This is a genomic window from Paenibacillus sp. 481 (genome assembly GCF_021223605.1).
Taxonomy (GTDB): domain Bacteria; phylum Bacillota; class Bacilli; order Paenibacillales; family Paenibacillaceae; genus Paenibacillus_B.
The window spans coordinates 1072672-1186848 of record NZ_CP075175.1 but is presented as its reverse complement, the minus strand read 5'-3'; the positions used below and the strand labels follow the sequence as shown (position 1 = coordinate 1186848).

The window sequence follows — 114177 nt, the reverse complement described above, 5'->3', positions numbered from 1 at the left end:
TCTACCCTATGGTATGTCCTACTGCCACGCTGCATGCTGACTTGGAATATTTCAGGTCCCATTCCGAGTGGGAGCAAATCTTGCAGTTGTTGCAGCTCGTTCGTCCAGACGTCGTGTTTACGAATACTAGCGTGCATGCTCTGCCAGCTGTTGCTGCGAAATCAATGGGCATTCCAACGTTGTGGCAAATTACGGAGACGATTGAAAATAATGAATTTGGAGCATGTGCGGCCTCACTTATTCGTCTATTTAGTGACGCGATTATTGGCATATCCGAAACGACGCTGCAATTGTTTATCAGGCATAGTGGTGGAGGGGGGGCTCAACCTCCGCTCTACATTTTACCGCCGTCATGGCTTGAAGAGGATCTGGAACCACACACGTGGCCAGAACAGCGACATATCCGTCGTGCGCAGTTGGGCTTGCTTCCCGAGCATCGTCTAGTTGGTTTTGTTTCTTCGTCTTTATATGCCAAAAAAGGGTTTGATCACTTTGTGCCGATGGCTTTACAGCTATGTGAAAAGGACCCCAATGCTCGCTTTCTCATCGTGGGTGACCCCTCGGACACTGGTTATGTTGAACCTCTCAAATCACAGATTACGACCTCTGCTTTTGCTGACCGCTTTCACTTCATCTATTTTGAACCTCATATTCAAGCGATTTACCCAGCAATGGATGTTGTTGTTGTACCTAGTTTAGTGCCTGAAGGTTTTGGATTAACAGCAATGGAAGGACTTATATTCGGAAAAGCGGCTGTTGCTTACGCTTCGGGTGGCTTATTTGAAATTTTCAGCGCGACAGGCAACGAAGCTTACTGCGTCGAGACAGGTAACGTTGCTCGGTTAACATCCGTTGTCCATCAATTGCTGCAACAACCTAATCGCATTGAAATGGTAGGCGCTAGAAATGCGGAGGTGGTACGACAGACGTTCGGTATCGATATGTTCCGCCACCGTTTATTAACGGTGCTTACGAGCTTCGTTAACGCGAATCGCGCATTATATCGTGCGATTCAAAATTCGCAATCTGTCATCTACGTTGAAGATAACGGACGATATCATCCTCTGCAGCACGAAGGACAACTACGAGAGCGCGGTATTAGCACCGTGTGGCGAATACCTGACGTTGTATTTCACACATTGCTTATCGGTGAACCGCTTGGTCATGTCAGCACGCTCCCGCTACTTCCTATAGCACGTGCAATTCGGACTTCACGCGTGGCCCGCCGTTTAAAGAAGAGCCAAGCTAGGCGTCGCGGTACTCTGTTACGTCGAAGCTCGCTGCGCCGAGGCAAACTACGTCGGGGCAAGCGATTGAACAAGTCGAAGCGGAAGCGCGTCCTGCGCAATCGTGCAGGCCGCTTGCGATTACGTGCAGGCTCACGTACACGCAAATTTCCAACACCATTAGCTGCCCGTAAACAGGCAGGTGCAACATCACGAGTACAAAGGCGGATAAAGCCTAGCAAGCGGAACATTCGCGTACGTCGCGCGAGTACTGGACGACCTAGGCGCTAATTGCGCTAAATAAACCATGCAATCTTACTAAAATAAGGAGTAAAGCGAGGTGAACTCCTCCCATGCGCATCATGACGATTCTCGGCACACGTCCTGAAATCATACGACTAAGCCTCATCATCAAAAAGTTGGACCAGTATGCAGATCGACACATCTTGGTACACACCGGACAAAATTTTACCCCGACGCTCAGTGATATTTTTTTTACAGAACTCGAATTGCGGTCTCCTGATTATTTGCTGCAAGATAAGCAGCAATCATTAGGTACTCAAATGGCGTCCATGTTCGGTGAAATTGAGCGACTGTGCCTCCAAGAGCGGCCAGATAAAGTGCTGCTGTTAGGTGATACGAACAGTGCCCTTAGCGCCATCGTCGTCGAGCGACTTGGCATACCTGTCATTCATATGGAAGCCGGCAACCGCTGTTTCGATTTAACCGTGCCCGAAGAAAAAAATCGTCGTGTTATTGATACGGTTTCTACGATTAATATGCCGTACACGGAGCAGAGCAAAAAAAATCTAGTTCGAGAAGGGATGCCCAGCAATCGCATCGTGCTGACAGGCAATCCAATACGCGAAGTGCTCTTGCATTACAAACCCCAGATTGATGCCAGTTCCATTCTTGAACGACTGCAATTAGAGACAGGGCAATATTTTTTAGTGACTGCACATCGCGCCGAAAACGTCGACAATCCGCAGCATTTGACCTCGATTATGCACAGCTTGAACGATATTGCAAAGACGTATGGCGAACGTGTGATTTGCAGTCTTCATCCTCGAACGAAATCCCGCATGAGTGAGCAGTTAAGGCGCTCCATGCATCCACGCGTCGAATTTTATGAGCCGTTCGGTTTTTTTGATTTTGTGCGGCTGGAACAGCACGCACGCTGCGCGATTACAGACAGTGGCACCGTGCAGGAGGAATGCTGTATTTTTCACATCCCGACGGTCACGATTCGAAATACGACTGAACGACCGGAAACGGTCGACTGTGGCAGCAATGTCGTGTCAGGCTTGAAGCCTGAACATATTAGGGATGCTGTAAAAGTAATGACAAGTTTGCCTGCAACATGGGAATGCCCCGACGGTTACTTAGATGTTAACGTATCGGATATTGTGGTGAAATATTTGCTTGGAGGGAAGCCAAATGTTTAAAAATTCACGCATTCTCGTGACGGGCGGCACTGGTTCATGGGGGTATGAGTTAATCAGACAATTGCTGCCGCAACACCCGAAAGAAATTATAGTCTACTCGCGCAATGAATCCAGCCAAGTAGAGATGAATCGGGCTTTCGAGGATAAGCGGCTTAGCTTCGTCATTGGCGATATTCGAGACAAAGAGGCTTTGACGACAGCTTGCCAAGACGTGGATTATGTGTTCCATTTGGCTGCCTTGAAGCACGTACCTGTCTGTGAGGATCAGCCATATGAAGCGTTAAAAACGAATGTAATCGGCACCCAAAACGTGATCGAGGCTTCCATTGAGAACAAAGTGAACAAGGTCATTTACATTTCAACGGATAAGGCAGCAAACCCATCGAATTTTTATGGCATGACGAAAGCGATTGGGGAAAAATTAATCGTGTATGCGAACTTGCTCCGTACGACAACGAAGTTTGTGTGTGTACGTGGTGGAAATGTGCTTGGTACGAACGGTAGCGTCGTTCATTTGTTCAAAAATCAAATTCAATCGAAGCAACAAATTGGCATTACGGACAAAAAGATGACGCGCTTCTTCTTAACGCTGGAAGATGCGATTAGCCTGTTGTTCAAAGCTTCCACAGAGAGTTTTGGCGGCGAAATTTTCGTGCTGACGATGCCAACGTGCCGGATTATCGATCTGGCTGAAGTACTGATTGAGGCGTCAGGCAAAAGCGACGTGCAAATTATCGAAAGTGGAATTCGCCCTGGGGAAAAAATTCACGAAATACTGATGAGTGATTATGAAAGCTTATCGACAGTTGTGTATGATGAGCAGTATTTGGTCATTTTACCGACGATTGATGTGCCAGGGCTAAAAGAGAAGTACAGTCAGTATCCGGCCGTTAAATTTTCAAGCTTTAGCTCGGAGTATCAAATTATGAACAAACATGAGATTAAAGAGATGTTGGAGCAGGGAGGCTTCCTGTAATGAAATTGCTTGTCATCGGTGGAAACGGGATGGCAGGTCATATGCTTGTTCAGTACTTTAAGGAGCAGCCAGAATTTAGTTTGTTCTATACGAGTCGTGATGCGGAGGACGAATATGGCTTGCTGCTTGACGTAACAGACATCGAGCAAGTAGATCGGCTCGTAATGGCAGTTCGACCGCATGTCATTATTAATGCGGTCGGCATTTTGAATCAAGCGGCAGAGAGTAAGCCGATTGAAGCTTATCAAGTCAACGGGCTATTGCCGCATCGTTTGCGGCAAATCGCCGATCGAATAGGTGCGCGTGTCATTCATATTAGCACCGATTGTGTGTTTTCCGGCAGCCATGGTAGCTATATCGAAGCCGATGAAGTGGATGGAACGTCCATGTATGCTGTTACCAAAGCATTAGGTGAACTTCGTGACGGAACGGCACACGTTACGATTCGAACGTCTATTATTGGTCCGGAAATTCGCAAGCAAGGAATCGGGTTGCTTAACTGGTTTTTGCAACAACAAGGTGTCGTTCAAGGCTATCGACACGTATGGTGGAATGGCGTTACCACTTTGGAGTTAGCTAAAGCGATTCACTATTATGTGAATCGGCCAGTAGGTGGGTTACTGCATCTGGCCCACCCTAAGCCGATCAATAAGCATGACCTGCTTATGCTCATGCAACAAGCTTTTCGTAAAGAAGATGTTACGATTGAGCCATCGAATGAACCTGTGCTGGATCGTACACTCGTGAATACACGGAGTGACGCTGATTACCCGGTTCCTCCTTACCGAACGATGCTGGCTGAGCTGGCGGAGAGGATGCGCCAGCGATGAAAGGGGGCACGCTGCTCATTACTGGGGCAACCGGATTCACGGGGCGGCACGCTGCCCGTCATTTTGTGGAAGCCGGATTACAAGTCGTAGCGCTCACGCGGCGTGAAGACGAGGCGCTATCCCAACTCGGTGTGCAAGTCGTCGTGTGCGACTTGTTGAGCGCAACTGATGTGGAACGGGTCATCAACCATATTCAGCCTCACTACGCCCTACACCTCGCCGGAATGAATGCCGTACCCGATTCTTGGTCTGATCCCGTACTTGCGTTTCAAATCAACGTCGTAGCTACGCTTCATTTGCTGAATGCGTTGCGAGTCGTTCCCCAATGTCGAATCTTGATTGCGACATCGAAGCTAAAAGCGCCAGTACATCCCTCTTTTATACCACCGCACCCTTATGCGTTCAGTAAATCCCTTCAAGAAGTAGTTGCACTTGGCTGGTCGAATTTATTTCAGCAGGACATTTGCCTCGTTGAACCTTCCAATCTTGTCGGACCCGGTGCTTCGAACGGGTTGTGTGGATTGTTGGGGCGATATACGGTGCAATGTGAACGAAGAGCGTCGGGAGCAGACATAGCAGACGCAACAGGCTCAAGGGGTGCGATAAAACCATTTTACTTGTCATCCCGCTCAGCGTTGCGAGATTTTTTGGATGTACGTGATGCGGTTGCTGCGTATGAAATGGTGTTTGAACATGGCATCAGGGGGAATACGTACGTAGTAGAAAGTAGAGTGAAGCGATCACTGGGTAGTGTCGCGGAACTATTTATACGGAGTGCATTAGTGTCGATACAGGTGGAAATAGGGAACGAACAAGAACAAATCGTTATTACTCCCCCTATGGAAGAGGAAGATCGGGCAACACCTCATGCGTGGGGGTGGAAGCCGCTCCGGTCCTTTGAGCACTCCGTTTCTGATATTTTGAACTACTATCGTCATGAATGGAGGTGATTCCATGTTCCCCCTTGTTTCGATAATCATTCCCTTTTATAACGACCCCTTTATTGAACAGGCGCTGTCCAGCGCTGTCCAGCAAAATTACCCCAACATTGAAATCGTCGTCGTGGACGACGGATCAACGATGCATGTCGACAAAATGGCTCCCTATCGCGACCGCATTCATTATTTAGGAAAAGCAAATGGCGGTACAGCCAGCGCACTCAATCACGGTATCAAGCACTCTGCGGGGCAATATGTGGTATGGCTTAGCTCCGATGATCTGTTCTACCCACACAAAATTACGAATCAACTCCATCATATGCTGGAGCGGAATGCTTTAATTAGTCATACGAATTTCGATTACATTAATGCCTTCGGACAAGTAACGCAGCAGCGTGCTGCACTGCTGTTCAATTCGGCAGTTGATTTTTATCAAGGCTTCTTTAAATACAACCCGATCAACGGCTGTACCGTCATGATGAGACGCGATTTGTTCTATCATGTAGGTTATTTTAATGAAGCACTGCCTTATACCCATGATCTTGATTTTTGGTATCGAATTATGTTGGCGGGCTTTGAAGTCCATTTTGTCAACGAGCCGTTGACTGCCTACCGTTGGCATAGCGCTATGGGGACGATGAGGTATCGTCCGGCGATCAATGAAGAATTGAAGGAGACGAACAGGCATTATCATCCGTTAATGCGCGATTTTATTGCAAGATTAGGCCGCTAGTAATGGTTGGAATGACAACATTCTCAATAGGCAAACATGAACGAGCGCTTCGTAAACCCTTAGCAATCAAAAAGGGAGGACGAATGTGCTCGTTTTACGTTGATAGGCAAGTAACGATTTGCGTACCAATCTACTATTTGTATCAAAAAATATAAAATGATTCTTTTCGAAGTGTGAGATTTAATGTTTCATAACGAAACGATATACTTAGGATGAGGTGGTCTCATGCTAAATATTCGCATGGAACAAGAGCGATTGAAGCGAGGTTGGAAACAAGATCAAGTTGCCAGCCGCATCGGCGTATCTCGTTCTGCTTATTCCAATTATGAGAATGGAAATCGTAAGCCTGATATTGAAATGGTTAAGGAAATTGCTCAATTGTACGAAGTGACGGTCGATTATTTAGTAGGCAACGATCAGGCGGTAGCTCCTGAAAAAACGATAATCGTACACGACCCGAAACTGCGAGCGTTTTTTGAACAAGTCATGCTGTCACCAATAAGGCAGCGCGAGGAGCTTATGCGATTTTGGCGCTTTATGCGTGAGGATAGTCAAGACAGTGAGAAGTAATAAGAACGTGCGGTAAGCATAAGAATGCCCTTAGCCGTCTGCGAAGCACGGTATCCCGTGTATCCTGTTCAGCTAAGGGTCATGTTTGGCTTTATTATTGTTTAATTTTAATAGCTACAGCTTCAACCTGCGGAATCGTAATGGTACCGCCAAGCGTACTCTCATAAGATACTAATCCCTTCGAGTAGCCCCAAAAGGTAACGATATCCCCTTCTAATATGCGGGACTCATTTTCACCCCTTGCGTAGAACACGTAAATCGTATCATCATAAATGTTGTAACTATCTTTCGTTACATTGATGCGATACTCCGTAACTTGTTCCGTTTCCATCACTTGGATAACTTCACCCGTGTATCTGACCTGCGCTCCGTCATGTTCGTCAGGATTACGAGCTAATTCCTTATACGGAATAGTAACGGAGGAAGCATTAAATTGACTCAAATTAATGGGTTGCTGCTGTGGCGCGGGCTGGGAGTGTGTTTGTGTCTGAGCTAGAGCAGGAACGAGACTGCTACTTTCTTGAGACACCACTGTACTATCTTCATAAGCAACGATTACGATAGTTAACACTACTCCTACTACACCTGTAATAAGTAAGGTCACCGCTGTGATAAGCATGACGAGTGCCTTATTTGAGAACAGCCTGCTTGGTCTGTCGGGTAATGGAGACGGGGGGACGTTCATATGCTGCATCGAAGCGCCACACTCGTTGCAAAATCTTGCGGTTTCCATATTCATGAAGTGACAGCTCTGACAAATCACGATGATGCTCCTTCCGCTGCTAGGTTTAAATGAAAATTTTCCCACAAGTTTGAGTATATAAACAACGTCTCCCTAGTGTCAATGTTAATTACACATTCCGGCACGTAGAATGTTCTGATTCATCTTGAAACTGTAGAACTGTATCGCTGTAGTACATGTAGTACACCTTTCTCTTATTTTCTCATCAACACTCCGCGCCTTATAAATGCCCCATGGTTATTATTCGTAACCCGATTACAATTCATATTGGAAAATAATATATTTGTTATTGACAAATTTCGGATTGATAGGCTAATATCAAAGCGTAGTCTATTGAGAATGATAATCATTATCTCGTTATTATATAAGAATCAGCGCAGCAACCATAACCTCATGACTCCAGAATTCGATATCGTAGCGGGATTTTTAAAGAAAAAAGGAGGGAGACATTGAACATGAGAAAGACGTTGGCCATCCCAGTGTCTATGCTGACGGTAGTGTGTATGTTGGTGTCGCTATTTATCACACCTAACGTACAAGCTGCTAAATCTGCTAAGCTTGCTGACGGCATTTATAGTATTGACTACACGATTAAAAAAGCAGAAAATGACTCGGTTTCGATGGCCAACGATTATTTTGAGAAACCAGCAAAAGTAATTGTCAAAAATGGCAGTATCGTTGCTCAAATTCAGCTAAATCACAGCAAATGGATTACTGAATTTAAAGTGCCAGTTAGCAAAGACAAGTACGTGGATACGAAAGTAGTTAGCAGTGACAGTAAAGCCGACACGAGGCTTGCGCAGCTCAATGTGAAGGATTTGTCTACACCGTTAATTTCTAAGATTCATGTTACGGTCGAATCTATTAATTACGATCACGATTATACGATTCGTTTCGTCTTTGATACGAAGAGCATGAAACCTTACAAGGCGGGCAGCTCAAAGAGTAAGGGCAAATCCGGTAAATCCTCTAGCAAGTCCGCTAAAAAGAAACCCGATGCAAAATCAGGAGTGAAGGCAACTGCACAGCCTAATGTGAAATCGGGTACGAAGTCGGAGAAGAAGTCGAGTTCGGAAGTATCAAGCAGCAAAGGAAACGGTAAATAAAATTCGAATTCAAAGGAGCGATATCCAATGAGATTTCAATTGAAAAATGTACTTGCGATGTTTGCTGTGATGTTCATGTTGTTTGCGGTTGTACAAGTATCCCCAGCAAGTGCAGCTATAGCTGACGGTCAGTACACCATTAACTATAAAGTGCTGAAAGACCAAACGAATCAGCCTTCACGTTTGGGAGACTACACAGAGTATCCTGCTAAGCTGGTCGTGCAGAACGGTAAACAGTTCGTGCATCTGAAAATTTTGAGCAGCAGCTTGATTACCGCGTTTAAAACAAACCAAAATGGCGTGCTTACGAACGCTGAAGTTGTAAGCAGCGACGCGGCTGCAAATACACGCGTTGTGAAGTTCGAAGTGCCGAACTTGTCTGCAAAATTGAATGCCTACTCCGAAATTTACATTCCGTTTATTGGCTACACAGGTAAGTATAATGTACAGCTTCAATTTGAACCGAACACCATTACCCCAGCTATCTAAGTCGTACAAACTCTAAATCGATAAGGAGATGGATTTCAGATGAATAATACGTTAAGCAATCCGATGTCAAAAGTAGTGGCTTTGTTTGTTGCGGTTGTAATGTTAATGGCTACCCTGCTTATTTCTCCGGATAAAGCAGCTGCCGCTTTGCCAGACGGTCAATATCCGATCGGGGTTACGATTCTTAAAGATGTGAATGGTCAGCCTTCTACGGAGCCGTCTATGACAAATAGTTATATTGTGGGCCCTAAATTTTTAAATGTACGAAATGGAAAGAACTATGTTTCCTTTACGTTTACACAGAGCAAACAAATTACACATTTTAAAGTTAACGGTGTAGACTCCACAGTTGTGAGTCAAGATTTAGCCGCGAATACGAGAGTGATTGAATTTGAAGTTCCAAATTTGACGCAAACTTCCTCTGCTTGGATAAGCATTAATTGGCCAGAAATCAACTATGTAAATAGCTACAATGTGTGGGTTAAGTATGACAACCTCCCAGTCGGTCTGAACTAAAGGCAGAAGAGAAATCCCACCCCCATTGCCTGAATTCAGAACGTAGGCCGATCTGTGCTCCTATTTCCGCTGTAGGAGCACAGATCGAAATTCGATCCTTTTTAACCGCTATGCAACTAGACTATTAAACGATAATAGGTAAGGAGAAGTGTTAAAGTTGAATATATTAAGTAAGCCCGTCACAAGAGTGATGTCATTGTTAATAGCTGCTGTTATGTTAGTGGCTACCTTGCAAATATCCCCTGCCCAAGCAGCGGCTCGGATACCCGATGGTCAGTATTCTTTGAAAATAACTGCACTGAAATTCAACACAGATCAAGCATCGATGGCAGATGGGTATTTTCATGGGCCGGAACGATTAAATGTAAGGCAGGGAGAATACTTTGTATCTTTTAAAGTGACGCAAAGTAAAGAAATTCATACATTAAAAGTGAATAAGGTTGATGTAAGAGTTGTTTCAGAGGATAAGCAATTCAACACAAGAATTATTGAGTTTAAAGTTGATGATTTAACTAAAGTAGTTCCTGGTTGGGTCAGAATTGACTGGCCAGCAGTAAATTACCATAACCATTACGATATTCATTTTAAGTTCGAAGATATTCAACCGATTATTCCTCCAAAGCCGGATCCAACGCCAGATCCGACACCAGAACCTAAACCGAACCCAAACCCGAACCCGGGTACGAGTCCTGGAGGTGGTTCAGGTGGAAACCCTGGTGGAGGCTCCCCTAGTCCGGGACCTGGTCCGGTAACTCCAACACCGGGAGCTGGATTGCCAGATAAAGACGGCCCTAAAACGGGTGGGGCAGCTGGAACGAAAGAAGCTGCTAAGGGACAAGCCGTAGCTAAAGAAACGGCTGTTCAACAAAAGCCGGCTGCAAAAGAAGTTGTTATGCCGACAGACATTAATTCTCATTGGGCGAAAGCAGCCATTGAGGAAGCAATCACACTGGGCTTTGTCAGCGCAGATGCGAACGGGAACTTCGTTCCGAATAAGAAAGTAAATCGTGGCGAAGTTTCGTCCATGTTTGCTCAAGCGCTTAACTTGAGCGATGCAGACGCGGAGCTTTCTTTTGCGGACAGTGACAATATTTCGTCCAAGGCGAAAGATCATGTCGCGCAAGTCGTGAAAGCGGGTATTATGAACGGCTACGACGACAATACATTCCGCGCAAGCAAGCTTGTTACACGACTTGAACTGACGGTGATGATTGTGCGGGCGCTTGGCATCGAAGTGGATGAGAAAGCGACGCTAAAATTCAAAGACGCTGATCAAATTCCGGATTGGGCGAAGCCTTACGTAGCTGCTGCACTCAAACGCGAGCTCGTAAGCGGCAAAGGCAAAAATACGTTCAAGCCCGATGACAATGTGACCAAGGCGGAAGCAGTCAAAATGATTTTGGGCATGGTTAATAGCAAATAATGATTTCACGAGGATGCCGGGCAACTGGCGTCCTCCGTGATTTTACAGCACAGAATCGGAAATCGTGTACATAAAGGAGAACGTCCTCGGATGAAAAATGTGAAACGCGCAGCAGCTATCATCTTTATGATCGTCGCTGTTTTATTTGTTTTTTCAGGCTGCTCGGCAGAAACGAGCAAGCCAACTGCGACGTCATCTGCTGAAAGTACAGCGGGACAAGCTTCACCAACAACAGCCGGAACAGCAGCAACAGCAACAGGAACAGCAGCAGTTGAGCCGGCAGCAACGGCCGACCCAGCCAAAAAAGAAGCCCCACAAGTCAAGCATCGAGTCGTATCGACTACGGTAGCCGTTACACAAATGATGGATGCATTGGAGATCGATCTAGTAGGCATTCCGACAAGCGTCAAAGTGCTACCTGAACGATACAAAGGCATTACCAAAGTGGGCAACCCCATGAGCCCAGATATGGAGCTTGTGAAGTCGTTGCAACCGACTGAAGTGCTATCTGTAACCACGCTTCAATATGATTTGGCGCCTGTATTTGAAAGTGCAGGGATTAAAGCGAACTTCATCGATTTAACAAGTCTAGCTAAAATGAATGAGGCCATTCTGTCACTAGGCAAAACATATGATCGTGAGCAAAAAGCAGCAGCCATCGTGGAACAATTTAATACGAAGTTGGCGGCGATCAAGCAGAAAACAGCCGGCAAAAAACAGCCGTCCGTGCTTATTTTGCTTGGTGTTCCGGGCAGTTACTTAGTCGCAACGGAGCATTCCTTTATTGGTGACCTCGTCAAGCTTGCAGGCGGCAAAAATATTGTGCAAGGCGAAAAGGTAGAGTATCTCGCCTCCAATACCGAATATTTGCAGCAGGCGAATCCAGATATTATTTTGCGAGCGGCGCATGGACTGCCTGATGAAGTCGTCAAAATGTTTGATCAAGAATTTCAGGAAAATGATATCTGGCAACATTTTAACGCGGTGAAAAATGATCGGGTATACGATCTGGAGGAAGCGTTATTTGGCACGACAGCTAATTTAGATGCCCTGAAAGCGCTAGATGTCATGATGGGCTACCTCTATCAGGAATAGGACATAGGTACACACAGATGAACAAGAAAATCGTTAGCTTCATAGCTGTTAGCTGCTTGCTTATAATAGTATGCGTATTCTCGATGACAGTCGGGAGCATACAAATAAGCTTTTTAGAGTTGATACAAGGTCTTTTTTCAGGAACGAATGCGCAGGTTGAGGTTATTAAAGATTTACGCTTTCCAAGGATGATTGTGTCTTTGTTTACAGGTGCAGCGTTGGCGGTATCCGGTGTGTTGCTGCAAGCCGTTATGAAAAATCCGTTGGCAGACGCGGGTGTAATCGGCATTTCTTCTGGAGCGGGTGTGATCTCTTTATTAGTCGTCTCGATTTTCCCGACGTTATTTTTTTGGCTGCCGTTGTTTGCCTTTTTAGGCGGCGCCTTTGCTTGTTTCTTAGTATATTTATTTTCATGGAAATCAGGTCTAAATCCTACTCGTCTTATATTGGTCGGGATTGCGATCAACGCGACGTTTACGGGGCTCGGCCAATCGTTCAACTATAGGGGGAGCTACGCGGTCACCAGTCTCAATCAAGCGACAACGTCCATTTTAAATTTAAAGACGTGGAAAGATGTCGAGGTGATGGTAACATACGGATCGATTGGGCTCGTGTTAGCGCTGCTGTTATTTGCGTGGTGCAATCTCTTAACGCTACAGGACAAGACAGCTAGAAGCTTAGGTGTTCATGTGACCCGTGTTCGCTTGCTTATATCAGCAGTAGCCGTGCTGTTAGCGGCTGTCGCGACTGCCATTGGCGGACTTATCGCTTTCGTTGGACTGCTTATTCCGCATATTGCCCGCTTGCTAGTCGGTACGGATCATAAAGTGCTGATTCCCTTTTCGGCCTTATCAGGGGCGTTGCTGTTATTGCTGGCAGATACGTTAGGAAGAACGATACTTGCGCCTAATGAAATTCCCGCGTCCATTATTATGACCGTGATTGGCGGGCCGTTTTTAATTTTTATGCTTAGAAAGAGTGAGCGAATTTATGAAAATTGAACAGATCACGTTTGGCTACACACCCAAACAACCTTTGCTGCACGATATTAGCTGTGAGCTAGACATCGGAAAAGTGACGACCATTATTGGCCCAAATGGTTGTGGGAAATCAACGTTGCTAGGTGTGATGTGTAGACATCATACCCCACAGAGTGGACAAGTGATCGTGGATGGCAAGGCGATTAGTAGCTACAAACCAAAGCAATTGGCACGGAAGCTGGCGGTTGTTCACCAGCATGACGATGCTCCGGCGGACATTACCGTCGAGAAACTAGCAGGGTTTGGCCGCCTGCCTCACAAAAGCTTATTTGCTCAAGATCACGAGCAAGATGACAAAGCGATTGAGTGGGCGTTAAGCTGCACGAATCTGCAACATAAGCGCAACATGAAGCTGGATGAGCTGTCTGGCGGCGAGCGGCAAAGAGCATGGATTGCGCTGGCGTTGGCGCAAAGCACGCCGATTTTATTTTTAGATGAGCCGACTACTTATTTAGATATTTATTATCAGATTGAAATACTAGAGTTAATTAAATCATTAAATACGGCACATCAATTAACGATTGTGATGGTGCTGCACGATATTAATCAGGCCATTCGCTATAGTGACAACATTATGGTCATGAAAGATGGGCAAGTCGTCATGCAAGGCGCACCCCAGCATGTCATTACGCAAGAGACGATTAAATCGATTTATGGAGTTGATGTGCTCGTTAAACATGATCAAGATACAGGTATGTATATCGTTCCAACAGGAATATAAGTGTTGGGTGCGTGTGATAGCAGTCGCCTGCTCTGATGGGTTAGCACGAAAGCTCCTACTTGCCCTTGCAAGGCAGTGTGCTCGTGCTAGCATATACAGGGCAGGCGATTTGAGTTATGAGAAATGTTTCAGCTCTAGCATTTCCAACAGCGGGCCCGCTATTTCCAAGTCGGGTATCGCATAATGATTAGGTACGGATTCAAAGACGGAATTCCAAACCGATGATTCCACCCATAATTCCTGGGCGCTATGAACGAGAAATAAGCTGTTATATAAGTTTCCAGGTACTTGCATCGCAACGAACACCTCCCTATTATCGAATGCGCTTGCCGCATACTTTTTCGTATAAACTCCACATTTCTTCGTTATAGCGCTCAATCGACCAATAATGAAGGGCGAACTGCTGCGCTTGAGCTCCGAGTTGTTGCCTCCATTCCTCGTGCGCAAGCAAGTGATTCAAACTGCCGCACAACGATTCCGGATCAGCAGGAGGAACGATAAGGCCTGTTGTGCCGTGCTGAACCATTTCCGGCAAACCGCATGCCGAGGAGACAATAACAGGTTTGCCTGCGATTTGGGCTTCAATGACAGATAACGGCTGGTTGTCCTGCAAACTTGGTTGGACATAAATGTCCGTTAGTGCCATGAATTGCGGAATATCGGCCCGCCCACCCCAAAAGACGACATCTTCCCCGATACCTAGCTGTACAGCCAACTGTTCATACTCTTGGCGCTTTGCCCCTTCTCCAACAATCCAGCACACCCAATCGTTCCGGAATCGCTTTAATTGAGCTAAGGCGAACAGCAAGGTTTCGATACCTTTTAAATAAACGATACGGCCTGTAAACGTTATGACTTTTTTATTGGCAGGGCGAGTTAAGGTAGTAGGCAACTGCATATTTTGTATAAATTGACCGATGTCAATTCCATATGGAAACACGGAGACGTGACTGCTAGGAATGAGGTAATCTTTTTCGAAAATATGCTTGAGCCACTGTGAAGAAGTTAAGGCATGATTGGACGACATGACGCCCTTCATTTCTAAGGAATAGTAGTAGTTGTACAACATGTACAGATCATTGTCAGACAAGGCATGAGACTCGATAAGTAGCTTGATTTCACCGAGCAGCGAACCGTGAGGATTAACGAGAAGTGGGATGTGCCGTGGCTTCACTCTCGAAATGGCACGAGCGGAAATAACATCGTGGGTATGAATAAGATCGTACTGGTGCAGTCCGATCGAAGCCGCAATGACTTCCATACAATAGCGGTCTACTTCCGTGTGGTAAATAATCGAAGAGTAGGTTAAGGCCGAGGCTGATAACCTCGTTTCAATCAAGGGGCTGTAATCCGATTTCATAAACTTTCGGTCCTGATTGATGAGATGGAAATATTCAACCCCGTTACCGAAAATATCAACGCGGTGCCCTAGTGCCTCCAAGTCCGTTTTCAGCCGTGACATAAGCGGCCATACTCCTCCGAGATGAGGGATTTCCCAGTAGGTCGCCAATAGGATATTCATAGTTCCCCCCCTGACTCCAGTTTAATGTAGTATATTTTCGTTGTTCATTGTCGGTATGTGTGATATGCCTTTTCCTTATAAAAATAGACGCTAGGGACGGCGTATGCTGCATCGTTTTGCGTTTGTGTTGGGCGAACACCCTTGCCTACCTCATCGTTGCCGCATATGTTGTAGCGACAATTGCGGCTCAACCGCATAAGGAGGAACCGAAGTGGGTGTTTACTATTCGGCGTTGTTTTCAAATCCGGTTATAAATGGGGATTCAGAAATCAAATTTGCTGATTTGCATGTGGAGAACTTGCATCATCAATCCGCTAATGTACTCGTGCGACTCATTTGTGATGGGGGAGTCGTTGCTGAGCATTTAAACCGCGTAAAGCCTTCAGGAGATTCAAAAGCGTATTTCCGCATTCCCGATATGCGGTTGATGAGTGGGCCGTATGGGTTTCAAGTGTTTACGACGATTACAGGCCATCATCCGTTGAAAATTACGGTACACCTCAAGGATCGGGATAGTTCCGTTACGAAGACCATTGGCATGGATTCATTCACTGAGGTGGATGTGGTGCAGGCTTAGTGAGGAGGGGTTGCCTTGCGGATCATAGTTACAGGTGGAGCGGGGTTTATCGGCTCTCATCTCGTAGAAGCTCTCCTTGAACGTGGGGATGACGTTCATGTGATTGATGATGGCACAACCGGATATTTTGGTTGGCTACCTTCGCAAGCGGTGCTTCATCCATTGAGTGTGACGGATGAAGCGGCTTGTTTGTTGGTGGAGCGTTTGAAACCGGACAGCGTTATTCATTTGGCAGCTCAAGCTGATGTGAAGCGATCATTGGATAATCCGATCGCGGATATGCAAGCGAATGTGCTTGGTACATTGATGATGCTAGAAGCGTGCCATCGTGCTAAGGTCGGACAGTTTGTATTGGCATCCACGTCTGCTGTATACGGACAGTTGGAGCCAGACATGCTCCAAGAAGATATGCCGACGGAGCCTATTTCTTGCTATGGGCTGTCCAAGCTGACAGCCGAGCGTTATGTCGAACAGTATATTCGGCATAAAGGTGTGAAGGGGGCGGTACTTCGTTTCGCCAATGTGTATGGTCCGCGGCAGACCCCGAAGGGGGAAGGCGGGGTCGTTGCTGTCTATTTGAAGCTGATTCAAGCAGGGCAACCTTTGCGCATAGATGGGGATGGCGAGCAAACACGTGACTTTATATATGTCGCAGACGTTGCAGACGCCTGTATGCGTGTGGTTGATGCTGGATTGAGTGGACTGTGGCAGGTAGGTACAGGCAAGTCTACATCGATCAACGAGCTGATTAGCATGTTGGAGCATGTACATGGAAGGGGGCTGCACACGGTACATGCACCAGCACGACAAGGAGATATTCGTCATAGTTGTCTAGCGTTTGAACGTGTGGCGAGAGATGTGGGTTGGGCGCCCCGCACCTCGCTGCTCGATGGGCTACGGCAAACTTATCACGATATGAATATGTAAAGTTCACCATATAGACAATCAATTTTAAGTTTGCTTTCAGTTTCCTTTAAGGTGCTTTTACACTTTGTTCCGTAATATAGCTCTTTGTAACGACAGGCTCAGGGGAGCGCTAAGACAGGGAGGGCACCCTCCTGAGCTAAGGATGAGCAAGGAGGGTCTAGATGTTAGAAGTGAACGATGTAAGTAAAAGGTTTGGCAATCGATATGGTGTGCAGTCTATCGACTTTACGATGGAGCGGGGGGAAATTGTCGGCTTTCTCGGCCCGAACGGAGCGGGCAAGACGACAACGATGCGCATGATTACAGGGTATTTGAATCCGACGAGCGGCTCGATTCGTCTTGATGGATTAGCCATGTCTGATGCAGCGGCTGTCGTGCGGCGCAAAATTGGATATTTACCAGAAACGCCGCCGCTATATCCAGATATGTCGGTTAATTCCTATTTAAAATTTGTCGCCGATTTACGAGATGTACCTGCCCGTGAGCAAAAGGTACGGATCGCAGAAATGATAGACAAGCTTGATCTGCATGGTAGAGAGAGACAGCTGATACGCAACTTGTCTAAAGGGTACAAGCAGCGCCTCGGACTAGCGCAGGCGATTATTCATAAGCCAGAGTTGCTCGTGTTGGACGAGCCCACTTCAGGCTTAGATCCGAATCAAATTGTGGAGATTCGCCAATTGATTCGTGAATTGGGTGAGCAGCATACTGTGCTGCTAAGTACGCATATTTTGCCGGAAGTGAATGCGCTCTGCAATCGGGTCTTAATTATTCATCAGGGTAGACTCGTGTTGGATGAACGACCGGATCGGCTGGGAGCAGCGCTAGGACAGGAAACGGCGTTAATGATGGAAGTGAAGGGGCCTGAACGCGAAGTTATTGAGCTTATTCGTGGATTAGGTGAGGATATTGTAATTGAGCAGTTAGCGCCGATTGTTCCGACTCTGCATGAACGTCATGATCTGGAGGTTATAAATCCAGAGGTGAGGGAGCGAGTGGTTATTGATGTAGAGCTTGGTGATGGGCTGAAAAAGGTTGGCCATGACGAGCTGGAAACTATCGAGGAAATCGAAGTCGAACGAAAAGCGGGAGTCGCAGCGTCGACGGCGCACACGGACGCGAACACGGGAGTCGCAGCATCGACAGCGCACACGGACGCGAACACGCTCACGGACACCGTTAAGTTGAAGGTCATCTCGCGTAACGATCAGGACGTCCGTGAACCATTATTTTTTGCTTTAGCACAAGCAGGCTACCCTATTCTCGAACTAAAGCGTCAATCGACTAGCTTAGAAGAAGTGTTTACGCGCTTAACGACAGAGGAGGCGTCCCGCGATGCGCAGATTTAATGCGATATTTCGTAAAGAGTTGCACGCTTATTTTACATCGCCGACCTCGTATGCGGCTTTTGCGGTGTACATGCTTATATCAAGCTTGATGTTTTACTTGAACTTTGTCATGTTTCAGCCAAGCATTATCGATTTCCGACTCGTGTCAGGCAACGCGACATTTATGTTCATCTTTATTATTCCGCTCTTAACGATGCGCCTGTTGGCCGATGAATTTCGGCAAGGAACGGATGAATTGCTATTAACTTCACCAGCACGATTAAGTGAGATCGTACTAGGAAAATACGCGGCCGCGTTACTACTCATGGTACTGCTCGTGGGCTTGAATTTTATTTATCCGATCGTGATGTCCTTTTTTGGGCCGATCGATATGACCGTCGTATTGACTTCTCTCCTCGGCATGTTGCTGCTTACAGCCGCGATGGCGGCCATCGGCTTGTTCGCCTCTGCGTTGTCGCAGCATCAAATGATTGCAGCAATGACAGGAGTTGTGCTGCTGCTCATTTTTTGGTTGCTGGACTGGGCGGCGCAAGCAGCGGAAAGCTTAGGGACATGGCTCATGCCGTTGGCGATGAGCGCCCGCTTGGACTCGTTCTCAAAAGGTATATTGAGCGGCGCGGATATCGTCTTTTTTATCACATTGACAGTCGTATTTATTGTACTTAGCATTCAGGTGCTTGAAAGAAAACGGTGGAGGTAATTCAATGATGAACAAATGGCTGCGCGGCACGAATGCGGCTTTACTATCAGTTGCCGTAGTCGGCATCTTTGTATTGCTTACGTACTTTTTGCAATCGTTAACCGGGTTTCAATGGGATTTAACTAAAAATCAATCGTTCACTCTGTCAGACCAGACGACGACTACGTTGTCACAATTGAACGGGAAGGTGGACATGAAGTTGTTTGTGACGCCGCAAGACGATCCGATCCTAACACGTCAAGTGGCCGATATGGCGCAGCAGTATGCCAAGCACAACAAGAATATTACGTTTTCACAATATGATTTGTTAAAAGAACCTTCGTTGGCGCAGCAATACGAGCTGTCAGGCAGCTCACTCGTGTTGGAGCAAGGGGAGAAGCGTAATACAGTTGGCTTATATGAGATGTTCAGCGCGGGCGAAGGGTATGGAGCGTATGCGTTTAGCGGCGAACAAAAAATGACGCAAGCGTTACGCAGTCTGACATCGGACAAAAAGACAAAGGTGTATGCGCTGAATGGGCATCAAGAGTTTCCACTCGCCCAGATGTCCGCGCTGCAATCTAGCTTTTTGCAAGAAAATATCGAGCTTCAACCGTTGAATATCTATCAAGCAGGCTCGATTCCGGCGGATGCGGATATGATTATGATCGCGGGCGCGCAGCAAGATATTAGTGAGCAGGAATACCAGTTGTTGAAAAAATACGTCGAGGGCAACGGTAAGCTGTACATCGCGCTCGGTTACAACCCTGACATGAAGCAGCAATGGAAACAGATGGACAAGTTGTTGCAGGTAGTCGGGGTCAACAATCGCCATGCGATTGCCGTTGAGCCGAAAAAAAGTTTGCTTAATGATCCGTATACGATCGTGACGAACTACAGTTCACACGAACTGACTTCAAAGTTAGCACAGTACAACTTGGTCACGATGCTTAGTCTAGGTGTGCCGCTTGAAGCGAAGCAGCAGGAAGGTTTCGTGGTGGAGCCTATTTTAACGACGAGTGAGCAAGCGTATGGCGAGACTGATCTCAAAAAAATGAGTGAGCAAGGTAGCGAGCAGGATGCTAAGGATTTAACGGGCCCCTTGAATCTCGGATACGCGGTTCAAACAGCTGATGGCAAGCCAAAAGCAGTCGTCGTTGGTGGTGCATCGTATTTGCATAATAGCATGATTATGACGCAGGGCAATCGAGATTTTGCGTTGAATAGCGTCAACTGGCTGCAAGGGGACAAGGATCAATTAACGATCCGACCGCGTGAGCATGAAGCGTATCAAGTTGCTTATTTGACACCTGCACAAGGTCAAGCGATTTTGTGGACGACGGTCATCGGTGCACCATTGTTCCTGCTTGCAGTAGGTGGCGGAATATGGTGGAGAAGGAGAAGGGCGCAATGAAAAAATCATGGCTGACTGTGCTGCTACTTCTGTTGTTTGGTGCAGGGTTATGGTATGCGTCGACACAGCAATTTTTTCAAACAGGCACTAGTGAGCCGCAGCAGAAGTTACTTCAATTGGACGCTGAACAGGTACAATCTATTGTTGTGCAAGGCGCAGACGCCGCAACAAAGACGGAATCGATTAAACTTGAACGACAAAATAAGGACTGGGTGATGATTCAACCTGCAACGTATCCGATTAATGTTTATCCGGTTCAAGATTGGCTCTCTTCCTTGGCAGCCGTTGAGATAGCTGCTATGGTAGAGGAGCAGGCAATGGACTTGGGCAAATACGGGCTGGAACAACCAACAGCGCAATATAGAATCACGCTGAAGGATGGCACAAGCCAGACGATTAAAGAAGGAAATCCATCGCCGCTAGCTGACTATGTCTATGTAGCCATTAATGAGGAGACGACTGTATATCAAGTGGCTGCTTCGCAATTAGTATCACTTAATCGCTCAGCTGTTGACTTTGCTATTAAGGAACCGATTCAGCTGAATACGGATCAAGTACAAGCGGTCACGCTAACGAGCGCGGGCACTACTTATAAGCTCAAGCGTGAACGTGCGTCCTCTACGGATAAGCCGACTAACAACGCGGCTGAACCTAATCATGAGCAAGGGGCTTCTGCTATGGAGTCGGAGCCGAAGTGGACATTGAATGGTAAACCATTGCAGGAGGAGCAAATCATAACTTTGCTCAATCATATTAGCAGTTGGAGCACGAGTGAAGCGCCTAAACCGGCTAAACAGTGGACAAAGCCAACTTCCACCTTAGCTGAACCTTTATTAACGTTGCAAGTCACATCAGCTAAAGAAGATGGTGTTCATAAAACTGTTCATCAACCTGTTCAAAAACCGTCAGAACAAACGACGTTATACCATGGGTATGTAGACGCGGAAAAAGACACGGTATGGCTAGTCTCCTCCCAAAGCGAATGGGCTTACGGGATAGAGCGCCACAAGATCGATCAATCCCTACAAATGTGGGAAGAACAACACAGAACAGCAGCGGTCAAATGACCGCTGCTGTCAGGCTGTCAAGAATACAAAGCTAGTTCTTGACTCCCGATCCGCTGCCGCTGTACGACTTGCTGTGAACGACTGTCAAGAAAACAAAGCTTGTTCTTAACGGTTGCTATAGTGGCTATATCGCCAGATTTACCTCGTTTTGATTTCTAACGGTTATAGGTGAGCTTATTTCTCCAATTTCATTCAACATTCAGCTGTTTTCATCGTAATAAGAGCCCTCATAACCGTTACATGTTGAACGGGTTCATTTTCGCTGAAATAACAACTGTGGCAACCGTTAGGAGAGGAGGCGCAGTGAAACATCTGACCACCATCAGCTGACCACCAACGGTTAGGGCACAAGAGATCAGCTGACTCCCGACCGATAAGTGCGAAGCTGCTTGTTGTTATCTCAATGAAGAGAAACCCTCGTCTTAACAAACAGAAGTTTCTCGACAAGCTGGCAGCAGCGGTCAAATGACCGCTGCTGTTTTTTAGGCTGATAGCTAGATCGGTGTTTGCGCGATTACGTGACCACGGAATAATGCCTACTAATATGCAGGAATAGGATTATAGAATTATAGGATTGCATGCTGCCTAGAGATGACCTATTCCTAGCACAGAGCGAAGCATATTTTTGAAGTTGTACACATATTCGCTTTCCCCGAAATGGGCTTTAATATAACTAGCAGAAGTTTCACGAATCTGATTACGCAATGGCTTGTTCCTCATTAAATCTAGCGCTTGCTCGACCGCTTGCGAGATTTGATGGTGACCATAAAATTTGCCGGTTACATCATGCCGGACAAATAGCTTAACACCGTCTGAATCCGTACATAATACGGGACAGCGGCAAGTCATCGCTTCTGCAACAGCATAACCAAAGCCCTCGGTGCCAGAGGTAGATAGTAGGATTCCTCCTGAATCACCTATTTGAGAGAAATAATGCGCCATTTCGGCATGTGGAACATTGTTGAATATCGTCAGCTTATCTTGCAAATTTAAAGCTTTAATCATAGGTTCGAACAGCTGTTTATCTGCTTCTACATAGATGTTTGCATCTTGAAACATCCACAGTCGAACCCGTTTATCATAACGATTGAGCCAATACCCAATTTCCAAAAAGTCTTTCCAGTTTTTATTTTCTTCCAATCGTCCAACCCAAGCCACGATCGGGTGAACAGGCGGTATATTAGGCTTATAGTTAAATCGAGCGGTATCAATGACATTTGAAAATACATATTGTGGCAGCCACGGGCAGTGCCGTCCGAACAAGCTGATTAAGTGTCTAGTTGGGGGAAGGTGAACGGCTTGTGCGTATTGCTTTAGCACAGGAGCGGCTTCAATGATCGTATTTTCAGCTACATGAAGTGGGCCTAATCCTTGCGCTTCATAGACGATTGGCCCATTATAACCGAGCCGGCGCAGCCGTTCAATCATCGTATAGTCAGACGAAACGAAGATGAGTGCATATTGATGATGCTCTAAAATTTGCTTAATATCTTCATCGTAATTAGTCGTAAACATAGGGATGTTGGATACGTTTTGGATGCCCGCTCCAGAACGTAAATAGAGCAGATGCCCGTTAATTCCGTTGCGATTCAGCGTTTGGCAGCGCAGACGATTTAACGTCTCCACACCGCCGCTCGGCACGTAATACGTAAACAAGATGTTCACCCATTCCACCGCCTTATAGGATGTCCGTACACATTGTTTGGTTGCAATTAATATATGAGTACGAACTACAAGTGGTGTGGGTTATTGCGATGGAAGTGGCCAATGCAGTAACAAGCCGGATTGGGATAGACCACCGCCAAATCCGTACAATAGGACAAGGCTATTTTGCTGCAATCTTCCGTCTTTTATTCCTTCAGCTAATGCTAATGGGATGCTGGCGGCGGATGTATTTCCAAAGTATTGGACACTCGTTAAGGTGTTGTCTATGGAAATACCGCTGCGTTCACATAATGATTCAATCATGCGCAGATTCGCGCTATGAGGTACAAAGCAATCGACTTGTTCAAGTGAGTAGCCGGATACTTTCATCAGTTCATGCATGCCTTTAGGAATTTGGGAAAGGGCCCATTTGTACACTTCACGGCCGTTCTGAACCATCGTGCCATCTGCTTTGAGCGGGATACCATTAATCTGGTTGGCAATGGCGCTACGATATAGTGTACCTTGAAGATCGCCCATCGTATGTGAGCTAGAGGCAATAAAGCAAGGGGCGTATGTATGTGGGTGTGGATCAGCTTCAAGCAACATGGCCCCAGCGCCATCACCGAACAAAATACACGTGCTGCGATCCGTATAATCAACGGTTCGCGTCAACACTTCTGCACCAACGACAATCACTTTACGGTGCATGCCTGAATCAATAAGTCCGATCGCAACTTGCAGCGCGGTAACAAATCCAGCACACGCATTGGATACGTCGAAGGACGAACAATTAGGAATGCCGAGCTTAGCTTGTGTAATGGCAGCTGTGCTAGGGAAAAAGGCGTCGGGCGTCGTCGTTGCTACAATTAGCGCATCCACATCATTAAGATCCACATGCTGAGTCTTGCTCATATGTTCTATCGCTCGTTGCGCGATATCACTTGCGTATACATGTTCATCTACCATTCTGCGCTCAATCATACCTGTACGCTGTACGATCCAATCGTGATTCGTATCTACTAATTTTGCTAAATCATCGTTAGTAATCACTTTCTCAGGAACGTATACCCCGAAGGCTGTGATTCGTGCTTTCGTGTGCAATGTTGCTGTACGCATGTCATGTCTCCTCCTTAAATGCTTCGATTACTGCATCGAAAATGGCTTCTTCAAGAAATGAAATTGACCATTGACCTAGATTATTACTTGATCGTAGTACCTGATGCTAATTTTATCGATCTATTTTTTATCCGTCAATGAATTTTAGATTTGAGCCTGATGTTAGGGATGTTGTGGAAGAGGCGGAAAAAGGTTGGCATCATAACTCCGCTAAGGCAGTGCAATATAAGAGTGGCGGCAAAAATGTAAATGCACAAGGAGGAACATGCATGCGAATCAAAGCGACTTTACTGGCACTGACAGCTGCGTTAGTAATGACAACGGGGTTAACGGCTTGTACAACCCCCAGCAATAATAATGTGACCCCGAATAGCTTGAATAACCCGACCGGCATGCGCTATAACTCAACTACAAATGGTCTTAATCCGATGACCAACCACGATGGAAACCGGACGTATAACAATTACGGTTATGACGGTTATCGGAATCATAATGGCGCTGGCAACTATAGTGGTTACGGCACGGGCCGCTATAATAACGGTGCGCACAGTGGACGTTATGGCGCACACAGCGTTGGCAATTTGCAAATGCATCAGGACATTGCTAATAAAATCGCAGGCATTAAAGGGGTCAAATCGGCTAACGTTATCATCACGAACAATAACGCCTATGTCGCTGTGACGACAGACCATTCAACAGCGAAATCGTACGGAACTAATCGAAATGGCGTCACGAACAACAGCCTGACGCACAATAACGGCGTGCGTAATAACAATGTGATGCATAACAACAATGTGATGCATAACAACAATGTGATGCATAACAACAATATGACGCACAATAATGGTACGATGCGTAACCACAATACGACGTACAACAACACGGCGAATTACGACACTCTTGATCCGCAACTGAAGCATCATATTGCGAATATCGTGAAAAAAGAGGCGCCAAACTGTCGCAACGTATATGTGTCCGAGAACCCTGACTTTGTAGGACGTTTAAATGACTACAAGCGTCATACGGCTAACGGAAAGCCGTTGTCTGGGTTTGCTACCGAATTCGAGGAAATGCTCTACCGTGTGTTCCCGACTAATGCAAGTGGATACAATGGCACTGGCTATCCAGGTGGCAACAACTATCCACCGAACTATCCAACGATGCCTAACCGAACGAATTACACCGCGCCAGGAGTTCGATAGTACAAGCTGTATGTTTGTTAAAAATGGGCTTCGCATCTTACGCATTTATAATGGCGTAAGAAAGCGAAGCCCATTTTTTCGATGTGGCGCACCAAGTGTTATGGCCCTTCATAGTATAAATTTGACTGTATCCCTTAACCTTGTTAAATTACAAAAATTCGGGCAAGGAGGGGTGACACTTGAAGGGTAGCGATCACAAAAGTAAATTTTTGTTGACTAATCGTGAACGTGAAGTCTTTGAATTGCTCGTTCAGGACAAAACGACCCGAGATATCGCGCAGCAGCTGTTTATTAGTGAAAAAACAGTACGTAACCATATCTCAAAGCTGATGTATAATAAAGACTAACTAAAACAGTGCATGTTTTTTGCGCGAATATTATGTGATTTTTGTCTATAATGTGTGTGTTGCTTTGATTTCCCTGTGTTATATTTGTAACATGATAATTTCATAAGACGGGCAGTCGGGCGACTAATCAGGTCGCCTTTTTTGTTGTCTCGAATGAAGATTGCACGCGTAGGGAAAGCTATTTATGAAGGCTCTTTTGATGCGGTATTTGTTCGATGATCAAGTTCGAATTATTTCCCAAGCTAATTTGAGCCCATGTAAGGTTTTTCGGACCCCTGATGAACAACGTTTTGAGCAACCTTGAGGCCATACGGGGTAAGGGATTTCACCACTCTGCTGAACAGCGATTTGAACAGCAAGTGAACAACGATTTGAACAACGATTTGAGCAGGTATTTCCCTTAGAGCCACAAGGGTTTGCGCCATGTGCGTGAACAACGTTTTGAACAGCAATTTGAACACAAACAAGAATAACTATATATAGTTACTTATATTTAGATCTTCTACTGTTTACGTACTTAGTAAATATATATACGTCGCAAATGTCACTCTTCCGAGTGACGTTTTTTTGTTTTTATAAAAAATGAATGGAGATGAAGATCATGGACAAGTTTAGAGGAGTCAAAAGTTTCCGAGTCTTCTATGAAAACCCGACGCCAGAACAGCAGCTTAAATTAGCGGATTACGGGTTAGTCATCATGGAGGCAAATTTTCTCACAAAAGAAATGGTGAAGACAATCAAGTCTAAGGGAGCGTTAGTGGTCGGTTATCTGTCCACAATGCAAGCAAACGAAGCTGTTCCCTACTTAAACCAACTACGTACAAGTGACTACTTCCACGTGAAAGGTGTGCCGTACCGTTTCCCACAATGGAAGTCCTATCAAATGGACATTAGTCAAGCGCATTACCGCAGCATCTTACTAAGCGAGTACAAAAGGCTTATCATGGGGCTTGGCCTTGACGGTGTGTTCTTCGACACTGTTGCGGACATCGCAGAGAAAGATCACTTTACGGCGAATGATAAAGCTAAGCAACACGCAGGATTGCTGCAGCTGATTGCAGATATTCGAGCAACGAACACAGAAGGGCTGATCATCCAGAACAGAGGCTTTCACACGCTTCGTTATCATTCATGCCTGCACGTGGACGGTATTATGTGGGAAGACTTCCACGACGCAGCAGGGCAATGGACACTAGATAGAATGCAGGAAATAAAGAATATACAAGCATTAAAGGGCCTCACAGTGCTAAGCGATGTCAAAACGCAGTCCGATTTCGATTTCAGTAAGAACGCCAGTTATGTTCCTTGGCTCAATCCGCTCGGTGAAGCAGGCTACAAAATATGTTGAATGAAGTTATGCGGTGTATCTTAATGCTATTTGTCTCATTATTATCATGCGTGTTAATATTCACCATTTGTTTCGGGCCAAAAGAGAAATAACGATTGATTAGGTAAAACATGGAATGTTATACTGCGCTTAAACCTTGCGAAAGTGAGTGATCATGGTATGTATTTACTCGCCATTCTTTTGCCGCCTGTTGCAGTATTATTTTGCGGCAAACCTATTCAAGCGCTGCTTAATTTTCTTTTGACTCTGTGTTTTATTATTCCAGGGATGATTCACGCGTTTCTGGTAGTAAGCGAGCATAAGGCAAATAAGCGTATGATAAAGCAAGCCGAACTAATTCGATCATCACGACATTAATAATTAGAGCCAGCACCCGCCGAGGGTGCTTTTTTTGTGGGGTGATATACATGAAGCGTTGGTTCTTGATAAACCAATGGAAGATATCCAAGGCAGTTCATTATGGATGTATAGCAGTCTGCACATTATTAGGCAACATTGATGCAGCAATATTAATTGCATTGTTACTCATATACACCCATATGGCAGAAAGAGATTCAACGTATAGAGGTGACACGCAGCGATGATTCAAACCTTTATTAATGACATGATCCATATGACGGAAGGCGAGAAGTTCGTAAACTATTGGTGGCTTTGGTTGTTCATGAGCGTGGTTGCCTTTGGGACATTGACTATATCTATTTTGAGGGAGGCTCATCATGCTCGGAAAAGAAGAGGCCGAAAAAATACGAGAAGCAGTTGAATCATTAACAAACGAACTAATAGAGTTACATCGTCTATTCAGTGAGTTTGTTCCACTATGTTCACTGTGGCTCGCAACTGACAAGCGACCACAATATGAAACAGTACGGCAACTCAACCGCATGCGGCATCAAGTCATGAGCAGGCGGCCGCGATTGACAGTGGCACGGAGTAGGTGCTGAGGATGCGCTGTAGTGGTACACAGTAGGTGTTAGAGCTGCAGCGTAGGTACTTTGGGAGTTTTATTTTTAATGCGGGTGCGCGCAGCCCCGAAAACCGAGTAGACTTTAATTTTTAAATTCACTTTCGTTTTTACACTAAGTCGCATGAACAGGAGTTTTTTTGTAAATTTTTTCTTCATCTGATGCGCCAAAAATCAATGTGTATTTGAGTGAGTGAAAAGCGAAAGTACATTTCATTACAAATCGAAAGCGGGTGAGCTTATGGCGAAAGGGGAGAAAATCGATGAATTAGAGGTTTCAGCGAGTCAATTAGCTTCTTTGGTTGGCAAATCCGATGTGTGGATCAGGAAACTGAATCGTGATGGAATCATCAAGAAGTCAGGGAAGAAATATAAGCTTGGCGATGCTATAAAGGCATACCTGAATCACATTGAAGGGGAGTCTACAGATGGCAAGCTAAGTTATCGGGACATAAAAGCAGAACATGAACAAGTTAAAAAAGAGATTGCGCAGCTTGAGCTAGAGGAAAAACGGGGTAATTTGCACACTACAGCAGATGTGCAGGACGCGTGGGGGGGGCTAATAGTCGTTTTTAGGTCAAATTTGACCAGTTTACCGCCAAAATTGGCGAATGAACTGTCTTATATGACTGATCCTAAAGAAATTCGAGTCATGCTTGAAAAACGTGTGAATTTAGCGCTTTTTGAGCTTTCTAAATACGATCCGTTGAAACGTGATGACTCATGAACCGACAAAAGCGCCAAACTCTTGAATTACTCCGCAGCATCGTAAAGCTTGTCGCTCCTCCGCCTCTGATCGGTATAGATGAATGGGCAGACGAACATCGAGTGCTATCGCCAGAAGCATCTGCGGAACCTGGTCCGTGGAATACTGACCGCGCTCCTTATCAACGGGAGCCAATGAGGGCTATATCTGATCCATTAATCGAAATGGTAGTGTGTATGTGGGCTGCTCAGTTAGGTAAAACGGACATTCAGCTTAATACGATCGGGTATTTCACAGGCCACGATCCAGCGCCAATAATGGTAATACAACCAGATTTGACGGTTGCAAGAGACTTTTCAAATGACCGTCTAACGCCCATGTACCGCGATTCGCCGCAGCTATCAAAGCTTATTGTGAAAGATAAAAGCCGAGACAGCAGAAATACTATTCTCTATAAGTCATTTCCAGGCGGCAGGATCAACATCGCTGGAGCAAATTCACCTGCATCATTGGCTTCTAAGCCGATTCGAGTGGTTATTGCCGATGAAGTTGATCGTTTTCCATTGTCGGCAGGTAAAGAGGGCGATCCGGTTTCGTTGGTAACAGCGCGTACTAAGACATTTTATAATAAAAAGCTTGTCTTGGTTTCGACGCCGACTGTAAAAGGGATTTCGAAAATTGAATCGCTCTATAATGACAGCACGATGGAACAGTTCCAATTGCCATGTCCGTCTTGTGATGAACTGCAAGTATTGGAGTGGAAGCGGCTTAAATTTGAATATGACAAAGAAACAAGTCAATGTACCAAAGTTGATCATGCTTGTGAACACTGTGGAACTCTTCATGCAGAGTTTGAGTGGAAGAAGGATATGGGCTCACGCGGTACCTGGGTAGCTCGAAAAAAGCATGCTACAGTTCGCGGTTTCCAGCTTAGTAGTTTGTACGCAACTATCAATGTAACTTGGAAGAGCATCGTCAACGATTGGTATAAGGCTAATCAAGGCGGTTCGGAATTGCTAAAAACTTTTTTTAACACGGTTTTGGCAGAATCGTGGGAAGAAAAAGTCGAGGTCATGGACCATGAAATATTATACAATCGCCGCGAAATGTATCACGCTGATGTTCCTAGCGGTGTCAAAGTTTTAACTGCAGCCGTGGATACTCAAGACAACCGTTTTGAGATTGAAGTGCAGGGCTGGGGCGCTGGCCATGAAAATTGGCGCATTGAGTATCACGTGATTTATGGTGATTTGAATCAATCTCAAGTATGGACAGACTTGGACGAATATCTAAAGCGGATATGGAAAGATGCGGAGGGACGGAAGTTTTCTATTGCAATTACATGTATGGACTCAGGTGGTCACTTCACGAATGAGGTTTATAGATTTTGCAAACCTCGTGAAGTCCGTAGGGTATTTGCTATTAAGGGTGAGGATTCAGGTGATGGAACCTATCTGCCGTTGATAATAGGCACTTCTCAGAATAACCGTTACAGAGCGATGGTTATTCGCTTAGGCGTAAATGAAGGTAAATCGAAGGTCATGAGCGCTGTTGCTTTGCCACCGACGGATAAGGAAGGTAATAAAACACAAGGATATTGCCATTTTCCGCTTACCACCCCCGAGCGAAATCGGGGATATGAGATGCAATATTTCGAGGGACTAACTGCGGAGGTAATGCAAAAACGTTACAAGATGGGAGCCCCTTACCACGTTTGGGTCCGAGTGAGAGCTCGAAACGAACCGCTCGACTTAGCGGTGTACAATCGAGCAGCAATTGAAATATTAAATCCTAAACTTGATGAACCGCTCAAACCGAGCGGTTTTTTTGATGCTCCAAAACAGCCGCAGCGCAGAAAGGTAATCAGCCGAGGCGTTACGTAAACCCCACGAAAGGAGGTGAAAAGGGAGATGAGTTGGACATTAACGGAAGCAAAAGCGAGATTGCAGATGTGGATGGACGCTGAGGCAAAAGTGAGTACGGGACAATCGTATCGTATTGGTACACGGCAGCTGCAGCGTGTAGATTTGCAGGACATAATGTCTCAGATTCGATTTTGGAGCAATGAGGTTGCACGTTTGGAGCGTGGGCGGCACTCTGGCGTGCGTGTCATGCGAGCTATCCCACGTGACTTATGATGCCCAATATTATCGACCGCATGATTGTGTCTGTTGCTCCTAGCTGGGCTTTAAAAAGGGAAGCAGCTCGTCAAAAACTGAACGTGCTGAACAGCGGTTATTCCCATCATGGGGCTAGCAGAAGAAAAAAATCTCTGCTAGGTTGGCAGTTTGGCGGAGGTAGCCCCGACGAGGACATCATTGACAATCTGGACGTGTTGAGACAGCGTTCCCGTGATTTATACATGGGTGGAGCAACACTTGCAACTGGTGCACTAAAGACAACTCGAACTAATGTTGTTGGAACAGGTTTGAAATTGAAGCCGGCTGTTGATGTGGATTTTTTAAAACTGAGCGACGAACAGGCAGACGAATTGAAGAGGACCATAAAGCGGGAGTTTGAACTGTGGTGTGAGTCATACGATTGCGACGCAATGAGATTAAATAACTTCTACGAATTGCAACAGCTCGCATTTTTAAGTCAGCTCATGAGTGGTGACTGCTTTGCACTTTTACCAATGCAACCACGGCCTCATAGCGTCTACGACTTACGCATTCGCTTACTGGAAGCAGATCGGTGCTGTGATCCTGACCGCAAGGAAGGACGAGACATTATAGGCGGTGTTGAGTGCTCACCGTCAGGCGAAGTCGTAGCCTATCATTTTTTGAACAAACACCCACTGTCGAAACGATCCGTTAAAAGGGAGTGGACACGAGTTGAAGCGTTTGGGCGAAAAACTGGGCGGCGTAACCTCATTCACCTCATGGAAAGTGAGAGGCCGGATCAGCGGCGCGGCGTCCCTTTGCTGGCTCCAGTCATCGAGGCATTAAAGCAACTTGGACGGTACACAGAAGCGGAGCTAATGGCCGCTGTTGTGAGTGGTATGTTCACGGTGTTTGTAAAATCGGAAGCACCCCAAAATGGAATGCTCGCTGAGGGTTTAAGCTATGGCGAAGAAATCGACCCAAATGATGAATACGGGTACGAATTGGGGAATGGAGCAATTGTTGGCCTTGCTCCTGGCGAGTCCGTTGAAACAGCTAATCCTGGTCGACCAAATACGGCCTTTGATGGATTTGTTACAGCCATACTAAGGCAAATCGGAGCTGCACTTGAAATTCCTTACGAGCTATTGGTTAAGCACTTTACCGCATCCTATAGCGCCAGTCGTGCCGCACTTTTGGAAGCGTGGAAGATGTTCCGCATGCGCCGTTCATGGTTGGCAGCTGATTTTTGCCAACCTGTGTATGAGGAATGGTTTGCTGAAGCTGTGGCGAAAGGTCGGATATATGCGCCAGGCTTCTTTGACGATCCAATCATTCGCCGCGCTTACACCAAAGCTGAATGGCATGGACCATCGCCAGGTCAAATAGATCCGCTGAAAGAAGTAAATGCGGCATCGAAGCGGGTAGAAGAAGGATTCAGTACGAGAGAGCGCGAGACAGCCGAACTTACGGGTGGAGATTATGAGGTAAACATGAAGCAGCGGAAGCGGGAAGAAAAAATGATGCAAGAAACAAGCTTGATTAAATCAGGAGGTGACAAACCAAGTGCCAAAAATATTCTGGAGCATGAAGAAGACGAACAATAGCGGCGAACTTACGATGTACGGTCCAATTGCTGAATTTAGTTGGTGGGGAGATGCGGTAACGCCAGCAAAATTCAGAGACGACTTAAATGCACTAGGAGATGTAGATGAGATTGTCGTACGGCTGAATAGTGGTGGTGGTGATGTATTTGCGGGCTTGCATATCTATCAGTTGCTGAAAGAACACAAAGCAAAGATAACTGTGCGAGTTGAAGGTTTGGCCGCATCGATCGCATCGATTATTGCATGCGCTGGTGACAAGATCATCATGCCGAAAGGCTCAATGATGATGATTCATAATCCTTGGACCAGTGTGTGGGGTGCTGAGTCCAATGAGCTTCGCCATACAGCAGATGTCTTGGATAAAATTCGTGATGCACTCGTTGAGGTGTATTCCGAAAAGACTGGTTTAAGTGCTGATGAAATTAAATCTCTTATGGATGCTGAAAAATGGTTTCTTCCGGACGAAGCAATCGAAAATGGATTTGCTACTGAAATTGAACAAACGGTACAAATTTCAGCATCTTTGCGAGGGAAAAACGCTGTATTTAATGGGGTCACAGTGGACTTCTCAAAGTTTATGAATGCACCTGAATTACCACATGAGAACAAAGCAACAACTCAATCAGCATTAAGTACAGTTGCGAGTGTCCTTGCGATGCCACAACCAAATCAAAACGGAAGTAAATCGCAGCCGCCGCAAAACGATGAAATGACGCTTGAAAAATTTGCGGCACTTCATCCAAGTATTTATGCTGCAGCTACCAATCAAGGGATTGAGCAGGAACGAACTCGTTTGAAAGCTTTGGACCAATTGGCAAACACACCGGGGGCCACAGCGGTTGTGAACAAGGCAAAATATGAATCGTTCGCGACTGCAGCACAGGCGGCTATTGATATTTTGAAAGCCGACGCAAGCCGCCGCGGTGGAATCGTTGCTAGCTTGCTTGATGATTCGAACAATTCTGGCGCCGCTCATGTTACTTCTGATTTTGGTTTTCAAAATAGTGGCGGCAAAGTAGACGCAGCCGCGAATTTGATCGTAGGTTTAATCAATAAGAATCGAGGTGTTACGCAATGATTCAAAAGAATGAGTTGCAATATAAGCAGTTAGTGGTAGGCGAATATCCAATTGTAGAAGACGGAATCACATTGAAAATGGGACGTGCATACAAAAGAGGATCTGTGTTAGGAATCATCACGTTGGAGAATAAAGCGACGCTAGTTGATTCGATTAAAACAGATGGTTCACAGACGGCAGTCGCTATTCTAGCAGATGATGTGGATGCAACGCTTGCAGATAAGGTTGCTTTGATTTACTTGACGGGTGAATTTAACCGCGATGAGTTGTTATTTGGCGGCACAGACACCGCTGATAAGCACAAGCAGGCGCTCAGAAACATTGGTATTTTTATTAAACGAGTAGGTAAATAAGGAGGAATAACACATGCCACCAATTGATTTGTACGATCCGCGGACGCTTCAACGAGTAATCGAATCGTTGCCACCTGCATTTAGTTTCTTGAAAAACACATTTTTTTCTGGGAGTGAAACCAGCGTAACATCTCGCGTAGACATTGATTTTGTAAAAGGTAAGCGTCGCCTTGCTCGTTATTCATCCCCTCGCAATTTAAAGGGGAAAGAAGTTAAGCGCGACGGGTATGTTACGAAGACATTTACGCCAGTGCTTATTAATCCGAAGAGAGTGATTGATGGGGACGTAATTCAAAAGCGTCTCCCTGGGGAACTTATTTACTCAGGTCAAACGGAAGAAGAACGTGCGGCTAAAATAGTAGCAAAGGATATTGATGACCTTGATACGCAAGTCAGCAGAAGAAAGGAACAGATGAGTTCTGAGTTGCTATTCAGTGGAAAAATTCGCATGAAAGACGATGATATTGATGAAGAATTTGATTATGAATTTGTGAATAAGCAGGTATTGGCTGGTACAGACATGTGGAGCGATCCAAAAAGCGATCCCCTCGCAGAATTGCGTCGTCGCAAAGCAACGATTCGCCAAAAAAGCAGCATTGTTCCAAATATCGTCGTATTCAGTGAGAAAACATATGAGTTGTTTATTACTAACCCGAATGTCATAAAAGCTATGGAAAGTCGTCGAATCATTCGGGGTGAGATAATTCCTCGTCCCATTAGCGCGGCCGTCGATTATGTCGGTAAAATAACGGAATTAGGCTTGGAAATTTACGTTTACAATGAGTGGTATGTTGATCCGTTTACGGAAGAGGAAAAACCGATGGTACCTGATTTTCACTATCTCATGGGTTCCAGTGAGACAAGTTCATATTTTAATCATGGTGCGATCACATTTATCGATCCGAAATCCAAACAATGGGTTACACACGTTGCAGAACGCGTTGCGCGTCGAATTGTAAATGAGAATGATAGCATCGAGGAGATCACTCTTCTGAGCCGACCAATTCCAATCCCAGAAAATATCGATGCATGGTATGTAGTTAAAGTTGCATAGGGAGTGAGAGAAGATGACAATCAGAGCTATATGGTCGATCAGTTACAGCGGCACGGTGTATGAAATTGGCTCAGTTATAGAAGGACTTCCTGCCAAAGAAGCAAAGCGATTGGTGTCCGAGGGTTTTGCTGTGGCGCTTAGTAAGGAGGAGATTGAGGTTATTGCTGCAAGTCAACCGCTCGTTGGAAGTGAAAATGTTGAAGGGAATTCCGAATTACCAGTTGATGAAGGTGTAGGAGAATATGTTGCTCCAGTGACCGAAGAATGAAGCTGAGGGACACATTCGCAAGCGATGTCGGTACATTTATGGATACAGATGAGTTTGCTACTCCCCATCAATGGAACGATCGTCAAATCAGCTTAATAATGGATCACAATATGTTGAAAGAACACCCCATGTCATATGCGCACACGTCGCATACGTTTGGGGTGTCTTTGTCTAAAAAAGTTGTTTATGCCGATCCAATTGAACTGGGGTATAAACCAGAAGACGGAGAAGAAGTCCGACTTGACGGTAAATACTACATCGTTGTTTCTGCTGAGGATGAGGACGGCTTGCTAGCTATCACGCTGGATGCAAATACATCATGAGCACATTAGAGCCCAAAAAGGTCTTACAGCAGGTCCGTAAGTTAAAAGATGGAGCAGCAAAGGCGCTCGCATCATCACTGAACCGCACCATACATGGTGTCGGAACCGAGGCAACACGTAAGCTGACTGCGGGCTACCATATCAAATCGTCGGAAGTAAAATCGACCATTAGGATCACCACGACCGATGCTAGTGCCTTAAAAGCTAGGATGTCGTCGAGGTCCGAGAACATACCGCTAAAGCGTTTTAAGACAACCCCAAGTAAAGTACCGAAACGGCAGCCGAAAGTATTAAAGGCTGCTGTTAAACGTACTGGGCTCAAACCCGTAGCGGGCGCATTCGTTGGGGAAATGCGAAATGGACATATTGGAGCGTTCAGGCGACTTGGTAAGCGCCGGCTCCCTATTCAGGAGCTATATGGCCCGTCCGTCCCAGGCATGATGGGGAATCAAGAAGTTGTGAACCATGTCGAAAGCGAAGCAGAACGAAGGATGGCGCAGCGGTTTACTCACGAAGTAAATAGGCTGCTACGTTAGAAGGGAGGGCCATTGTGACATTAGCCATTGCAACATATCTCATGAAAGATTTTTTGGAAGTCGAAACAGAAAAAGTGCGACTAAGAGATTCTGCAAACAAACTTGTGCCGCCAAGGATTCATATTTGGGATTTGCCGCCTAAAACAGCTCCTAACCAGCAAAATCCACCCAAATCACAAGAAAGTGACTTTCCGTTTATCATCGTGCGAGCAGATGAAGGTGTCGATGAAGAAAACGAGTCAACGGTTCAAGTGAAACTCTTTTTCGGAACGGTTTCTCGTGATGAAGAAGGTGTGATCGATGTCGTGAACTTGATTGAGGGGATTAGGCAAACAGTGCTTAAAAGTCGCATTCTTGGCGGGAAACTTAGGTTGAAATTCCCTCTAAAAGTGAAGGTATACGAAGACCAGCCAAACCCACATTGGGTGGCAGAAATGACGACGCTATGGGAAGCGCCGCGAATATTCCAGGAGGTGAGAGATCATGTCTGATGCAAATCAAGAAGCGCCCAAGATAGTGCCGCAGGTACAAGTTGCAAAGCCAGAAAATAAGCAAGTGCAACAAGAAAAGCCGCATCTCATTTACATCGGCCCAACTATAGAAGATGGGCGAATTGTGCAGTATACGCCGTTTATAGGCGGTATTCCGGAATATTTGAAAGATGTAATAGAACGAAAGCCGGAAGTAAGAGAATTGTTTGTACCTATTTCAGATTTTCCATTAGCACAGATGCAAATGCTGCAACAGGGAACACCACTACGAGCAGCTTACTTGAAACTGAAAGGAGAATGATAGAACAATGGAACGGCATGGAGTTTTTACACAAGAGGTTCCACTATCGGTTCTTTCGCCAGCGCCGCCACAGGCGACAGTTCCTGTCGTGTTCGGAACGGCTCCGATAAATTTAGCGAAGCAGCCGGCAGTTAATACGCCTGTACTTTGCAACAGTTTTTCAGAAGCAGTGGAAGTGCTGGGGTATTCAAATGATTGGACATCATTTTCTTTATGTGAGTTTATGGACTCGCATTACAAATTGTACAATCAGTCACCAGTAGTTTTTGTTAATGTTATGGACCCGTCCAAGCACAAAGCAACTGTCGCTCCTGCTTCCGTTCCTGTTACGGCGGGAGTAGCCACCATTAAAGTTGAGGGTGTTTTGGCTGCAAGTGTGCAGGTAAAGTCATCGGACGGCACGACGCCATACCAATTAGGTAAAGACTACACAACTGCCTTCAATGATGTGGGTCACCTAGTAGTTACGGCAAAAGCTGGAGGCGCGATTCTACCAACTGTCACATCACTGCAAATAGGGTACGACAAGTTGGACCCGACCGTAATCAAGTCTACTGACATTGTTGGCGGCGTTGATTCTGTCACAGGAAAAGTAACAGGATTGGAGTTGTTGAATCAAGTATTCCCACGCTATCGAGTGTTGCCTGGTCTTGTATTGGCCCCAGGTTATTCACATGATTCAGTAGTGGCGGCTGTTATGGCCGCGAAAGCAGGTAGCATAAACGGTCATTTCAAGGCACAAGTTCTTGTGGACTTACCTGCAGACAAGAAGTATACAGACTTACCGCAATGGAAAAATGACAATCGAATCACTTCCGACCGTCAGATCGCAGCTTTTCCGAAAGTGAAATTTGGCGGCAAAAAATATCACCTATCGACGCATCTGGCAGGAGTGATTTGCAAACTTGATGCCGAGAATGGCGGCGTTCCATACATGAGTCCGTCGAACAAAGCAATCCAAGCTAATGCAGCTGTGTTGGAGAACGGTGACGAACTGCTTTTGGGGCCGGACCAAGCCCAGTTCATCAACTCTCACGGAATCAGTACTGTTTTGAATTTCATTGGCGGATTCAAAGCATGGGGCAACCGCACAGCTGCCTTTCCTGATGATACAAGCCCAGTCGCAGCATTCATCGCTGTACGGCGAATGTTCGACTATATCTCCAACACAGTTATAATCACGTATTGGAAATACGTAGATAATCCAGCAAACAAACGGCTCGTTGAAGCTGTTACAGACAGCCTGAACATTTGGTTAAACGGCTTACAAGCGAATCAATTCATACTGGGTGGTAGAGTTGAATTTTTGAAAGAAGAAAACCCAGCTAGCGATCTTATGAATGGCAAGCTCAAATTTCATATCTTTGTTACACCGCCGACGCCTGCGCAGGAAATGCGCTTTCTTATTGAATACGATCCGCAGTACCTGAGTGCTATAGGTGGTTAATACAGGAAGGGGGAATTGAAATTGACTCGACAAATTGCTGAAAGAGTATCCCAATACACGGTGTACTTAAACGGTAGTACGTTCCTAGGTACATCCGAAGTGCAGTTACCAAGCGTCGAATCCCTTACCGAGGCGGTGAAGGGTGCAGGAATTTTCGGAGAAGTGAACAGCCCAACAATTGGCGCTCTCGCAAGCATGACATGCACATTGAATTGGCGTGCGATTGAACCAGCTGCTATTCGTTTAGCAGCTCCAGTTGCACATGCACTAGACTTCCGAGCATCCGAACAAGTCTTCAATCCAACCACCAGCTCGTACGATCAAGTGGGGATAAAGGCCTCGGTTCGGGCGATTCCGAAAAAGTTTGAAACTGGAAAACTAGCTGTCGGTGCGACAACAGACTCATTAAATGAGTTTGAAGTCATTTATTACAAACTTGAGGTTGGTGGAAAAGTGCTGCTTGAGATCGACAAATACAATTTTAAATTTATTATCGATGGTGTCGATTACCTTGCAAAAATGCGTTCACAGTTAGGACTATAACAAAGGAGGAATTTAATCATGAGTAAAGATAAAACAATAAAATTGAACAAAGAGGCCGACGAGCGGATTTTTGAGCTCAGTCGGCCTTTTAAATTTGAAGGGCAAGAATATACCGAAGTTCTTCTTGACCTCGATAGCTTGACAGGAGATGACATGATGCTCTGTGAGCGTCGCGTCAAAGAATCAACAACAGAGCAAATTCACGTGTACGAGATGTCAAAAAAATATCTCGCACATGTTGCAGCGTGTGCTGCTCGCGTGCCATATGAGATGGTAGCTGCGATGCCTGCAAAAGACTTCTCAAAAATTACAGTCAAGGTACAGGGTTTTTTGCTAAGTTAGGCCTTGCAGATAAGAATGGGGGACAACTGCTAAAAAAAGCGGTTGTCTCTTTTTCTATGTCAACTCAAACCCCTGTACCGTATTGGTTAGATCTCCCCCTTACTGATTTGATGAGCTGGGCAGAAGCGATAAAGGATAGCCAGCCGAAGAGGGAGAGGTGAGTGGATGTCTAAAATTTATAAAATTGCTTTTGAGTTAGCGGCCAAATTCCAGTCAAACTACTCTAACACCATGCAAACTGCGGTAAGTGACTTGGAAATGATAGAAGATGGAGTTAAAAAGCTAGAACTACGATTTAGGAGTTTTCGTGGGCCCACCAACGTCTTCGCAAGTTTGAAAAGAGAAACCCGCGAGCTAGTACCTGACTTACGTAGCGTAGAACACTCCTTGCGAAGCATGCGCTCGATACGAATGCCATCTAATCACTTAGGGAATGGGATACAGAACTACATTGAACAAGTCGAAAATGGTATAGACAAATTAGAACTCAAATTCAGGAGATTTCGGGGTCCGGCGAATGTCTTTGCCGGCCTAAAACGAGAACTGCGTGATCTCGTACCGGATTTACGTAGCGTAGAACACTCCTTGCGAAGCATTCGCTCGATACGAATGCCTTCAAACCAGTTTGGCAGCGACATTCGAACATACGTTGAGCAAATAAGGGATTTAGAGCAGCAGATGAGGCGAATCCAAGGTATGCACGGGCCTAGTCCGGGTTCTGGAGGTGCTGGGGGTAGGGGCGGAGCTGGAGGTGCAGCGGGTGGGGCCTTTGTAGGTGCGGCTCTTATGTCAGCACCTGCACTCGCTGTTGGAGCTGGAGCTGCATATGCGGTCGGTAGTTCCACGAAAAAAGCAATGGATTTTGAGGCACAGATTGATTCAGTTCAGGTACTGGGCGGTCTCGCTAACAATGAAATGGGTAAGGTTCAAGCTCTTGCATTGAAAATGGGGGCAACGACAAAATACTCAGCTCTTGAAGCTGCACAGGGCATGGAGGAATTGATCAAAGCGGGCATGTCTACTAAACAAGTAATGGGGGACGGGCTTGAAGCGTCTTTGAACCTCGCTGCTGCAGGAGGAGTTGAACTCGCTGAGGCTGCCGAAATCATGTCCACAGCGATGAACGCATATTCAAAAGATGGAATGAAAGCTGCTGATGCTGCGAATATTCTTGCTGGGGTAGCAAATGCCTCAGCCACCAGTGTTGAAGAGATGAGATACAGTTTATCGGCCGTTTCTGCTGTTGCTTCGGGCGTTGGAATGACGTTTCGTGACACTAGCATAGCGATGGGGCTTTTCGCAAATAAGGGACTCAAAGGGTCTGATGCTGGTACATCGTTAAAAACGATGCTTGCGACACTCCAACCTAAGAGCAAAGAGCAAATTAAACTTTTCCATCAATTAGGATTGATGACATCGAAAGGTGCCAACCAGTTCTTCACGGCTAAAGGCAAGCTGAAAGATCTCAGTCAAATCTCTGGATTATTGCAAAAATCCATGAAACATTTAACTGATCAGCAAAGAGCGCAGGCGCTTCAAACAATGTTCGGATCTGATGCTGTACGAGCTGGAAATATTCTCTTCGAGGCAGGGGCCGAGGGAGTAAAGAAGTTTAACAAAGAAATGAGTGAGACTACCGCGTTAGATGTTGCGAAAGGAAAAATGGATAACGCGAAGGGAGCAGTCGAACAATTTTCGGGCGCGATGGAGACGCTACAAATTGCGGCATTATTACCAACAATGCCGCTAATCAAAAAAGTAGCAACGGCTGCTGCTGATTTTGTAGGTAGTATGACAACATGGCTAGAGTCAGATCAAGCGAAATCATGGGGAGCAGCAGTCCGAGTCGCATTTCAGGGTGTAGGTAATGCGATGGTATTTGTAAAAGATCTTTTTATGAGTGGTTTGGATTCTGCGGGCATGGATGGTACATTTCAAAAAGTCGGCGCGATAAAAGAAAGTATGATCGCGCTGTGGACCGATATTAAGCCGCATGTCATGTCAGTGATAGAGTCCATCGGCAGTATCATCGCCCAAGTAATTCCCGTTGTGGCGTCCATCGGTGCTACATTTTATGAAGTGGGGCTTGAAATTACCGATGCACTGATGCCAGTGGTGACATACCTAATGGACAAGATATGGCCGGTTATCTCAAAAATATTTGATTTTCTAGCCACTAAGGTTTTCCCAAAACTTTCGTCCATGATGGATGCTTTTCTGCCACGCATCGTTGAAATTGCTAACAGCATCGGAGACGCATTCAACGCAATTTTTGAATTTGTAAAGCCAATCTTGGATGAGTTGTTTAACGCATTCAACGAATGTTTTCCAATCATCGAAAACGTCGTTATGACGGCAATAGACGGTGTAGAAGGTGTTATCGACGGATTATTGATCGCCTTTAAAGGGATCACCGACTTTATCACAAATGTTTTTACGGGTAACTGGGAGGGTGCTTGGCAAGGCGTAAAAGATATTTTCATTGGGATATTTAAAGGCTTAGGAGAGTTTCTAGTTGCGCCAATTAACATTGCAATAGACCTGATAAACGGTGCAATTGAGAGCATGAACTCTATTAGCTTTGACCTTCCTGGTGGAGGCAAGTTTGGAGTGCAGATTCCGCTGCTTGAAAAAGTCAAAGGCTATGCGGAGGGGGGCATTGTTTCCCGTCCGGAATTGGCGTGGATTGGAGAAGGCGGAGACAAGGAAGTAATTGTCCCCATAAACAACTCGCAGCGCTCAATGGATTTGTGGAAAACTGCTGGTAGCATGCTTGGTGTAACACCACGTGGAGGCGGCGGAACAACAACGGTTGGGGACTTTATCTTTAGTCCAACAATAATCGTCCACGGGAATGCTGATGAGCAAGTAGTTAAAAGAGCTGTTGCAGCCACTCAACCGGATTTTGAGCGCCAATTCAATGCTTTCAAACAACAAGTTGGGCGGGTGAGTATGAAGTAATGAGACAATATGTAACGATACAGGGCGACACATGGGACATCGTTGCTCACAGGATGTACGGCGATGAGCGGAAAATGACACTACTCATGAACGCCAACCCTGATTACGCTCACATAGTTGTATTTGGTTCAGGAGTGAAGCTGTTTGTACCGGACGCGCCAATTGAAAGTGCGGATACATTGCCTCCGTGGAAACGAGGTGACGATGATTGACCAAAATCATGAGCGCTCGCCGCGCAGAACTGAAACTCACATATAACGGAAAAGACATTTCAGGGCCGTTATCCGATTGGTTGATTGATTTCAATTACTCGGATGCGGCACCTGGCTACTTAGATGACTTGCAGCTCACACTTGCAGACCGCGAACGCCGCTGGCAATCGGACTGGATTTCGATGGCGGGAGATAAAATCAAGGCGGAAATCATCACGCACAACTGGTTTAAACACGGCGAGACCATGAAGCTTCCGTGCGGGACATTTTCCGTGGATGCCGTGGACTTCGCTGGTCCACCGGACACAGTGCAGATCAAAGCCTTATCTTTGCCAGTAAGTGCGTCAATTCGCCATGAAAAACGAACTAGGGCATGGGAAAAGGTAAAACTATCAACCCTAGCACGTGACATCGCAAAAAGGGCAGGTTTGAAGCTTTTTTTCAGCGCAGATGACACAACGTATGATCGCATTGAACAGCAAGACCAGTCCGACATGGCTTTTCTTATGGATGCTTGCATTAAAGAAGGGGTGGCTATCAAGATCACAGGCGGAAAGCTCGTGTTGTTTGATGAAGCAAAATTTGAGCAACAGGCGCCAATTATGACGATTAACCGCGGGGAAAGCAATGTCAGTTCGTATTCGTTTAGCTGGAGTACATCAGGAGCGGCGTATCGTTCTTGTGTTGTTACGTATCAACATAAAAAAAAGAAGATGACAAAAACAATACAAGCTTCGTACACACCGCCAGGCGCACCGAAGACGGGACCGACATTGCGAATTAAAGAAAAGATAGACTCTCAAGCTGCAGGCATACGATTGGCGAAGAAGAAGTTACGAGAAAAAAATAAAGAAGTCGGAAAAGCAAGCTTGTCCATGATGGGTGACGTTAGGCTGGCAGCAGGCGCTACAATCCAACTAAAAGACTTCGGTCGATTCGATGGCAAGTACATCATTGTGAGTGCAAAGCATGCCGTTGGTTCAGGTGGATACCGTACCGACTTAGAAATAAGAAAAGTATTGGGGTGGTAGCATGATCCGCATCGGTACAGTTTCAAGCGTAAATGCAGCTCAAGCAACTGTCCGTGTCACATTTGCTGATCAGGACGACATAGTGTCTGACGAGCTGCCTATTGTCTTTTTGCAAACCAATAGCGCAAAAGTCTACGCCATGTCTGCAGTTGGGGACATGGTTGTTTGTGTTTTTGACGATGATCAGGGGTTTTGCATTGGCTCTTATTATGGGGAAGATGACAAGCCGCCGACTACTAAATCAAGCCAGCTCGGTGTTTGGTTTGAAGATGGTAGTTTTGTTTTTTATGACAGTGAGACAAAAATACTGAATATAAAAGCGATGAGCGGTATCGTAGTCGAAGGTAAAACAACCATTAAAGCGCCAGATGGTGTGCGAATCGAAGGCAACCTCACAGTGACAGGTAAAATTTCACATGGCGGTATCTCACCATGATCGGTTCACTCGGTGGAATAGTTTTCGTGGCCACAAACCAAAAGATACGTACTTTCGACGGGTTCAGTCGTAGCACTGCTGGACGGTGGGCAAAGCATGAAGTACTTGGTCGCAAGCCGCTAACTCAATGGATAGGGCCTAACCTTGATACGGCTTCATTTGCGATGCAATTTAGCATACAACGTGGCATGAACCCGATTAATGAAATGGCAAAATTGCAGCAGCTCGCAGCCACCGGAAAAGCTGTTCCACTCATTGTTGGCGGCAGAACGATCGGAACCGGAATGTGGGTCATCACATCAGTGGAACAAAAATGGGAGCAAATAGACAACAAGGGTAGAATTCTATCTGGCGGTGTCACAGTTAACTTGGAAGAGTACGTTCGTAATGTGAGGCGATAAGATGCGAACATTTGAAGTTAGGAGAGAAAGCACAGGTATCGACTTTGCTCCGGATGGAATTGAAGAGATCAATCAAAACTTACGTACCATTTTGGGGACGATGGTCGGTAGCGTACCATTGGATAGGGAGTTTGGTTTTGACGCTTCCATGCTGGACGAGCCGCAAGAACTTGTGCAAGCGAGAATGACAGGTGAGATCATAACAGCTATTCACACGTACGAACATCGCGTACAAGTAATAGAAGTAGTTTATGAGGATGGAGAGCAGTTGGGACAACTCATCCCGATTGTGAGATATGGTTTAGTGGAGGAGGGGGAAGGTGAGTAGTTTAAACCAATTACCAGACATAACTTTCGTTGATGAAGACGTAAACAAAACTATTAACAACTTAGTTTCCACGTTTGAGGCAGTATCAGGTCGCAAATTATTTCCTGCGGACCCGATACGCCTTTTTTTATTGGCTACGGCACAAATGTTGAGCCATCAACACGTTCTTATAAACCATGGCAAAAAGTTGGATCATTTGAAATACGCTAGGGGAGATTTCCTAGACCATATTGGTGCACGCTCGGAAACTAAGCGGTTACCAGCAGCAGCGGCAAAGACGACTGTTAGGTTCACGCTTTCCGCGCCGCGCCCGTCTGCGGTTACTATTCCAGCAGGTACAAGGGTGACAGGTGGCGGGAGCCAACTGTTCTTCGTAACTGACAATGTGGCGGAAATACGACCAGGGGAGCTATCTCTTGACATAGCGTGCTCTTGCACCACATCGGGATTAGTAGGAAACGGATTTTTGGTAGGACAAATTGATACCCTCGTTGACCCTATACCTTTTGTTGCAAATGTACGTAACAATACTGAAAGCAGTGGTGGAGCAGAAATAGAATCTGATGACTCATACCGTGATCGCATACGAACGGCGCCTGAATCATTTTCTGTGGCCGGACCTGTTGGGGCATATCAATATTGGGCTAAGACTGCCAGCCCAGCAATTATTGATGTTAGTGTGAGCTCGCCAGCACCTGGAGAGGTTCGGGTTGTTCCACTTCTGACTGGTGGCGGGATGCCGACGCAGGACATTCTTAATGCTGTCACCGTGGCATTAAACGATAGAAAAGTTCGACCTCTCACCGACAGGGTTACGGTTGCAGCACCGACGACAAAACCATACACCATAGATCTTTCGTATTGGATTATTCGTGAGCGTGCGGCGGAAGCAGTCACCATACAGTCTGCTGTTGCGCAAGCGGTGAATGATTTTGTGGTGTGGCAAAAGTCAAAGTTAGGGCGTGATGTTAACCCGTCTGAACTTATACGACGAGTAATGTTGGCGGGAGCTCATCGTGTCGATGTCGTTAGCCCGACGTATGGAGTGATTGCAGCCGCCGAAATAGCGGTTACCTCGACGCCTACTGTGACGTATAGGGGGCTGGCTGATGATTGATATTGTCCGTGTTAGTTTGCTCGATCTGCTACCTTCTAACGTAGCTAAAGATCCAAATATTAAAGCGGCAGCTATAGCCATTGATAGAGAATTGGATGAGCTCATAGAAGAAATCAGGCAGCTGCCACGCTTTTCACGTATGGACGAATTGACCGACGAAGAAGTGGACGATCTGGCTTGGGAGTTTCACGTCGATTTCTATGATCCTACTCTTCCGTTGCAGCAGAGGCGGGAGCTTGTTAAAAATGCGATTCCATGGCATAGGCGTAAGGCAACGCCGAGCGCTATAGAGGAATTGGTGACATCCCTTTTTGGTGAAGGCAAAGTCGAGGAATGGTTTGAATATGGCGGACAGCCCTATCATTACAGGGTTATTACGAACAATCCGGATGTGACCACCTCAAAGGCACAAGAGTTTATAAAGGCTGTCGAATCTGTGACTCGGTTGAGTGCTCGGCTTGAAAAGATCGTTATTTCACAGACCGAAAATATGAATTTGTATTTTGCAGGTGCTTTGCACATGGGCGAAAAATTAACAATAGAACAGGTGGTGACATAATGGCTGCGTTTAACGGATTCACACTGACACAAAAAGGTCGAAATCTTCACGCCAAGGCTCAAACCGGAGTGCAGTTACGTTATACCCGTTTCGCACTCGGTGACGGTCAGCTAGGAACTTCCGACCCTATCAGCTTGAATAGACTTATCAGTGAGAAAAAATCATTAGGTGTTGCCAAATTGGCCCTCCAAGGCGAGGGGAAAGCAGTTGTTGGAACTGTCATCACAAATAAAGACATCGTAGCGGGCTTCTACTTGCGCGAGATTGGTATTTTTGCACAGGACCCGACAGAGGGTGAAATACTGTATGCCTACGCCAATTCGGGGCAAACTGCTGAATTCCTTCCTCCTGGTGGCGGTCCCGATGTAATTGAAAAAGCGCTCGACGCGATATTGATCATCAATGGAGCAACTAATGTAGTCGCAACAATTGATGCATCACTCGTTTGGGCAAAACCCGAAGAAATCGCGGCGGCTGAAATTAGGGTAAAGCAATACACTGAGCTAAAAATTAAAGAAGTAACGGTGACATCAATTGGCGCAGCCCCAGCACAACACAGTCACACGGCAGAAGCGCTACCTAAAGCAACAGTCACTACGCAGGGGATAGTCCAACTAATAGATTCAGTCACAAGCACAGCGCTCAATTTGGCGCCAACAGCAAGCGCTCTGAAAAAAGTGTACGATGAGGCGGCGCTGGCAAAGCAGTATGGCAATGACGCTAAGGCAGCGGTGGTCGCGTCGCTCATTGCCAAAGGAATGCCAGCGACCATCAACAATACCTGGGCTGAGTTGGCAGCTATGGTGCGCCAAATTCAATCAGGGCCTCCTACTGTGCAAACGCATTTTGCAGCTGTGTTCTTGCCGCTTGGACAATGGGTCACAGTAACCACTCCTTTTAGTACTCCTATTGGATTTCATCTTTCAACATATCATACGGGGAGTGACGCACTTGGGTCGTACCAGTTTGAAAATGATGTAGGGCATATCCGCGCGAATAATGCGCCCACAGGTGAGATTAAGATCAGATGGGTACGCAACGGCGGTGGTAGTGTGATGCAGTTTGCCATAGACATCGAATATCTAGCAGGTTCAGTTAAGGTACGTGCCAGAGAAGTTCAACGTACTCCTGCTGATTTTGGTTTTGGGTGGCATCACGCAGGATTTTCCCTCTACGGATTTTAGATTGAAGGAGGTGAGAAGAGGTGTCCGAAGAAATGAAAGCTGTGACCGAAACTTTAGTAAATGTCAGGGTCGATTTAGCTCGACTTGAGGCAAAAGTTGACGTCATACGTGATTTGCCACACAAGGTTGAGGCCGTGAGGTCAATTGCTGAGGAAGCACTTGATCAAGGTAAGTCGGCGCATCATCGCCTTAGTGAAACAAGAGAAGATTTTAAAGAAGAAGTCAATAAAATAGAAGACAATCAAAAATGGCTTTGGCGGACAGTGACGGGAGCGTGTGTCACAGGTACTGTCACTGCCATTTTTGCTTTCTTTATAAAATTGAAAGGGTGATTACTATGACAAATATTCAAAGCCGTTTCAAGAACAAATATTTTATTTTGGCGCTTTCCGGTTTCATCTATCAGTTACTATCTGAGTGGGGGGTTGCTCCTGCGGTTGGAATTTACCAGTTAGGCGTTGACTTACTATCGTATTCGCTGATTGGTATCGGTATTTATTCCACTTTCGACGGAAACGGAGGTGCTAAAAAAGATGGTCCAAATTAAACAGCGCTTGCTTCCGAACGGAAAGAGTAATAAGCCGAACCGTTTCATGACACCGAGCTATGTAACGATACACAACACGGATAATACAAGTGTAGATGCGGATGCCGAAGCACACGCTAGATACGTTATCAACGGCAGTGGCGGGGAAAAGAAAAGTTGGCACTACACGGTAGACGACCGTGAGGCGTACCAGCATTTGCGCGATGATGAGCAAGGATGGCACGCTGGTAGCAGCAAAGGAAACCGCTGCAGTATTGGCATTGAAATCTGTATGAATCAAGGTATCAACGAGAAGAGCGCATGGAAAAACGCTGCGCAGCTCGTAGCCATGTTGGTACGCAGTCACAACATTCCGCTGCAGCATGTTGTGCCGCACCGTCACTGGTCGGGTAAGCAATGTCCGAGTCGCATCCTACCACACTGGGATGCGTTTTTTAATTTAATCAAAGAGGAGCTGAAGCGCGTGGACAAGCCGCAGCAGAAAGTAACGATTGAAGTAAATGGAGTGGATATAGAGGATACTATGTTAGTAGACGGTGTAGCATATGCTCCTGTCCGTGACGTAGCAGCAGCTTTGGGGGCTAGTACGACATGGGACCAAAAGGAGAAGAAAGTTACCGTCACAAAATAAAAATAGACATCAAGGAGACAACATGAATAACAGCACGATATACAACATGGACTGTATCACAGGGGCTCGCGAGCATATTGCAGACGAGTCCCTCGATCTTATTATTTGTGACCCGCCTTACAATCTTGGTTTCGGTGGGACTTCAATGACAAAAAATAAAAAGCCACGCTTTAACACTATTGCCAACGATACGCTGTCGGATCATGATTTTAGACGCTTCACATTTGGTTGGTTGCGTGAAGCATATCGCACGTTGAAAACTGGCCGACACATTTATGTATTTATCGATTGGCGCATGTATCCGCTCGTGTCGCTGTGGATGCAGCAAGTTGGCTTTGTGGTGAAGAACTGCATCGTTTGGGACAAGGCTCATATGGGCATGGGCTGGCAGTATCGTTATCAACATGAATTTATCATCATGGCAGTTAAAGGCCGTCACAAGGTTCGGCGTATCTCCACGCGCAAGGAGACGGATATATGGCGCATCAAGCGTATTCCAGGCAACAAGACCATCCATCCAACCGAAAAACCCATAGAGTTAATGGAGAGGATTGTTCTATGCAGCAGTGAAGTAGGAGAGACAGTCGGAGATTTTTTCATGGGATCAGGTCCGGTCGTCGAAGCAGCATGCAAACATGGTAGGAATATCATCGGATTTGAAATTGATGAAGAATATTTTAAAATTTCACAAAATAAAATATTGAAAATAGTGGGAAAATAATATACATTTGTTTTTGAAGATGTTTTTCCCAATCAGTTGAGCCGTCGAGGGTGTATGCCTTCGACGGCTTTTTTTTGTTGACAAGATATTCCGTGTGATTTATCATATACGTAGCAACTATTGTTCCTACGAGGAATTGAAATGACTTTTCATTTCACATTTTACGAGAAACCACCGTTATCATAGCGGTGGTTTCTTCGTGTTCTTGGACATAAAAATTCGCCTACACAGCGGCTATCGGCCTTATTAATCTTCATCGAGGTAGAATAGTTTGGAATCTGTGTAAATAGTTCCGTCTGACCATAAGGTGCCATCTTCGCTAATTTCAAATGAAACTGAGCTAGACTCTGTTTCGTCCCAAGCGAAAATGCAAAACATCCCCTCTTCATTCATTTTCGCGCCTACCGTGTAGGTGTGTCCCCGTTTCGTGAGTGCGTTTGCTAATTCCAGCGTGATGCTAGAATCATCCCACTCATCGTCAAGTGTGCTATTTTGGAAATGATGCAAGGCATTTATTCCAAAATGTGAAGCCCCAAATTCAACATCAGGGCAAATTTTATATACACTCCACAAACCATCATGTGGAGATGCTACCATTTCTGTATACCTTGGTTCGTTCTCTCCTCCCAAAAAGTCTACTTCTATCTCCCCCTTGCTATATGTTACAATCCCAAAAAACCCTGATTCATCTTTTTTGAACATGGATTTCAGCTGTTCTTTTAGTTCTTCACCGCTTACGCTCGATGGCGTAGCGTTGATAAGATCATAAATTTCTTCCACCCCTTTCAGGGTATGTGCGCTAATTGCCAAGTGAATCACGCTCCTTTTCTTTTGATAATTTTGCGTTCTTTTCCTCGCCACACTGAAACCTCCTCGTGGCAGCGTGTCTTTCCGCCTTATCTTTTAACCACAATGGACGCCCGCCGATGAGATAATCTGGTTTAGGAAAGTTCCCTCGATAATTCGGCTTAACAACTCGTTTAGCTGTTGTATATACGGATTGTCTAGATATCCCTAGTAAATCCGCAAAACCTTGTATATCAACTACATTCGGGGGCGTTATTACTTTCCCTCAGCCAATTCTCTCGAATCCAGCACCGCTTTCAGGGCGAAACGGGCTGCTTGTTCTGTCTCATGCCATTCAAAACCGTCAGCTCCATCTTCAACGTTCTTAGCGGGAATCTCATCCGCAAATGGATATTCACTTCCCCAAGCGAATGCAAATCCGTTTCCACCTGCTAAGATGGCATAAGCTTCACCATCAACCGGAAAATCCTTCACGAAAACAATTCTTTCAACCTTAATCAAGTTAATCCCAACCCTTCTTAATTGGTTTGTTTTTCCTTGGTCTAAATATACAATAAACGGTTTACTATTGTCAAACGAACAAAATAAGAACAAAACCTAAATTATAGAAATTGATAAATCATCAAGGTGTGATTATAATAAGAACAAATGTTCTGTTTGAGGTGAAGCAAATGAGTGAATGGTATAGTCAGTTACAATCGCGTGCGGCCAAGCATAGGCCTGTGCGCAAGGCAAATTCCGACGTGTGCCAATGCAAAGTAAATATGAAGGGGAAGTGGATAGAGGGGGAGTATATCTGTGTGAAGTGTATGAAACATGTATACGCGGATGCGAGACCAAAAAAATAAGCCCCTCATAGGGGCTTTTGTAATTAGCATTTGTATGTGTAAATATAAACCTCGCCATTTTTCCGAATTGAAATAATCGAATCATCGTCCAACAATCGGTGCATTTCAAGCCCCTCATCAGGGGTCAAATACCCACCGTTAGGCAACGGTTCTTTCTTTCGCGATTCCGCTAAAAAGGAAAAGTATTTCACAGGATTATTTATAAATCTATAAGAAATCCAATCCGATTCCTTTTCTTCATTGCCACCAAACATCTCGTACCCGTTGCGCTGAAACCAATTGACTACGCCAGACGAAGTTTTGTACTTAGCCAAAATGCGCTTTACAACATACCGATCGGTGTATAGATTGCCGATTCGAAAATCTTGAAAGCACAATCTGCATATGCCCAGTCCTGACATTCGGTCTGTCCATCTTTCTTCATCTTGTTGCGGTGAAAACGTGAATTCCATTTCGTGTTCTTCTCGTTCTTTAGCGCAATAAAAACAGTTTACATGGGGATGTTGTTCCCTCCACTTATTAATGTTTACGATTTCATTCTTAACATATTTAAATTCCTTAGGTGCCACATAATTTTCCATGTTACTGCTTTGCCATCCGCCCATCTTATTCCCTCCGATTTACTCGCATGCTACGCCGTCACCATTACGGTCCAGCGCTGCTCTATACCCTGCATCGCCTTTGGATATTGGTGCCGCACCTGCCTCACGAGCCTCTGTGCAGTTTTTGTAGTAAACCTCGTCGTCCGATTTCTCCTTGGTAGCCGGCTGCTCTACATTTTCACCAAACCCCTCATCGGTTGCGTAATTCTCGATGCTCCATATGCCGCGTTCTGCTTTGTGTGCTTCAGCCTGTACCTCACGAAATTGATCGACGTATTTTACGTTAGGCGGGTAAACGTAGGCTACACGAGCAAGCCCTTCACGCAGCAGTTCTTCGTTAAATAACTTACCATCCACCCATATGTATGCGAGCAAGCGACCGTATTTGTCCCGTGCGGAGACGTCAATTTCGACCTCTACGTCGCGGTCTTGCAGCTGCTTTTTCGCATAGTTGGAAGCCTCTGGACCAAACGGTTGGACGGGTTTGTGCGGGTGCTTTGTCTCTGGCGTATCGACGAGAAGCAAACGGACTTTTTCTGTTTTTCCATCCATCTCGATTTCGATTGTATCGCCGTCGACGACATCCGTTACTGTCGCTTTGATACGTTTTGCATTGTCTTGCTTAATCGTTGTGGCAGTAATAGGGCTGGCTGCTGTTGGTTGGGGTTGCTGTGTGGTTTGTGAGTTGCATCCAGCAAGAAGTGTGGCAATTAGTAAAAGCGATAATACCCTACTCATCGGACTGTAGCTTTTCATAAGCACTTGAATTGTTTTCGAGCCATGTTTCCGCCACTGCTTCATCTGCGTCGTTTGTTTTGTCTGAAGCTATGAATTTGTTGATGTTATCTCGGTTTTTAAGGAGAGCTCTTTGTAGCTCCGTTTTTTCGGAATCAGTGAAGAGTATTGCCTCCGACTGATTAAAAAGATAGATTGCGAGTTGTTCTGCTGTCATTGTTGACTTAATGAACATGGCGAGGTCCATCCAGCTCTGACCTTGCATTTCAGGAGCGCGGAACTGACTCTTCATTTCAAGTTTTTCTAAATGATCTATTGCTTGTTGGTCATTCTTGTTTATTTCGATAAGCGTATTTATGACTTGTTCAAAACGACTCATAAATAATTCACTCCTTCATTTTTTGAGGATTGCCGTGACCATCGGGGCGTAGTCCCTAGGTTTTGTCCGATATTCTTATTAGCTTTCCTTGATCCGCCAAGTCTTTCAATTCACCAAGAACGCTGATTAGGCTATCCGCTTGATGCTTCAATATTAGAAAATCGTTGAGAAGCTTTCTAACATCTTCAAGAGGGATTTCCACATTTTCTGCCTCTTTATTTTCAACAATTAAAGCCTCTAATTTTTCGATAGTTTCATTTGGATTGAACATGATTATCTCCTCCCTTGTCATTTTCGAATTCATGACAGGTGCACCTTTAACTCATATTTTACAACATTGACGGGACAACAGGAACTGGGTTGCGAAAGCTTGATTTAATCTTCGAATCTCATCCAACTGTTCGGAGTCGGACAGGTCGATCCAAGTCAAAATCGATCGTACCTGTTGAGCGTAAAATGCTGTAGCTGTTTGTTCTGCTACATCTGCGTTCAGTTCCACTTTGTAGGCATTAAAAATCGCTCCGTAGATACACATCAATACTTCCTCCATTCATTAGATAGTTCGAGGGGCCGAAGCCCCGCGACTATAGTACCTCAATCCGAAATCCGGTTTCTTTTGTGAATGCCTCAATTGCTGCCTCGTTTTCGAAATAACGTACATAGGGCATAATCGATCCGCCCCATTGCAATTCAAATACTCGAGCTCGTATCACTTCGCATCCCACCTTATTTTCTACTTTTGAAAAGTGTCCAGGCTGTTACAACCAATGCTGCAAAAGTTACCGTGACGATTGCTGTAGTCATTACGACCATCCTTTCCGAGTTTCTCTTTCTATTGATACATTCAATGGTGTATAATCGTGGGGTGAGAGGGGCTACTTACTCGCCCCTGCTCATTTGGGTTTTACTCAGGACGTTGACCGTTGCCTCGGTCGGCGTCTTTTTCTTTTTTCTTTCTGATTAGCAACCACGCATTTATTACCGCGATTGCCAAGTTAGTCAAAGCTGTGATGAGCATGATGACTTTATCCAAATTGTTCACCCCTTTGGGAAGTTAATGTCTCACTTCCTAAATATAATATACCACTTATGAGATATTTGGTCAACAATAATATTTGCTTTTTGGGATATTTAATTTTATAATGGGGATATTAAATTTCAGAAAGGAGATGTACGGTCATGTTCTCGTTTAAGCCGTTGTGGGTTACTCTTGCTAAAAAGGGGATAACAAAAACTGAATTTCGGGAAGCGATTGGAATAGGTACTACTCAGCTTGCTAAAATGGGCAAAGATGAAAATGTGTCCATGGATATATTGGATAGGACCTGTACATTCTTGGACGTGGACTTGAGTGAAGTTGTAGTTCATGTGAAAGATGCGCCTTTTGGATACAAAGTTGAGTCAGGAGAATTGAAAGTAGAACAAAATCAGGCTAAAGTCGTACAACTGATATTTGAGCTTGGAAAATTTACTTCCAGTAATCTAAGCCTCAACGAATACGAAATCCGGGATTTACTCAACGAGTTCGGTATCCCCAAAAATGGAGCTGAATTCAATTATGAAAGTGTGAAAGAAGTGATAATCGAACGTGCTAGAGAGATTTTGAGAGTGCGTGCGGAAGAACGGAAAGAAAGTGAAGAGCCCGATGCGTAAAGTTCGGGCTCTCACATAATATTGAAAGGGTGATACCATGAACTTAACGCCGTCGGAACATACCGTTGGCGACCTCACCAGACATTACAGACGAAAAGCCAAGATATCTCAAGGGAAATTTGGGGAAAGAGTAGGCATGAGTAAAAGTCATGTCTCAAAGATCGAAACTGGATTAATTATACAACCGGAATATTCGACCATGCTCCGGATTGTAAAGGAACTGAACATTCCGATGAATGAAATGATACTATGTTACGTCAAGTACGAGTGCAGAGCTGACATATTGCAAATTATGTTACTCGAAGCAATTGGACTAGAAGATGCTGCTTTAACAAAAATAGTTGCATCTAAATATCTTGAATCACCTCACAGCGATAGCCTCGTTGCTATCGCGAAGTTATATGACACCACAGAACCGCTGGAGGACCCCGACACCAAACTTGCTCTATTCAAAGTGATTATCAACTATTCACGAGGCCACGGAGTAATGCCTTACTTGGCAAAGGCTCAACTGCAATCCTATCTAATTGAACGAGACGATTTTAGTAGATTGAGAGAGACGTACGATATGGGTAAGTACGTACTGAAATACATCGAATTTTTATCTGATGCCGAGCGAATTACACTGTACTATCGATTGGCTGTTCATGCATTCATACTTCGTATGCCTAAAGACATCGTGACGTATTGCGATCTAGTCAGAGCGGAACCAACCGAATCCGAATTTAAAATACACGCTGTGGGTATGCTGCGTGAGGCATATCTTTCACTGGGCAATTACGATATGACTGAAAAATACATAGAGGAGTATCGCATGTGTTCGCCTTATGATGATAATCATATAATGGTTGAGGCGATGCTTGCGTCTAAACGAGGGTACAAAGAGCTTGCTATTACCCAATTCGAAGTTTGTTTGCGACATTGCAGAGCAGATTACGTTATAAATGTGGTTAATGAATTGGTGTCTAATTATATTCAATTGGCTCAATTGGGGCCTATCCCCGACTTATTGTTGCTCGAAGAAGAAATCACAAAGATTAATTACAAATCTCCTTTAAAACGCGCGGAATTGGCACGATTTTACAAACAAAAAGGTGATTATTATGCACTACTTAAAGATTTGAAAAAATCGGTAAATAATTACTTGCTTGCAGCAGGTAATTATGTTCAAATAGATGATAATTCAAGCGAACACGAATGTCTGATGCTAATGTTCAGGTTGTACAGGACAAACCAGCGAAGTATGGACATCGAAACAATCGAGTTGCTTGAAAAATATCTCGAGTCTTGTTTTTTAGACAAATAAAGGGGAGAAATCGATTTATGAAAAAACGTTATTTTACAGTCTTCTTGCTTGCATTCGTTGTTTTCTCATCTACCTCTAGTATTGTAGTGGATGATGAGCCAATCAGGCTCTTCACCGGAGATTACCCTTGGAAACAATAATTTATAGGGCGCCTGCCAAGGCGCCCTATTTTTGTTCTAACTTAAAAGTTATATCCAAAAATAAAAAATGGGGTTTGAGATATAACCCATGCTATACTAATCTCACAATACAAAATATGACAAAATAAGAGGAGGGAAGCGTTACATATACACATTAAAAAGCTGCGCTTACGGTCATAAGCACAGCTTCGCAAAGAAATATTAACCTCACCTAGAGACTACACCACGGTGCATATACGCTTTCATCTTAGAGACTTGCGCACTATTTCCAATTATGAATCGACATAAACATTCTAGGGGTGACTGTCATCGAACAGAAAACGATAGACCTAGCTAAATTAGCCGATGTCTTAAATGTTGATATAAGTAAGCTCAAGGATGTTATTAATCAAGAGAGTGTTCCACACGAATATAAGCAAGTAGGCGTTTTATTTCCTTCTCAGAAAGTGGTTTCCCTTCAAAAGAAAACGAGAACCGGTTAAGAAGTTCTTCATCTGATAATTCAATATTTGATACTAACTCCTTCTCGTTTTGATACGGGTCGGAGTTTTTTATTAGCGTTTGTAGCTCATGTAAAAATTTTTCATTCGAGTCAGTTGAGTTGTAATTTGTAATATCATTTTTTATAGTCCGATAGTTGTAAAACTTATTAAATTCTGAATACGCATACTCTTCATCTGCTTTTGATCGGTCGTCTTCTCCAGTCTGCAAGAAGGTGCCATACCATTTGTTGAAACCAAGTTGGCCGTCTTCGGAAACAATTTTCCCGCCAAATATATTGAAAACTTCCGCATGATACTTGCTGAGAAAGAACCCCTCATCGTTCACGAACTTCTTCAACAAATCCAGTATTCGTTCAACCACACCATTACTATCCGAATGTATTTGTCCCAGTTGTTCTGCTTGCTCGTTGTCTATATTCACGTTGGCTTTTTCTAAAAGTAAGGGTAAAGGTATGTTCAAAGCGTTAGCGAGTTTTACAAGTGTTGGAGTTTTGGGAGCGGGGCGTACACCATTTTCTATGCGCGATAAATGTGAGTGGTTGATGCCTACTTGCTCTCCAAGATCAGTTAAACTCAAACCCTTTGCCTCGCGACTTTCTTTTAAAAATTTCCCGAATTCACTCATTTCAATCACCCATCCTCAATTTATCATTAAACCTTGTGCCTAATGACACATTGATTATACTATCAATTGTGCCAAAATGCAAAGTAAAACTAAGGGAAAGTTGTGCCAAATGACATAAACGAGAAAATACGTTCGCTTTTGGCGGTATTTGATCGAATTCGAGGTTTTGCTTTTTGGCACAATCAGTTTATGCTTTAAATGTGCCAAATGACACAAAATGAATGCGGGGTGAACAAATTGAAAGTAGCAGCAATTGACACAGACAAGCTCAAAAGCTACTTGGAGATGGAGCAATTAAGCATTTCTGACATGGCGCACAGCATCGGGGTTTCTCATTCTAACTTATCTCGTGTGCTTAGCAATCAACGCCCAGCGGGCGGGAGAGTATGGGGCGGATTGGTGGGATATTTCGGACGTAGGATATTTGAATTCATCTCGTATGATTCGAATGTGCCAAAAGGCACAAAAAAGGAAGCGGGGTGACTAAGCGTGACCTACAAGGAAACCCAAGAATATGTACGACTTGCTCTTACGCTCATTGTTGGAATGTTACTCGGTAGTGGCTTCACAATTTGGCTGGATGGAGGTTGGTGAGATGAGCATTGCAGTAGGAATTGTTCGTAACATTGATGAGTTAGGACGGATTGTCATTCCGGCGGAAATGCGTCAGATGTTGCATATGGGGAAAGGTGATCCAGTGGTTATCACATCAGATAACGTTAGCGTGACACTCCGTAAGTATGCACCTGGTTGCACTTTCTGCGACAGCTTGGATCGATTACTCGATTTTAAGGGAAAGAAAATTTGCTCGCATTGTAAGGTACGTATTTTGAATGGAGGTGAATAGTCGTGCAAATCAAGTTCTTGGAACTCAAACTTGCATCGTTCAAGAATCACGGGAACCTGAAAGTAAACTTCACAGACGTTACTCGTATAAGCGGTACTAATGGAGCGGGTAAATCCTCTATCGGGGAAGCAATCGCATGGGTGTTGTTCGGGGTTGATTCGCTTGGTAGCAAGTCAGACCCGTCCCCGACGACATATGATTTTGAACAAGTTGAAGCCGAATTGCTTCTCACCGTCGATGACAAACAGGTGCTGCTGGGGCGCACACTTCCAGTAGGCAAGGCAGCTAAGTTTTACATAAATGAGGTGCCAAAGAAGGCTAAGGAGTTTGAGGAAATTGTTAGCCAGCTATTTGATAAGCAATTATTCATGTCATTATTCACTCCTTCATTTTTCTTTACTCAACACTGGGAAGAACAAAGAGCGCAGCTGCTGCGATATGTATTGCCACCTGCAAACAAAGAGGTGTTCGCTCAATTGCCAGCTCCGCAGGCAGAAAAGTTAGCGGAACAGGTCAAGAAGAAGTCTTTGGAGGACTTGCAAGCGCAGCATGCAGATAACAAGCGCAAGCAGGACAAAGCATTGATTGCTGCAAAAAGCCGAACTAAAACGCTAATTGAACAACTTGAGTCAGCGCCAGATACCAATGATATTGATGCTGAGTCACTCACTCAAAAACTATGCGAAATCAACAAGAAACTCGACGATTTTAAGGAGAAGCAAGGTGAGGCACGGGCGCATAATGCCAAGATTGAAAAGTTAAAAGTTCAGCTGCAGGTCACTAAGGATGGAGCCAACAAGATTCGAGCTGAGTATAAACAAATCCATTCAATTCCAGTTGAAAATGAATGTACCATGTGTGGTCAAAAGCTGACTGATGACGCTGCAGCAGTTGTGATAGATAACAAGGAGAAGCAGTTGGACGAAATTAAATCTAGGTATCAAGTGCTATCGGATCAATACAGCAGGATGGAAAAAGAGCTTACAGGCTTAGAGATTGTAGAGATAGATGATGCACAAGCCCTATTCCAACAAAAATCTGATATTGAGTCGCAACTGAAAACAATCGAATCACAGGACCGACTGGCTTTAGCAATTGAGGAAGCCAAACAGAACGAGCGCGACATACATGAAAGTTACACAGAATCAGTGTTTATCCTTGACTCTATCAAAGCATTCAAAGCCAAGGAAGCGGAGTTGATGGCTGAAAAAGTGGGCGGCTTATTCGAAACACTCACATTGAAATTGTTCGCTGAAAACAAGGGAGATGGGGAGCAGAAACCATTTTTCGAAGTTGAGGTGAATGGCAAGCCCTACAGGAAGTTGTCTACTGCTGAGAAGATCCTTGCAGGGCTTGAGCTTATCAGTGTGCTATCGGAACAAAGTGGTGTTGCAGCACCAGTCTTTGTGGATAACGCTGAGTCAATTATCAAGTATCAAGCGCCGGATGGTCAACTAATTGAGTGTCGAGTTGCGGACACGCCATTCACTGTTACGGAGGTGTAGTGATGGATAATTTAACATACTGCGTTGCTTGCGGATGGGGAAAAGGCTCGGCTTCACTATTAGAAATCAAACAACAAGAAGCGAAGCATGGTGACTATGTCTGCATCAACTGTGAAGAATTCTTTGAAAGCATTATAAACGCGGCAAAAGATGAAGCAATTGCAATTAACAAAGGTTACGGCCTTCCTTGTGAGGCGCTTATCACAGATAACAATATCTATTACTTTGATGGTCCAATAATCGAAGATCCGAAAAAAGACTCCCTTGGATTCGGCGGATGCTGGTTTTTAATCACAAAGAAATACGGAGAGATTCGCAAGGTTATGGTAACTAACAACCTCTGGCGCGATCGTAGAGTTCCGGCAGCTTATCGCATTAAGTTGCAGCAAGCGGGGAGGATCGATTCAATTGTTGTTGGTATCGAGCGCCAGGAGCTTGCAAAGTGTAAAACGCTGCTGAACAGCATCCCATATTTACAACAGGAGGTCTAGCTCTATGAAAATCAAAGAGGTAACGGTAGGTTACACTTTCACGAAGAACCTCGGAAACTTCCAGTCACTAAAGGTGGAAGCGACTGTAACAATGGCGGTTGAAGATGGTGAGTCAGCAGATGAGGTAGCAGTTAAGGGTCGCCAATACTGCCGCGATCAGGTAAGGGAAGGGCTTGGGGAGTTTGATTCGGGGGTTCGCATATGATGAAGCTTGTTGCGTTCAAGCATGGATTCATAGCTGTGGATGAGCAAAATGAATGCATTGTACTGCGCAGAACAGGTCATGCAGAGCACATTGAAATCTCTTTTCCATTCTTCGATGACATGCACGTTATTAGACTTACCGCGTGTGAAGCTCTCAATCTTCGAAATGCATTAAATGAACTGGCGGCCCCACACTTACTGCAAGTTACTGGTGAGTAAGGTTGTACATCATACCCTTCACCTGGTCCATCGCTATACAAATACACAACGAACATTACCAATGGGGGAATAATTCATGAGTAATTCAATCGTTCAAGCAACTAATACTCAATCTGTTGTTAACAGTTTTTCGCAAACTGAACTTGATACGCTGAAAGCTACTATCGCAAAAGGCACATCAAACGAGCAGTTTGCACTCTTCGTACAGACATGTGCTCGCTCAGGCCTCAATCCATTTTTGAATCAAATCTATTGCATTGTTTACGACGGTAAGCATGGTCCGGTCATGAGCATCCAAATTGCCGTTGAGGGTATTGTTGCACTTGCAAAACGGCATGAGCATTACAAAGGCTTCATTGCATCAGAAGTTAAGGAAAATGATGAGTTTGAGATTAATGTTGTGACTGGTGAGCCAATTCATCGGATCAAGAGCATGGTGCGTGGCAAGACTATCGGAGCATATTGTGTGGCCTATCGCGATGGTGCTCCAAATATAGCAGTTATCATTACTGCGGATCAGGTAGACCATCTGTTAAAAGGCCGTAATGCCCAAATGTGGAGGGACTACTATGACGACATGATCGTTAAGCATGCTATAAAGCGGGCATTCAAGCGTCAGTTTGGCATCGAAATTGCCGAGGATGAGTACGCACAACCTAACTCTATTGACAACATGCAATCATACGAGCAACCAACACGCCGTGACATTACCTCAGAATCACAGCAACCACAACTGGAAAAACCTAAGCAAGCTGAACAACCTAAAGATGAAATGAAAATTGTAAGGGAGCAAATTGCTGCAGCATTCTCTCAACTTGGAATCAGGAATGAGCACGCAATGAGCGAATACACCGCAACTCGGATGAAGCAAAAAGGCGACAAGCCAACTCTGCAAGAGTTGAAAGGCTTGCTCAAGATGATGCATATGGAGATTGAAGAAAAGCAGGCCATTGCTGGCGTAGCTGGCGGGCTGGGTCCACTTGAATGATTCAGGTTAAGGTGCTGGCATCGGGATCGAAAGGTAATTGCATTTGGATCGGGAATGGCGAGGTCAACATTCTGATCGACATTGGATTGCCAAAGACCAAAGTAGAGAAGATCATGTTGCAGAATGATATTGATCCTTCAAAGATAACTGCAATTTTTCTAACTCATGAGCACGGCGATCATATTCAAGGCATCAGCTTTGCGAAAAAATACAAGATTCCTGTTCGCGGCAGTGAGGGCACGCTTAAAGCTATTGGATCGGTCGAAACGGCAGAGAAGCTTTGTCACGATGGCGTAGTGATGTTCAATGCTTTTGAGGATTCGGTCATCAAAGTCATGCCGTTTCGCGTATCACATGATGCTTATGACCCATATGGTTATACCGTTCAGGATAAGAAAGGGATGAAAGTCAGCATTTTGATGGATACAGGTACGGTTACTGGGGATATGCTGCGAGCCATGAGCCACAGCGACGTTTATATCTTCGAGTGCAATCACGACGTGGACATGGTCGTAGACGGCGACTACACGGAAGTTACCAAGTCTCGCATCTTGTCTGACATTGGTCATCTATCAAATGAAGCTGCGGGTGCTGCACTTTCGAAACTAGTAAAAGGTAAAGGGGAGCGGATTTATCTCACGCATATGAGCAGCAAGAATAATATGCCTGCGCTTGCGGAGATGACGGTTAAAAAAGCGCTGCGGGCAAAGGGATTTCACGAAGGGACGCATTATCATCTACACGTGGTATAGGAGGTGTGAGCGGTGCGGGGTTGGATCAAGATACATCGGAAGATAGCAGACAACGAGATGTTTAAAGATCCATTCTACCTGAAGTTGTGGATGCTCTGTTTGTTAAAAGCCGCTCACAAGCCTTTCCGACAAATTATCGGGAACCAGGCAACCCCTTTGCAAGCAGGACAGTTTGTAACAGGTCGAAAATCGTTGGCTGATGATTTTAACGATGGTGTATCTAAAAAGGATCAACGTAGTGATGCAACCATTTGGCGTATGCTACAAATGCTCGAACGTGAGGAAATGGTTATTATCCATTCATTCCGTAGTCATAGTGTAATTACAATCGCTAATTGGCATGAATACCAAGACGAAGACAGTGAACCGGCTCCACCGTCACAACCAGCGCGTAAAGGTGATCCCAAGAAGAAGCCGCAGTATCAGGAAGACGACACCTACTACAAGATGGCTGTTTACTTTCGCAGAAAAGTGGACGTTATGGCATCAGACAATGGTCTTAAAAACTTGACGAAAAATGCAAATATGCAGTCATGGGCAAAGGATTTCCAGTTGCTCGTTGAGCGGGACGGTATACAAGACAAACAGCTCATTTTAGATGTGATGAACTGGGTGGTAACGCACGAATTTTGGGCGCGGAATGTACTTTCAGCTAAGACATTTCGTAAACAGTTTCCAAAGCTTGTGCTTGCTATGAAAGCTAGCGGCAAGGTAGGGACAGCACCTCAGACTCTTTCCACGGAAGAACGTCAGCAGCAACAGAACTATGAAGATGAATTTAGAAAGTGGGTGACGGAAGGAAATGACCCCGCAGGTTTTAGATATGACGACACTTCGTGACCTTGAAGCGGAACAGGCGGTACTCGGATCAATCTTCTTGGCTCCAAGCACCATCAATGACGTCATGTTCCTAGCTCCGAGAGATTTTGCTTCCGAGCAGCACCGCCTCATATTTCAGGTGATGCAGCATCTTGCTAGTCGGGATGTGCCGATTGATATTGTCACGATTACAGCAGAGTTTCAAAAGCATAATAGGTTGAATGATATGGGTAGCGTCTCGTACTTAAGCAGGCTGTCTAATTCTGCGCCCACAGCAGCCAACATTGAGTATTATGCTTCGATTGTTAGGTCCAAAGCTATCCGCCGTCGAGCGACAGAGTACGGGCAAAAGCTAATTGACATGGCAGGCGATGACTTCGAGACGGATGAGGAATTTTTGTCTGCTGTTGAGGACGAAGTGTTGGAACTTCGACCTACTACACTAAACAAGATGCGGAGCTTTCGCGAATCTCGTGAAGATTACTATAAGCACCTTGAGGAAAAAGCCGCCAAGCTCAAAACAGGGCTTTTCAAGCAATATGATGAGTGGGCGCAATTGTGGCGTGGATGGTTGTATATCTTAGCAGGTCGCCCAGGTGTGGGTAAAACAGCTAAAGCTCTAATGCTTGCATACGGCATAGCTAAACATAACACTAATCCTGGTGCGGTTCTAATTTGGTCACAAGAAATGGACGAAAATGAAGTCAAAGACCGGATAGTTTCAATGGTAGCGGGTGTTAATTATCCACGATTGATTAACAAGGGCGGCGATGAAGGATTCAATGAAGCCGAATGGACCCGTATAAATAACGCATATAAAGAAATTGAAAAGCTTCCAATATTCATCCAAGACAGCGCGGGAGTCACAATTGATGAGATTAGGGCTACTGTTAAACAGTTTCGCAAGCGTCATGGTAAGGTTGCGGCAGTCATTGTGGACTATCTGCAAATTATGGATATTCCACAAAGAAAGAACGAGATGAGGGCTCAGGCAATAGGTAAAGTTACAAAATCAGCAAAACACATTGCTCGCCGCAATAAGCTGATATTTGTTCTGTTATCACAGCTTGACCGTTCCGTGGATAACGAGGAACCAAAGTTGAAGCACTTGAAAGAATCCGGCAGCATTGAGCAAGATGCAGACGTCGTGGAATTCCTTTGGCACAATCATAATGACCAACCGGATCGTACTAAAAAAATTATAGATTCGATTTTCGCGAAAGGTCGAAATGTGGGTGCTAATCGTTTCAAACTAGAATTCCACTGGTGGTATCAACGGTTTGTTGAAATCGTGAAAAAGGTGAACTGATGCAAATCCAATCAGAAGAACAATATCAGACGGTTATGGAACGCATCCTCAAAGGAGCTGAGATGATAGATCATCCGCTCACAACACCGGAGAAACGCGCTGAATACATGGTTTTTTACGACGCTTTGTGCTTGGAGGTCAGAAAGTATCATGCGCAGGAGTATTCGCAGCTTTTCCCACACATGCGTACGGTTTACGAGGAGTGCGGACTTATCCCAAGGGAAGGAGATTGACCATCGTGACAAGGTTGTCTAAGGAAGAAAGTTCAAAAGTTATCGAGTTGCTATCGAAGCATGAATGGAAGCTTGATGACGTTGCTTTGATTACGAAACTTGCAAACTCTGAAAAAATCGCTTGGGAAGAAGTAGAACGCCTGAAAGTAGATAAACGGATACAGTCACGGTATATCCAAGAAATGCAGGCAAGAGCGCATCACTTTCAAGTGTTGTCAGGCAAGTTAAATGCCCAACTGCAAGATGCACTTACCGTAATTTCGAATGCTCTCACGGATGTCAATGACATGCTTGCCGTGTCTGAAATGGAGGGCCGTGACATGGAGTTGTGTCCTCAAGCCACCATGTTAAGCCTACATGATGATCTGCAAGCTGCTATAGACTGCTTGAAAGGAGAGCATGGCGATGGCAAATAGGAATACGCTACACGCTGAAAAACTGGTTGCATTTATGGCGTGGCTCGTATCCGATGGTTGGACAGTTGTACCAAACAAGGGTGAATATGAAGTCCTCCGAGCTACTAAGTCAGGCAGAAAGCCGTTGATAGTATACACACGAAACAGTGAGGTAACTCATCTTACGGTGCCAGATAGTCACATGGGCGTACTGAGAGCTTTCATAAGGGACACGAAAGCGCAGAAGGCGGAAACGAAACCTATCGTTTCGTGGGGGAGCATGCTCATCGATGCTATACCCTTCTCTCAATTGCCGCAAGGAGTTAAGGTTGCACTCGCTTGCGATAAGTGTGAAGGGCATGAGCACCACGAGAAGTTGGCAGATGGATGCTGGCGCTGCGATTGCGGGGATGTTAAGCGGCTATTCGGGGAGGGGACAAGCAAATGAGTTACGACGGTGATGATTTTTACTGCGAACCAAATGAGTTCGAGCAAATGGTTGATAAGTTCAAGCAATCGCTTCTTGATTCAGTAAAAGAAGAATTTAAAGCTGAAATGAACCGTTTGCGGGAAGAGAATGCTGAGTTACAGCAAGTAAAGAGAAATTGGGCTGACATAAAGGCGGAGCATCAACGAGAAATCCTTCGCTTGCAATATGCCAAAAACGAGGCTGCTCGTGAAGCTAGGAAAGAACGGTTAGGAGTGTTAATGGAAGATTTCAAAGTTGCTATGTTTCAGGTCAAAGTTAAATATATAAGACCTGATAAATGCGACAAGTGCAACGAAAATAGGCTGATTACGTACAAAACGCCACTTGGAAAAGATGCAGTAGAAAAGTGCACTTGCAATACAACAAAATCGATATTTGTTCCCGAGGAGCTAATTTGTGTAAGACTTCATCTCGACAACAGGGAGAACAAGCTAACAGTGTACTATAACCTTCCTACTGATGATGAAGATGGGATGAAGTATGGTTTCAATACACCTTTAAATATGATCTACGATTCCAACATGGAATTTGCAAAGCTCGATAGATACGGGACGTTTTTCAATACCGTTGAGGATTGTCAGGCATATTGTGATTGGTTGAATGGCAGGGAGGGAGAGTCATGACCAAATCAGTGTACGCCCACTGCGCATTACCAGGATCTACGGAACTTTTTAATGCTGCTGGTAATGCGGCACGAGTGACATACACATTGGAGCAGCTTAAACAAATGAGTTCCAAAGAAATAAACAAAATTGCCAACGAGATCATGTTTAACGGAACAGAACCACCGTGGATGATATTTCATCCTGCTCTGAATATTAACGATTCCTTATCCATGCAAACCAGGGCTATCATGCACAATTCATCCGTTTATTTGGACAGCCTCAATTTGATCGTAAATGGATATGAACGGGTTGACGTTTGGGTGGACAGTGAGTTGATTGGCTTGCTTCAAACTACGCCTCAGCAACAGACAATAGCTGCAATATTGAGCTTGCAGGGGCAAAAAAGTGAATGGAGATGAAGAACATGCAAAATAAATACCTCGTCATTGCATTACCAGTCATCGATTATCCAGTGAAAGGGTACGGACCGACTGAACAGCGCGTCAAACTTCACGAAGAAATTGACGAGCTACGCGAGGAGGCCGAAGCTGGAAAAATCGATATTCGAAAGTTGCTTGCTGAGTACATTGACGTAGGCCAGATGCTCGCGGGATTGATTCGCAGCCAAGCAAAGGAAACTCTCGCTGGACAGTCTGTTGATGCTGTAGCATTCGATATCTTCTATAAAGCCAATACGGACCATCTGAAAAAGATGGAACGATATGCCGAGGAACGTGGATGGGCAATCTTGTCGGGAAACCTACCTCAAACTATCGTTTATGGTAATTCCGTGACTATGTTTAATGAATCTATTCATACACTGCCCTATCGTCCGAAAACATGCTAGATTCACACGAAAAATCAGCAATGTCAGGGGTGAAAGGGTGGCATATCCACGCGATGAGCAAGAAACAACATGTGTTTACGATCCTGTCACGGATAAATGGATCGTTTACAGCAGCTTAAAACGGCACATAACTCGGCTGTTGAAAGTGGGCGGGGAACCAGTTACCAAAGAAGTTGAAGATGGTCGCATTGTTGCAGGAACATGGGAGATTGGCCCAAAGCAAGTGCGGTTCGCGAAATTGTTCGGAGCTGCAGCAGAGGAGGAAACGGACGATGCGGTATGTGGGGATTGATCCAGCGACAAAGACAGGGCTTGTAGTATTAAATTCTAGCGGGGAATTACTAAAGGCAGCAGAACTATTGGGCGAAGGTTCCACATCCGTTAGGCGCATTCGCATGTTGGCCAACGAAGTATTTCAAAAAATAAAAAATGGTGACGTAGTTTGCATCGAAGGATTTGCGCTCGCCGCTCGCGACACAAACAAAGTTGCCAGCGGGAATGGATGGGCAGCTAGGATGGCAGTGGATAGGCATGAGCTGCACTATATCGAGGTGGGAACATCACAGCTCAAGAAATTCGTTAACGTTTCGCAATGGTCGGGGCAAAAAGGTAGCAAGCAGCGCCTATCCAACAAAGCAGTCAAACAACTTGTTATTGAGTCTGTGTTCCAGCACTGGGGGTTCTCAACCAAGAGTGACAATATTGCCGACGCCTTTGTCCTAGCAAAGATCGCAGAAGCTGTTCACAAGGTGAATAATGGGCTGTCGCTCATAGACTTTTATCCTCGGTATCAACTAGAAGTCATTCAATCAATCTTGCATCCAGAAAAAAAGAAAAAACGAGCATAGCCCAGTCGTAAAGGCGCGGGACGGGATACTCTCGCGCCTAAAACGGAACATACGTTCCTGATTTGGGGTGATCACATGGAACATAAGCAAGTCAAGTTAGCTGTTGAACAGGTGTTCGACAAGTATCGGCTGTACAGAGTGGTCATCCTAGAAGGCACGCCCGAAGCACATTTTCTCAACCTTATCGAAACTATCGTAGGGCAACTCGAACCCGATGAACAATTTTTGATTGAGCAGCGCTACATGAAGTCGAAAAGGATCACAGACACGCAAGTGTATAGCTCTAAGTTCGATCCACCGATCAGCGCGGTCACGTATTCATCAATTCGCAAGGCTGCTTTTGAAAAGCTTATGTACGCATTCGGTAAACACAATTTGGGAGGAACGGAACATGAGCATACCTCGAATACTGCACTATCCAGGCAGTAAGTGGAGTATGGCAGATTGGATAATTAGCCACATGCCAGCACATACGACTTACCTTGAACCTTTCTTTGGATCCGGAGCAGTATTGTTCTCTAAAGTTCGAAGCAAGCTCGAGACAGTCAACGATCTCGATGGCGAGGTGGTAAATCTATTCCGAGTTATTCGAGAGAGGCCCGACGAACTAGCCTATGCAATCAGATGTACGCCACACAGTCGAGAAGAATACTATCTCAGCTACGAACCAGCAGCACCAGAAAATGAATTAGAACGCGCACGCCGATTGCTTGTTAGGTTATGGCAGGGGCGTGGTGGGAAAACGTCTCATCGAACCGGTTGGCGTAGCATGATAGAAACAAACGGTCCTTTGCCAGGAAAAGAGTGGGCTCGTTTTCCGGAAAGAATTGCAGCGGTGGCTGAACGTCTTATCGGAGTTCAGATCGAAAATCAGCCAGCATTGGAGTTGCTGCAGCGTTATCGGCGCCCGAATGTGATGATCTATGCCGATCCGCCTTACATTCTATCAACCAGAACAACTACTAGTTATAGATTTGAAATGACAGAAGATGACCATATGGAGCTGCTAGACGCTCTGGATGATCATCCTGGTCCGGTAATTCTATCAGGATATGCTCATGATTTATATGACGATCGATTGTCTCATTGGAGACGCGAGACTAAGAGGGCGAAGGCCGAAGGTGGAGCGAGTCGTGAAGAGGTTCTTTGGATTAATCCAATTGCTGCTGAGCAGGTAGGTCAGTTGGCAATGAACATATAGGGGGCGCGGATGTGGACCCAAATACAGAAATCTGATTACAGAGCGTTGAAACTGGCAGATAGGCACTATACACGACAGAAGCCAGGCACACCGCAATTCTGCCGCCCAGGTCATAATCTTGTGCTGCTAACAGAAGACGAGCAGGCGCTATGGGTAACTTGGTCAGGCATACGTGATGACGGCTGGAACGCATGGGAGTGCACAATGTTTAGAAACGAGGGGCCATTCCTCTCGAGCCACTTAATTGTACTTGCGCTTGGAATCACACGGCACATGTGGGGGCTGCCGCCAGCGGATGGCATCATAACATATGTTGGGTTACACCTGCATGGAGGATGCTTTCATGCTGCGGGATTTAAAAAGGCTGGCCGAAGCAAGAGTGGTAAATCGCTGCTCCAATTGTCATCTGATCGTATGCCGCCACCAGTGATGCCGGGCGAAGAAGGATTATTCAGACATGAAATGATTATCACTGACACAGCGCCATAGGGGAGAGTGAAGAATCATTAATCCATTGCATGAAATAACAAAGATTTCACGGTTTTTGCCTCGGTATGTACTTGAGGATATTAACCGGCGCATTGGTGATTGGTTGGCATCGGGTGGTAAGGAAACAGATCCTTACATTGAACAGCAGCTTAGATTTGCTAAGAGATTTGTCCATAACAACCACAAGGGAGAGGTTTAAATGAAAACTCAAATTCAGGCTTATTTCAATGATTTCAATGCGGGGGCAAAGAAGGACGTCATAAAGTTGGAGATTCGCGGAAAGCTGACTGACGAGCAAATTGTGAAACTTCATAAATTGAAAGGCAACGAGGTATTTGTTTCACTTGCAAGTGGTCAGATGGAAATTGATGATTACGAACAGAACGACCATGAAGGCATTCAATACAAGGTCAACTCTGATGGCTCTGTGGATGTGCCACCGGCTCAGGTGACCATCGATGAAGTGACTGCAGCAGTGGACACAGATAAAGCTGCAGAAACAGTTGCAGATACAGACAGAAAACAGAGTGAAGAATCCGAGCCAGAGCCAGAGCAAGAGCAAGAGCAAGAGCAAGAGCAAGGTCCACAACAGGAACCATCAACGGAATCATCTTCTGATAATGTGGCTGACATAACTCAAGAACGGAAAAAACGTGGGCGCTCTAAGAAAGAGGACGAGCAAAAAGAGCAGCCAGAAGTTCCAACAAGCGAAGGCGGACTTCCTCCACTTGGCGAAGGCGATAAGCGGATGCCGTTCTAAATCAATGTAGCATGCCCCGGTTCGCCGGGGCTATTACATACAGTGAGGTGATAAGGTGGATCAGATGGAATTCGAACTTCCTGAGCTGGATAGTAAGAAGACGCAAACTGCTGTAGAGGCTGCTTTGGACAAATATCGGCTCTTTAAAAAAATTACTTTCGAAGAGAAAGAGGCTAGCATTACGGCAAGTTATTCGGAGCGCTTCCACGGTCCAACAAATCAGACATCCGATCAAACTGCCAATGTTGCGATACACAATGTTGATGTGCCCGCGCAGCGTCGATCATATTGCGAACGTATTGAGCGTGCAGTTCGTAGGCTGCATCCAAAAGAGAAGCTGCTCATCGAAGAGCGGTACATGAAAGAGCCATATGTGTACGATTATGTGGTGTATAATCAGATTTTTAATCCGCCCATTAGTAAAGGGACATATGGGAAGCTCAGGAAAAATGCTTTTTATCAATTAGCACTCATGCTTAATATTGCAGTCGAAAAGTAAACATGGCCATGCAGTCATGCATAGGCTTTTAATGGGTGATAGTCGTGAAAAAGGAGCAACAACTCAAAGTGAATTTTGTCCGATCCGAAGGTGATGCTGCAAGCGTGGTTGCGGATCTATTACAGGCGAATGTTTGTTCCGCGTTGACAAGGAGTGGGGCAAGCACTACTGTAAATGTTAGGGAAATCATCCGCAACCACATAATGAATGGTGGTGTGGTTTGCAATGATAAAATTAAAAAAGAGATCTAGGGGTTATGTGCGTGTCTCTACGCTTAAAAGGTCACAAAAAGATAGTCCGAAACACCAAGAAGCTTCAATTAGAGAAAATGCAGTAAAGCTCGAAAAAGAGATAGATCATGTATACGTGGATAGGGCTACAGGGACATCAATAATGGAACGAGATGATGTTCAGAATATCATCCGAGATGCTAAGAACGGGGAATTTGACACCCTGTTCTTTTCTTCTCTTTCTCGCTTTAGTCGTGATACTTACGATGCCCTTGCCCTGAAACGGACGTTGGTAAATGCCCTAGGCATTCGGGTGATTTCAATCGAAGATTTTTACGATTCGGGCATCGAGGACAATGAGATGATCTTCACGGTTATCTCATCCGTTAACCAGAAATTAAGCGAAAGTATCTCAACTGGTTCCAAACGTGGTAAACGCCAGGCGGCGAAGGCTGGAGGATTCACAGGGTCTATCGCTCCATTCGGATACCGAAAAGTAATAATCGATGGCCGCAAAACGTTAGAGATAGTTGAGCATAAAGCAGAGATTGTTAGATTAATCTTTGACTTGTATGTGAATCAAAATATGGGCGAAAAGTGTATAGTCGCTTACCTTAATGAGGAACTGAAAATACCCAGCCCAACAGGAAAACTATGGGGCATTACGACAATTCAGGGAATCTTAAAAAATCGAAATTATACGGGTTACAATGTCCACAACAAAATGAAATATGAAGAGGTTTACGACGATATAAGCAATTTACATGACAGGAGAAAGAAACTGGTTCAAAAGCTGGAGGAAGAATGGGAAGTTTCTAAGGAACCTACGCACCCTGCCATTATACCAGTTGAAATTTTCGAGGCGGCGCAGGATACAAGGGCGAGGCGTGGTGGCGGTAAACGTGGTGGTGGACGCATACTCGTAAATGTCTTTGCAAGACGCATATTTTGCAAAGAGTGCGGATATGCAATGGTCATAATGGGTCATAAGAAGAAACTGGCGAAAACGGGTGAAATCGCTAAGTATCACTATTTAGTGTGCAGCGGCAGACGAAGAATGGGGCGGGCAATTTGTTCTAACGACAAATGGGTTCCCTATTACGATTTGCAAGACGAAATTGTCAATGGAATAACTAAACGGATTAGAAAAATGATAGACAGCGCCGCGATTGCCCAAGTTATTGTAGAGAATGTGGAATATAAAAAGAATGAATCAGATAAGGAACTAAAGCGAATTGAAAACACCCTCGTATCAAACAGAAAGTTGCTGTTCGAAATTAGGAAGCAACGCATTCTTGAGGAAATGAACGCTGAACAGTATGAGTTTGAGCGTGAGATATATGAGCGCGAGATAATTAGCTTAGAGACGCTAAAAGCGAACATACTGGAGTCAGCGGCAAAGCAAAAAGACGCAGATAAATTGTTATCTGATGTGCGAAATGCACTTGATGAGTTATGCCGAATGGACTTTGAAGATGTCACAAGAGCAAGGGTCATCCTTTCAAAGCTGATTGAAAAAGTGACGGTTAGCGGCGACGGGGAAGCTGATGTTCACACTGTGCTGGGATAGGTCTGCCCAAATAGTTATGTCTTTAATACACATCTCAAACGTGATGCAAAAATTAAACGTTAAGGGTCGTTCACAAGCGGTTGTCGAACTAATCAAGCTTGGGGAACTAAAAATCTGACCATTGCCCATCACCCTAACCATTTAACCTTCTGGATCATATCCTTGTGGTATGCAAAGGGAGGTTCTTTGATGAGTGAGCAAGTACGCCAAACTTGCGTCGGATAGATTTGAGCGTCTGCCTAACCGTGTACGTAGCGGAGGTGGGACGCTTTATTTTTTTGGAGGAGGGCGCACGCAATGTTGGAGTTGTATCTTCATGACCGTTGCCTTACCCCTGAGAAGAACTCTTCAACCACCTCTGCATCACTTCGGCTGATGTGGAATACATACAGCTCACGTGCCGGATGCAGCTTGTGCAGATTTTTGTAGCTGTTCTGTCTGCATATGAATTTGATCCGCATATATATGATGTATCACGTTTTTATTATCTCTTATCACCATATAATTTTTATCTTGATATACTCGAATGCCTTCAATCTTTTTTACTTGTCCATTGAAATTGTAGTTTACAGTAACATAATCAGTATCGAATTGGGCAAGGTTTTTACCAAAGCTGCCTAATTGATAAGGTGTATGAGTAACAAAAATCGTAGTAACAGCCAATATGAAAAATAAAAGAAATAGGGTGTATGATATTTCAGATATCATTTTTTTAAATCTAAGAAACATGATTAGTGAACTTGTTTTTAATATATCGAGTTTGTTATTAATCGATCTCATCAGAGCTAATTCGGATAAAGCTAACTTTAGTATATTGAGATGTTCTTCTTGATGACTTTTATAGAGATATTTAAATGAAAAAAATAAGATGAATAATATGATAGCGGTCAAGTTTCCAGATTGGAGAGAGACAAACACTTCTTTCTGAAAATCGGTTAAGTCATACACAGGAGCAATCCATGGAAGTTCTATGGAATACATCATGTAATTCACAAAGACATCCCAAAGCGAAGAGTATTTAGATGCATAAAATAATAAAAATGGCAGCATAGGCGCAACTTGAAAAAATAAAAAAGAAGCACAAATCATCAAGGTTCCACTAATTAGGAATACGGTATACCGAGCCAGTTTATTCGAAATGGATTTATTTAATTTTGATACGAAAAATTTACCAAAAAGTATACAAATCACAAGGGGGAGGAAAGTTATTATCATTATAAATATGTATACGAAGGCGTAATAAAAGTACAGCCTATCTATAAAAAGAACTGGATTATGAAATGCCGTTATTAAGGATAGCACTTCATTTCTTGCTTTACTCTGTAAAATAATAAAACCGATGGTGTAAGTTATCCCGTGAGAAATTCCTAAAACAAGAAGAGTAAAGAATAGTCTAATCATGAAAGGGATTTTTAGGTACATAATTATAAACTTACTAAAAGGAATTTTATCGCTATGCCTTTCAACGAAGGATATAAGACCTAAATATTTATTTTTAATCCAGTTTAATGACTCCAACCCATACATTCCTTTCTTTTAGATATAAAATTATGTATTAAAGTAATAAGTATATACGATAATCATTTGCTTGACGATTGATGAGAAGGTACTTCAAATCGGTAATCGAGACAAGATTGGAAGAACGCAATATAAAAAAGTGATAGCAAGCTAAAAAAGGCGCTACTTTACCGATTGATCGCGGTTATGTAGCGCCTTTTTATGATAAGCATGTAGGTAGTAAATGTCCTATCTTCAATGCTGATTTTTTGAAACCAAATGTCCTGCGATATACGCAATCAAAGCATAAATAATTCCCCAGAACATCCACGCGTCGATATTTGCAGAAAACGCTTTCCAATCTGTCGTCACATAAATAAGAGGAAGTAAAAATGAAATGGCTGGGGCGATCCAAGCCTTCGTACGCAGCAAGGCCAGAATAAAGCCAAACACCACAGAAACAAAAGGGCATAAGATTATGACTAGGACGAACGGATTAGGATTCATAAAATGATAAATAATAGGTTCCACCTCCATTTTATTCATATGGTTTATGTGTATGTTACAAATTAAAAGTTATAGGGCAGTTACTTTTTGTTTTTATTGTATCAGATATAGGAATAAATAGGATTAATTTCACATAAAAAATCCCTTAAAAACGACAGTGGTAGGTTTGTCCTACACCATAGCCGTTTCTAAGGGAGAAGTATATAACATGAAGGGGCTTAGTAGCGTTGCTTACATATGGCTGTTGCCTTGCACCCACACGCGTTGCACGTTCAAGTCTGCATCTGTCCAGACGAGGTCGGCCTGCTTGCCAACTTCGATGCTGCCTGTCTTGTCAGCAATACCGATGTGCTGCGCTGGATTCAAGCTAGCCAGTACAGATACCTCCGGTACGGACAAACCCGTGAACGCGATCACATTTTTGACGGCTTCGATCATCGTCAGTGTGCTACCCGCGAGCGCTCCGCCTTCGGTCAGACGGCACACGCCGTCACGAACGGTGACCGCTAGGCCGCCAAGATCGTACTCGCCGTTCCCCAAGCCTGCTGCGGACATTGCATCCGTAATAAGGACAAGCTTGCCAGGTGCCTTCGCACGTGTTAGCAACTTCACACAAGCCGGATGCACGTGAATGCCGTCAGCAATGACTTCCGCCACGATGCGATCATCGGTCATCGTCGCGCCAGCCGTACCTGGATCACGGTGATGCAAGCCTGTCATCGCGTTGAACGTATGCACGGCTTGATTCATGCCTGCATTTGCGGCAAGTGTCATTTCGTCAAACGTCGCAGCTGTATGACCAGCCGCAGCGTTAATGCCACGAGCGCGCAGCCAGCGAATCGCTTCAAGTGCGCCATCACGTTCTGGAGCGAGTGTCAGCTGCTTCATTAAGCCAGAGAAGCGAGCATGCCAATCTTCTAACCAGCTAATTTGGGGGTCGATCATATATTCAGGATTTTGCGCCCCTTTAAATATAGGGTTTACAAAGGGTCCTTCCAAATGAACGCCTGCCAGCTGTGCAAACTTCATACCCGCTTGCTGATAAGCATCAACCGCGACCATCACGCGATCCAGTGCTTCATGCGATTGCGTCATTGAAGTTGCGAGCATCGCTGTCGTACCTTGCTCCATATGGAATTTCGTAATCGTGTCGTATGCCTCGCTAGACGCATCCATAAAGTCTGCGCCGTAGCCGCCGTGCACGTGCAGGTCGATAAAGCCTGGTAACAGCCAGCCGCCTTGTGCGTCGATGGCTGCATCATGCCATGCCATACGGTCACTATCTGCAACTTGTGACCAAGTGCCGATAAAAGCGATACGTCCGTCGACAACGCGCACGATTCCATTTTCTAAAGTGCCGTTAGGAGTAACGACACGCGCGTTAGAAATCGTAAACGTCTGATTCTGATTAGGCATCAAGATGTTTCGCAGCCTCCTTATCGAGCAAGACGACTACGTTCGGGTGCGTTTGCAAGAGCGAAGCTGGTACCTCCGTCGTGATAGGACCTTGCAATGCACGTTTCACGATGTCTGCTTTTTCAGCGCCGCGCACGATAAGCATAATCATTTTCGCTTTCAAAATGGAACCTACACCCATCGTGATCGCTTGCGAAGGTACTTCATCGATTGAGCTAAAGAAGCGTGCGTTAGCTTGACGTGTTTCTTCTTTTAATTGTACAACGTGTGTTCCGCTGTGCAATTGATCGTCAGGCTCGTTAAATGCGATATGACCGTTGTGGCCAATGCCGAGCAACTGCATATCCAAGGAAGCAGCAGCCAACATTTCATCATAGTACTGGCATTCTGCATCAAGATCAGGCGCGTTGCCATTTGGCACGTACGTGTTATTTTTATCAATATCAATATGATCGAATAATTGCGTGTTCATAAACGTGCGGTATGTTTCGGAATGGTCGGCTGGTAGGCCAACGTACTCGTCTAAGTTGTACGACTTTACATTTTTGAAGCTCACATACCCTTTTTGGTTGAGGCGGATAAGCTCTTGGTAAAGTCCGATTGGCGTACTACCTGTTGCTAGACCGAGCACCGCATTCGGCTTCGTTTGCACGAGGCTTGCGACAATGCTTGCCGCGATCTGGTTCAATTCTTCGTTCGTTTGAAAAGTCATAATGTTCATATGATTTACCTCCCTTTATCTTTACGGTACTTGCGTACCATACGATACGATTGCTCAAGTTTCGGAATATGCTCGTCAAATTGCTCGCTGACCATACCCGCAAATAACACATCTATCACATGCAGTTGGGCGATACGAGATGCCATATCTCCCCGGCGCATACCTTCTTCCAAAGAGGAAGCAAATAAATTAATGTCAGCTACCGCAGCTAGTCGGTTCGATCCTATTTTCGTCAGCGAAATCGTAATCGCTCCGCGTTCTTTCGCGCATTGCAAGGCATCGATCGTTTCTGGCGTTTCACCCGAATACGAAAAAGCAAAGGCGACATCATCGGTCGCTAGATTCGCTGCCGAAGTTACTTGCATATGCGGATCAGAGAAGGCGGTAGCCCGTTTGCCGATCCGAATCAGCTTCTGGTAAAAATCAAGTGCCACGATCCCTGAGGTGGCCATGCCGTACAGGTCGATCTGCCGAGCTTGATTGAGCGCTCGGATGGCTTGTTCTAATGCGGCAAAGTCTAGCAGCCGCGTCGTGTCGGCAATCGAACGCAAATGATTCGCTTCGATCGCGGTTACGATGTCGGAAAGGGGGTTGCCCGCAATAATGTCCTGGTAGGACATGGGGGTCGTCTGCTGCGCCAAGTCGGCAGCTAGCTTTGTCTTGAAATCTGGAAAGCCGCGCAAATGAAGTGATTTGCAAAAGCGCGTCACTGTCGCTGCTGAGGCACCAGACTGCTCGGCCAAATCGGTAATGCCCATTGTCACTACATTGCCCGGAAACTGTAAAATGTAATCGGCCAGCTTACGTTCTTGCTGATGTAAGGCGTCTAGTTGTTGTCGTATCGCATGTAAAATGTTGGACACGTGCATCATCCTCTTATCCGAATGGTGAGCTTGCCATGTAAGGTGCTCATGAAAATTATTTTAATCATTTAGTGCTTATTCATGAAAATTATTTTAATACCATCATAATCAATAATAGTTCCATATACAAGTGGATCTACGTTGATTCTCTGTATTTTTAGAGGCTATTTTTTTCCAAGTAGCGCAATGAATTGCTTACCTTTCCAGTACTGCCAACTATCCTATACACTCGACCTTACGTACCGCGCAATTGTCGCTGTTCTCTAAACTGACGCGGTGAAAGGCCGAGCCGTTTTTTGAAGGTGCGATGAAAATAGGAATAGCTTTGAAAGCCGCACATTTCGGCAATTTGCTCTAACGGCATATAGCCGTGCAAAATTCGCTCGCACGCCATCGTCAGCCGAACTTGAATGGCATAATCCATCACGGATTGTTGAAACACTTCCTTAAAAATGTGTGAGGCGCGTGACACGCTTAATTCAACCGCAGCGGCTACATCGTCTAGCGTAAACGGTTCCGTCGCGTATTGCTCCATATACTGCTTCATCCGCTGTGCGATTTGCACATTCCGCTGTTCAGATCCAGCAGGATGCTCGAACCGCTGCTCCAAAGTACGGTCTAGCATATGAAAGAAGGCGATCCGCAAATGGGTCAATATGTCGTGCATATACGGGCTGTTCATAAGCCGCTCCTCTTGCATAATTTCCCGCCACAAGGCGAGAAGTCGATCATCGATAGATAGCGATGCCTTAAAGGGGCGAGTGCGCTCCTGCCACCAACGATCAAGCCAAGGCCCCTCAATAATCATGTAGTAATCGAGGCTGTGAACTTTAGGGAGCGGCTCCAGTTTGTCGGGCTGCACATACATATAGCCAATTTTCAAATCATAGTAAGTGCCCGGAGGGAGCAGTAATAAGTCTCCTGGTTTAAACGCTTCGTACTGCCCATTCATCCATACATGTGCACTTCCTTCGAGTTGAATCCGAATTAAAAATTGTTGCAGCTCTGGAATGACTAAGCTCATCGGCTTGTGATGTCTAGCGTGTCCGGAGTGACCTGAAAAATCATTTGCCAATTCCCTCGACATGTGTGCTTGATTGCCGCTCACTCCGTTCTTTTTTTGCATTACACCTGTATGTTGCTCTTCCATTCGTTCCGCTCCTCTTCTCTGCTGTTCATTTCCCACTATTATATCGTAAATAGCAAGATTGTTCATGTTAGGGCCATATCCTTCATTCACATGTCGTGCATGATGTGGCACAATGAACACATACGAATGAAAACCTTTTCATTCTGTTATAAAACGAGCTAAATCAACATTTTCAGCAATCGCATTTTCATTTTTTATAGAGGTGATCATATGCAAATTGGCTTGCAATTGTACACGATTCGTGAAGTGATGCAACAAGATTTTGCTGGAACGTTAGAGAAGGTGGCTGCGCTCGGCTATGCGGGCGTGGAGTTTGCAGGATATGGCGGTTTGACGCCTGACGAAATGCACGCGTTGCTAAACCGATTGCAGTTAACCGCAGCAGGCAGTCACGTTGCGATCGAGCAGTTGAATGACAATTTGAATGAGCACATTGAAATGAGTTTGGCGATTGGAAATCGGTATTTGATTTGCCCGTGGTTGGCGGAAGAGCGCTACAACACGTTGTCGGCACTAGAACATACAGCAGAGCAATTAACAACAGCTGCCGAACAGTTGGCACAGCATGACTTGCAGCTCGTCTATCACAACCACGGGTTTGAATTTACGACGACATTAGAGGGGTTGACGGTGTATGACCGTCTGCTCACGATGGTGCCGTCAACTGCACTTGCAGTTGAACTGGACGTTTGTTGGGTGCAATACGCGGGGCTGGAGCCGATCGAAGTGATGAGCCGCTATCAGAACCGAATGCCGCTGCTACATTTTAAAGATTTGCAGCGCATTCCAGATGGAGAGCCGTTAACGGTTGAACTGGGTTTAGGTGAACTGAAGCTAGTCAGCATTGCGCAAGCCGCACGTCAAATGGGCGTAGAGTGGCTGATCGTAGAGCAGGATCAATGTCAGCGCGATCCGTTGGAGAGCGTTGCTGCCAATATCGCGTGGGTGAAGGCTAACTTGACCTAACTTGACCTAACCTAACCTGACCTAATCAGAGCTAGCCATTCCTGAGCCAACCATTTAAGCAAGTCTGAGTTAAACCGACATTTCACATTTTTCTTACCTTAATATATGTCCATTTTAGGAGGCAATCATTGATGAGTAAAACATATAAAGTTGCAATTATCGGCTGCGGAGGAATTGCTAACGGCAAGCATATGCCAAGCTTGAAAAAGTTGGCTAACGTTGAAATGGTCGCATTTTGCGATATCGAGCTTCAGAAAGCAGAAGAGGCAAAGGCAAAGTTCGGTTCGGCTGACGCGAAAGTGTACACCAACTACAAAGAAGTGCTCAAAGACGCGACAATCGACATCATACACGTATGTACACCGAACGATTCGCACGCGGAAATTACGATTGCAGCACTTGAGGGCGACAAGCACGTCATGTGTGAGAAGCCAATGGCGAAGACAGCGGCAGATGCGCGTCTGATGGTTGAAGCAGCAAAGCGTACGGGCAAAAAGTTGACGGTCGGCTACAACAACCGTTTCCGTTCAGACAGCCAGTACTTGAAGCAAGTGTGCGAAGATGGCACATTGGGCGAAGTATATATGGCGAAGGCACATGCGATTCGTCGCCGTGCGGTCCCGACTTGGGGCGTGTTCTTGGATGAAGAGAAGCAAGGTGGCGGCCCGCTTATCGATATCGGGACTCACGCGCTCGACTTGACGATGTGGATGATGGACAACTACGAGCCACATGTTGTGCTTGGAACGTCTTACCATAAGCTTGGACAGCGTGAAAATGCGGCAAACGCTTGGGGCCCGTGGGACCCAGCTAAATTTAAAGTGGAAGATTCAGCATTCGGCATGATCGTGATGAAAAATGGCGCGACCATTATGCTCGAATCCAGCTGGGCGCTTAATACGACGCAAGTGGGCGAAGCGATGTGCACGCTAAGCGGTACAGAAGGCGGCGCAGACATGTGGAACGGATTGACGATTAACGGTGAAAAATATAGTCGCTTGTACGAGCAAAAAATTGAGTTCAATGCGGGCGGCGTGGCGTTCTATGACGGTGAAGCGGAAAATGCGCCAGATTTGGAAATGAAGCTTTGGATCGACGCGATTGAGCAAGATAAAGACCCTGTCGTAACACCAGAGCAAGCGTGTGTCGTGTCTGAAATTTTGGAGGCTGTTTACGAGTCTGCACGGACGGGTAAAGCGATTTACTTTGAATAATGTTTATTTTCAATTACTGGGAGGTCGTTTTAAATGAAGCTCGGCGTATTTATGGTGCTGTACGGTCAACTGCCATTCGAAGAAGCGTTGGACACAATCGCGGCTAAAGGCGTAGAGGCGGTTGAAATCGGAACGGGTGGCTATCCGGGAAACAATCATTGCAACCCACAAGAACTACTTGCTGACGAAGCGAAGCTTGTAGCTTTTAAGGAAGCTATCTCATCACGCGGCTTGACGATTAGTGCGCTAAGTTGCCACGGTAATCCGCTACATCCACAGGAGCCGATTGCGAAGTCGTATCACGACGACTTTATGGCAACGATTGACTTGGCAGCGAAGCTTGGTGTGCCAATCGTTAACGGCTTCTCTGGTTGCCCAGGCGACCACGAGGGCGCGAAGTACCCGAACTGGCCGGTTGCGCCGTGGCCGCATGATTTCCAAGAAGTGCTGGACTGGCAATGGAATGAGAAAGTAATTCCGTATTGGAAAGAAGTTGGCAAGTACGCGGCTGAGCGTAATGTCAAAATTGGCCTTGAGCTGCACGGCGGCTTCTCTGTCCATTCTCCAGCTACATTGTTGCGCCTGCGCGAAGCAGTGGGTGACGTGATTGGAGCGAACTTGGACCCAAGCCATATGTGGTGGCAGGGCATTGACCCTGTACAGGCGATCCGTATTCTCGGTAAAGCAAATGCGATTCATCATTTCCATGCCAAAGATACGACGATCGACCCGATTAACGTCAATATGCACGGGATTACAGACATGCAATCTTATGCCAAAATGCTTGACCGCGCATGGCAATTCCGTACGGTCGGTTACGGCCATGATGCGAAGACATGGGCAGACATCATTAGCGCACTGCGCCTAGTTGGCTATGACTATGTTGTGAGCATCGAGCATGAGGATGGTCTGATGTCTATCGACGAAGGATTTACGAAAGCTGTTCAATTTTTGCAACCGTTGTTAATGAAAGAGCCGCTGGGCGAGATGTGGTGGGCTTAATTTTAAATAAATAGCGTAACACGTGAGCATACAACCAACAGATAGAGGGAGAGAACCAGCTATGACACAACAATTAAATGTAACGGTGTGGAACGAATATCGTCACGAACAAACGAATGAAAAGGTCGCGCAAGTGTATCCGAACGGCATTCACGGCGCGATCGGTGAAGGCTTGCAGCCTGCATTTAACGTGCGCTACGCAACGTTAGATATGCCTGAGCACGGCTTGACAGAAGATGTTCTCAACAGCACAGACGTATTGCTGTGGTGGGGTCATATGGCACACGGTGATGTATCCGATGAAATCGTAGAGCGCGTATATAACCGCGTGTTGCAAGGCATGGGACTTATCGTATTGCATTCCGGTCACTTCTCTAAAATTTTCAAGAAGCTGATGGGTACAGGCTGCGATTTGAAATGGCGCGAAGCGAACGACAAAGAGCGTCTGTGGGTTGTGTCCCCAGGTCACCCGATTGCCGAAGGAATCGGCGAGTACATTGAGCTTGAGCAAGAGGAAATGTACGGCGAGCATTTTGATATTCCACAGCCAGACGAACTTGTATTTGTGAGCTGGTTTACGGGTGGCGAAGTGTTCCGCAGCGGCTGCACTTACACACGTGGCATGGGTAAAGTGTTCTACTTCCGTCCAGGTCATGAAACGTATCCGACTTATTACAACGAGCAAATTCGTCGCGTTCTTCGCAACGCTGTTGAGTGGGCGAAGCCATCGACACGTGCGTACCCTGCTTATGGCAACGCGCAACCGTTGGAGCCATTGAACTAAGTCAGAACGAACAGACTTTGGTGACGAAAGAGTGGATGAAGATGAGCGAGCAGCACAAAGCTAAGCAGCACGAACAGCAGAACGATAACCAGAACGATACGCGGGGCGATAAGCAGCAACAAAACGAGCAGCCACGCTTAAGAGTGGGGGTTGTGTCGACAGGTGGTATTTTCCGCGGCGCGCATATGCCAGCGTTTTTGGACAATCCGCATGTCGAGATCGTGGCGGTATGCGACCCACATAAGCCGTCCGCGTGTGAAGTTGCTGATCAAATCGGCCGCGTGCGCGTGTATGAGGACTGGCAAGAAATGTTCGACAACGAACAACTAGACATCGTCGATATTTGTTCGCCGAACTACTTGCACGCACCGGTGTCGATTGCGGCACTTGAAAAAGGGTTCCATGTGTTCTGCGAGAAACCAGACGCGATTCTGGTTGAAGATGCGCTGCGCATGCGCGAAGCAGCAGAACGTTCCGGCAAAGTGCTGATGGTTATGCGCAACAATCGTTTCCGCCCGCGTCCACAATTCATTAAGCAATTTATTGATGAGGGTCGTATGGGTGAGCTGTACACAGGTCGCTGCGGTTGGATTCGCAGACGGGGTATTCCAGGTAAGGGTGGCTGGTTTACGACGAAGGAATTGTCCGGCGGTGGCCCACTCATCGATCTGGGTGTCCATATGATCGACTTGGCGATGTGGTTCATGGGCAATCCTAAACCGATTGCGGTGTCGGGGGCGACGTACAGCCACTTCGGACAGCACGCGATGAAGGATGAGACGCGTGTTGTCGAAGGCAATACGTATGACGTTGAAGATTTAGCGACAGGCTTTATCCGGTTCGATAACGGTGCTACGTTGCAAGTCGAGTTCAGCTGGGCATCCAATATCGAGCAGGATGAGCTGTTCGTCGAGCTGCGTGGCACGCAATCAGGCTTCAGCTTGCGCAACGATGATTTGCGTCTATTCACAGAAATGGCTGGGACGCAAATGAATTTGGCGCCGCAAGGCTTTGAAGATAACTGGGGCCATACGCAAAATGTTAATCATTTTGTTGACGTCGTACTTGGCAAAGCTGAACCGATATTTACGCCAGATCAGGGCGTAGATATGATTCAAATTTTGGATGCGATGTACCGTTCGGCGGCAGAAGGCCGTGAAATTAGATTGTAAATAGTATTCGCACCACGGATTGAACACGAGCGTGTTCAATGCTGTGGTGCGTTTTTTTGTTTGTAACGGATATTTCGGCGCAGGTTGTAAACGTTATAGAAGAGATGGGTAAAAATGACGAACGAACAATACCGCTAATTCCCTATGTAAATCATGTCGAATCGTGTAGAAAAAAATTGTGTAATCGCATATGATGTTTAAGTTGATATTGAGTATATACGAAAGTAAATACGGAAGTGAATACTCAAGTGAATGCTTAAGTGAATGCTTGAATGAATGCGCGAGTAAACACTTAAAGTACACATGCTAAGCGCGTATTTTTATTAACCACTCATTCACGGATTAGGCAACCTTCACTACGATATATGATGGAATAGAGCATTGAAGGAAGGAGAATATCATGAAGATGAAGCAAGCCTCGTCAGCAAACGACCGTACGTTTCAAATAGAAACATTATACGTGATGCTGCTAGTTCAGTTTGTTATGTTTGTCGTAATGACCTTATATTTGGTGTTTACGTTGCCAATTTACCCGAGCAACTATGTATGGTTTATGCTCTGGTCTTTTATTGCCCTGCTTGGTTTTATTCGCGGTTTAAATCCGGCCTTAATCGGTGCGATGTTTGCTGCATTCGGATACGGATCGTATTTGCTATATCACGTTTACGTAATCGGGTCGCTGCGGGAGGTATCGTTTAACGATCTGTATTGGATCGTCGCATTTCCAGCAGGTGCTCTCGTTGCGGGCTTTTTAGGACGGGTTGTTCAGCAGTTTACCGCTAATTATGAACGCCTTATTGCCGATCACGATTTACACACGACGATTGACACCGTGACGGGGTTATCTAATTACCGTCAATTTGTAGAGGAGGCCGAAACCGAAATTTCTCGCTCTGTACGCTATGGACATTCGGTGACGCTCGTCTTGATCGAAGTGGCTTACTATAAAGAATTATTGCAAGAATATGGCGGCGAAGCTGTCGGCCAGTTTATGCAGCGAACGGCTGCAACGATGGATCAAGTATTGCGCGATGTTGATAAAAAAGCATATTTGAACGACGGTGTATTCGGTATTATATTGCCAGAAACGCCGCTGGAACACGTGTCGTACGTGCTTGATAGACTTGGGCCGCAGCTCAAACAGGGCACGATGCAAACGGCTAAAGGAACGAAAGAAATTTCACTGCGCATCCGCTATGGCTACGCTGGCTGTCCAGAAGATGGTGCTGAATTTGCCTTGCTTTACGACAAGGCTAGACAGGGGCTGATGCAGCATGTGGGTTAAACATGAATGGAGTCGTCGTTTACGTAAAGTTAGCGTTGTGGCGTTGGTGAGCTGCCTAATAGGTGTGTCTACGGTACCGACGGTGCCAACGCTTTCTGCGCTGCCAGAAGTGCAAGTGCAAGCGCCAAGCAGCGTAGAAAATGAAAATGAAAATGCACGCGAAGCTACGAATAAGCCTGTGGTTCACGTTGTACATTGGTCAGATGACGAGGCCGTGCGCGCCGCACTCATTGACAATTTGCTCGGACACTTTAACGTCAATTCAACGGTAAAGTCGTGGTCGGAAACGCAAGTTCGCCAGCAGGTTGGCGTTGACGCCGATATGGAGGCTGCCGATTATGTGATCGTGTTGGATAATGGCGATGCTGAGATGCGACAAGCCTTAAAAAAACGACTAGAGCGTGCAAATGTGCCTGTACTATGGATTGGCGCAGGAAATTTCAACGATACCGTATGGGGGCTGAACTACTCGTATCGTGGGAAATCGGTTCAGGAACCAGCTTCGCCTATCGGCAAGCTTAACGTGGCCGCTAGCACGCAAGTATATGCCCAAGCTTCAGACGGCATTACGACGTACCCGCTCGTTGTTCGCGACGGCAACGTGTGGCAAGTTGCATCACAGCAGCTTTACGGTGCTGTCGGTCGGATCGTCGCTGATGTGCTGCACGATTTTTTAGGCCAGCCGCATACTGAACAACATGAAGGCTTTATCCGGATTGAAGATGTGCATCCGCTTGTCGACCCGACGGCGTTGCGCCAAATTGCCGATGAAATGGCCAGCCGCGACCTTCCGTTTCTAGTGGCGGTTATTCCGTCCTATGTGGACCCTAAGACGCAAGCGCAGGTCGAACTTCAAGACAAGCCGCAACTTGTTGCGGCGCTGCGCTATATGGTTGAGCGCGGTGGCTCGCTAGTGATGCATGGCTACACGCATCATTTTGGTCATACGGGCAATGGCTCTGAATTTTGGGATGTGGAACGAGATGCACCGATTGCTAATGATGAGCCATACACGATTGACAAGCTTGAGCGAGGCATTGCGGCGATGACGGCAAATGGTGTGCCTCCGCTTGCATTCGAGCCGCCGCAATATTCGATGTCGCAGCATGGCTATTCGCTCAGCGCACGTTACTTTTCAACATTAGCTGCACCGCTGCAATTAACGGACTACACGTATTCAGCGATGCACGATGTACCGTATGAACTACAACGTACGCGCTACGGCTTGCGCGTCCTGCCGGAAACGCTCGGGTATGTGGCGGATACGCCCGAGGGAGAGGTGGGCGCTATCGTAGCGAACTTCAACCAATTGCAGCTCGTGCGTGACGGCTTCGCGGGTGTATCTTTCCACCCGTTCTTGCCACTTGAGCGTTTGCAGGAACTGTTAGACCGGATCGAACAACAACCGATCCGCTTGATCGACTTAAAAGCGGACGTACATGAAGTGCGCTCGGACTTTGTGACCATTCGCTCGGATGGTCAGGGCGGGGTACATGTTAACGTGACGGATGAAGCCAAATTACACCGACTAGCAGGAGTAGGCCATTCGGATGCAGGTGCCGAGGGCAATGGCGATCATGATGGCAACAGCAGCAGCTCCAATGCAAACGGCTCTGGGACAGGAACAACAGGAACAACTGGGAAAAATGCATCGGCGAACAACGGCAGTATGAATACGTGGCTAGAGCAATTCACCCATACGTTAACGTGGGGCATTGCAGTCATCGTGTTCGGCTTCGTCACGATGTTTTTCATCTTCGTCCTCAAGTTGCGACGCAAGCGCGCGGAACGATTATTCGGTGAACGGGAGTCGACGATGTGATGGTAGGCAATTTGCTATTTTTAGCTGCCTTGCTCTCGATTTGGGCCATGCTGTTGTATCACATGTTTTTAGCATGGGGAGGCTATCTATATTCCAACTGGGTGGAGCAGCGAAAGAGGGAGCCTTGGCCGGATCGAGAGTGGCCCAAGGTTTCCATTTTAATTCCTGCGCACAATGAGGCTATCGTCATCGGGAACACGCTGCGTGCAATGGTCGCGCTCGATTATCCGAAGGACAAGCTCGAAGTGATCGTCATCAACGATTTATCGAGTGATCGAACAGGCGAAATTGTGGATCAATTTGCTGCCCAATACCCGTTCGTCATTCCCGTCCACACGAAGAAGCCTGAAGGTGGTAAAGGCAAATCGGGCGCATTGAATCAAGGCTTTCGGCGCTCTACAGGCGAGTTCATCGCGGTGTATGATGCGGACAACACGCCTGAGCGCGCCGCGATTAAGCATTTAGTACATGGCATGTTGGAGGACGATAAAGTAGGAGCAGTCGTAGGCAAGTTCCGCGTCGTCAATGCGCGCAAAAATCTTTTGACACGCTTTATTAACATCGAGACGATCAGCTTCCAGTGGATGGCTCAAGCAGGTCGCTGGCATTGGTTTAAGTTGAGTACGATCCCGGGTACGAATTTCCTCATTCGCCGTTCGGTCATTGAGCAAGTCGGTGGCTGGGACGATAACGCACTGGCGGAAGATACGGAGTTAAGTATTCGACTGTATGAAGAAGGCTACGATATACGTTTCTACCCGCTTGCGATTACGTGGGAGCAGGAGCCTGAGACGTGGAAAGTATGGTTCAAGCAGCGCACACGCTGGGCGCGCGGCAATCAGTACGTCATTTTCAAATACGTACCTCGTCTATTTACGATGAAGCGTCGGCGGATCGTGTTTGATTTGGTGTACTTTTTGTTTACGTACTTCTTATTTTTAGGCGGTATTATTTTGTCGCATGTACTGCTTATCCTCAATGTGCTGGGCGTTATTAAAATGACGCTGCCAGGCCCTTTTTTACTCATATGGCTACTCGCCTATATGCTGTTTATCGTGGAAATATGGATCACACTGGCGATTGAAAAAACAGAGCTCACACTGAAAAATATCGGTGTAGTCGCCATTATGTACGTATCCTACTCCCAATTATGGCTGCCGCTCGTCATTCGCTCATTGTGGATTTCAGCAGTTGCCGCTGTGAAAAAACAAGAAGTGAAGTGGGACAAAACAGAACGGTTTGAGTGAAATGGTTGAATGAGTGAGCTGAGTGAGCTGAGTAACTTTCACCGTTACACGTTTGGCTGTTCGCCGTCTTTGTCCCACTCTAAAATCATTTGCCGAGAGGAAGGCACGGAATGAAACGATGGATTGGACTAGGGCTTGTCCTAGTCATCATGTTCAGCAGCTTCCACGTTCCGCTGGCGCACGCTGAGGAGTCACCAACGCTGCCAAGTCAAGTGAGGGGAACAGAACCGTTCACCCTGTTTCCGCAAGATGTCGTCATTCGCGGACTAACACATCGCCAAGACTATTATTTTGACGTGAACTCGAATCGAGGCGTGTCCCCGCGTTCTTATGCGGAGCTGCAAGTGAGCCATTCCTCGACGCTGCTATCGCGTCGCTCTACGATGACCGTCATGCTCGATGACGTACCTTTAGAAACGCGGCGCTTAGATCCGTCTAATGCAAATCGGACGACGTGGCGCATCGATTTTGCAGGTGCTGCTGTAAAGTCTGGTTTTCACAAATTGTCTATCGTCACCCAGTTATCGTCAACCGATGATTGGTGTGTGGATGAGACGAATGTAGGAAACTGGGCCGTGCTACATAAGGAAAGTGTACTTGTTCTTGATTGGACGAAGCGGGAAGGGCCGACAGATCTGTCTTGGTATCCGAGTCCTTTTTTTGAAAAAGGCACCCTTAAACCGTGGAAGACGCTGTTTGTTCTGCCTGACAAGCCAAGTGAAACCGAACTGAAAACGCTTGTTGAACTGGCAGCGTTTTTTGGCAAGCAGCAGCCAGGTGGCAAGCTGGCATTTAATGCGGCGACAGCGTCTGAGCTAACGGATGAGCGTTTACAAGGGATCAACGTGATTATGATTGGTTCAAATAAAGGCTGGAAAATAAATGGGAAGCAGTTCTATGCGCAAACTGAAGTTGGTAGAACTAGTGGAGCTGGTGGAGCTATCCGGTTATACACGTCGCCTTGGGATGACAATAAGGTTGTACTAACCGTGCAGGGCACTGACGATGAGTTGAAAAAAGCTGCGCTTGCGTTGACGGAAGCCAAAGTGCATCGTCAGTTTGTGGGAACGAAGCAGGACATCAAGACGCTGGTATTGCCTGAACAAGCAGCAGCACAAAAAAGTAACGATAAACGCGCCGTATTGACGTTAGAGCAGTTAGGCTACAACGATATGACGGTCGAAGGCCCGCAGTCAGGAAGCGCGGTATTTACTTTTACCGTGCCACCTGCGCTGAACATCACGTCAGATGCGGTGTTGAAGTTACGCTACCGTCATTCGCAAGCGCTGAAGTTCTCGCAGTCTCTGATGATGGTCAAAGTAAATGGCAGTCCGGTTTCTAGCCGTTATTTGAGTGCGGAAACGAGTCAAGGCGCGACGTTGGAAGTGCCGATTCCGAACGGCCAGTTAGCTAATCGCATCATCAATGTGGAAGTCACGTTCCAATTTATTTCGACCAAAGAAGGTTGTACACAGCGTGTCCAGACGGGACAATGGGCTGTTGTCGATAAAGGATCGTCCCTTACGCTACCGGTAAGGCCTAATCAGTCGGTAGCTTTGGATTATTTACCGTATCCGTTCGTTAATAACGGATTGTGGCAGCCGACCGTTGTCTTGCTGCCTGACTCATTGAACGAGCGCACGCTTACGCTGCTCGCTACTTGGGGCGGTTCGATCGGCAAGCATGCACAAACGGCCATACATGATTGGCAGTACATCGCTGCAAGCAAAGCGAAAGACGATGCCATCAAAGATAAGCATATTGTGGCACTCGGCACAGGTGCGCAGCTGGCATCTGTGGAGCGGCTATGGAGCAAAGCGCCTATATGGCCTGGCCCAGCAGAGCTGCAAGTACGGGACCCGAATGCTGTTCCGTTGCTGCCGGACACGCGCGAAAAGGGCGCTATGGCGGCATTAGCGCGGTCTCCATTGAACGATGAGCGCTATGTGCTCGTGATGTCAGGCGCGCAAGAGGCCGCGCTCCAGCGTCTTACGCGCTGGCTGACAGAGCCTGCCGCTCCGAACGCGAAGACGCAGGGTCAAGCCATCGTGATCGACAGGCTCAATCGTGTGCACAACTTTGCGGCTGCTGAGCAAGCGCAGCAACCGCCTAGCGACGCAGCGAACTTGTTGCAGCCGCAAACGCAGCCGGTGTGGATGCGATTTGTCTGGATATGCGTATTTGCTGTGATATTAGTTGCGGTTGGGGTACTACTCTGGCGCAATCGGAAGCAGAAGCACGACAAATAAGGAAGGCTACTTTTTACAAGCATCCCCTCTAGTTAATGACTGCCAGCCAAGTCTGAACCGTGTGTCAGATGTGGAGCCGCTGTCTATGCTAGAGGGGATGTTATGTTGAAACGGCCATGTGTTATGATGAGAAGGGCATGATATGGTTACATCTTGGGGGGAGGCATGCACACATGCCAAATAGAGAAGCATCACACACAGGCCTAGCGGCTATGCAGTGGCTTTTTTTTATGTTCACCAACACACTCGTTATCCCGCTTAGTATCGGACAAGCGTTTCAGCTGTCGCCAGTTGAAGTGGCTCATATGATGCAGCGAGCCTTTGTCCTTACAGGAGCAGCTTGCTTGCTGCAGGGCTGGCTTGGACATCGGCTTGCCATTATGGAAGGACAGGCTGGCTTATGGTGGGGCGTTATTATTAGCCTATGCGCATCTGCGCCGTCCATGGGGATGACTTTACCTGAGCTGGGGGCTTCGCTAGCTGTTGGGATTACGCTGTCGGGCATAACGGTCATTGTACTCGGCATACTTGGTTACGGGTATGTGCTCCAACGTTTGTTCAACCCGTACGTTATGTTTGTGGTGACCACCTTGCTAGGTGCGCAGCTTGTCTTTATTTTTGCCAAAGGGATGCTTGGGTTAACGACGAGTGAGGTCATCGATCCAGCTCTTGCAAGCTTATCGTTAGTCATTGTTGCACTGACCATGTGGTTAAATATTCGCGGTCGTGGTTTTTTTCGCAATTTCTCTATTCTGATCGGGATCGCTGTAGGTTGGCTCATTTATGCATGTTTATTCCCTGCGCAGCCACCTGTACAGACCGCATCTAGCTTTGCTTGGAACCTTCTCGTATGGGGGAATCCGACAGTAGAGAACTTGCAAGCGGGCATTATTGTAATGACTTATATAACGGGGCTTATTTGCATGTCCAATACGATTGTTACTTTGAAAGCAGTCGCAGTCATTTACGAAAAAGAATCAACAACACGCCAGTATAATAGCTCTTTCATCGTTACAGGCGTGATGTATATCGTGAGTGCGTTGTTCAGTCTGGTGCCTTATGCGACATATTCTTCAACGATTGGCTTTTTGCAATCCACACGCATTATAGCGAGGCGCCCATTTATGTGGGGAGCAGGTGCCTTGATGCTGCTTGGCCTGTTTCCGCAAGCGGCACAATGGTTTTCGACGATGCCGCTCACGATTGGCAATGCGGTCTTATTTGTCGCCTACTTAAGTATGTTCGGTTCGGCCTTGCGCAATATCGAGGGCATTACCTTTAACTCCCGCTCGATTTATCGCATCGCGCTGCCTATGTTCGTAGGTTTAGCTTGGATGACGCTGCCGAACGAAGTGTGGGGGCAGTTTCCCGCACTTGTCCGTCCGTTGTTATCGAACGGCTTGCTGATGGGGATTATGCTAACCCTCATTTTGGAGCAGGTCGTTAATTGGGATCGAATTGAAAGTTTAGATCGTGCAGCAGGCTCGAACATGCCAAATAAATAGAAGTAAAAGAAGCGTCTTACCCATCTCATGAGTCCAATCACGAATTGAGGGGAGACGCTTCATATTTATAACATCCATCGCAGCTTCCTACTCTTTCTTAGCATGGATGAGTAGTTCCAGCTGACGAATCCGATGGCGGTCTTTACGCCGAATCGTAAACGTCATATCATCCAGCACATAAGGCTGCCCCGCTTTAAGCTCCGAATTTCGGCTGTACAGCCAGCCGCCAATCGTATCCACATTTTCGCTCTCAAATTGCAGTCCGGTTAATTCATTGACATGACCAAGCGGTGCTTTGCCATCGATTAAATAATGCCCTTCACTAAGTTCGATAATTTCCCGCGTCTCATCGTCGTCGTACTCGTCTCGAATTTCACCGACGATCTCCTCTAGGATATCTTCCATCGTAATTAGGCCCGAAGTTCCACCATACTCGTCCAGCAAAATAGCCATCTGCACATGCTCCTGCTGCATACGGCGTAACAGCGTCTTCACGGGCATGACCTCCGACACGGTCAAGGCAGGGCGAATAATTTTGCGAAAATTAAAATCAGGATTGTTATCGTATTCTAAAAAGATTTGCTTCGTATTCACAATACCGATCAAATGATCTTTGTTTTCCTCGGCAACCGGAAAGCGCGTATATTGTTCCCGCTTGATCGTCCGTAAGTTTTCATGAAACGATTTATTCGTAAAAAGACAGACCATATCGGTGCGCGGCACCATAATTTCGCGAGCAGACAGCTCATCAAAGGCAAATATTTTGCTGACGTAACCGAATTCGGTCTTATTGATTTTTCCACTTTCATAGCTTTCCGATAAAATAATGCGTATTTCTTCTTCCGAGTGCGCATTCTCATGCTCATGCACAGGCTTTAAGCCGAATAAGGAGATAATCCCATTCGCCGAGCCGTTCAATAGCCAAATAAACGGATATGCGACATTGTAGAACCAAATAATCGGCTTCGCGAACATGAGGCTGACTACTTCGGCCTTTTGGATCGCTAACGTCTTTGGCGCGAGCTCCCCCAATACAACGTGCAAAAAAGTAATCACGACAAAGGCGATTAAAAAAGACAGGATACCGTTAATACGCGCCGAGAAGCCAAACCAGCCAAACAACGGATGGAGCAGTGCTTCCACGGTCGGCTCACCGAGCCAACCTAGTCCGAGTGCTGTTATCGTAATGCCAAGCTGGCAGGCGGACAAGTAACCGTCCAAGTTCGAAGTTACCTTGTGTAACGCAATGGCGTTGTTTTTGCCTTCCATCACGAGTTGATCGACGCGGCTGGGGCGCATTTTGATAATGGCGAACTCCGTCGCGACGAAAAAGGCCGTTAACACGATGAGTACAGCGACGAGAAATAAGTTAAAAATCATGACCGTCAATCCTTTTGTTTCGTTTATTGGTTTTGTACCGCACGTTATTATTCGCTATTGGCGTTTGCAAAATACCGTTCAACCGTTAAAATTAATGGAAGTAATACGTTGGGGTGATAACAAATGTCAGAGTGGTATGAACGTAGTTTTGGAGAGGATTATTTGCTCGTCTACAAGCATCGTGACTTTCAAGGTGCTGCGCAAGAAGTGCATCGCATGATGGAGTGGTTGCAATTGCCTAAGGGCGCGCAAGTGCTTGATTTATGCTGCGGCATGGGGCGCCATTCGATGGCATTAGCAGATGCAGGCTATACGGTGACGGGGATGGATTTGTCGGAAGTGCTGCTTCAAGAAGCTGTTGCTTTTGATCAACATAACCAAGTGACGTTTATACGTGGGGATATGCGCAATTTGCCGATGGACGGGCCTTTTGATGCGGTCGTCAATTTATTTACCTCGTTTGGGTATTTCGTCGATGATGCGGATAACGCCCAAGTGTTCACAGAAATAGAGCGGGTATTGAAACCGGGTGGCCGTTATATCATTGATTTTTTAAATCCGAGTTATTTGCAAGCACATCTGGTTCCTCATTCGGAGCGTGTGGATGAAGGAACATCTATTCAAGAAGATCGTACGATTGAGGACGGATTTGTGAAAAAAAATATCGTGCTCACGGATCTGGCTACAGATGCAACACGACGCTACGAAGAGCGGGTCAAGCTGTATGAGTTAGCTGATTTTGACCGGATGTTGTCCGTAGCGGGACTTTGCGTAGACGCTATTTATGGTAGTTATGATGCCGATTCGTATAGTCGAGAGCGTTCTGCAAGACTGATTATTACGGGGCATAAGCGATAATCCGATTGGTGTAACCGCAATGATGTGAGGCAGAAGCGTGGAGGGATGATGAAGGAATGAGTGATCATATCGAACAACAGGAAGCGATGCCACCGATTACGACTTGGGACAGTGAGAATGGTGCCATTGTGCAGGTGCGTATTCCGCTGCCTTTCTCACTGCGGTGGGTGAATGCTTATTTGTTACAGGGTGAAGAAGGCTGGACGATCGTTGACCCTGGCTTGCGCACGCCCCAAGCGGAAGTAGCTTGGGAGGCAGTGCTGGGCCATTTCGGAATTGAAGCGGCTAACGCGTATCACATCGTGTTAACCCATTACCATCCGGATCATCTCGGAATGGCGGGGTTGCTGCAACAGCAGCTCGATGTCCCAGTGCTGCTGTCGGAGACTGGGTGGCGCCATGCGCAAATGCTGTGGGGCGAGGAGCAGTCAATGACCGAGCGAATGGTTTCGTTCATGCGGCTGCACGGCGTCCCCGCGGCCGAACAAGAACAGTTGCGCGAGCATATGGACAGCTTTATCCCGCTCGTATCACCGCTGCCAGACGTTACATACTTCACGGATGGACAGGTGTTGACGTTCGGCGGCCGAACTTGGCGCGCGATCGAAACGGCTGGTCATGCGCCAGGACATATGAGCCTGTTCGATGAGCAGCACGGTACTTTGCTGGCAGGGGACCATGTACTGCCGCAAATATCGCCTAACGTTAGCTTGTTGCCTAACAGTGATCCAGCACCGCTGCACTCATTTTTGCAAGGGTTACATCAGTTGCTTGCATTGGACATTCGCCTCGCCTTGCCTGGGCATCGGCATCCGTTTACGCATGTGCGTGCCCGCATTGAGGAACTGGTGCGTCACCATGAAGAGAGGTTGGACGAGTTGGAACAATTGCTCGCCACGCCACGCACAGGTTATGAACTATGTGCCCAACTGTTCGGAACGGTGGGCAAGCTTAGCGTTCATCAATTTCGCTTCGCGATGGGTGAAGCGATTGCGCATGTTGCCGAGCTGGAGCGTCGTGGCAGAGCGGTAAGGATTGAAGAGGTTGGAGCTGAACACGAAACTCCTAGCTTGAGCTGGCGTGCAGCTGTACAAGTGTAGTAACAGCGTACAGCACGAAGACAGTCCCGTGGTATAAGTGAATAGCGAGCTTACTCCGTTTGCTCGCTGTTGCTTGTTACCGACGGGGCTTTTTTTTGTACCATTTTGAAAAACCGTCATTTATATATACAATGGTTAAATAAGGGGTTCATCGCCGTAATTAGCATCTGAAGTTGCACCTAAATAGGCAAAGTGTGATAAGGAAGGACGTAATAATAATGAAGACTCACATACTAATCGTGGATGATGAAACGGAAATTGTACAGTTGATTGCCTTGTACTTACGCAATGAAGGGTACACCATTCATACCGCTTTCAATGGATTAGAGGCGTTAGATATGATGAAGCGCGAGCAGCTCCATTTGATGATCTTAGACATTATGATGCCCCATGTAGACGGGATAGAAGTGTGTAAACAAGTAAGGCAATTTAGCAATATCCCTATTTTGATGTTAAGTGCAAAAGCAGAGGATATGGATAAAATAATGGGATTAATGACAGGTGCAGATGACTACATGATCAAACCTTTTAATCCGTTGGAACTCGTTGCGCGTGTCAAAGCGCTGCTTCGAAGATCCTCTTTACAACATGCGGCCAATCAAGCAGGCACAGACAATAATATTCAGATCAAATCACTGACGATTAATAAAGAAAATCATACGGTTAACGTTGAAAATAAGTTGATCAAATTAACACCGATTGAGTTCGACATTTTGTATTTACTCGCCTCGCATCCGGGCAGGGTGTACAGTTCAGAAGATATTTTCGAGCTTGTGTGGAAGGATACACCTTTTGATTCCAACAAAACGGTCATGGTTCACATTAGTAACATCAGAGAGAAGTTAGAAGTCGCATTAGAAGGGGAGAAAATCATTCATACGGTATGGGGAGTGGGATACAAAATTGAAAAATAGTGCTTTCCTCATCATTCGGGCCATTCCGCTTTGGAAAATGAGTATATATGTCTTATTATCCATATGTTTATCGGTAGTGACGATGTATATGCTTAACTTAGTTTATTGGGGACTAGATGTCACTTCGATTACGTTTCATACGATGCGTCAGGAATTTGCGCAAGCTTATGGGCCAAGGCATGTAGATCGCCTTTTTAATATGCTTTATGATGTTTTTCTTGTTGTTTTTTTTGGTGTATTTATCGTGCTCTTTTATTTTTATGAAAAAAAACAAGCGCTCAAGTCGTATTTCCATCACATATTGAACGAAACTCGCTTTATTGGAAATATGAATTTCGAGCATGAAATTAAGGTTATGCCGAATTGTGAATTAGGGGATTTAGCTAAAGAAATTAATTATATCGTGAAGCAATTGAAAGCCTCACTTGAGGAAGAACGGCGGATCGAGCAGACCAAAAAAGATTTGATTACGAATGTTTCACATGATCTACGCACGCCGTTAACGTCAATTGTCGGCTACTTAGGCCTCATTCAACAAGATCATTACAGAGATGAAGTCGAATTACGTTATAATATCGAAATTGTATACGATAAAGTGCTAAGGCTCAATCATTTAATGAATGATTTGTTTGAATATACTCGTTTTCAAAATAAAGGGACCCCGCTGCATCAAACCCCAATCAATATGACGGAGATGTTGGATCAATTAGTCGTACAATTTCGGGTTGATATCCAGCAGGTCAATATGGAATTTCGTCAAGTAATTTCATCCAAAAAGCTGATGGTTCTTGCGGATGGGGACAAGTTAGTCAGGGTGTTTGAGAACTTAATTGTGAATGCGATGAAATACGGGAGCGCGGGGCGATTTCTTGATATTGCGGCGCGTGAAGAACAGGGCATCGTTGTCATAGACATCACCAATTATGGGAGAAGCATTCCGGCTACGGATTTGCCGTACATATTTGAACGTTTTTATCGGGTGGACAAAGCCCGCTCCACCCATTCAGGAGGTTCTGGACTTGGGTTAGCCATTGCCAAAAGTATTGTGGAACTGCATCAGGGCACGATCGAAGTGTGCAGTGATTTGGAGAAGACGAAATTCACCGTAAAATTAAAGTCTTTTCACATAGAAGACGATTCTCCTGCGTCTTCATAAAGAAGCTTAACCTGTCGGGAAGGGAATGTAATGTCTCACTGTCATTTTCAATGGCTGTTGAGACACTCCCTTCTTTTTTTGCGCAATCCCATCTATATGTACATCTTTATAAATTCTTTATTTTTTCTTTCCTCTTCATTAAAATGTTTATTTTACACTAACTCTACACCTAAAAACGGAGGGTTAGCCATGAACATGGTAAAGAAGCCAAAGTACCTCTTCATCGTAATTCCACTAAGCATGCTGTTATTTTATTACGTATTTTTTGAGAAGGATCCTTATATTGATGCCAAGGCTGCTATTTTAATAGATGCACATTCAGGGGAAGTTGTTTATAGCAAAAATGAAAACGTCGCCCTTGCCCCGGCGAGTATGTCTAAAATGATGACGATGTATATCGTATTAGAGCAAATTCAAAACGGTCAGTTACAATGGGATGAGCTCGTGACGATTAGCGAACATGCAATGCATTTGGATGGGGTGAGCATAAATATCGAAGTGGACGAGCAACTAACGGTTAAAGACTTATTTCATGCGATAGTCTTATCATCCGCTAATAATGCTGCGGTAGCTTTAGCAGAACACATTTCAAATAGTGAATACCAATTTACGCAACTAATGAATATCAAAGCGAAGCAATTACAATTGTCTGAGCAGACTCGATTTGTAAATGCAACAGGGCTGCCTAATGAACAAGCTGAAGAATCAACGATGACGGCTTTAGATGTAGCCAAGTTGGCGCAGCATTTGATAAAAAGTTATCCGGATATCGTGGACGTAACGAGGCTTACTTCTTATCATCTAGCTGATCGTGGGGTAACTTTAACAACGACTAATAAAATGCTTTTTTCCGCTAACCGGAAATCGTTCTTTCAAGGGGTTGATGGCTTGAAAACGGGATTTACCAATGAAGCCGGCTACTGTTTTGCAGGAACAGCCAAGCAATATGGTAAAAGATTGATCTCTGTTGTCATGGGCACCAGTGAGGATGCCAAGCGTTTTACAGAAACGAAGAAGCTATTTTCCTACGGATTTGATAAACCGAATATTCCTTTTTTTTAACGATTACGGAGTAGTGTCAAATGAGCAACTTACAACCTACATACAACCTACGTACAACTAGAATTGCACATTTGCACTACCCCGATACTGATTACTAATGAAATGATTCCTTACGCTGTTTACACTTGTGCTTGAGCCTACGCTTCCGAATCCGCTTTCGCTTTCAATTGCGCCATCTCCGCTTCACGTTCTGCTTGCTTGCGGTGGGCAATCCGGCTGCTCGCCGCAGCTGCGATCGCGCCTACGATATCGTCCAAGAACGTATGAATGTGACCGTCGCTCTTATCGTTTAGTTGCTCCAACACACCATACTTCATCTTGTCTACATAGCCAAAGTTCGTAAATCCAATGCTGCCGTATACGTTCACGATGGACAATGCCAGCACCTCGTCCACCCCGTACAGCCCTTCATCATTTTCCACCATTTCTTGCAGCGCTGGAATTAACTTGCCTTCCTCTGCCAAAATATCGAGTTGAATGCCCGTTAAGATCGCATTTTGCACCTCGCGCTTACGCAATACTTGCTCAATATTATACATACAATATTCGATCGTCAGCTCTGGGAAATACTTTTGCTGCAAAAACATGACTAGCTCCGCGATTTGTTCCAATTTAATGCCGCGTTTGCGCAGCCATTCCATCGTAGCCGCTTCAACTTTGTCACTATCCAAACTGTATGGAGCTTTTACTGGCACATTGCGCTCCGCTTCGTTAAGAGCATCGTTCGCTTGTTCATTTTGATGGTTCGGAGTTGTCACGGATTTCACCTCGTCTGTTTGTTCAAATCAATAATGCTACATGTATTAGGGTAATTGTACCAAAGTTTTCGGACTTGTGAAAACGTAACCTCTTTCTGCCACATCTTGCTGCATCATGTCGTTTGTTCGATCTGCCAAAATCCCTATTACGTTTTCCAGTTGGTGCAGAACCATGCATCAACCTAGCATCTACCTATCTAAGTCAATTCCTAACTTAAAATTGGAGCATATCGTCATGTTTGGGACAGCCCTTTCGTATATATAGGACAAACAAGTCACAAAAAGCCTTTGGGAGGGTGTGAAAATGATGCAAGTTCAAATGATACGCCGAGGAGCTTTAGTATTTTGTGTAACGGTACCATTACTCATAACTGCGTGTGGTGGAGGGGAAAGTGCGCTGATTGACACGCCTCCGGCTGAACTGGAAGCGCAAATGCTGGCCGCAGCAGATGGACAATCTAAGGCTACGGCCGCAACGATGAATACGGGCTCTGATGAGCATGCGCAAAAACCGAATATGACAGTATATGTAAAAGACCGGAACGGCTATTTAGCCCCGATTTCCTATCATTGGGATCAAGCGGAACCTAAAGCGCTAGCGACAGCAGCGCTGGAAATGCTCGTGAAAGGCGGTGTGCATCAGCAGAAACTGCCCGCTGGATTTACGGCACCTTTGCCTGAAGGAACACGAGTCCTGAATGTGAAGCTGGAACCGAAGCAGAAGTTGGCTATTGTCGAGTTCTCCAAATCTTTTGCCGATTACGAACCCAAGCAAGAGCGCGAGCTGCTGGAGTCGATTACATGGACGCTAACCTCATTGCCAGACGTGGAGCGAGTTCAATTATGGTTGGATTCCAAAAAATTAAACGAAATGCCTGTCGACGGTACACCGCTCGATATTCCGCTCAGTCGGAGCTATGGCATTAACGTGGAAAAAGGCGATAGTGTCAACTATTTACACTCGATGCCCGTGACGTTGTACTTTTCAGCGATGACGCAAGAAGGTAAGGGCTATTACGTGCCAGTCACCCGCCTAATCGAGCCGAGCCAAGATCCTGTTACGGCGACGATCCAGCAAATTATTGCGGGCCCATTAGACAAGCAGGCCTTAGCAATGGTCGCTACGCAGGAGACAAAAATAAATAGCATCGAACGAAAAGAGGACGTCATCACGGTCGATCTGGCGGATTCTATGTTTGAAAAAGGCGAGCGGGTTCCTTCGGAGCTGCTTCATGCCGTAGTATTATCCTTAACCGAACAAGCGGGAGTCGGCAAAGTACAAATACGAATTAATGGCGTTGCGGATATTCGTGGTACAGACGAGAAAGACTATTCCCAGCCAGTATCACGCCCTGTTGTTAACCCTATGTGGAAAGGATAACGACAAAATATCGTTAGATTAGGATGATTTTCGCCTTCGTCTTTGATAAAATAGGGAATGTTACTTAACGGACGACAGAGGAATTGTAGGAGGCACTTGAATGAGAAGCAACGGACGAACGGCGGAACAGACCCGCCCGATTTCAATTCGGACGAACACGAATAAATATGCGGAGGGCTCGGTCACGATTGAAGTAGGTGATACGAAAGTAATTTGCACCGCGTCGATTGAGGAAAGAGTACCCCCGTTTATGAAGGGGCAAGGAAAAGGCTGGATTACTGCGGAATACGCTATGCTTCCGCGTGCAACGCAAGTGCGCAACCATCGTGAAGCAGCTCGTGGCAAGCTCACGGGGCGGACGATGGAAATTCAGCGTCTCATTGGACGCGCACTTCGCTCAGTTGTCGATTTGCAAGCACTCGGCGAGCGTACGATTACGCTAGATTGCGACGTTATTCAAGCAGACGGCGGCACGCGCACAACATCCATTACAGGAGCGTTTGTGGCGATGGCGATCGCGATCAACAAGGTCGCGGAGCAGCACAAATTAGCGAAATTCCCGATCACAGATTTTCTTGCATCGGTGAGCGTTGGCATCATTCAAGGACAGACGCTATTGGATTTGAATTACGAAGAGGATTCAACGGCTAAGGTTGATATGAATGTCGTGATGACAGGCGCTGGTAAGTTTGTCGAGGTGCAAGGAACAGGCGAAGAAAGCCCGTTTTCGCGTGAGGAATTGAACGCGTTGCTTGCATCAGCAGAACAAGGCATTCAGAGCATCATTGAGCTGCAAAAAGAGGCCTTAGGACCGATTGTCGCTAAAATTGAAGCGCAAGCATCGGCGATTGCGAAAGCTGAAGCTGCTCAAACATCTGGGGGAGCGTAATAGCCGTGTCGATTGCGAGTGATACCATTATTATTGCAACTGGCAATAAAGGAAAGCTTAAAGAGTTTGAGCTGGCATTCGCCGCGCTCGGCAAACGTGTATTAAGCATGAAGGATTACCCCAACATTCCAGACGTTGTGGAAGATGGGGCTACGTTCTACGATAACGCCTTGAAGAAGGCGCGCACCGTTGCCCAAGTGTTGCAACTGCCTGTATTGGCAGACGATTCGGGGCTGTGCGTGGACCGCTTAAACGGAGCGCCAGGCGTCTATTCTGCGCGTTACGCAGGCGAGCACGGCAATGACGCGGCCAACAACGCCAAGCTTGTGGCAACGCTACAGCAGTTGCCAGCGTGGGACGGCGCAGCGCAGTTGTCGGCGCGAGCTGACCTTGGTGCGCCGTTAAGCGCAGCACAGTTTGTATGTTCTCTCGTGCTCTACGACCCGGCGACAGACCGGATTCATGCAGCAGAGGGTACAGCAGACGGGGCTATTATCGAACATGCACATGGGGAATATGGCTTTGGCTATGATCCGTATTTTTATGTACCCGACTATGATCTCACGATGGCGGAGCTTCCTCCTGAGAAGAAGCAGCTTATTAGCCACCGTGGTGCGGCATTACGCAAGTTAATCGCGCAATTGCAGCAAGCTTAACTTGTGGTACATAGCGGGGATATTGCTGGTTGGCGGCATAGTTTGTGATTCCGTCCATACAATTTTATATAGCCCTATCAGTGAATATTCAACTAGGACATCTACACAACAATTATTGTGCAGATGTCCTTTTTTATGCTGCACAACCTTGCTCCTCCTTCCTTTTTTTGCGTAGGAACGGCAATAAATCTTAATTTCTGATAGGTTTACTATGAATTTGTGCTTCCCAATGGTAAAAAATTGATCTAAAATAGGTACAATTCAACAGAGGAGGCTAGGATGAAATGAGTGAAGCGCCAAGAGCTTTTGGACTGGAAACGTTAGCCGTACATGCAGGGCAAGAGGTAGACCCGACGACGTTATCGCGAGCGGTACCGCTATATCAGACGACATCGTACAATTTTAGGGACACGGAGCACGCTGCGAATTTGTTCTCATTAAAAGAGTTTGGTAACATTTATACCCGTCTAATGAATCCGACGACAGATGTGTTTGAAAAACGCGTCGCTGCACTTGAAGGCGGAGCGGGTGCGCTTGCGACAGCTTCCGGGCAAGCGGCGATCACGTATGCGATACTAAATATCGCTGAAGCCGGGGATGAAATCGTGTCTGCCTCGACTTTGTACGGAGGGACATATAACTTATTCGCCAATACGCTGCCGAAGCTTGGCATCAAGGTGCATTTTGTAGATGGCAGCGATCCAGAGAACTTCCGCAAAGCGATTACAAGTAAGACGAAAGCGGTATACGCCGAAGCGATTGGAAACCCGAAAGGGGACGTGCTAGACATTGAAGCAGTAGCTAACATTGCCCATGAGCACGGGGTGCCGTTCATTGTGGATAACACGTTTCCAAGCCCGTATTTGCTGCGTCCGATTGAGTTCGGAGCGGACATTGTCGTCCATTCCGCAACGAAGTTTATCGGGGGGCACGGCACTTCAATCGGTGGCGTTATTGTCGATAGCGGGAAGTTCGACTGGAGCGCGAGTGACAAGTTCCCAGGCTTGACGACGCCTGACCCGAGTTATCATGGTCTTGTGTACACCCAAGCCGTTGGCCCAATCGCCTACATCATTAAAGCGCGTGTGCAATTGCTGCGTGATTTAGGAGCTACCCTGTCTCCATTTAACGCCTTCTTACTGCTGCAAGGATTAGAAACGCTCCATCTTCGACTTGAACGTCATAGCGAGAACGCGCTTAAAGTCGCGCAATTTCTTGAGGCTCATGAAGCTGTGCTTTCAGTTAGCTACAGCGGGCTGCCGAGTCATCCATCCTACGAACTCGCACAAAAATATTTACCAAAAGGTCAAGGTGCTATTCTCACCTTTGAAATTAACGGCGGTGTCGAAGCGGGCCGCAACGTGATCAGTCATGTCAAGTTGTTCTCCCACTTAGCGAACGTCGGTGATTCCAAATCGCTTATTATTCATCCAGCTAGTACGACTCATCAACAACTCAACGAAGCTGAACAGTTGACTGCTGGCGTAACCCCAGGACTTATCCGGTTATCGATTGGTACCGAATCGATTGACGATATTTTGTACGATTTAGACCAAGCGATTCGTGCGAGTCAGCCAGCTTCTGTGCAAAAGTAATACAGTCTGAGCAACACAAAGACACACCGACGGTGATCGTTCCTCATTGCGAACGATACAATGGCGGTGTGTCTTCTTGTGCATTCATGTGTATTCATGAGGCTGTAAGGTGAGTATGCTGACCAAGCTCTGACTATACCCCTGATCCTATCCTTGACTCTATCGCTAATTCTATCCCTAATTCTGTCGCTAACCCTATTTCTAACCCTTCCATTACCACGATACTTGAATGCGGTAATGGCGCAGCCAATAATCCACTTGCAGCAAATAGGCAAATAGCTGCGGGCCTGACATGAGCTGCCCGAACCATGGCAAATGCGAGCTTGCTTCAGATGAAGCCGCTATTTCGCGAATACGCGCAGCATTGACAAACTGATGCAATGGCGACGTGGAATCATCCAGTCGTTCTAAAGCTAATTTGCGCACCGTATTCAAATAGTTCGGATTGTGTGTCTTCGGATAAGGGCTCTTTTTCCGGTACAATACGTCCTCGGGCAACAGCCCTTCCAACGCTTTGCGCAGCAATCCTTTTTCGCGATTACCGTGCGTTTTAATGCTCCACGGAACGTTAAATACATATTCGACGAGTCTGTGATCCGTATAGGGAACCCGAACTTCAAGCCCGACACCCATACTCATCCGATCTTTCCGGTCAAGCAGTGTCGGCATAAAGCGGGTAATATTTAAGTAAGACATAATACGCATTCGTTCTGCTGGCGTATCTTCGCCAGCTAGACGCGGTACCTCTGCCACCGCATCGGCATACCTGTCGTTTACATATTCCTCTGCCCGAATCGCAGCAGCAACTTCAGGCTTTAATAAGCCCGCTCGTAGTGAGGTTGCCAGCGCCCACGGAAAGGTGTTCGCATTTAGCGCTTCCTCACGGTGGAACCAAGGGTAACCACCGAACACTTCATCTGCGGCTTCGCCCGACAAAGCGACAGTTGCCCCTTTTTTAATCTCGTGACAGAACAGCAGCAACGAACTATCCACATCGGTCATACCCGGTAAGTCACGAACTTGCACAGCTCGTTCCAACGCATGAACGAGATCCGGAGTATCAACCTGAATCCAATGATGCTCAGTACGAAGCTCATCAACCATCCGGCGTATCCAAGGCTCATCCGCATTTGGCTGGAAGGCATGCGATGTAAAATGTTTATCGTTATCGATATAATCGACCGAATACGTATGCAGTTGACCTAGCCCTTTACGCTCATAATGGCGTACCGTCAGCGCTGTCAGGGCGCTGGAATCCAACCCGCCCGATAGCAGCGTACATACAGGAACATCCGAAATAAGCTGCCGTTCGACCGTATCTTCTAGCAAATGGCGCACATGCTCGGCTGTCGCTTCCACATCGGCCTCGTGCGCATAGCTCTGAAGCTTCCAATAAACAGACGTTTTCACGCCGTCTCGGTTGTAGCGTAGCGTATGACCTGGCTTTAGCTCAGCCAACGACTCGTATATGCCTTGGCCTGGCGTGCGAGCCGGACTGACCATCCAAATTTCTGCTACACCTTCTGGCCCAATGGTAGGCGTAACATCAGGATGCGCGAGCAGCGCCTTCGGTTCAGAGCTGAAGGAGAACCAGCCGTCTCCTTTGGCATAAAAGAGTGGTTTCACGCCAAGTCGATCGCGTGCCATAAACAACTGCTGCTCCTGCTCATTCCATATCGCACACGCAAAAATGCCGTTCAGCTTTTCAACAAAAGCTTCTCGCCATTCGATATAGGCTACAAGCAGCACCTCTGTATCACACTTCGTTACAAAGTGGTGACCTCTGCTCTCTAATTCACGCCGCAGCTCTAACAAATTGTACAGTTCTCCGTTATACACGATCGCAAACGTGCCGCCTTCAGTATGGCGAATCATCGGTTGAGCACCATTTTCAGGGTCAATGACCGCCAGACGACGGTGTCCCAGTGCGCAAGGACCTGCGATCCAAGTCCCTTTTGCATCAGGCCCGCGGGACGTTAACGTCTCGGTCATTTGTTCTAAAATGCCAGAGTATTGGGTTAAATCCCGCTGCCAATCGATCCACCCTGTTATTCCACACATCGTTGTTCATCCTCTCGCATAAATCCGCATCATTCCACATCATTTCTTTTTTTTCGTATATAAGGCCGGACAACCGAGCATCGGCTTACCAGCAAAAAACGAGATAATAACAAAGGTATGCGAAAATCAGCATAAGATGTATGTCCAGAGGGGGAACCTAATAAAAAAGGAAGGGGGACGCGTTATGAGCGAAGACAAACAGCGCTATTACGTCTCCGTCAGCGGTCGTTCCGTGATTGCTGATGCGACAGCCACCTCTTATGAATTTATTGTTGAAGCTACCGATGCAGAGCGTGATCAACTCATCGAGCTGATGAATGAATCCGCAGATGCGGAGGAAGATGGATTTGTAGACAACATTATGTTCGTCACCAACGAATCCAATGAGTCGATTAACAACCCTTATAAGCAATCACTGTCTCACGTGTACCAGTACATTTACGGGATCGGTACACCGGAAACGAAGCAATTTTTGCAAAAGGAGATTGTCCATGTACGAAATTCGTGAAGTGAAATACCGCCGTCCGGTAGAGATCGATGGTCAACTATGTGCAGAGATCGGAATATTGCCTGAAAGCAAGCAGGAGACGCCGCTGCTCGTCTATGTGACACCTGTGCGCAGTGGTGGCTATCATATTGTCAAAGTTCTTAGAAATGATGCCAATTACTCGACAGATTGGTATGACAATAATATGCATAACGCCTTTGAAGAAGTTGCGAACGAATCATTTGTGCAAGATGACCCGTGTGCGGGTTGGAATACGAGAGCGCATTTTCTAGACAATATATTAGGTGATGAGCAAGTGCGCAAGCAGTTGGATTGGCTGTTTGATTTAGAAGGGAGGTGAAGAACATGTCGGACAAGTTTAAAAAGAACAAAGGTAACAAGTATGCGCACAACAATGAGTTCGCCCAAGAAGTTCTTATGAAAAATGTAAAGCATGCAGCTCAGAAAAGCCCTTGGACAGATGAAAAAAGTGGAAATATGCATGGGAAATAAATCAAGCTGATCTATTGCGCAATAGTTGTATAAGTGACATAATGAAGACGGCTGAGCGACACGAATGTGTCCTCAGCCTATTTTGCGATCATGAGGGGGAAGCGAAATGATTATGGTCAGTTCATGTCTTGCTGGTATTCCTTGCCGTTATAACGGCACGCATCGTTTGTCGGAGCAGGTCGCACGTCTTGTGGAGGAAGGCGCCGCTGTCGTCGTCTGTCCCGAATTGCTTGGTGGTCTGGAGACACCGCGCGAGCCCGCCGAAATTGTAGGCGGGTCGGGAGCTGACGTGTTGGCAGGTACAGCGTACATTAAGACGCGCACAGGTGAAGATGTGACCGACATGTATGTCGCTGGCGCTTATCGTACGCTGGAGCGGGCCAGACAAGTGCAAGCCGACACGGTCGTATTAAAGGAGCATAGTCCTTCTTGCGGGAGTGCATTCATTTATGACGGCACATTTTCGGGTACGACTTTGCTAGGAGAAGGTGTAACGGCTGTATTACTTCGTCAGGCAGGTTTCCACGTGCAATCCGAACATGAATTTATGGATTGGCTCGCCCAACAGCATAGCGGATCGCACTAAAATACGTTACCCTCGCGCAGTACGCGAATACCCATCACAACATTCCATATCACTAAGCCAATGCTAATAAAGAAGAACAACAACCCTAGACCGAAGCTTATCGTAACGGAACCACTAAGTAGCGAAATGATGAATACGAGTATAAAAGCAAACGGCAAGACATGAGACACCAAGGCCTTCCAAGCATGGTGCTTGGTGTAAGAGTCATTGGTGACTAGGGCGATAACTAACGGGATAAGTACACCACCAAAAAAGATGCTAAAATAGCTTAAAGCTGCTAATAAATATCTCGGTTCCATAACGGAATCACTCCTTTTTTATTAGGTTATCCCTAAATAAATAGTTGTATGTTAGAATGATAAGATTCATCATTTTTTTTGGTTTAATTTACTAATCATTAATGGCTTCAACTACTTAGGAGGGCATCATGAGGAATGACCGATTTTTTAAAAAAGTTGTAAAAATGGTGTGCACGGGTTTATTGATTTGGAACATTACACTTCCAATCCCTGTATTTGCGAGTGAACAGCAAAGCAAGGAACAACAGGAACAACAGGAACAACAGCAACATCTCAACATGATTATGGAGTGGTGGAATTATCTCCTTGATGAGCAGCAGCGCAATTTTTTCAAACGTGCTACACCAGAAGAAGCATACCGCTTTGTAATTAGTGAGTACCATGTGAGTGGTATTTCCGCCCAAGAGGTTGCAGGAAAGTCGATCGAAGAAATAAATAAACGTATTAATGATAAATATACGCGCTATTTTACAAAAGAACAGTTTAAGCAATTTTATGTGGATGCCATTTTAAATAACAAAATACTAGCACTAGGCATTAGTCCGTATGAAAATAAGGCCGGTGTGTATATCAAGGGATTGTTGGCTGGAGGCCCTGCGGCAAAATCGAGCTTGCAAGTGAATGATTACATCGTGTCTATTAATGGCAAGCCGTTGAAAACGTTAAATGACGATGCTATGGCGGAGTTCGTTACAGGAAAAGAGGGGCAATCTGCTAAGCTGATTGTGAAGCGTGGAGAGGAACAGTTGCATGTTACAGTCCCTTATACAGAAGTTGTGCATCCAACGGTAACGGGTTCGACGATTGGGGAGAGCATTGGTTATATTCAAGTAACGGGCTTTGGCCAAGATACGGATGAACAGTTTAAACAAGCGCTGGAAACAGGGAAGCAGCAAAAATGGAAAGCGCTTGTACTGGATGTTCGTCAAAATTTAGGTGGAGTTGTGGATTCTGCGCATCAAATGGCTTCGCAAATGATGGAGCAGGGAACGTTGATGTATACGAAAGATCGGACGGGGAAATTGACGCCGACGGAAATTAAAGACGGCAGCAAGCTCGATATGCCGATTGTGATGCTTGTCGACGAGTATTCCGCGAGTGCCTCGGAAATTTTGGGTGGCGCCCTTCAGGATAATAAGACGGCTACATTGGTAGGGGTCAAGACGTTTGGCAAAGGTGTGATGCAATCTTACGTTGCGTTTCCTAAGGCGGACGGTATGAGTGTTACGATTTTAGAGTATTTGACTCCGAACAAACATAAAGTGAACGAAGTCGGTCTAACACCGGACATTGTTGAGCAAGATTGGCTTGCACAAATCATTCGTGGGCTGCGAGTTGTAGGTGAACAGCGATTTGATATGGTGCAAGATGCGCAGTCATTGACGCTGAATGGCAAGCGCTTTGGCGATGCAGAGCGATTGAAATGGATCGTCGAAGCGAACGGAGTATACGTGAACGCGCATACGTTAGGTGCGCTTGTCGGGGCTGAAGTAACATGGAATAGTGACAAAAGCCAGCTCGTATTCACGACCGACAACCGTCGTTACGTCTTTCCGCACGAGAATGGTGCGGTAAAGACCCAAGGTGAACTTCAGTATTTAAAGGTAAATGAGCTGGACAAGTATTTCCCGCAGCTCGAATGGAAGCTTGAGGGCGAGCAGCTTCGTCTGTCTTTTAAGGCAAGCTAAGCTTAGCCAATCCTAACTTAGTCTTATCTAGCGCCACTTCATGCAATCTAATATAACTTAACTTAACTTAATCTAATGTAGTCTTATGTAACCTAATATAACTAAGCTTAATCTAATGTAAACTAATGTAACCTAATGTAAATCAATCTAACCTAGGTCAGCCTAGCCATCTAACGCAAGTAGCTGCTGTACCATAAGTGGTGCTAAGCCAAAGAGAGGCAGTTGACTAGCACGTAACTCGTGCAACTTACATAACTTGCGTAAATTATGTGAATTACACCAATTGCGTAAGTGTAACCTTGCAAAAAAGAAGGTCGATTTTCGGTTCGGATTGGTTCCCGAGCTCGAAATCGACCTTCTTCGTTGCTTGAAGAATAGACGGGCAGGCTGTTTAGCACCTGCGCATATCGCCTTTAACACACTTACGCTAAATGCTGCTCCGCATAGAACGCCATCGCATCGCGCAAGAAGTTCGCCAAACCCGGTACCACAGCCTCTATTTTTCGCTGAAAATCATCATGCTCCGCATACATTTGCCCAAGGCCCGTGTACACTTCTGCCGTCGGAACATAAAAATTCGTCAGCCACTTAAAATGACGCTCCGTAATCTGCTGCACTCGTTCACCCGTAAACTCCTCGCCAGCCTGCATCGCTTGCGCCATTTCCGCGAGTAGCAATTCCCACTCGTGATTTAAGACATTAAACTTTTGGCCGTCCCAACCTTTTACTTTTTCGTTCGTAGCATCGATCGATTTTTGCGTGTCCGGGCCGTATCGTTCCACCAATTCACGTTCGTACGCTTTTTGTTTTTGCTTATCAAAGCCTTCATATAATTGCTCTATCTTATGATTAGACATCTTTGTTTCTCCCTTCAAATGTTCCATCGTATAATCAATGGTCTCCATCAGCTTGTTCAACCGCTCCGTTTTCATCTCAAGCAACTTGCGCTGCTCGGACAGCGCCTCCAACTGGTTAAACGTACTACTGTCCAATATTTTCTTTATATCGACTAAAGAAAATTCCAACTCCCGAAAGAACAAGATTTGCTGCAAACGAATGAGCTGATACTGTTCATAATAGCGATAGCCATTGTCCCCGCAGTAAGCGGGCTTTAATAGGTCGATTTCATCATAATGATGCAGCGTACGCACACTGACGCTGGACAGGCGGGACACATCTTTTACGGTATAACTCATGCTGATTACCTCCTGAACATAACGATAAACGATCACGTAACGTGAGAGTCAAACCTATTTTTTGCGATAAGGGTTTCTGTGGGCTTGGGTCAGATCGCACTTAGCGTGACAATACGAACGAGCTGACCAGTCGACGCGGTTCTCTTTTTTTAAGTATACTAGCGTTAAATGTACAGCGTGTTCTGCACGGTTGCCGTAAAAATTAACTAAAAAGATCATTTAAATCACACAACAGGTTCAATAGCTGGTCGTCCATTATCTGTACAATAAAGAGGACGGACCTTTTCATCAATAAAGGAGAAATTTATGTGCTTATCCACTTTACGAAGCAGATAGCCTTGAGGAACCAATTCTTCAATTGAAACAAATTCAAAGGACTGTTGTTTCACACGATTGGAACGCAGCATATTTAGAATACATTACTGAATTGATTTATTTCCTTATGATATACAATATTAACGCGTTGCCGTATGAAAATAGTAGAATGTAAAAATAGCTGTTGAGAAAGCAAAGTTAGTTCTTAACGGTTGCCGTAGTGGCTATATCGCCAGATTCGCCTCGTTTTGATTTCTAACGGTTATAGGTGAGCGTATTTCTCGAATTTCATTTCAAATCCAGCTCTTTTCATCGAAATAAGCGCCCTCATAATCGTTACATGTTGAATGGGTTCATTTTCGCTGAAATAACAACTGTGGCAACCGTTAGGAGTGCAGCCGCTGTGAATCAGCTGACCACCAACGGTTAGGGCACAAGCGAGCAACTGACTACGAACCGATAAGTACGAAGCTACTTGCCGTTATCTCAATAAAGAGAACCCTTCGTCCTAACAAACAGAGGTTTCTCGACAAGCTGAGAGAGCCCCAGAGCTCTCTTTTCTTGATATATTGAGATTCGATGTCATACACCGTGATTCTTCTACTTTTTGTTCTGGTTGCTGGACGTTGTTAGTCGTGTTTTTCTTCTTGACCACATCCCGTAAATTGGATGAAATAGGGTGGGCTATATGACGTTAATGTTATGGAACTTTTATGTACATGTATTGTGTAAAACGTGTGTAAAATAATTCTGATTTCTATCGTTTCCTATTGTGATCTTTTCATGAGAGGAGAGAACAAAAAAAGCCCCAAAACCCTGTTGTATCAGCGGTTTAGAGGCTATAGTCATTTGTTTAAATATTAATTAATGGAAAAAAATGGCGTCCCAGGAGGGATTCGAACCCCCGACCGACGGCTTAGAAGGCCGTTGCTCTATCCTGCTGAGCTACTGGGACAAATAATGAATAGTTCGTTCATATAGTCGAATAATGAACATATGAAACAGACACAGGAAATATCATAACATAGCGATTCAAGGTGTGCAACACTTTTTTGAAAAAACGAGTTAGCGATACATAATTTTTCACAAGTCGATGCAGGTAACCTGGTCAGTTGAGTCAAATGTCGGTCAAGTGGAATCGGAATTTGATTGTGCTATAATGCAGAAAGATGGATATTGCTTCATTAATTGAAGCGTAAACGGACAGACTGCTTGCGGTTGCTTCATTACGGCTTATTTAGAAAGAAGGTGACCCTTATTACGGATTCCAAACGGATAAACACGACACGGAGTAATGTTGTCTTATTTCCGAAGACGCATGATTACTATCAAATTGAATTAACGCGTATGTTGGAGACGGAGCGGTATGGTGAAGCGATTAGTTTGCTTCGATTTTTGCTGCAGTGCGGGGGGGAGCTGGAACAACACCGTGCTGAATGGCAAGCTTTGCTGGATTGGTTGGAGAAAGCTTTTCCTTACTCCGCGAATGATGACGCTGTCTACGACGGGTATGAGGACGAAGGCGAGCTGGATGGGAACTGTGAAGCGATCGATGCAGAAGATGAGGAAGAAGCGGAGCACGAGCTTGTACGACAGCGACTGCAAGCGAAAATCGAAGCCGACGATCAATATTTGTCGCGCTTGCTGAATGGTTTGCGCGAGGGACCGTTGGACGACCGTAAGCTGCTTATGTTGGAGCAGTTGGTGCACGCTGAAGATGCGCAATTGAACGGTGAGATGAAGCACATGCTTGAAACCGAATTGCTGCATCCTATTTTACAATTTGGAATATTACAAACCCTAAAACGCAGAGACATGACAGGTCGTGTCACTTTTAAAAAAGGTAATGATTCGATTACCGTTCATATTGAAGATACACCCTTAAACGCAGCTTCGTTTCCAACGTGTGCTTACGCGCCGGCGGAACAAGTACACAAACATGCTGCGGTTTCAGAACCTTCATTAGCCTACTTTGCGCAGGAGTTATGGCAGCAATTTTTAAAAGCGATTTATGGTAGCCCGCTCTATGAGCAACTTTGCCAAGCAGACGAGGGACATAATCGGGTCTGGGCTGCTGCCCTACACCGGATCGTTGCGGGCTTGCTGCACCTCAGTCTTGCAGAGTCAGATGTGAAAAATGATTATCATATTAATGGCGATTTAATTGCGGAATATGAGCGTGCGCTGCGTTTATTGTCACGTTCGCTAAGCGGTGGGGAAGAGGCCCTTTAATAGTGGTATTTAAAAAGGGAATGTCGTTAAATGTCACCTCCTTGAAAAAGAGGACATTGTCGGATATAATGTAGTGGGTTATTACGAACGTGTAGTTACACTCTAGCCATGTGATTTATTTTGGAGGGGAAGGCATAAAATGAAAGCAACTTGGGAAAAAATAGAGAAGAACGTAGGGGTTCTTGAAGTAGAAGTAAATGTAGAGCGTGTTACTGAAGCTCTCGATCAAGCATTTAAAAAGGTGTCCAAGCAAGTTAACGTACCTGGATTCCGCAAAGGTAAAATTCCACGCCCAATTTTTGAAGCTAAATTTGGTGTAGAAAGCTTGTATCAAGACGCAATTGACATCATCTTGCCAGGCGTTTACTCCGAAGCAGTGAAAGAAACGAACATCAGCCCAGTTGATCAACCGGAAGTTGAAGTTCAGCAATTCGGCCGCGGTCAAACATTCAAATTCAAAGCAAAAGTAACAGTTAAGCCTGAAGTTAAGCTTGGCGAATACAAAGGCTTGGTAGTTGAAACAGCTGCTGTTGAAGTAACTGAAGAAGAGTTGAGCGCAGAGCTTGAGCGTTTGCAACAACGTCATGCTGAGCTGATCATCGTTGACGAAGATACAGCTGCTAAAGGTGACACTGTTGTTATGGACTTCGAAGGTTTCGTTGATGGCGAAGCATTCGAAGGTGGCAAAGGCGAGCGTTACAGCTTGGAGCTTGGCTCCAACACGTTCATTCCAGGTTTCGAAGATCAATTGATTGGTCTTGGAACTGGCGACTTCAAAGATGTTGAAGTTACGTTCCCAGAGCACTACCATGCAGAGAACTTGGCTGGCAAACAAGCTACATTCAAAGTGAAAATTCACGAAATCAAGCGTAAACAGCTTCCACAATTGGATGATGAGTTCGCTAAAGACGTAAGTGAGTTCGATACACTTGACGAGTACAAAGCAGACTTGCAAAAACAACTTCAAGATCGTAAAGAGCGTGAAGGACAAGCAGCTCGTGAAGCGGCTGTAGTTGAGAAAGCTGCTGAGAACGCAGACGTTGAAATTCCACACTCCATGATCGAGTCTGAAATTCAACATATGGTTAAAGATCTTGACAACCGTCTTCGTCAACAAGGCATGACTATCGACATGTTCTTGACGTTGTCTGGTCAAACGATCGCTGATTTGCGTGAGCAAATGCAAACAGAAGCTAAGAAGCGCGTTGCGAACAACCTTGTGTTGGACCAAATCGCTAAAGAAGAAAACTTGACAGTCTCCGAAGAAGAATTGGCAGAAGAGCTTGAGAAAATGGCTCAAATGTACCAACGTTCCGCTGAAGAGATCCGCTCCATCTTGGAGAATAACGGTACAATTGAGAACTTGCGTGACGAGGCTTTGCTGCGCAAAACAATCAAATTCATCGTTGATAACAGCAAGAACTAATCGCATATATATGGCTGACGTGTACATGTGCACGTCAGCAT

129 protein-coding genes, 1 tRNA gene and 3 pseudogenes (1 of these 133 only partly in view) are annotated in these 114177 nt (G+C 45.7%); 105 read left to right on the top strand and 28 right to left on the bottom strand.

What is annotated here, in order from left to right; genetic code table 11:
- The 7 genes from KIK04_RS05170 to KIK04_RS05140 all read left to right on the top strand — a co-directional run.
- A protein-coding gene (locus KIK04_RS05170) for a glycosyltransferase family 4 protein (protein ID WP_232277243.1) crosses the window boundary here: on the top strand, positions 1–1517 show its 3' portion. 184 nt of this gene lie to the left of the window's left edge; the window shows 1517 of its 1701 coding nt (coding positions 185–1701); its start codon lies off the left edge, out of view; its stop codon occupies positions 1515–1517.
- Positions 1518–1579: 62 nt separating this feature from the next.
- A complete protein-coding gene (wecB, locus tag KIK04_RS05165; protein WP_232277242.1) occupies positions 1580–2671 on the top strand; it encodes a non-hydrolyzing UDP-N-acetylglucosamine 2-epimerase in 1092 nt (363 codons plus the stop codon).
- The gene (locus KIK04_RS05160) at positions 2664–3647 is read left to right on the top strand and encodes a polysaccharide biosynthesis protein (protein ID WP_232277241.1); all 984 of its coding nucleotides are present in this window, start codon (positions 2664–2666) and stop codon (positions 3645–3647) included. Before wecB ends, KIK04_RS05160 begins: the two co-directional genes overlap by 8 nt.
- Positions 3647–4477, top strand: a complete 831-nt coding sequence (locus KIK04_RS05155) for an SDR family oxidoreductase (protein WP_232277240.1) — start codon at positions 3647–3649, stop codon at positions 4475–4477. The genes KIK04_RS05160 and KIK04_RS05155 overlap by 1 nt, the downstream gene beginning before the upstream one ends.
- A complete protein-coding gene (locus KIK04_RS05150; protein ID WP_232277239.1) occupies positions 4474–5427 on the top strand; it encodes an NAD-dependent epimerase/dehydratase family protein in 954 nt (317 codons plus the stop codon). The genes KIK04_RS05155 and KIK04_RS05150 overlap by 4 nt, the downstream gene beginning before the upstream one ends.
- Positions 5428–5431: 4 nt before the next feature.
- The gene (locus KIK04_RS05145) at positions 5432–6148 is read left to right on the top strand and encodes a glycosyltransferase (RefSeq protein ID WP_232277238.1); all 717 of its coding nucleotides are present in this window, start codon (positions 5432–5434) and stop codon (positions 6146–6148) included.
- Between the two features lie 225 nt (positions 6149–6373).
- Positions 6374–6718 carry a helix-turn-helix domain-containing protein gene (locus tag KIK04_RS05140; RefSeq protein WP_232277237.1) on the top strand — a complete coding sequence of 115 codons (345 nt, stop codon included), beginning with the start codon at positions 6374–6376 and terminating at the stop codon, positions 6716–6718.
- A 94-nt stretch (positions 6719–6812) separates the two neighbouring features.
- Here the strand turns inward: KIK04_RS05140 and KIK04_RS05135 are convergent, their stop codons facing one another.
- Entirely contained in the window at positions 6813–7457 is a 645-nt protein-coding gene (locus KIK04_RS05135; protein ID WP_232277236.1) for a hypothetical protein, read from the bottom strand.
- Positions 7458–7915: 458 nt separating this feature from the next.
- On the opposite strand from KIK04_RS05135, the gene isdC reads away from it, so the two are divergent.
- The 7 genes from isdC to KIK04_RS05100 all read left to right on the top strand — a co-directional run bounded on the left by isdC (position 7916) and on the right by KIK04_RS05100 (position 13850).
- Positions 7916–8566 (top strand): heme uptake protein IsdC, encoded by a 651-nt coding sequence (gene isdC, locus KIK04_RS05130; RefSeq protein WP_232277235.1) that lies wholly within the window; start codon positions 7916–7918, stop codon positions 8564–8566.
- 27 nt (positions 8567–8593) lie between these two features.
- On the top strand, positions 8594–9055 hold the full coding sequence (locus tag KIK04_RS05125) for an NEAT domain-containing protein (protein ID WP_232277234.1): 462 nt from the start codon (positions 8594–8596) through the stop codon (positions 9053–9055).
- A 39-nt stretch (positions 9056–9094) separates the two neighbouring features.
- Positions 9095–9571 (top strand): NEAT domain-containing protein, encoded by a 477-nt coding sequence (locus tag KIK04_RS05120; RefSeq protein WP_232277233.1) that lies wholly within the window; start codon positions 9095–9097, stop codon positions 9569–9571.
- Between the two features lie 157 nt (positions 9572–9728).
- The gene (locus KIK04_RS05115; protein ID WP_232277232.1) at positions 9729–10994 is read left to right on the top strand and encodes an S-layer homology domain-containing protein; all 1266 of its coding nucleotides are present in this window, start codon (positions 9729–9731) and stop codon (positions 10992–10994) included.
- Positions 10995–11084: 90 nt separating this feature from the next.
- Positions 11085–12089, top strand: a complete 1005-nt coding sequence (isdE, locus tag KIK04_RS05110) for a heme ABC transporter substrate-binding protein IsdE (RefSeq protein ID WP_332329996.1) — start codon at positions 11085–11087, stop codon at positions 12087–12089.
- A gap of 17 nt (positions 12090–12106) precedes the next feature.
- Positions 12107–13090 (top strand): FecCD family ABC transporter permease, encoded by a 984-nt coding sequence (locus KIK04_RS05105; protein WP_232277231.1) that lies wholly within the window; start codon positions 12107–12109, stop codon positions 13088–13090.
- Positions 13080–13850 (top strand): ABC transporter ATP-binding protein, encoded by a 771-nt coding sequence (locus KIK04_RS05100; RefSeq protein ID WP_232277230.1) that lies wholly within the window; start codon positions 13080–13082, stop codon positions 13848–13850. The genes KIK04_RS05105 and KIK04_RS05100 overlap by 11 nt, the downstream gene beginning before the upstream one ends.
- A gap of 114 nt (positions 13851–13964) precedes the next feature.
- On the opposite strand, the gene KIK04_RS05095 is transcribed toward KIK04_RS05100, so the two are convergent.
- Together KIK04_RS05095 and KIK04_RS05090 are read right to left on the bottom strand one after the other, a co-directional pair.
- A complete protein-coding gene (locus tag KIK04_RS05095) occupies positions 13965–14144 on the bottom strand; it encodes a hypothetical protein (RefSeq protein WP_232277229.1) in 180 nt (59 codons plus the stop codon).
- Positions 14145–14163: 19 nt separating this feature from the next.
- Complete coding sequence (locus KIK04_RS05090; protein ID WP_232277228.1) at positions 14164–15372, bottom strand: glycosyltransferase family 4 protein; 1209 nt, start codon at positions 15370–15372, stop codon at positions 14164–14166.
- 211 nt (positions 15373–15583) lie between these two features.
- On the opposite strand from KIK04_RS05090, the gene KIK04_RS05085 reads away from it, so the two are divergent.
- The 6 genes from KIK04_RS05085 to KIK04_RS05060 all read left to right on the top strand — a co-directional run bounded on the left by KIK04_RS05085 (position 15584) and on the right by KIK04_RS05060 (position 21385).
- Positions 15584–15949, top strand: a complete 366-nt coding sequence (locus KIK04_RS05085) for a hypothetical protein (RefSeq protein WP_232277227.1) — start codon at positions 15584–15586, stop codon at positions 15947–15949.
- A gap of 15 nt (positions 15950–15964) precedes the next feature.
- Positions 15965–16876 (top strand): NAD-dependent epimerase/dehydratase family protein, encoded by a 912-nt coding sequence (locus KIK04_RS05080; protein ID WP_232277226.1) that lies wholly within the window; start codon positions 15965–15967, stop codon positions 16874–16876.
- Between the two features lie 161 nt (positions 16877–17037).
- Positions 17038–18225: an ABC transporter ATP-binding protein gene (locus KIK04_RS05075; protein ID WP_232277225.1), complete on the top strand. Its 1188-nt coding sequence runs from the start codon at positions 17038–17040 to the stop codon at positions 18223–18225.
- Positions 18212–18925, top strand: a complete 714-nt coding sequence (locus tag KIK04_RS05070; RefSeq protein ID WP_232277224.1) for an ABC transporter permease — start codon at positions 18212–18214, stop codon at positions 18923–18925. The genes KIK04_RS05075 and KIK04_RS05070 overlap by 14 nt, the downstream gene beginning before the upstream one ends.
- A 4-nt stretch (positions 18926–18929) precedes the next feature.
- Positions 18930–20318 (top strand): GldG family protein, encoded by a 1389-nt coding sequence (locus tag KIK04_RS05065; protein WP_332329995.1) that lies wholly within the window; start codon positions 18930–18932, stop codon positions 20316–20318.
- Positions 20315–21385, top strand: coding sequence for a DUF4340 domain-containing protein (locus KIK04_RS05060; RefSeq protein ID WP_232277223.1), 1071 nt, complete (start codon positions 20315–20317; stop codon positions 21383–21385). Before KIK04_RS05065 ends, KIK04_RS05060 begins: the two co-directional genes overlap by 4 nt.
- A gap of 585 nt (positions 21386–21970) precedes the next feature.
- On the opposite strand, the gene KIK04_RS05055 is transcribed toward KIK04_RS05060, so the two are convergent.
- Both KIK04_RS05055 and KIK04_RS05050 read right to left on the bottom strand, forming a co-directional pair.
- Positions 21971–23059: a glycosyltransferase family 4 protein gene (locus KIK04_RS05055; protein ID WP_232277222.1), complete on the bottom strand. Its 1089-nt coding sequence runs from the start codon at positions 23057–23059 to the stop codon at positions 21971–21973.
- 72 nt (positions 23060–23131) lie between these two features.
- Entirely contained in the window at positions 23132–24148 is a 1017-nt protein-coding gene (locus tag KIK04_RS05050) for a ketoacyl-ACP synthase III (RefSeq protein WP_232277221.1), read from the bottom strand.
- 137 nt (positions 24149–24285) lie between these two features.
- Between KIK04_RS05050 and KIK04_RS05045 the strand changes: the two genes are divergently transcribed.
- The 32 genes and pseudogenes from KIK04_RS05045 (at position 24286) to KIK04_RS04890 (ending at position 49285) form a co-directional block, all read left to right on the top strand.
- Positions 24286–25350 carry a YhcN/YlaJ family sporulation lipoprotein gene (locus tag KIK04_RS05045; protein WP_232277220.1) on the top strand — a complete coding sequence of 355 codons (1065 nt, stop codon included), beginning with the start codon at positions 24286–24288 and terminating at the stop codon, positions 25348–25350.
- 179 nt (positions 25351–25529) lie between these two features.
- Positions 25530–25682 (top strand): annotated as a pseudogene (locus KIK04_RS05040) (LuxR C-terminal-related transcriptional regulator); the annotation flags it as partial.
- Between the two features lie 616 nt (positions 25683–26298).
- Positions 26299–27045, top strand: coding sequence for an endo alpha-1,4 polygalactosaminidase (locus KIK04_RS05035; protein ID WP_232277219.1), 747 nt, complete (start codon positions 26299–26301; stop codon positions 27043–27045).
- A gap of 159 nt (positions 27046–27204) precedes the next feature.
- Positions 27205–27402: a YqaE/Pmp3 family membrane protein gene (locus tag KIK04_RS05030; protein WP_232278597.1), complete on the top strand. Its 198-nt coding sequence runs from the start codon at positions 27205–27207 to the stop codon at positions 27400–27402.
- Between the two features lie 845 nt (positions 27403–28247).
- Positions 28248–28733 carry a hypothetical protein gene (locus tag KIK04_RS05025; protein WP_232277218.1) on the top strand — a complete coding sequence of 162 codons (486 nt, stop codon included), beginning with the start codon at positions 28248–28250 and terminating at the stop codon, positions 28731–28733.
- Positions 28730–30595, top strand: a complete 1866-nt coding sequence (locus KIK04_RS05020; RefSeq protein WP_232277217.1) for a phage terminase large subunit family protein — start codon at positions 28730–28732, stop codon at positions 30593–30595. The genes KIK04_RS05025 and KIK04_RS05020 overlap by 4 nt, the downstream gene beginning before the upstream one ends.
- A gap of 27 nt (positions 30596–30622) precedes the next feature.
- Complete coding sequence (locus KIK04_RS05015; RefSeq protein WP_232277216.1) at positions 30623–30850, top strand: DUF6148 family protein; 228 nt, start codon at positions 30623–30625, stop codon at positions 30848–30850.
- A complete protein-coding gene (locus KIK04_RS05010) occupies positions 30847–32421 on the top strand; it encodes a phage portal protein (protein ID WP_232277215.1) in 1575 nt (524 codons plus the stop codon). The genes KIK04_RS05015 and KIK04_RS05010 overlap by 4 nt, the downstream gene beginning before the upstream one ends.
- The gene (locus KIK04_RS05005; protein ID WP_232277214.1) at positions 32381–33499 is read left to right on the top strand and encodes a head maturation protease, ClpP-related; all 1119 of its coding nucleotides are present in this window, start codon (positions 32381–32383) and stop codon (positions 33497–33499) included. The genes KIK04_RS05010 and KIK04_RS05005 overlap by 41 nt, the downstream gene beginning before the upstream one ends.
- Complete coding sequence (locus KIK04_RS05000) at positions 33496–33852, top strand: head decoration protein (protein WP_232277213.1); 357 nt, start codon at positions 33496–33498, stop codon at positions 33850–33852. Before KIK04_RS05005 ends, KIK04_RS05000 begins: the two co-directional genes overlap by 4 nt.
- Positions 33853–33865: 13 nt before the next feature.
- Positions 33866–34906, top strand: a complete 1041-nt coding sequence (locus KIK04_RS04995) for a major capsid protein (protein ID WP_232277212.1) — start codon at positions 33866–33868, stop codon at positions 34904–34906.
- Between the two features lie 13 nt (positions 34907–34919).
- The gene (locus KIK04_RS04990; RefSeq protein ID WP_232277211.1) at positions 34920–35174 is read left to right on the top strand and encodes a hypothetical protein; all 255 of its coding nucleotides are present in this window, start codon (positions 34920–34922) and stop codon (positions 35172–35174) included.
- Positions 35171–35497, top strand: coding sequence for a hypothetical protein (locus KIK04_RS04985; RefSeq protein WP_232277210.1), 327 nt, complete (start codon positions 35171–35173; stop codon positions 35495–35497). Before KIK04_RS04990 ends, KIK04_RS04985 begins: the two co-directional genes overlap by 4 nt.
- Positions 35494–36033: a phage tail protein gene (locus KIK04_RS04980; RefSeq protein ID WP_232277209.1), complete on the top strand. Its 540-nt coding sequence runs from the start codon at positions 35494–35496 to the stop codon at positions 36031–36033. The genes KIK04_RS04985 and KIK04_RS04980 overlap by 4 nt, the downstream gene beginning before the upstream one ends.
- Before the next feature lie 14 nt (positions 36034–36047).
- Positions 36048–36524, top strand: a complete 477-nt coding sequence (locus KIK04_RS04975) for a hypothetical protein (protein ID WP_232277208.1) — start codon at positions 36048–36050, stop codon at positions 36522–36524.
- Entirely contained in the window at positions 36517–36825 is a 309-nt protein-coding gene (locus KIK04_RS04970) for a hypothetical protein (protein ID WP_232277207.1), read from the top strand. The genes KIK04_RS04975 and KIK04_RS04970 overlap by 8 nt, the downstream gene beginning before the upstream one ends.
- A 7-nt stretch (positions 36826–36832) precedes the next feature.
- Positions 36833–38272: a phage tail sheath family protein gene (locus KIK04_RS04965; protein WP_232277206.1), complete on the top strand. Its 1440-nt coding sequence runs from the start codon at positions 36833–36835 to the stop codon at positions 38270–38272.
- Between the two features lie 21 nt (positions 38273–38293).
- Entirely contained in the window at positions 38294–38815 is a 522-nt protein-coding gene (locus KIK04_RS04960) for a phage major tail tube protein (RefSeq protein ID WP_232277205.1), read from the top strand.
- 18 nt (positions 38816–38833) lie between these two features.
- Positions 38834–39157 (top strand): phage tail assembly protein, encoded by a 324-nt coding sequence (locus KIK04_RS04955; protein ID WP_232277204.1) that lies wholly within the window; start codon positions 38834–38836, stop codon positions 39155–39157.
- Positions 39158–39322: 165 nt separating this feature from the next.
- The gene (locus tag KIK04_RS04950) at positions 39323–42118 is read left to right on the top strand and encodes a phage tail tape measure protein (protein ID WP_232277203.1); all 2796 of its coding nucleotides are present in this window, start codon (positions 39323–39325) and stop codon (positions 42116–42118) included.
- Entirely contained in the window at positions 42118–42330 is a 213-nt protein-coding gene (locus KIK04_RS04945; RefSeq protein ID WP_232277202.1) for a tail protein X, read from the top strand. Before KIK04_RS04950 ends, KIK04_RS04945 begins: the two co-directional genes overlap by 1 nt.
- 8 nt (positions 42331–42338) lie before the next feature.
- Positions 42339–43361: a phage late control D family protein gene (locus KIK04_RS04940; RefSeq protein ID WP_232277201.1), complete on the top strand. Its 1023-nt coding sequence runs from the start codon at positions 42339–42341 to the stop codon at positions 43359–43361.
- Position 43362: 1 nt separating this feature from the next.
- Positions 43363–43797, top strand: a complete 435-nt coding sequence (locus KIK04_RS04935) for a phage baseplate assembly protein V (RefSeq protein ID WP_232277200.1) — start codon at positions 43363–43365, stop codon at positions 43795–43797.
- 26 nt (positions 43798–43823) lie between these two features.
- Complete coding sequence (locus KIK04_RS04930) at positions 43824–44198, top strand: phage tail protein (protein ID WP_232277199.1); 375 nt, start codon at positions 43824–43826, stop codon at positions 44196–44198.
- Between the two features lies 1 nt (position 44199).
- Positions 44200–44526, top strand: a complete 327-nt coding sequence (locus KIK04_RS04925) for a GPW/gp25 family protein (protein ID WP_232277198.1) — start codon at positions 44200–44202, stop codon at positions 44524–44526.
- Positions 44519–45643, top strand: coding sequence for a baseplate assembly protein (locus KIK04_RS04920; RefSeq protein WP_232277197.1), 1125 nt, complete (start codon positions 44519–44521; stop codon positions 45641–45643). Before KIK04_RS04925 ends, KIK04_RS04920 begins: the two co-directional genes overlap by 8 nt.
- Positions 45636–46202 (top strand): phage tail protein I, encoded by a 567-nt coding sequence (locus KIK04_RS04915; RefSeq protein WP_232277196.1) that lies wholly within the window; start codon positions 45636–45638, stop codon positions 46200–46202. The genes KIK04_RS04920 and KIK04_RS04915 overlap by 8 nt, the downstream gene beginning before the upstream one ends.
- Positions 46202–47386, top strand: coding sequence for a tail fiber protein (locus KIK04_RS04910; RefSeq protein ID WP_269670996.1), 1185 nt, complete (start codon positions 46202–46204; stop codon positions 47384–47386). The genes KIK04_RS04915 and KIK04_RS04910 overlap by 1 nt, the downstream gene beginning before the upstream one ends.
- A 20-nt stretch (positions 47387–47406) precedes the next feature.
- Complete coding sequence (locus tag KIK04_RS04905; RefSeq protein WP_232277194.1) at positions 47407–47718, top strand: hemolysin XhlA family protein; 312 nt, start codon at positions 47407–47409, stop codon at positions 47716–47718.
- A 5-nt stretch (positions 47719–47723) separates the two neighbouring features.
- Positions 47724–47933, top strand: a complete 210-nt coding sequence (locus tag KIK04_RS04900) for a hypothetical protein (RefSeq protein ID WP_232277193.1) — start codon at positions 47724–47726, stop codon at positions 47931–47933.
- The gene (locus KIK04_RS04895; RefSeq protein WP_232277192.1) at positions 47920–48564 is read left to right on the top strand and encodes an N-acetylmuramoyl-L-alanine amidase; all 645 of its coding nucleotides are present in this window, start codon (positions 47920–47922) and stop codon (positions 48562–48564) included. The genes KIK04_RS04900 and KIK04_RS04895 overlap by 14 nt, the downstream gene beginning before the upstream one ends.
- A gap of 22 nt (positions 48565–48586) precedes the next feature.
- The gene (locus tag KIK04_RS04890; RefSeq protein WP_232277191.1) at positions 48587–49285 is read left to right on the top strand and encodes a DNA-methyltransferase; all 699 of its coding nucleotides are present in this window, start codon (positions 48587–48589) and stop codon (positions 49283–49285) included.
- A gap of 246 nt (positions 49286–49531) precedes the next feature.
- Here the strand turns inward: KIK04_RS04890 and KIK04_RS04885 are convergent, their stop codons facing one another.
- The 9 genes from KIK04_RS04885 to KIK04_RS24160 all read right to left on the bottom strand — a co-directional run bounded on the left by KIK04_RS04885 (position 49532) and on the right by KIK04_RS24160 (position 53689).
- The gene (locus KIK04_RS04885; RefSeq protein WP_232277190.1) at positions 49532–50146 is read right to left on the bottom strand and encodes a hypothetical protein; all 615 of its coding nucleotides are present in this window, start codon (positions 50144–50146) and stop codon (positions 49532–49534) included.
- Positions 50147–50347: 201 nt separating this feature from the next.
- On the bottom strand, positions 50348–50593 hold the full coding sequence (locus KIK04_RS04880) for a hypothetical protein (protein WP_232277189.1): 246 nt from the start codon (positions 50591–50593) through the stop codon (positions 50348–50350).
- A gap of 370 nt (positions 50594–50963) precedes the next feature.
- Positions 50964–51545 carry a hypothetical protein gene (locus KIK04_RS04875; RefSeq protein ID WP_232277188.1) on the bottom strand — a complete coding sequence of 194 codons (582 nt, stop codon included), beginning with the start codon at positions 51543–51545 and terminating at the stop codon, positions 50964–50966.
- A 15-nt stretch (positions 51546–51560) separates the two neighbouring features.
- Positions 51561–52298 (bottom strand): thermonuclease family protein, encoded by a 738-nt coding sequence (locus KIK04_RS04870; RefSeq protein WP_232277187.1) that lies wholly within the window; start codon positions 52296–52298, stop codon positions 51561–51563.
- Complete coding sequence (locus tag KIK04_RS04865; protein WP_232277186.1) at positions 52273–52656, bottom strand: hypothetical protein; 384 nt, start codon at positions 52654–52656, stop codon at positions 52273–52275. Before KIK04_RS04865 ends, KIK04_RS04870 begins: the two co-directional genes overlap by 26 nt.
- A gap of 55 nt (positions 52657–52711) precedes the next feature.
- Positions 52712–52927: a tudor domain-containing protein gene (locus tag KIK04_RS04860; protein WP_232277185.1), complete on the bottom strand. Its 216-nt coding sequence runs from the start codon at positions 52925–52927 to the stop codon at positions 52712–52714.
- 51 nt (positions 52928–52978) lie between these two features.
- Positions 52979–53191 (bottom strand): hypothetical protein, encoded by a 213-nt coding sequence (locus KIK04_RS04855; protein WP_232277184.1) that lies wholly within the window; start codon positions 53189–53191, stop codon positions 52979–52981.
- A 49-nt stretch (positions 53192–53240) separates the two neighbouring features.
- Entirely contained in the window at positions 53241–53369 is a 129-nt protein-coding gene (locus KIK04_RS24165) for a hypothetical protein (protein WP_269670995.1), read from the bottom strand.
- 191 nt (positions 53370–53560) lie between these two features.
- The gene (locus KIK04_RS24160) at positions 53561–53689 is read right to left on the bottom strand and encodes a hypothetical protein (protein WP_269670994.1); all 129 of its coding nucleotides are present in this window, start codon (positions 53687–53689) and stop codon (positions 53561–53563) included.
- Between the two features lie 146 nt (positions 53690–53835).
- Here KIK04_RS24160 and KIK04_RS04850 point away from each other — a divergent pair, with 146 nt between their 5' ends.
- Both KIK04_RS04850 and KIK04_RS04845 read left to right on the top strand, forming a co-directional pair.
- Complete coding sequence (locus tag KIK04_RS04850; protein ID WP_232277183.1) at positions 53836–54309, top strand: helix-turn-helix domain-containing protein; 474 nt, start codon at positions 53836–53838, stop codon at positions 54307–54309.
- A gap of 37 nt (positions 54310–54346) precedes the next feature.
- Complete coding sequence (locus tag KIK04_RS04845) at positions 54347–55615, top strand: helix-turn-helix domain-containing protein (RefSeq protein WP_232277182.1); 1269 nt, start codon at positions 54347–54349, stop codon at positions 55613–55615.
- A gap of 524 nt (positions 55616–56139) precedes the next feature.
- On the opposite strand, the gene KIK04_RS04840 is transcribed toward KIK04_RS04845, so the two are convergent.
- Positions 56140–56883: a helix-turn-helix domain-containing protein gene (locus KIK04_RS04840; RefSeq protein ID WP_232277181.1), complete on the bottom strand. Its 744-nt coding sequence runs from the start codon at positions 56881–56883 to the stop codon at positions 56140–56142.
- A gap of 207 nt (positions 56884–57090) precedes the next feature.
- On the opposite strand from KIK04_RS04840, the gene KIK04_RS04835 reads away from it, so the two are divergent.
- From KIK04_RS04835 to KIK04_RS04715, 25 genes and pseudogenes are all read left to right on the top strand, one after another.
- Complete coding sequence (locus KIK04_RS04835; RefSeq protein WP_232277180.1) at positions 57091–57366, top strand: helix-turn-helix domain-containing protein; 276 nt, start codon at positions 57091–57093, stop codon at positions 57364–57366.
- A 112-nt stretch (positions 57367–57478) separates the two neighbouring features.
- Positions 57479–57730 carry an AbrB/MazE/SpoVT family DNA-binding domain-containing protein gene (locus KIK04_RS04830; protein WP_232277179.1) on the top strand — a complete coding sequence of 84 codons (252 nt, stop codon included), beginning with the start codon at positions 57479–57481 and terminating at the stop codon, positions 57728–57730.
- 2 nt (positions 57731–57732) lie between these two features.
- Entirely contained in the window at positions 57733–59235 is a 1503-nt protein-coding gene (locus tag KIK04_RS04825; protein WP_232277178.1) for an AAA family ATPase, read from the top strand.
- Between the two features lie 2 nt (positions 59236–59237).
- Complete coding sequence (locus tag KIK04_RS04820) at positions 59238–59726, top strand: hypothetical protein (protein ID WP_232277177.1); 489 nt, start codon at positions 59238–59240, stop codon at positions 59724–59726.
- A 4-nt stretch (positions 59727–59730) separates the two neighbouring features.
- A complete protein-coding gene (locus tag KIK04_RS04815; protein WP_232277176.1) occupies positions 59731–59931 on the top strand; it encodes a hypothetical protein in 201 nt (66 codons plus the stop codon).
- Positions 59928–60149 (top strand): hypothetical protein, encoded by a 222-nt coding sequence (locus tag KIK04_RS04810; RefSeq protein ID WP_232277175.1) that lies wholly within the window; start codon positions 59928–59930, stop codon positions 60147–60149. The genes KIK04_RS04815 and KIK04_RS04810 overlap by 4 nt, the downstream gene beginning before the upstream one ends.
- Positions 60150–60225: 76 nt before the next feature.
- The gene (locus KIK04_RS04805) at positions 60226–61137 is read left to right on the top strand and encodes a RecT family recombinase (RefSeq protein ID WP_232277174.1); all 912 of its coding nucleotides are present in this window, start codon (positions 60226–60228) and stop codon (positions 61135–61137) included.
- Positions 61134–61889 carry an MBL fold metallo-hydrolase gene (locus KIK04_RS04800; protein WP_232277173.1) on the top strand — a complete coding sequence of 252 codons (756 nt, stop codon included), beginning with the start codon at positions 61134–61136 and terminating at the stop codon, positions 61887–61889. Before KIK04_RS04805 ends, KIK04_RS04800 begins: the two co-directional genes overlap by 4 nt.
- A 12-nt stretch (positions 61890–61901) precedes the next feature.
- Entirely contained in the window at positions 61902–62729 is an 828-nt protein-coding gene (locus tag KIK04_RS04795) for a hypothetical protein (protein WP_232277172.1), read from the top strand.
- Positions 62692–64017, top strand: coding sequence for a replicative DNA helicase (locus KIK04_RS04790; protein WP_232277171.1), 1326 nt, complete (start codon positions 62692–62694; stop codon positions 64015–64017). The genes KIK04_RS04795 and KIK04_RS04790 overlap by 38 nt, the downstream gene beginning before the upstream one ends.
- Before the next feature lie 238 nt (positions 64018–64255).
- On the top strand, positions 64256–64666 hold the full coding sequence (locus tag KIK04_RS04785) for a hypothetical protein (protein WP_232277170.1): 411 nt from the start codon (positions 64256–64258) through the stop codon (positions 64664–64666).
- The gene (locus KIK04_RS04780) at positions 64656–65093 is read left to right on the top strand and encodes a hypothetical protein (RefSeq protein ID WP_232277169.1); all 438 of its coding nucleotides are present in this window, start codon (positions 64656–64658) and stop codon (positions 65091–65093) included. Before KIK04_RS04785 ends, KIK04_RS04780 begins: the two co-directional genes overlap by 11 nt.
- Positions 65090–65758, top strand: a complete 669-nt coding sequence (locus KIK04_RS04775; protein ID WP_232277168.1) for a hypothetical protein — start codon at positions 65090–65092, stop codon at positions 65756–65758. The genes KIK04_RS04780 and KIK04_RS04775 overlap by 4 nt, the downstream gene beginning before the upstream one ends.
- Positions 65755–66159: a hypothetical protein gene (locus tag KIK04_RS04770; RefSeq protein WP_232277167.1), complete on the top strand. Its 405-nt coding sequence runs from the start codon at positions 65755–65757 to the stop codon at positions 66157–66159. Before KIK04_RS04775 ends, KIK04_RS04770 begins: the two co-directional genes overlap by 4 nt.
- On the top strand, positions 66150–66587 hold the full coding sequence (locus tag KIK04_RS04765) for a hypothetical protein (protein WP_232277166.1): 438 nt from the start codon (positions 66150–66152) through the stop codon (positions 66585–66587). Before KIK04_RS04770 ends, KIK04_RS04765 begins: the two co-directional genes overlap by 10 nt.
- A 37-nt stretch (positions 66588–66624) precedes the next feature.
- Positions 66625–66879 (top strand): hypothetical protein, encoded by a 255-nt coding sequence (locus KIK04_RS04760; protein WP_232277165.1) that lies wholly within the window; start codon positions 66625–66627, stop codon positions 66877–66879.
- On the top strand, positions 66860–67435 hold the full coding sequence (locus KIK04_RS04755) for a hypothetical protein (protein ID WP_232277164.1): 576 nt from the start codon (positions 66860–66862) through the stop codon (positions 67433–67435). The genes KIK04_RS04760 and KIK04_RS04755 overlap by 20 nt, the downstream gene beginning before the upstream one ends.
- Positions 67436–67510: 75 nt before the next feature.
- Positions 67511–67864, top strand: a complete 354-nt coding sequence (locus tag KIK04_RS04750; RefSeq protein WP_232277163.1) for an ArpU family phage packaging/lysis transcriptional regulator — start codon at positions 67511–67513, stop codon at positions 67862–67864.
- Positions 67827–68636, top strand: a complete 810-nt coding sequence (locus tag KIK04_RS04745) for a DNA adenine methylase (protein ID WP_232277162.1) — start codon at positions 67827–67829, stop codon at positions 68634–68636. The genes KIK04_RS04750 and KIK04_RS04745 overlap by 38 nt, the downstream gene beginning before the upstream one ends.
- Positions 68637–68645: 9 nt before the next feature.
- The gene (locus KIK04_RS04740; protein WP_232277161.1) at positions 68646–69125 is read left to right on the top strand and encodes a hypothetical protein; all 480 of its coding nucleotides are present in this window, start codon (positions 68646–68648) and stop codon (positions 69123–69125) included.
- A gap of 25 nt (positions 69126–69150) precedes the next feature.
- Positions 69151–69324, top strand: coding sequence for a DUF6877 family protein (locus KIK04_RS04735; RefSeq protein ID WP_442951136.1), 174 nt, complete (start codon positions 69151–69153; stop codon positions 69322–69324).
- Positions 69325–69885: a hypothetical protein gene (locus tag KIK04_RS04730; protein WP_232277160.1), complete on the top strand. Its 561-nt coding sequence runs from the start codon at positions 69325–69327 to the stop codon at positions 69883–69885.
- Positions 69886–69949: 64 nt separating this feature from the next.
- On the top strand, positions 69950–70384 hold the full coding sequence (locus tag KIK04_RS04725) for an ArpU family phage packaging/lysis transcriptional regulator (RefSeq protein ID WP_232277159.1): 435 nt from the start codon (positions 69950–69952) through the stop codon (positions 70382–70384).
- A 225-nt stretch (positions 70385–70609) separates the two neighbouring features.
- The gene (locus KIK04_RS04720) at positions 70610–72184 is read left to right on the top strand and encodes a recombinase family protein (RefSeq protein WP_232277158.1); all 1575 of its coding nucleotides are present in this window, start codon (positions 70610–70612) and stop codon (positions 72182–72184) included.
- A 28-nt stretch (positions 72185–72212) separates the two neighbouring features.
- A pseudogene (locus KIK04_RS04715) lies at positions 72213–72302 on the top strand (LuxR C-terminal-related transcriptional regulator); the annotation flags it as partial.
- Between the two features lie 275 nt (positions 72303–72577).
- On the opposite strand, the gene KIK04_RS04710 reads toward KIK04_RS04715, so the two are convergent.
- From KIK04_RS04710 to KIK04_RS04685, 6 genes are all read right to left on the bottom strand, one after another.
- A complete protein-coding gene (locus KIK04_RS04710) occupies positions 72578–73702 on the bottom strand; it encodes a hypothetical protein (RefSeq protein WP_232277157.1) in 1125 nt (374 codons plus the stop codon).
- A 234-nt stretch (positions 73703–73936) separates the two neighbouring features.
- Entirely contained in the window at positions 73937–74227 is a 291-nt protein-coding gene (locus KIK04_RS04705) for a DUF2651 family protein (RefSeq protein WP_232277156.1), read from the bottom strand.
- A 192-nt stretch (positions 74228–74419) separates the two neighbouring features.
- Positions 74420–75604, bottom strand: a complete 1185-nt coding sequence (nagA, locus tag KIK04_RS04700; RefSeq protein ID WP_232278595.1) for an N-acetylglucosamine-6-phosphate deacetylase — start codon at positions 75602–75604, stop codon at positions 74420–74422.
- Positions 75597–76325: a glucosamine-6-phosphate deaminase gene (nagB, locus tag KIK04_RS04695; protein ID WP_232277155.1), complete on the bottom strand. Its 729-nt coding sequence runs from the start codon at positions 76323–76325 to the stop codon at positions 75597–75599. Before nagB ends, nagA begins: the two co-directional genes overlap by 8 nt.
- 5 nt (positions 76326–76330) lie before the next feature.
- Positions 76331–77188 (bottom strand): MurR/RpiR family transcriptional regulator, encoded by an 858-nt coding sequence (locus KIK04_RS04690; protein ID WP_232277154.1) that lies wholly within the window; start codon positions 77186–77188, stop codon positions 76331–76333.
- A 235-nt stretch (positions 77189–77423) separates the two neighbouring features.
- Positions 77424–78338 (bottom strand): helix-turn-helix transcriptional regulator, encoded by a 915-nt coding sequence (locus KIK04_RS04685; protein WP_232277153.1) that lies wholly within the window; start codon positions 78336–78338, stop codon positions 77424–77426.
- 210 nt (positions 78339–78548) lie between these two features.
- Between KIK04_RS04685 and KIK04_RS04680 the strand changes: the two genes are divergently transcribed.
- The 10 genes from KIK04_RS04680 to KIK04_RS04635 all read left to right on the top strand — a co-directional run bounded on the left by KIK04_RS04680 (position 78549) and on the right by KIK04_RS04635 (position 91584).
- Positions 78549–79304, top strand: a complete 756-nt coding sequence (locus KIK04_RS04680) for a sugar phosphate isomerase/epimerase family protein (protein WP_232277152.1) — start codon at positions 78549–78551, stop codon at positions 79302–79304.
- Between the two features lie 131 nt (positions 79305–79435).
- Positions 79436–80518: a Gfo/Idh/MocA family protein gene (locus KIK04_RS04675; protein ID WP_232277151.1), complete on the top strand. Its 1083-nt coding sequence runs from the start codon at positions 79436–79438 to the stop codon at positions 80516–80518.
- A 33-nt stretch (positions 80519–80551) separates the two neighbouring features.
- Complete coding sequence (locus KIK04_RS04670) at positions 80552–81520, top strand: sugar phosphate isomerase/epimerase family protein (protein WP_232277150.1); 969 nt, start codon at positions 80552–80554, stop codon at positions 81518–81520.
- 61 nt (positions 81521–81581) lie between these two features.
- Positions 81582–82304, top strand: coding sequence for a ThuA domain-containing protein (locus KIK04_RS04665; protein ID WP_232277149.1), 723 nt, complete (start codon positions 81582–81584; stop codon positions 82302–82304).
- Between the two features lie 20 nt (positions 82305–82324).
- Positions 82325–83476 carry a Gfo/Idh/MocA family protein gene (locus KIK04_RS04660; RefSeq protein ID WP_232277148.1) on the top strand — a complete coding sequence of 384 codons (1152 nt, stop codon included), beginning with the start codon at positions 82325–82327 and terminating at the stop codon, positions 83474–83476.
- A gap of 400 nt (positions 83477–83876) precedes the next feature.
- Positions 83877–84761, top strand: a complete 885-nt coding sequence (locus KIK04_RS04655; protein WP_232277147.1) for a GGDEF domain-containing protein — start codon at positions 83877–83879, stop codon at positions 84759–84761.
- Positions 84751–86583: a polysaccharide deacetylase family protein gene (locus KIK04_RS04650; protein WP_232277146.1), complete on the top strand. Its 1833-nt coding sequence runs from the start codon at positions 84751–84753 to the stop codon at positions 86581–86583. The genes KIK04_RS04655 and KIK04_RS04650 overlap by 11 nt, the downstream gene beginning before the upstream one ends.
- On the top strand, positions 86583–87830 hold the full coding sequence (locus KIK04_RS04645; RefSeq protein ID WP_232278594.1) for a glycosyltransferase family 2 protein: 1248 nt from the start codon (positions 86583–86585) through the stop codon (positions 87828–87830). The genes KIK04_RS04650 and KIK04_RS04645 overlap by 1 nt, the downstream gene beginning before the upstream one ends.
- Before the next feature lie 110 nt (positions 87831–87940).
- The gene (locus KIK04_RS04640) at positions 87941–90079 is read left to right on the top strand and encodes a cellulose biosynthesis cyclic di-GMP-binding regulatory protein BcsB (RefSeq protein WP_232277145.1); all 2139 of its coding nucleotides are present in this window, start codon (positions 87941–87943) and stop codon (positions 90077–90079) included.
- A 173-nt stretch (positions 90080–90252) separates the two neighbouring features.
- On the top strand, positions 90253–91584 hold the full coding sequence (locus KIK04_RS04635) for a uracil/xanthine transporter (RefSeq protein WP_232277144.1): 1332 nt from the start codon (positions 90253–90255) through the stop codon (positions 91582–91584).
- 87 nt (positions 91585–91671) lie between these two features.
- Here the strand turns inward: KIK04_RS04635 and KIK04_RS04630 are convergent, their stop codons facing one another.
- Positions 91672–92964 (bottom strand): hemolysin family protein, encoded by a 1293-nt coding sequence (locus KIK04_RS04630; RefSeq protein WP_232277143.1) that lies wholly within the window; start codon positions 92962–92964, stop codon positions 91672–91674.
- A gap of 123 nt (positions 92965–93087) precedes the next feature.
- Between KIK04_RS04630 and KIK04_RS04625 the strand changes: the two genes are divergently transcribed.
- The 5 genes from KIK04_RS04625 (at position 93088) to KIK04_RS04605 (ending at position 98054) form a co-directional block, all read left to right on the top strand.
- Positions 93088–93822: a class I SAM-dependent methyltransferase gene (locus KIK04_RS04625; RefSeq protein ID WP_232277142.1), complete on the top strand. Its 735-nt coding sequence runs from the start codon at positions 93088–93090 to the stop codon at positions 93820–93822.
- Positions 93823–93878: 56 nt separating this feature from the next.
- Positions 93879–94922: an MBL fold metallo-hydrolase gene (locus KIK04_RS04620; protein ID WP_232277141.1), complete on the top strand. Its 1044-nt coding sequence runs from the start codon at positions 93879–93881 to the stop codon at positions 94920–94922.
- 218 nt (positions 94923–95140) lie between these two features.
- Positions 95141–95836, top strand: coding sequence for a response regulator transcription factor (locus KIK04_RS04615; protein WP_232277140.1), 696 nt, complete (start codon positions 95141–95143; stop codon positions 95834–95836).
- Entirely contained in the window at positions 95826–96992 is a 1167-nt protein-coding gene (locus KIK04_RS04610; RefSeq protein WP_232277139.1) for a sensor histidine kinase, read from the top strand. The genes KIK04_RS04615 and KIK04_RS04610 overlap by 11 nt, the downstream gene beginning before the upstream one ends.
- 189 nt (positions 96993–97181) lie before the next feature.
- A complete protein-coding gene (locus tag KIK04_RS04605) occupies positions 97182–98054 on the top strand; it encodes a D-alanyl-D-alanine carboxypeptidase family protein (RefSeq protein ID WP_232277138.1) in 873 nt (290 codons plus the stop codon).
- A gap of 137 nt (positions 98055–98191) precedes the next feature.
- Here the strand turns inward: KIK04_RS04605 and KIK04_RS04600 are convergent, their stop codons facing one another.
- Entirely contained in the window at positions 98192–98695 is a 504-nt protein-coding gene (locus tag KIK04_RS04600; RefSeq protein ID WP_232278593.1) for a phosphatidylglycerophosphatase A family protein, read from the bottom strand.
- 421 nt (positions 98696–99116) lie between these two features.
- Here KIK04_RS04600 and KIK04_RS04595 point away from each other — a divergent pair, with 421 nt between their 5' ends.
- From KIK04_RS04595 to KIK04_RS04580, 4 genes are all read left to right on the top strand, one after another.
- On the top strand, positions 99117–100193 hold the full coding sequence (locus KIK04_RS04595) for a GerMN domain-containing protein (protein ID WP_232277137.1): 1077 nt from the start codon (positions 99117–99119) through the stop codon (positions 100191–100193).
- Positions 100194–100293: 100 nt separating this feature from the next.
- Positions 100294–101082 carry a ribonuclease PH gene (gene rph / locus KIK04_RS04590; RefSeq protein WP_232277136.1) on the top strand — a complete coding sequence of 263 codons (789 nt, stop codon included), beginning with the start codon at positions 100294–100296 and terminating at the stop codon, positions 101080–101082.
- Positions 101083–101087: 5 nt separating this feature from the next.
- Positions 101088–101738, top strand: a complete 651-nt coding sequence (gene rdgB / locus KIK04_RS04585; RefSeq protein WP_232277135.1) for an RdgB/HAM1 family non-canonical purine NTP pyrophosphatase — start codon at positions 101088–101090, stop codon at positions 101736–101738.
- 284 nt (positions 101739–102022) lie between these two features.
- Positions 102023–103333: a homocysteine synthase gene (locus KIK04_RS04580; RefSeq protein WP_232277134.1), complete on the top strand. Its 1311-nt coding sequence runs from the start codon at positions 102023–102025 to the stop codon at positions 103331–103333.
- 213 nt (positions 103334–103546) lie between these two features.
- Here the strand turns inward: KIK04_RS04580 and asnB are convergent, their stop codons facing one another.
- Positions 103547–105394: an asparagine synthase (glutamine-hydrolyzing) gene (asnB, locus tag KIK04_RS04575; protein WP_232277133.1), complete on the bottom strand. Its 1848-nt coding sequence runs from the start codon at positions 105392–105394 to the stop codon at positions 103547–103549.
- A gap of 184 nt (positions 105395–105578) precedes the next feature.
- On the opposite strand from asnB, the gene KIK04_RS04570 reads away from it, so the two are divergent.
- From KIK04_RS04570 to KIK04_RS04555, 4 genes are all read left to right on the top strand, one after another.
- The gene (locus tag KIK04_RS04570) at positions 105579–105902 is read left to right on the top strand and encodes a helix-hairpin-helix domain-containing protein (protein ID WP_232277132.1); all 324 of its coding nucleotides are present in this window, start codon (positions 105579–105581) and stop codon (positions 105900–105902) included.
- Complete coding sequence (locus tag KIK04_RS04565) at positions 105886–106242, top strand: carboxypeptidase (RefSeq protein WP_232277131.1); 357 nt, start codon at positions 105886–105888, stop codon at positions 106240–106242. The genes KIK04_RS04570 and KIK04_RS04565 overlap by 17 nt, the downstream gene beginning before the upstream one ends.
- 5 nt (positions 106243–106247) lie before the next feature.
- Positions 106248–106394 (top strand): hypothetical protein, encoded by a 147-nt coding sequence (locus KIK04_RS04560; RefSeq protein WP_232277130.1) that lies wholly within the window; start codon positions 106248–106250, stop codon positions 106392–106394.
- A 106-nt stretch (positions 106395–106500) separates the two neighbouring features.
- Positions 106501–106980, top strand: coding sequence for a 2-thiouracil desulfurase family protein (locus tag KIK04_RS04555; protein WP_232277129.1), 480 nt, complete (start codon positions 106501–106503; stop codon positions 106978–106980).
- Here KIK04_RS04555 and KIK04_RS04550 read toward each other — a convergent pair.
- Positions 106977–107279: a magnetosome magnetite crystal formation protein family gene (locus tag KIK04_RS04550; protein ID WP_232277128.1), complete on the bottom strand. Its 303-nt coding sequence runs from the start codon at positions 107277–107279 to the stop codon at positions 106977–106979. The genes KIK04_RS04555 and KIK04_RS04550 overlap by 4 nt on opposite strands.
- A gap of 128 nt (positions 107280–107407) precedes the next feature.
- Between KIK04_RS04550 and KIK04_RS04545 the strand changes: the two genes are divergently transcribed.
- Positions 107408–108967, top strand: a complete 1560-nt coding sequence (locus KIK04_RS04545) for a S41 family peptidase (RefSeq protein ID WP_232277127.1) — start codon at positions 107408–107410, stop codon at positions 108965–108967.
- 422 nt (positions 108968–109389) lie between these two features.
- Here the strand turns inward: KIK04_RS04545 and KIK04_RS04540 are convergent, their stop codons facing one another.
- The 3 genes and pseudogenes from KIK04_RS04540 to KIK04_RS04535 form a co-directional block, all read right to left on the bottom strand.
- Positions 109390–110163, bottom strand: coding sequence for a MerR family transcriptional regulator (locus KIK04_RS04540; RefSeq protein WP_232277126.1), 774 nt, complete (start codon positions 110161–110163; stop codon positions 109390–109392).
- Positions 110164–110390: 227 nt separating this feature from the next.
- A pseudogene (locus tag KIK04_RS24380) lies at positions 110391–110570 on the bottom strand (IS5/IS1182 family transposase); the annotation flags it as partial.
- A gap of 786 nt (positions 110571–111356) precedes the next feature.
- Positions 111357–111433 (bottom strand) — tRNA-Arg (locus KIK04_RS04535).
- Positions 111434–111666: 233 nt separating this feature from the next.
- Between KIK04_RS04535 and KIK04_RS04530 the strand changes: the two genes are divergently transcribed.
- Positions 111667–112710, top strand: coding sequence for a hypothetical protein (locus tag KIK04_RS04530; protein WP_232277125.1), 1044 nt, complete (start codon positions 111667–111669; stop codon positions 112708–112710).
- Positions 112711–112849: 139 nt separating this feature from the next.
- On the top strand, positions 112850–114136 hold the full coding sequence (gene tig, locus KIK04_RS04525) for a trigger factor (RefSeq protein WP_232277124.1): 1287 nt from the start codon (positions 112850–112852) through the stop codon (positions 114134–114136).
- Positions 114137–114177: the final 41 nt, after the last annotated feature.

Excerpts from the sequence above, each read along its gene's own strand:
- KIK04_RS04850 (WP_232277183.1), top strand. The coding sequence starts at position 53,836 with ATGTTCTCGTTTAAGCCGTTGTGGGTTACTCTTGCTAAAAAGGGGATA.
- KIK04_RS05000 (WP_232277213.1), top strand. The coding sequence starts at position 33,496 with ATGATTCAAAAGAATGAGTTGCAATATAAGCAGTTAGTGGTAGGCGAA.
- KIK04_RS04560 (WP_232277130.1), top strand. The coding sequence starts at position 106,248 with ATGTCGGACAAGTTTAAAAAGAACAAAGGTAACAAGTATGCGCACAAC.
- KIK04_RS04870 (WP_232277187.1), bottom strand. The coding sequence starts at position 52,298 with ATGAAAAGCTACAGTCCGATGAGTAGGGTATTATCGCTTTTACTAATT.
- KIK04_RS04745 (WP_232277162.1), top strand. The coding sequence starts at position 67,827 with ATGAGCATACCTCGAATACTGCACTATCCAGGCAGTAAGTGGAGTATG.
- KIK04_RS04830 (WP_232277179.1), top strand. The coding sequence starts at position 57,479 with ATGAGCATTGCAGTAGGAATTGTTCGTAACATTGATGAGTTAGGACGG.
- KIK04_RS04550 (WP_232277128.1), bottom strand. The coding sequence starts at position 107,279 with ATGGAACCGAGATATTTATTAGCAGCTTTAAGCTATTTTAGCATCTTT.
- rph (WP_232277136.1), top strand. The coding sequence starts at position 100,294 with ATGAGAAGCAACGGACGAACGGCGGAACAGACCCGCCCGATTTCAATT.
- KIK04_RS05035 (WP_232277219.1), top strand. The coding sequence starts at position 26,299 with ATGGACAAGTTTAGAGGAGTCAAAAGTTTCCGAGTCTTCTATGAAAAC.
- KIK04_RS05095 (WP_232277229.1), bottom strand. The coding sequence starts at position 14,144 with ATGCAAGTACCTGGAAACTTATATAACAGCTTATTTCTCGTTCATAGC.
- KIK04_RS05065 (WP_332329995.1), top strand. The coding sequence starts at position 18,930 with ATGATGAACAAATGGCTGCGCGGCACGAATGCGGCTTTACTATCAGTT.
- KIK04_RS04800 (WP_232277173.1), top strand. The coding sequence starts at position 61,134 with ATGATTCAGGTTAAGGTGCTGGCATCGGGATCGAAAGGTAATTGCATT.
- KIK04_RS04750 (WP_232277163.1), top strand. The coding sequence starts at position 67,511 with ATGGAACATAAGCAAGTCAAGTTAGCTGTTGAACAGGTGTTCGACAAG.
- KIK04_RS05075 (WP_232277225.1), top strand. The coding sequence starts at position 17,038 with ATGTTAGAAGTGAACGATGTAAGTAAAAGGTTTGGCAATCGATATGGT.
- KIK04_RS04645 (WP_232278594.1), top strand. The coding sequence starts at position 86,583 with ATGGTAGGCAATTTGCTATTTTTAGCTGCCTTGCTCTCGATTTGGGCC.
- KIK04_RS04570 (WP_232277132.1), top strand. The coding sequence starts at position 105,579 with ATGAGCGAAGACAAACAGCGCTATTACGTCTCCGTCAGCGGTCGTTCC.
- KIK04_RS04965 (WP_232277206.1), top strand. The coding sequence starts at position 36,833 with ATGGAACGGCATGGAGTTTTTACACAAGAGGTTCCACTATCGGTTCTT.
- KIK04_RS04620 (WP_232277141.1), top strand. The coding sequence starts at position 93,879 with ATGAGTGATCATATCGAACAACAGGAAGCGATGCCACCGATTACGACT.
- KIK04_RS05050 (WP_232277221.1), bottom strand. The coding sequence starts at position 24,148 with ATGCGTACAGCAACATTGCACACGAAAGCACGAATCACAGCCTTCGGG.
- KIK04_RS05155 (WP_232277240.1), top strand. The coding sequence starts at position 3,647 with ATGAAATTGCTTGTCATCGGTGGAAACGGGATGGCAGGTCATATGCTT.
- nagA (WP_232278595.1), bottom strand. The coding sequence starts at position 75,604 with ATGCCTAATCAGAATCAGACGTTTACGATTTCTAACGCGCGTGTCGTT.
- KIK04_RS04775 (WP_232277168.1), top strand. The coding sequence starts at position 65,090 with ATGAGTTACGACGGTGATGATTTTTACTGCGAACCAAATGAGTTCGAG.
- KIK04_RS04615 (WP_232277140.1), top strand. The coding sequence starts at position 95,141 with ATGAAGACTCACATACTAATCGTGGATGATGAAACGGAAATTGTACAG.
- nagB (WP_232277155.1), bottom strand. The coding sequence starts at position 76,325 with ATGAACATTATGACTTTTCAAACGAACGAAGAATTGAACCAGATCGCG.
- KIK04_RS05145 (WP_232277238.1), top strand. The coding sequence starts at position 5,432 with ATGTTCCCCCTTGTTTCGATAATCATTCCCTTTTATAACGACCCCTTT.
- KIK04_RS05160 (WP_232277241.1), top strand. The coding sequence starts at position 2,664 with ATGTTTAAAAATTCACGCATTCTCGTGACGGGCGGCACTGGTTCATGG.
- KIK04_RS04665 (WP_232277149.1), top strand. The coding sequence starts at position 81,582 with ATGACACAACAATTAAATGTAACGGTGTGGAACGAATATCGTCACGAA.
- KIK04_RS04670 (WP_232277150.1), top strand. The coding sequence starts at position 80,552 with ATGAAGCTCGGCGTATTTATGGTGCTGTACGGTCAACTGCCATTCGAA.
- KIK04_RS04540 (WP_232277126.1), bottom strand. The coding sequence starts at position 110,163 with ATGAGTTATACCGTAAAAGATGTGTCCCGCCTGTCCAGCGTCAGTGTG.
- KIK04_RS04595 (WP_232277137.1), top strand. The coding sequence starts at position 99,117 with ATGATGCAAGTTCAAATGATACGCCGAGGAGCTTTAGTATTTTGTGTA.
- KIK04_RS05150 (WP_232277239.1), top strand. The coding sequence starts at position 4,474 with ATGAAAGGGGGCACGCTGCTCATTACTGGGGCAACCGGATTCACGGGG.
- KIK04_RS05120 (WP_232277233.1), top strand. The coding sequence starts at position 9,095 with ATGAATAATACGTTAAGCAATCCGATGTCAAAAGTAGTGGCTTTGTTT.
- KIK04_RS04990 (WP_232277211.1), top strand. The coding sequence starts at position 34,920 with ATGACAATCAGAGCTATATGGTCGATCAGTTACAGCGGCACGGTGTAT.
- KIK04_RS04780 (WP_232277169.1), top strand. The coding sequence starts at position 64,656 with ATGGCAAATAGGAATACGCTACACGCTGAAAAACTGGTTGCATTTATG.
- KIK04_RS05025 (WP_232277218.1), top strand. The coding sequence starts at position 28,248 with ATGGCGAAAGGGGAGAAAATCGATGAATTAGAGGTTTCAGCGAGTCAA.
- KIK04_RS05010 (WP_232277215.1), top strand. The coding sequence starts at position 30,847 with ATGATGCCCAATATTATCGACCGCATGATTGTGTCTGTTGCTCCTAGC.
- KIK04_RS04685 (WP_232277153.1), bottom strand. The coding sequence starts at position 78,338 with ATGGAAGAGCAACATACAGGTGTAATGCAAAAAAAGAACGGAGTGAGC.
- KIK04_RS04600 (WP_232278593.1), bottom strand. The coding sequence starts at position 98,695 with ATGGAATGGCTGCGCAAACGCGGCATTAAATTGGAACAAATCGCGGAG.
- KIK04_RS04640 (WP_232277145.1), top strand. The coding sequence starts at position 87,941 with ATGAAACGATGGATTGGACTAGGGCTTGTCCTAGTCATCATGTTCAGC.
- KIK04_RS04655 (WP_232277147.1), top strand. The coding sequence starts at position 83,877 with ATGAAGATGAAGCAAGCCTCGTCAGCAAACGACCGTACGTTTCAAATA.
- KIK04_RS04650 (WP_232277146.1), top strand. The coding sequence starts at position 84,751 with ATGTGGGTTAAACATGAATGGAGTCGTCGTTTACGTAAAGTTAGCGTT.
- KIK04_RS04925 (WP_232277198.1), top strand. The coding sequence starts at position 44,200 with ATGCGAACATTTGAAGTTAGGAGAGAAAGCACAGGTATCGACTTTGCT.
- KIK04_RS04725 (WP_232277159.1), top strand. The coding sequence starts at position 69,950 with ATGGAATTCGAACTTCCTGAGCTGGATAGTAAGAAGACGCAAACTGCT.
- KIK04_RS04705 (WP_232277156.1), bottom strand. The coding sequence starts at position 74,227 with ATGAATAAAATGGAGGTGGAACCTATTATTTATCATTTTATGAATCCT.
- KIK04_RS04770 (WP_232277167.1), top strand. The coding sequence starts at position 65,755 with ATGACCAAATCAGTGTACGCCCACTGCGCATTACCAGGATCTACGGAA.
- KIK04_RS04815 (WP_232277176.1), top strand. The coding sequence starts at position 59,731 with ATGAAAATCAAAGAGGTAACGGTAGGTTACACTTTCACGAAGAACCTC.
- KIK04_RS04680 (WP_232277152.1), top strand. The coding sequence starts at position 78,549 with ATGCAAATTGGCTTGCAATTGTACACGATTCGTGAAGTGATGCAACAA.
- KIK04_RS04635 (WP_232277144.1), top strand. The coding sequence starts at position 90,253 with ATGCCAAATAGAGAAGCATCACACACAGGCCTAGCGGCTATGCAGTGG.
- KIK04_RS05060 (WP_232277223.1), top strand. The coding sequence starts at position 20,315 with ATGAAAAAATCATGGCTGACTGTGCTGCTACTTCTGTTGTTTGGTGCA.
- KIK04_RS05030 (WP_232278597.1), top strand. The coding sequence starts at position 27,205 with ATGTATTTACTCGCCATTCTTTTGCCGCCTGTTGCAGTATTATTTTGC.
- KIK04_RS04940 (WP_232277201.1), top strand. The coding sequence starts at position 42,339 with ATGAGCGCTCGCCGCGCAGAACTGAAACTCACATATAACGGAAAAGAC.
- KIK04_RS04985 (WP_232277210.1), top strand. The coding sequence starts at position 35,171 with ATGAAGCTGAGGGACACATTCGCAAGCGATGTCGGTACATTTATGGAT.
- KIK04_RS05020 (WP_232277217.1), top strand. The coding sequence starts at position 28,730 with ATGAACCGACAAAAGCGCCAAACTCTTGAATTACTCCGCAGCATCGTA.
- KIK04_RS04935 (WP_232277200.1), top strand. The coding sequence starts at position 43,363 with ATGATCCGCATCGGTACAGTTTCAAGCGTAAATGCAGCTCAAGCAACT.
- KIK04_RS04860 (WP_232277185.1), bottom strand. The coding sequence starts at position 52,927 with ATGTTCAATCCAAATGAAACTATCGAAAAATTAGAGGCTTTAATTGTT.
- KIK04_RS05135 (WP_232277236.1), bottom strand. The coding sequence starts at position 7,457 with ATGAATATGGAAACCGCAAGATTTTGCAACGAGTGTGGCGCTTCGATG.
- KIK04_RS04890 (WP_232277191.1), top strand. The coding sequence starts at position 48,587 with ATGAATAACAGCACGATATACAACATGGACTGTATCACAGGGGCTCGC.
- KIK04_RS04845 (WP_232277182.1), top strand. The coding sequence starts at position 54,347 with ATGAACTTAACGCCGTCGGAACATACCGTTGGCGACCTCACCAGACAT.
- isdE (WP_332329996.1), top strand. The coding sequence starts at position 11,085 with ATGAAAAATGTGAAACGCGCAGCAGCTATCATCTTTATGATCGTCGCT.
- KIK04_RS04805 (WP_232277174.1), top strand. The coding sequence starts at position 60,226 with ATGAGTAATTCAATCGTTCAAGCAACTAATACTCAATCTGTTGTTAAC.
- KIK04_RS04915 (WP_232277196.1), top strand. The coding sequence starts at position 45,636 with ATGATTGATATTGTCCGTGTTAGTTTGCTCGATCTGCTACCTTCTAAC.
- KIK04_RS04900 (WP_232277193.1), top strand. The coding sequence starts at position 47,724 with ATGACAAATATTCAAAGCCGTTTCAAGAACAAATATTTTATTTTGGCG.
- asnB (WP_232277133.1), bottom strand. The coding sequence starts at position 105,394 with ATGTGTGGAATAACAGGGTGGATCGATTGGCAGCGGGATTTAACCCAA.
- KIK04_RS04980 (WP_232277209.1), top strand. The coding sequence starts at position 35,494 with ATGAGCACATTAGAGCCCAAAAAGGTCTTACAGCAGGTCCGTAAGTTA.
- KIK04_RS05105 (WP_232277231.1), top strand. The coding sequence starts at position 12,107 with ATGAACAAGAAAATCGTTAGCTTCATAGCTGTTAGCTGCTTGCTTATA.
- KIK04_RS04740 (WP_232277161.1), top strand. The coding sequence starts at position 68,646 with ATGTGGACCCAAATACAGAAATCTGATTACAGAGCGTTGAAACTGGCA.
- KIK04_RS04565 (WP_232277131.1), top strand. The coding sequence starts at position 105,886 with ATGTACGAAATTCGTGAAGTGAAATACCGCCGTCCGGTAGAGATCGAT.
- KIK04_RS04555 (WP_232277129.1), top strand. The coding sequence starts at position 106,501 with ATGATTATGGTCAGTTCATGTCTTGCTGGTATTCCTTGCCGTTATAAC.
- KIK04_RS04970 (WP_232277207.1), top strand. The coding sequence starts at position 36,517 with ATGTCTGATGCAAATCAAGAAGCGCCCAAGATAGTGCCGCAGGTACAA.
- KIK04_RS04910 (WP_269670996.1), top strand. The coding sequence starts at position 46,202 with ATGGCTGCGTTTAACGGATTCACACTGACACAAAAAGGTCGAAATCTT.
- wecB (WP_232277242.1), top strand. The coding sequence starts at position 1,580 with ATGCGCATCATGACGATTCTCGGCACACGTCCTGAAATCATACGACTA.
- KIK04_RS04755 (WP_232277164.1), top strand. The coding sequence starts at position 66,860 with ATGCGGTATGTGGGGATTGATCCAGCGACAAAGACAGGGCTTGTAGTA.
- KIK04_RS04605 (WP_232277138.1), top strand. The coding sequence starts at position 97,182 with ATGAACATGGTAAAGAAGCCAAAGTACCTCTTCATCGTAATTCCACTA.
- KIK04_RS04675 (WP_232277151.1), top strand. The coding sequence starts at position 79,436 with ATGAGTAAAACATATAAAGTTGCAATTATCGGCTGCGGAGGAATTGCT.
- KIK04_RS05100 (WP_232277230.1), top strand. The coding sequence starts at position 13,080 with ATGAAAATTGAACAGATCACGTTTGGCTACACACCCAAACAACCTTTG.
- KIK04_RS05045 (WP_232277220.1), top strand. The coding sequence starts at position 24,286 with ATGAATTTTAGATTTGAGCCTGATGTTAGGGATGTTGTGGAAGAGGCG.
- KIK04_RS04895 (WP_232277192.1), top strand. The coding sequence starts at position 47,920 with ATGGTCCAAATTAAACAGCGCTTGCTTCCGAACGGAAAGAGTAATAAG.
- KIK04_RS04875 (WP_232277188.1), bottom strand. The coding sequence starts at position 51,545 with ATGGGCGGATGGCAAAGCAGTAACATGGAAAATTATGTGGCACCTAAG.
- KIK04_RS04865 (WP_232277186.1), bottom strand. The coding sequence starts at position 52,656 with ATGAGTCGTTTTGAACAAGTCATAAATACGCTTATCGAAATAAACAAG.
- KIK04_RS04625 (WP_232277142.1), top strand. The coding sequence starts at position 93,088 with ATGTCAGAGTGGTATGAACGTAGTTTTGGAGAGGATTATTTGCTCGTC.
- KIK04_RS05090 (WP_232277228.1), bottom strand. The coding sequence starts at position 15,372 with ATGAATATCCTATTGGCGACCTACTGGGAAATCCCTCATCTCGGAGGA.
- KIK04_RS04580 (WP_232277134.1), top strand. The coding sequence starts at position 102,023 with ATGAGTGAAGCGCCAAGAGCTTTTGGACTGGAAACGTTAGCCGTACAT.
- KIK04_RS04835 (WP_232277180.1), top strand. The coding sequence starts at position 57,091 with ATGACACAAAATGAATGCGGGGTGAACAAATTGAAAGTAGCAGCAATT.
- KIK04_RS04810 (WP_232277175.1), top strand. The coding sequence starts at position 59,928 with ATGATGAAGCTTGTTGCGTTCAAGCATGGATTCATAGCTGTGGATGAG.
- KIK04_RS04720 (WP_232277158.1), top strand. The coding sequence starts at position 70,610 with ATGATAAAATTAAAAAAGAGATCTAGGGGTTATGTGCGTGTCTCTACG.
- isdC (WP_232277235.1), top strand. The coding sequence starts at position 7,916 with ATGAGAAAGACGTTGGCCATCCCAGTGTCTATGCTGACGGTAGTGTGT.
- KIK04_RS04765 (WP_232277166.1), top strand. The coding sequence starts at position 66,150 with ATGGAGATGAAGAACATGCAAAATAAATACCTCGTCATTGCATTACCA.
- KIK04_RS05015 (WP_232277216.1), top strand. The coding sequence starts at position 30,623 with ATGAGTTGGACATTAACGGAAGCAAAAGCGAGATTGCAGATGTGGATG.
- KIK04_RS04945 (WP_232277202.1), top strand. The coding sequence starts at position 42,118 with ATGAGACAATATGTAACGATACAGGGCGACACATGGGACATCGTTGCT.
- KIK04_RS05070 (WP_232277224.1), top strand. The coding sequence starts at position 18,212 with ATGCGCAGATTTAATGCGATATTTCGTAAAGAGTTGCACGCTTATTTT.
- KIK04_RS04950 (WP_232277203.1), top strand. The coding sequence starts at position 39,323 with ATGTCTAAAATTTATAAAATTGCTTTTGAGTTAGCGGCCAAATTCCAG.
- KIK04_RS04840 (WP_232277181.1), bottom strand. The coding sequence starts at position 56,883 with ATGAGTGAATTCGGGAAATTTTTAAAAGAAAGTCGCGAGGCAAAGGGT.
- KIK04_RS04630 (WP_232277143.1), bottom strand. The coding sequence starts at position 92,964 with ATGATTTTTAACTTATTTCTCGTCGCTGTACTCATCGTGTTAACGGCC.
- KIK04_RS04730 (WP_232277160.1), top strand. The coding sequence starts at position 69,325 with ATGAAAACTCAAATTCAGGCTTATTTCAATGATTTCAATGCGGGGGCA.
- tig (WP_232277124.1), top strand. The coding sequence starts at position 112,850 with ATGAAAGCAACTTGGGAAAAAATAGAGAAGAACGTAGGGGTTCTTGAA.
- KIK04_RS04995 (WP_232277212.1), top strand. The coding sequence starts at position 33,866 with ATGCCACCAATTGATTTGTACGATCCGCGGACGCTTCAACGAGTAATC.
- KIK04_RS05140 (WP_232277237.1), top strand. The coding sequence starts at position 6,374 with ATGCTAAATATTCGCATGGAACAAGAGCGATTGAAGCGAGGTTGGAAA.
- KIK04_RS04545 (WP_232277127.1), top strand. The coding sequence starts at position 107,408 with ATGAGGAATGACCGATTTTTTAAAAAAGTTGTAAAAATGGTGTGCACG.
- KIK04_RS04955 (WP_232277204.1), top strand. The coding sequence starts at position 38,834 with ATGAGTAAAGATAAAACAATAAAATTGAACAAAGAGGCCGACGAGCGG.
- KIK04_RS04855 (WP_232277184.1), bottom strand. The coding sequence starts at position 53,191 with ATGTGTATCTACGGAGCGATTTTTAATGCCTACAAAGTGGAACTGAAC.
- KIK04_RS04820 (WP_232277177.1), top strand. The coding sequence starts at position 59,238 with ATGGATAATTTAACATACTGCGTTGCTTGCGGATGGGGAAAAGGCTCG.
- KIK04_RS04790 (WP_232277171.1), top strand. The coding sequence starts at position 62,692 with ATGACCCCGCAGGTTTTAGATATGACGACACTTCGTGACCTTGAAGCG.
- KIK04_RS05125 (WP_232277234.1), top strand. The coding sequence starts at position 8,594 with ATGAGATTTCAATTGAAAAATGTACTTGCGATGTTTGCTGTGATGTTC.